General features: G+C 70.3%; 107 protein-coding genes, 1 tRNA gene, 4 pseudogenes and 1 riboswitch (2 of these 113 only partly in view). Of the genes and pseudogenes, 55 read left to right on the top strand and 57 right to left on the bottom strand.

The window, feature by feature from the left end:
* Positions 1-1,412 carry the 5' portion of a DEAD/DEAH box helicase gene (locus G3I54_RS28545; RefSeq protein ID WP_164618510.1) on the bottom strand. It extends 1,093 nt beyond the left edge of the window, so 1,412 of the gene's 2,505 nt are visible here — the first part of the coding sequence; it begins with the start codon at positions 1,410-1,412; the stop codon falls past the left edge of the window.
* Between the two features lie 79 nt (positions 1,413-1,491).
* Between G3I54_RS28545 and G3I54_RS28540 the strand changes: the two genes are divergently transcribed.
* The 11 genes from G3I54_RS28540 to G3I54_RS28490 all read left to right on the top strand — a co-directional run bounded on the left by G3I54_RS28540 (position 1,492) and on the right by G3I54_RS28490 (position 18,553).
* Positions 1,492-1,845: an STAS domain-containing protein gene (locus G3I54_RS28540; RefSeq protein WP_003967428.1), complete on the top strand. Its 354-nt coding sequence runs from the start codon at positions 1,492-1,494 to the stop codon at positions 1,843-1,845.
* A gap of 199 nt (positions 1,846-2,044) precedes the next feature.
* A complete protein-coding gene (locus G3I54_RS28535; RefSeq protein WP_164618508.1) occupies positions 2,045-2,515 on the top strand; it encodes an ATP-binding protein in 471 nt (156 codons plus the stop codon).
* Between the two features lie 415 nt (positions 2,516-2,930).
* Entirely contained in the window at positions 2,931-5,360 is a 2,430-nt protein-coding gene (locus G3I54_RS28530) for a sodium-translocating pyrophosphatase (RefSeq protein WP_164618506.1), read from the top strand.
* Between the two features lie 377 nt (positions 5,361-5,737).
* The gene (locus G3I54_RS28525) at positions 5,738-6,451 is read left to right on the top strand and encodes a small secreted protein (RefSeq protein WP_164618504.1); all 714 of its coding nucleotides are present in this window, start codon (positions 5,738-5,740) and stop codon (positions 6,449-6,451) included.
* Positions 6,452-6,529: 78 nt separating this feature from the next.
* The gene (locus G3I54_RS28520) at positions 6,530-8,062 is read left to right on the top strand and encodes a methyltransferase (RefSeq protein WP_164618502.1); all 1,533 of its coding nucleotides are present in this window, start codon (positions 6,530-6,532) and stop codon (positions 8,060-8,062) included.
* Positions 8,063-8,526: 464 nt separating this feature from the next.
* On the top strand, positions 8,527-8,724 hold the full coding sequence (locus G3I54_RS28515; RefSeq protein ID WP_032791540.1) for a hypothetical protein: 198 nt from the start codon (positions 8,527-8,529) through the stop codon (positions 8,722-8,724).
* A gap of 281 nt (positions 8,725-9,005) precedes the next feature.
* Positions 9,006-11,903, top strand: a complete 2,898-nt coding sequence (topA, locus tag G3I54_RS28510) for a type I DNA topoisomerase (protein ID WP_164618500.1) — start codon at positions 9,006-9,008, stop codon at positions 11,901-11,903.
* Positions 11,904-12,064: 161 nt separating this feature from the next.
* Positions 12,065-15,358 carry a dTMP kinase gene (tmk, locus tag G3I54_RS28505; RefSeq protein ID WP_164618498.1) on the top strand — a complete coding sequence of 1,098 codons (3,294 nt, stop codon included), beginning with the start codon at positions 12,065-12,067 and terminating at the stop codon, positions 15,356-15,358.
* Between the two features lie 154 nt (positions 15,359-15,512).
* On the top strand, positions 15,513-16,718 hold the full coding sequence (locus G3I54_RS28500; RefSeq protein ID WP_164618496.1) for a DNA polymerase III subunit delta': 1,206 nt from the start codon (positions 15,513-15,515) through the stop codon (positions 16,716-16,718).
* Positions 16,719-16,797: 79 nt separating this feature from the next.
* On the top strand, positions 16,798-18,327 hold the full coding sequence (locus G3I54_RS28495; RefSeq protein WP_164618494.1) for an alpha/beta hydrolase: 1,530 nt from the start codon (positions 16,798-16,800) through the stop codon (positions 18,325-18,327).
* Between the two features lie 152 nt (positions 18,328-18,479).
* Positions 18,480-18,553, top strand: a tRNA-Thr gene (locus tag G3I54_RS28490).
* A gap of 116 nt (positions 18,554-18,669) precedes the next feature.
* Here the strand turns inward: G3I54_RS28490 and G3I54_RS28485 are convergent.
* Positions 18,670-20,342, bottom strand: a pseudogene (locus G3I54_RS28485) (tyrosine-type recombinase/integrase).
* Between the two features lie 109 nt (positions 20,343-20,451).
* Here G3I54_RS28485 and G3I54_RS39790 point away from each other — a divergent pair.
* Positions 20,452-20,838, top strand: a pseudogene (locus G3I54_RS39790) (mobilization protein); the annotation flags it as partial.
* 104 nt (positions 20,839-20,942) lie between these two features.
* Here G3I54_RS39790 and G3I54_RS28470 read toward each other — a convergent pair.
* From G3I54_RS28470 to G3I54_RS28440, 7 genes are all read right to left on the bottom strand, one after another.
* Positions 20,943-21,356, bottom strand: coding sequence for an NUDIX hydrolase (locus G3I54_RS28470; protein WP_164618492.1), 414 nt, complete (start codon positions 21,354-21,356; stop codon positions 20,943-20,945).
* A gap of 183 nt (positions 21,357-21,539) precedes the next feature.
* Entirely contained in the window at positions 21,540-21,914 is a 375-nt protein-coding gene (locus tag G3I54_RS28465; RefSeq protein ID WP_164618490.1) for a hypothetical protein, read from the bottom strand.
* Between the two features lie 19 nt (positions 21,915-21,933).
* Positions 21,934-22,521 (bottom strand): CYTH domain-containing protein, encoded by a 588-nt coding sequence (locus tag G3I54_RS28460; protein WP_164618488.1) that lies wholly within the window; start codon positions 22,519-22,521, stop codon positions 21,934-21,936.
* 11 nt (positions 22,522-22,532) lie between these two features.
* A complete protein-coding gene (locus tag G3I54_RS28455; RefSeq protein ID WP_164618486.1) occupies positions 22,533-23,195 on the bottom strand; it encodes a class I SAM-dependent methyltransferase in 663 nt (220 codons plus the stop codon).
* Positions 23,113-23,685 (bottom strand): hypothetical protein, encoded by a 573-nt coding sequence (locus tag G3I54_RS28450; protein WP_100455499.1) that lies wholly within the window; start codon positions 23,683-23,685, stop codon positions 23,113-23,115. Before G3I54_RS28450 ends, G3I54_RS28455 begins: the two co-directional genes overlap by 83 nt.
* 61 nt (positions 23,686-23,746) lie before the next feature.
* The gene (locus G3I54_RS28445; RefSeq protein ID WP_100455371.1) at positions 23,747-24,649 is read right to left on the bottom strand and encodes a radical SAM protein; all 903 of its coding nucleotides are present in this window, start codon (positions 24,647-24,649) and stop codon (positions 23,747-23,749) included.
* Between the two features lie 105 nt (positions 24,650-24,754).
* The gene (locus G3I54_RS28440; RefSeq protein ID WP_164618484.1) at positions 24,755-25,447 is read right to left on the bottom strand and encodes a haloacid dehalogenase-like hydrolase; all 693 of its coding nucleotides are present in this window, start codon (positions 25,445-25,447) and stop codon (positions 24,755-24,757) included.
* A 96-nt stretch (positions 25,448-25,543) separates the two neighbouring features.
* Between G3I54_RS28440 and G3I54_RS28435 the strand changes: the two genes are divergently transcribed.
* Both G3I54_RS28435 and G3I54_RS28430 read left to right on the top strand, forming a co-directional pair.
* Positions 25,544-26,317, top strand: a complete 774-nt coding sequence (locus tag G3I54_RS28435; RefSeq protein WP_343240449.1) for an XRE family transcriptional regulator — start codon at positions 25,544-25,546, stop codon at positions 26,315-26,317.
* A complete protein-coding gene (locus G3I54_RS28430) occupies positions 26,304-26,771 on the top strand; it encodes an NUDIX domain-containing protein (RefSeq protein WP_018489396.1) in 468 nt (155 codons plus the stop codon). The genes G3I54_RS28435 and G3I54_RS28430 overlap by 14 nt, the downstream gene beginning before the upstream one ends.
* On the opposite strand, the gene G3I54_RS28425 is transcribed toward G3I54_RS28430, so the two are convergent.
* Together G3I54_RS28425 and G3I54_RS28420 are read right to left on the bottom strand one after the other, a co-directional pair.
* Positions 26,759-27,322 (bottom strand): HD domain-containing protein, encoded by a 564-nt coding sequence (locus tag G3I54_RS28425; RefSeq protein WP_164618482.1) that lies wholly within the window; start codon positions 27,320-27,322, stop codon positions 26,759-26,761. The genes G3I54_RS28430 and G3I54_RS28425 overlap by 13 nt on opposite strands.
* Before the next feature lie 131 nt (positions 27,323-27,453).
* A complete protein-coding gene (locus tag G3I54_RS28420) occupies positions 27,454-27,990 on the bottom strand; it encodes a very short patch repair endonuclease (RefSeq protein WP_164618480.1) in 537 nt (178 codons plus the stop codon).
* A gap of 31 nt (positions 27,991-28,021) precedes the next feature.
* Here G3I54_RS28420 and G3I54_RS28415 point away from each other — a divergent pair, with 31 nt between their 5' ends.
* The 3 genes from G3I54_RS28415 to G3I54_RS28405 all read left to right on the top strand — a co-directional run bounded on the left by G3I54_RS28415 (position 28,022) and on the right by G3I54_RS28405 (position 31,712).
* On the top strand, positions 28,022-29,281 hold the full coding sequence (locus tag G3I54_RS28415) for a DNA cytosine methyltransferase (RefSeq protein ID WP_343240448.1): 1,260 nt from the start codon (positions 28,022-28,024) through the stop codon (positions 29,279-29,281).
* The gene (locus G3I54_RS28410) at positions 29,278-30,549 is read left to right on the top strand and encodes a DUF4928 family protein (protein WP_164618478.1); all 1,272 of its coding nucleotides are present in this window, start codon (positions 29,278-29,280) and stop codon (positions 30,547-30,549) included. The genes G3I54_RS28415 and G3I54_RS28410 overlap by 4 nt, the downstream gene beginning before the upstream one ends.
* 134 nt (positions 30,550-30,683) lie before the next feature.
* Complete coding sequence (locus tag G3I54_RS28405) at positions 30,684-31,712, top strand: DUF4928 family protein (RefSeq protein ID WP_164618476.1); 1,029 nt, start codon at positions 30,684-30,686, stop codon at positions 31,710-31,712.
* Positions 31,713-32,033: 321 nt separating this feature from the next.
* Here G3I54_RS28405 and G3I54_RS28400 read toward each other — a convergent pair whose 3' ends face one another.
* The 3 genes and pseudogenes from G3I54_RS28400 to G3I54_RS28390 all read right to left on the bottom strand — a co-directional run bounded on the left by G3I54_RS28400 (position 32,034) and on the right by G3I54_RS28390 (position 37,320).
* On the bottom strand, positions 32,034-35,402 hold the full coding sequence (locus G3I54_RS28400; RefSeq protein ID WP_239144618.1) for a BTAD domain-containing putative transcriptional regulator: 3,369 nt from the start codon (positions 35,400-35,402) through the stop codon (positions 32,034-32,036).
* A 96-nt stretch (positions 35,403-35,498) separates the two neighbouring features.
* Positions 35,499-36,700, bottom strand: a pseudogene (locus G3I54_RS28395) (enoyl-[acyl-carrier-protein] reductase FabV).
* On the bottom strand, positions 36,670-37,320 hold the full coding sequence (locus G3I54_RS28390) for a response regulator transcription factor (RefSeq protein ID WP_164618474.1): 651 nt from the start codon (positions 37,318-37,320) through the stop codon (positions 36,670-36,672). Before G3I54_RS28390 ends, G3I54_RS28395 begins: the two are co-directional and overlap by 31 nt.
* A 126-nt stretch (positions 37,321-37,446) precedes the next feature.
* On the opposite strand from G3I54_RS28390, the gene G3I54_RS28385 reads away from it, so the two are divergent.
* Positions 37,447-38,517: a hypothetical protein gene (locus G3I54_RS28385; protein WP_164618472.1), complete on the top strand. Its 1,071-nt coding sequence runs from the start codon at positions 37,447-37,449 to the stop codon at positions 38,515-38,517.
* A gap of 47 nt (positions 38,518-38,564) precedes the next feature.
* Here the strand turns inward: G3I54_RS28385 and G3I54_RS28380 are convergent, their stop codons facing one another.
* Positions 38,565-39,941: a histidine kinase gene (locus G3I54_RS28380; RefSeq protein WP_203687283.1), complete on the bottom strand. Its 1,377-nt coding sequence runs from the start codon at positions 39,939-39,941 to the stop codon at positions 38,565-38,567.
* 181 nt (positions 39,942-40,122) lie between these two features.
* Between G3I54_RS28380 and G3I54_RS28375 the strand changes: the two genes are divergently transcribed.
* Positions 40,123-42,330 (top strand): serine/threonine-protein kinase, encoded by a 2,208-nt coding sequence (locus tag G3I54_RS28375; RefSeq protein ID WP_239144617.1) that lies wholly within the window; start codon positions 40,123-40,125, stop codon positions 42,328-42,330.
* 23 nt (positions 42,331-42,353) lie between these two features.
* Here the strand turns inward: G3I54_RS28375 and G3I54_RS28370 are convergent, their stop codons facing one another.
* The 5 genes from G3I54_RS28370 to G3I54_RS28350 all read right to left on the bottom strand — a co-directional run bounded on the left by G3I54_RS28370 (position 42,354) and on the right by G3I54_RS28350 (position 46,843).
* A complete protein-coding gene (locus G3I54_RS28370) occupies positions 42,354-42,758 on the bottom strand; it encodes a GntR family transcriptional regulator (protein WP_343240453.1) in 405 nt (134 codons plus the stop codon).
* Positions 42,759-42,804: 46 nt separating this feature from the next.
* Positions 42,805-43,779 carry an ABC transporter permease gene (locus G3I54_RS28365; RefSeq protein WP_164618468.1) on the bottom strand — a complete coding sequence of 325 codons (975 nt, stop codon included), beginning with the start codon at positions 43,777-43,779 and terminating at the stop codon, positions 42,805-42,807.
* A complete protein-coding gene (locus G3I54_RS28360; protein ID WP_164618466.1) occupies positions 43,776-44,720 on the bottom strand; it encodes an ABC transporter ATP-binding protein in 945 nt (314 codons plus the stop codon). Before G3I54_RS28360 ends, G3I54_RS28365 begins: the two co-directional genes overlap by 4 nt.
* Before the next feature lie 126 nt (positions 44,721-44,846).
* Positions 44,847-45,491: a response regulator transcription factor gene (locus G3I54_RS28355; protein WP_164618593.1), complete on the bottom strand. Its 645-nt coding sequence runs from the start codon at positions 45,489-45,491 to the stop codon at positions 44,847-44,849.
* Complete coding sequence (locus G3I54_RS28350; RefSeq protein ID WP_239144616.1) at positions 45,491-46,843, bottom strand: sensor histidine kinase; 1,353 nt, start codon at positions 46,841-46,843, stop codon at positions 45,491-45,493. Before G3I54_RS28350 ends, G3I54_RS28355 begins: the two co-directional genes overlap by 1 nt.
* Before the next feature lie 47 nt (positions 46,844-46,890).
* Between G3I54_RS28350 and G3I54_RS28345 the strand changes: the two genes are divergently transcribed.
* Genes G3I54_RS28345 through otsB form a run of 4 tightly spaced genes read left to right on the top strand, consistent with a single transcriptional unit; the run spans position 46,891 to position 51,412 of the window.
* On the top strand, positions 46,891-47,100 hold the full coding sequence (locus G3I54_RS28345) for a hypothetical protein (RefSeq protein WP_164618289.1): 210 nt from the start codon (positions 46,891-46,893) through the stop codon (positions 47,098-47,100).
* A 9-nt stretch (positions 47,101-47,109) separates the two neighbouring features.
* A complete protein-coding gene (locus tag G3I54_RS28340; RefSeq protein WP_239144615.1) occupies positions 47,110-47,991 on the top strand; it encodes an ABC transporter ATP-binding protein in 882 nt (293 codons plus the stop codon).
* Complete coding sequence (locus G3I54_RS28335) at positions 47,985-50,504, top strand: ABC transporter permease (RefSeq protein ID WP_164618462.1); 2,520 nt, start codon at positions 47,985-47,987, stop codon at positions 50,502-50,504. Before G3I54_RS28340 ends, G3I54_RS28335 begins: the two co-directional genes overlap by 7 nt.
* A 56-nt stretch (positions 50,505-50,560) precedes the next feature.
* Positions 50,561-51,412: a trehalose-phosphatase gene (gene otsB, locus G3I54_RS28330; protein WP_164618460.1), complete on the top strand. Its 852-nt coding sequence runs from the start codon at positions 50,561-50,563 to the stop codon at positions 51,410-51,412.
* 257 nt (positions 51,413-51,669) lie between these two features.
* Here the strand turns inward: otsB and G3I54_RS28325 are convergent, their stop codons facing one another.
* Entirely contained in the window at positions 51,670-53,076 is a 1,407-nt protein-coding gene (locus G3I54_RS28325) for a trehalose-6-phosphate synthase (RefSeq protein WP_164618458.1), read from the bottom strand.
* A gap of 95 nt (positions 53,077-53,171) precedes the next feature.
* On the bottom strand, positions 53,172-54,122 hold the full coding sequence (locus tag G3I54_RS28320; protein WP_164618591.1) for a glucosyl-3-phosphoglycerate synthase: 951 nt from the start codon (positions 54,120-54,122) through the stop codon (positions 53,172-53,174).
* A 153-nt stretch (positions 54,123-54,275) separates the two neighbouring features.
* Positions 54,276-54,403: riboswitch (SAM riboswitch) on the top strand.
* 18 nt (positions 54,404-54,421) lie between these two features.
* Here G3I54_RS28320 and thrC point away from each other — a divergent pair.
* The 11 genes from thrC (at position 54,422) to G3I54_RS28265 (ending at position 64,988) form a co-directional block, all read left to right on the top strand.
* The gene (thrC, locus tag G3I54_RS28315) at positions 54,422-55,717 is read left to right on the top strand and encodes a threonine synthase (RefSeq protein ID WP_164618456.1); all 1,296 of its coding nucleotides are present in this window, start codon (positions 54,422-54,424) and stop codon (positions 55,715-55,717) included.
* A 35-nt stretch (positions 55,718-55,752) separates the two neighbouring features.
* Positions 55,753-56,031, top strand: a complete 279-nt coding sequence (locus G3I54_RS28310; RefSeq protein ID WP_003967347.1) for a MoaD/ThiS family protein — start codon at positions 55,753-55,755, stop codon at positions 56,029-56,031.
* 445 nt (positions 56,032-56,476) lie between these two features.
* Positions 56,477-56,683: a cold-shock protein gene (locus tag G3I54_RS28305; RefSeq protein WP_003967346.1), complete on the top strand. Its 207-nt coding sequence runs from the start codon at positions 56,477-56,479 to the stop codon at positions 56,681-56,683.
* Between the two features lie 388 nt (positions 56,684-57,071).
* Positions 57,072-58,694, top strand: a complete 1,623-nt coding sequence (gene groL, locus G3I54_RS28300; protein WP_003967345.1) for a chaperonin GroEL — start codon at positions 57,072-57,074, stop codon at positions 58,692-58,694.
* A 231-nt stretch (positions 58,695-58,925) separates the two neighbouring features.
* Positions 58,926-59,405: a hypothetical protein gene (locus tag G3I54_RS28295; protein ID WP_239144614.1), complete on the top strand. Its 480-nt coding sequence runs from the start codon at positions 58,926-58,928 to the stop codon at positions 59,403-59,405.
* A 502-nt stretch (positions 59,406-59,907) separates the two neighbouring features.
* Positions 59,908-60,030 (top strand): keywimysin-related RiPP, encoded by a 123-nt coding sequence (locus G3I54_RS28290; protein ID WP_018511015.1) that lies wholly within the window; start codon positions 59,908-59,910, stop codon positions 60,028-60,030.
* A 50-nt stretch (positions 60,031-60,080) separates the two neighbouring features.
* Positions 60,081-62,090 carry an asparagine synthase-related protein gene (locus G3I54_RS28285; protein WP_164618454.1) on the top strand — a complete coding sequence of 670 codons (2,010 nt, stop codon included), beginning with the start codon at positions 60,081-60,083 and terminating at the stop codon, positions 62,088-62,090.
* Entirely contained in the window at positions 62,087-62,338 is a 252-nt protein-coding gene (locus G3I54_RS28280) for a lasso peptide biosynthesis PqqD family chaperone (RefSeq protein ID WP_164618452.1), read from the top strand. Before G3I54_RS28285 ends, G3I54_RS28280 begins: the two co-directional genes overlap by 4 nt.
* Positions 62,335-62,871, top strand: coding sequence for a lasso peptide biosynthesis B2 protein (locus G3I54_RS28275; RefSeq protein WP_164618450.1), 537 nt, complete (start codon positions 62,335-62,337; stop codon positions 62,869-62,871). Before G3I54_RS28280 ends, G3I54_RS28275 begins: the two co-directional genes overlap by 4 nt.
* On the top strand, positions 62,780-64,669 hold the full coding sequence (locus G3I54_RS28270) for an ABC transporter ATP-binding protein (RefSeq protein ID WP_239144613.1): 1,890 nt from the start codon (positions 62,780-62,782) through the stop codon (positions 64,667-64,669). Before G3I54_RS28275 ends, G3I54_RS28270 begins: the two co-directional genes overlap by 92 nt.
* 31 nt (positions 64,670-64,700) lie before the next feature.
* Positions 64,701-64,988: a hypothetical protein gene (locus G3I54_RS28265; protein ID WP_164618442.1), complete on the top strand. Its 288-nt coding sequence runs from the start codon at positions 64,701-64,703 to the stop codon at positions 64,986-64,988.
* 25 nt (positions 64,989-65,013) lie between these two features.
* On the opposite strand, the gene G3I54_RS28260 is transcribed toward G3I54_RS28265, so the two are convergent.
* A complete protein-coding gene (locus G3I54_RS28260) occupies positions 65,014-65,601 on the bottom strand; it encodes a Uma2 family endonuclease (protein WP_164618440.1) in 588 nt (195 codons plus the stop codon).
* Between the two features lie 56 nt (positions 65,602-65,657).
* A complete protein-coding gene (locus G3I54_RS28255) occupies positions 65,658-66,476 on the bottom strand; it encodes a hypothetical protein (RefSeq protein WP_164618585.1) in 819 nt (272 codons plus the stop codon).
* Positions 66,477-66,914: 438 nt separating this feature from the next.
* On the opposite strand from G3I54_RS28255, the gene G3I54_RS28250 reads away from it, so the two are divergent.
* From G3I54_RS28250 to G3I54_RS28240, 3 genes are all read left to right on the top strand, one after another.
* Positions 66,915-67,415, top strand: coding sequence for a SigE family RNA polymerase sigma factor (locus G3I54_RS28250; protein ID WP_164618583.1), 501 nt, complete (start codon positions 66,915-66,917; stop codon positions 67,413-67,415).
* Positions 67,408-67,857, top strand: coding sequence for a hypothetical protein (locus G3I54_RS28245; RefSeq protein WP_164618437.1), 450 nt, complete (start codon positions 67,408-67,410; stop codon positions 67,855-67,857). The genes G3I54_RS28250 and G3I54_RS28245 overlap by 8 nt, the downstream gene beginning before the upstream one ends.
* 201 nt (positions 67,858-68,058) lie before the next feature.
* Positions 68,059-69,207, top strand: coding sequence for a mannosyltransferase family protein (locus G3I54_RS28240; RefSeq protein WP_275408023.1), 1,149 nt, complete (start codon positions 68,059-68,061; stop codon positions 69,205-69,207).
* A 49-nt stretch (positions 69,208-69,256) separates the two neighbouring features.
* Here the strand turns inward: G3I54_RS28240 and G3I54_RS28235 are convergent, their stop codons facing one another.
* From G3I54_RS28235 to G3I54_RS28215, 5 genes are all read right to left on the bottom strand, one after another.
* On the bottom strand, positions 69,257-69,409 hold the full coding sequence (locus G3I54_RS28235) for a hypothetical protein (RefSeq protein WP_164618287.1): 153 nt from the start codon (positions 69,407-69,409) through the stop codon (positions 69,257-69,259).
* Positions 69,406-70,062 (bottom strand): DUF6879 family protein, encoded by a 657-nt coding sequence (locus tag G3I54_RS28230; protein ID WP_239144612.1) that lies wholly within the window; start codon positions 70,060-70,062, stop codon positions 69,406-69,408. The genes G3I54_RS28235 and G3I54_RS28230 overlap by 4 nt, the downstream gene beginning before the upstream one ends.
* 22 nt (positions 70,063-70,084) lie before the next feature.
* On the bottom strand, positions 70,085-70,354 hold the full coding sequence (locus G3I54_RS28225) for a hypothetical protein (RefSeq protein ID WP_030077486.1): 270 nt from the start codon (positions 70,352-70,354) through the stop codon (positions 70,085-70,087).
* Positions 70,355-70,663: 309 nt separating this feature from the next.
* Positions 70,664-71,170 (bottom strand): DUF6624 domain-containing protein, encoded by a 507-nt coding sequence (locus G3I54_RS28220; protein ID WP_164618435.1) that lies wholly within the window; start codon positions 71,168-71,170, stop codon positions 70,664-70,666.
* A gap of 240 nt (positions 71,171-71,410) precedes the next feature.
* Positions 71,411-72,007, bottom strand: coding sequence for a TetR/AcrR family transcriptional regulator (locus G3I54_RS28215; RefSeq protein ID WP_164618433.1), 597 nt, complete (start codon positions 72,005-72,007; stop codon positions 71,411-71,413).
* Positions 72,008-72,098: 91 nt separating this feature from the next.
* On the opposite strand from G3I54_RS28215, the gene G3I54_RS28210 reads away from it, so the two are divergent.
* Positions 72,099-72,545: a DUF1772 domain-containing protein gene (locus G3I54_RS28210; RefSeq protein ID WP_164618431.1), complete on the top strand. Its 447-nt coding sequence runs from the start codon at positions 72,099-72,101 to the stop codon at positions 72,543-72,545.
* Between the two features lie 961 nt (positions 72,546-73,506).
* The gene (crr, locus tag G3I54_RS28205; protein WP_343240447.1) at positions 73,507-74,064 is read left to right on the top strand and encodes a PTS glucose transporter subunit IIA; all 558 of its coding nucleotides are present in this window, start codon (positions 73,507-73,509) and stop codon (positions 74,062-74,064) included.
* A gap of 445 nt (positions 74,065-74,509) precedes the next feature.
* Here the strand turns inward: crr and G3I54_RS28200 are convergent, their stop codons facing one another.
* The 3 genes from G3I54_RS28200 to G3I54_RS28190 all read right to left on the bottom strand — a co-directional run bounded on the left by G3I54_RS28200 (position 74,510) and on the right by G3I54_RS28190 (position 75,832).
* Positions 74,510-74,719 (bottom strand): DUF397 domain-containing protein, encoded by a 210-nt coding sequence (locus tag G3I54_RS28200; protein ID WP_164618430.1) that lies wholly within the window; start codon positions 74,717-74,719, stop codon positions 74,510-74,512.
* A gap of 67 nt (positions 74,720-74,786) precedes the next feature.
* Positions 74,787-74,996 (bottom strand): DUF397 domain-containing protein, encoded by a 210-nt coding sequence (locus G3I54_RS28195; RefSeq protein WP_164618428.1) that lies wholly within the window; start codon positions 74,994-74,996, stop codon positions 74,787-74,789.
* Entirely contained in the window at positions 74,993-75,832 is an 840-nt protein-coding gene (locus tag G3I54_RS28190; protein WP_164618425.1) for a helix-turn-helix transcriptional regulator, read from the bottom strand. Before G3I54_RS28190 ends, G3I54_RS28195 begins: the two co-directional genes overlap by 4 nt.
* 106 nt (positions 75,833-75,938) lie before the next feature.
* On the opposite strand from G3I54_RS28190, the gene G3I54_RS39785 reads away from it, so the two are divergent.
* The 7 genes from G3I54_RS39785 to G3I54_RS28155 all read left to right on the top strand — a co-directional run bounded on the left by G3I54_RS39785 (position 75,939) and on the right by G3I54_RS28155 (position 79,217).
* Positions 75,939-76,202 (top strand): hypothetical protein, encoded by a 264-nt coding sequence (locus tag G3I54_RS39785; protein ID WP_164618423.1) that lies wholly within the window; start codon positions 75,939-75,941, stop codon positions 76,200-76,202.
* Complete coding sequence (locus tag G3I54_RS28180) at positions 76,199-76,522, top strand: hypothetical protein (protein ID WP_343240446.1); 324 nt, start codon at positions 76,199-76,201, stop codon at positions 76,520-76,522. The genes G3I54_RS39785 and G3I54_RS28180 overlap by 4 nt, the downstream gene beginning before the upstream one ends.
* Positions 76,519-76,896 (top strand): hypothetical protein, encoded by a 378-nt coding sequence (locus G3I54_RS28175; protein ID WP_164618421.1) that lies wholly within the window; start codon positions 76,519-76,521, stop codon positions 76,894-76,896. Before G3I54_RS28180 ends, G3I54_RS28175 begins: the two co-directional genes overlap by 4 nt.
* 42 nt (positions 76,897-76,938) lie before the next feature.
* Entirely contained in the window at positions 76,939-77,343 is a 405-nt protein-coding gene (locus G3I54_RS28170) for a hypothetical protein (RefSeq protein WP_343240445.1), read from the top strand.
* 14 nt (positions 77,344-77,357) lie between these two features.
* Positions 77,358-77,723 (top strand): hypothetical protein, encoded by a 366-nt coding sequence (locus G3I54_RS28165; RefSeq protein ID WP_164618417.1) that lies wholly within the window; start codon positions 77,358-77,360, stop codon positions 77,721-77,723.
* 745 nt (positions 77,724-78,468) lie between these two features.
* Positions 78,469-78,678 carry a hypothetical protein gene (locus G3I54_RS40180; protein WP_164618415.1) on the top strand — a complete coding sequence of 70 codons (210 nt, stop codon included), beginning with the start codon at positions 78,469-78,471 and terminating at the stop codon, positions 78,676-78,678.
* Between the two features lie 2 nt (positions 78,679-78,680).
* Entirely contained in the window at positions 78,681-79,217 is a 537-nt protein-coding gene (locus tag G3I54_RS28155; RefSeq protein WP_164618413.1) for a DUF6879 family protein, read from the top strand.
* A gap of 408 nt (positions 79,218-79,625) precedes the next feature.
* Here G3I54_RS28155 and G3I54_RS28150 read toward each other — a convergent pair whose 3' ends face one another.
* Entirely contained in the window at positions 79,626-80,591 is a 966-nt protein-coding gene (locus tag G3I54_RS28150) for a DUF5996 family protein (RefSeq protein ID WP_164618411.1), read from the bottom strand.
* Positions 80,592-80,767: 176 nt separating this feature from the next.
* Between G3I54_RS28150 and G3I54_RS39780 the strand changes: the two are divergent.
* Positions 80,768-81,261: pseudogene (locus G3I54_RS39780) on the top strand (leucine zipper domain-containing protein); the annotation flags it as partial.
* Positions 81,262-81,663: 402 nt separating this feature from the next.
* On the opposite strand, the gene G3I54_RS28145 reads toward G3I54_RS39780, so the two are convergent.
* The gene (locus G3I54_RS28145) at positions 81,664-82,335 is read right to left on the bottom strand and encodes a TetR/AcrR family transcriptional regulator (RefSeq protein ID WP_164618409.1); all 672 of its coding nucleotides are present in this window, start codon (positions 82,333-82,335) and stop codon (positions 81,664-81,666) included.
* 124 nt (positions 82,336-82,459) lie between these two features.
* Between G3I54_RS28145 and G3I54_RS28140 the strand changes: the two genes are divergently transcribed.
* On the top strand, positions 82,460-83,407 hold the full coding sequence (locus G3I54_RS28140) for an NAD(P)-dependent alcohol dehydrogenase (protein WP_164618573.1): 948 nt from the start codon (positions 82,460-82,462) through the stop codon (positions 83,405-83,407).
* 19 nt (positions 83,408-83,426) lie between these two features.
* Here the strand turns inward: G3I54_RS28140 and G3I54_RS28135 are convergent, their stop codons facing one another.
* Positions 83,427-84,119: a DUF4232 domain-containing protein gene (locus G3I54_RS28135; protein WP_203687299.1), complete on the bottom strand. Its 693-nt coding sequence runs from the start codon at positions 84,117-84,119 to the stop codon at positions 83,427-83,429.
* 636 nt (positions 84,120-84,755) lie between these two features.
* Here G3I54_RS28135 and G3I54_RS28130 point away from each other — a divergent pair.
* A complete protein-coding gene (locus tag G3I54_RS28130) occupies positions 84,756-86,156 on the top strand; it encodes an MFS transporter (protein ID WP_164618571.1) in 1,401 nt (466 codons plus the stop codon).
* A 38-nt stretch (positions 86,157-86,194) separates the two neighbouring features.
* Here G3I54_RS28130 and G3I54_RS28125 read toward each other — a convergent pair whose 3' ends face one another.
* The 5 genes from G3I54_RS28125 to G3I54_RS28105 form a co-directional block, all read right to left on the bottom strand.
* Positions 86,195-86,803, bottom strand: coding sequence for a DUF417 family protein (locus G3I54_RS28125; protein ID WP_239144611.1), 609 nt, complete (start codon positions 86,801-86,803; stop codon positions 86,195-86,197).
* Positions 86,804-87,497: 694 nt separating this feature from the next.
* On the bottom strand, positions 87,498-88,922 hold the full coding sequence (locus G3I54_RS28120) for a GH1 family beta-glucosidase (RefSeq protein ID WP_164618405.1): 1,425 nt from the start codon (positions 88,920-88,922) through the stop codon (positions 87,498-87,500).
* Positions 88,923-88,985: 63 nt separating this feature from the next.
* A complete protein-coding gene (locus G3I54_RS28115; protein WP_137235468.1) occupies positions 88,986-89,900 on the bottom strand; it encodes a carbohydrate ABC transporter permease in 915 nt (304 codons plus the stop codon).
* Entirely contained in the window at positions 89,897-90,877 is a 981-nt protein-coding gene (locus tag G3I54_RS28110; protein ID WP_164618403.1) for a sugar ABC transporter permease, read from the bottom strand. Before G3I54_RS28110 ends, G3I54_RS28115 begins: the two co-directional genes overlap by 4 nt.
* Before the next feature lie 217 nt (positions 90,878-91,094).
* A complete protein-coding gene (locus tag G3I54_RS28105; RefSeq protein ID WP_164618401.1) occupies positions 91,095-92,399 on the bottom strand; it encodes an extracellular solute-binding protein in 1,305 nt (434 codons plus the stop codon).
* Between the two features lie 235 nt (positions 92,400-92,634).
* Between G3I54_RS28105 and G3I54_RS28100 the strand changes: the two genes are divergently transcribed.
* Positions 92,635-95,457, top strand: coding sequence for a glycosyl hydrolase (locus tag G3I54_RS28100; RefSeq protein WP_164618399.1), 2,823 nt, complete (start codon positions 92,635-92,637; stop codon positions 95,455-95,457).
* 101 nt (positions 95,458-95,558) lie between these two features.
* On the opposite strand, the gene G3I54_RS28095 is transcribed toward G3I54_RS28100, so the two are convergent.
* Positions 95,559-96,602, bottom strand: coding sequence for a LacI family DNA-binding transcriptional regulator (locus G3I54_RS28095; RefSeq protein WP_164618397.1), 1,044 nt, complete (start codon positions 96,600-96,602; stop codon positions 95,559-95,561).
* A gap of 295 nt (positions 96,603-96,897) precedes the next feature.
* On the opposite strand from G3I54_RS28095, the gene G3I54_RS28090 reads away from it, so the two are divergent.
* From G3I54_RS28090 to G3I54_RS28080, 3 genes are all read left to right on the top strand, one after another.
* Positions 96,898-97,140, top strand: a complete 243-nt coding sequence (locus G3I54_RS28090; protein WP_164618395.1) for a hypothetical protein — start codon at positions 96,898-96,900, stop codon at positions 97,138-97,140.
* Complete coding sequence (locus G3I54_RS28085; protein WP_164618393.1) at positions 97,130-97,366, top strand: hypothetical protein; 237 nt, start codon at positions 97,130-97,132, stop codon at positions 97,364-97,366. Before G3I54_RS28090 ends, G3I54_RS28085 begins: the two co-directional genes overlap by 11 nt.
* A gap of 113 nt (positions 97,367-97,479) precedes the next feature.
* A complete protein-coding gene (locus G3I54_RS28080) occupies positions 97,480-98,097 on the top strand; it encodes a hypothetical protein (protein WP_164618391.1) in 618 nt (205 codons plus the stop codon).
* Positions 98,098-98,200: 103 nt separating this feature from the next.
* Here the strand turns inward: G3I54_RS28080 and G3I54_RS28075 are convergent, their stop codons facing one another.
* The 13 genes from G3I54_RS28075 to G3I54_RS28015 all read right to left on the bottom strand — a co-directional run bounded on the left by G3I54_RS28075 (position 98,201) and on the right by G3I54_RS28015 (position 107,779).
* Positions 98,201-98,554 (bottom strand): PRC-barrel domain-containing protein, encoded by a 354-nt coding sequence (locus tag G3I54_RS28075; RefSeq protein WP_164618389.1) that lies wholly within the window; start codon positions 98,552-98,554, stop codon positions 98,201-98,203.
* Positions 98,555-98,779: 225 nt separating this feature from the next.
* The gene (locus tag G3I54_RS28070; protein ID WP_030077531.1) at positions 98,780-98,950 is read right to left on the bottom strand and encodes a hypothetical protein; all 171 of its coding nucleotides are present in this window, start codon (positions 98,948-98,950) and stop codon (positions 98,780-98,782) included.
* 64 nt (positions 98,951-99,014) lie between these two features.
* The gene (locus G3I54_RS28065) at positions 99,015-99,800 is read right to left on the bottom strand and encodes an NAD(P)-binding domain-containing protein (protein ID WP_343240444.1); all 786 of its coding nucleotides are present in this window, start codon (positions 99,798-99,800) and stop codon (positions 99,015-99,017) included.
* Entirely contained in the window at positions 99,761-100,402 is a 642-nt protein-coding gene (locus G3I54_RS28060; protein ID WP_164618385.1) for a contact-dependent growth inhibition system immunity protein, read from the bottom strand. Before G3I54_RS28060 ends, G3I54_RS28065 begins: the two co-directional genes overlap by 40 nt.
* A gap of 8 nt (positions 100,403-100,410) precedes the next feature.
* Positions 100,411-100,710 carry an RNase A-like domain-containing protein gene (locus G3I54_RS28055; protein ID WP_164618383.1) on the bottom strand — a complete coding sequence of 100 codons (300 nt, stop codon included), beginning with the start codon at positions 100,708-100,710 and terminating at the stop codon, positions 100,411-100,413.
* An 8-nt stretch (positions 100,711-100,718) separates the two neighbouring features.
* Positions 100,719-101,465: a hypothetical protein gene (locus tag G3I54_RS28050; RefSeq protein ID WP_164618381.1), complete on the bottom strand. Its 747-nt coding sequence runs from the start codon at positions 101,463-101,465 to the stop codon at positions 100,719-100,721.
* On the bottom strand, positions 101,462-102,073 hold the full coding sequence (locus tag G3I54_RS28045) for an RNase A-like domain-containing protein (RefSeq protein WP_164618379.1): 612 nt from the start codon (positions 102,071-102,073) through the stop codon (positions 101,462-101,464). Before G3I54_RS28045 ends, G3I54_RS28050 begins: the two co-directional genes overlap by 4 nt.
* 11 nt (positions 102,074-102,084) lie before the next feature.
* Positions 102,085-103,197, bottom strand: a complete 1,113-nt coding sequence (locus G3I54_RS28040) for a hypothetical protein (protein ID WP_164618377.1) — start codon at positions 103,195-103,197, stop codon at positions 102,085-102,087.
* The gene (locus G3I54_RS28035; protein ID WP_164618375.1) at positions 103,197-103,496 is read right to left on the bottom strand and encodes a WXG100 family type VII secretion target; all 300 of its coding nucleotides are present in this window, start codon (positions 103,494-103,496) and stop codon (positions 103,197-103,199) included. Before G3I54_RS28035 ends, G3I54_RS28040 begins: the two co-directional genes overlap by 1 nt.
* Positions 103,497-103,547: 51 nt before the next feature.
* Positions 103,548-103,928: a WXG100 family type VII secretion target gene (locus G3I54_RS28030; RefSeq protein ID WP_343240443.1), complete on the bottom strand. Its 381-nt coding sequence runs from the start codon at positions 103,926-103,928 to the stop codon at positions 103,548-103,550.
* A 227-nt stretch (positions 103,929-104,155) separates the two neighbouring features.
* Positions 104,156-105,727: a PTS transporter subunit EIIC gene (locus tag G3I54_RS28025; protein ID WP_164618373.1), complete on the bottom strand. Its 1,572-nt coding sequence runs from the start codon at positions 105,725-105,727 to the stop codon at positions 104,156-104,158.
* 50 nt (positions 105,728-105,777) lie between these two features.
* On the bottom strand, positions 105,778-106,767 hold the full coding sequence (gene murQ / locus G3I54_RS28020; RefSeq protein ID WP_164618371.1) for an N-acetylmuramic acid 6-phosphate etherase: 990 nt from the start codon (positions 106,765-106,767) through the stop codon (positions 105,778-105,780).
* A 94-nt stretch (positions 106,768-106,861) separates the two neighbouring features.
* Positions 106,862-107,779: a MurR/RpiR family transcriptional regulator gene (locus G3I54_RS28015; RefSeq protein ID WP_164618369.1), complete on the bottom strand. Its 918-nt coding sequence runs from the start codon at positions 107,777-107,779 to the stop codon at positions 106,862-106,864.
* Positions 107,780-107,874: 95 nt separating this feature from the next.
* On the opposite strand from G3I54_RS28015, the gene G3I54_RS28010 reads away from it, so the two are divergent.
* Positions 107,875-108,243 (top strand): hypothetical protein, encoded by a 369-nt coding sequence (locus G3I54_RS28010; RefSeq protein ID WP_164618367.1) that lies wholly within the window; start codon positions 107,875-107,877, stop codon positions 108,241-108,243.
* Positions 108,240-108,509 (top strand): DUF4031 domain-containing protein, encoded by a 270-nt coding sequence (locus G3I54_RS28005; RefSeq protein WP_164618365.1) that lies wholly within the window; start codon positions 108,240-108,242, stop codon positions 108,507-108,509. Before G3I54_RS28010 ends, G3I54_RS28005 begins: the two co-directional genes overlap by 4 nt.
* A gap of 75 nt (positions 108,510-108,584) precedes the next feature.
* Here the strand turns inward: G3I54_RS28005 and G3I54_RS28000 are convergent, their stop codons facing one another.
* From G3I54_RS28000 to G3I54_RS27990, 3 genes are all read right to left on the bottom strand, one after another.
* Complete coding sequence (locus G3I54_RS28000; RefSeq protein WP_164618363.1) at positions 108,585-109,232, bottom strand: HAD family acid phosphatase; 648 nt, start codon at positions 109,230-109,232, stop codon at positions 108,585-108,587.
* 155 nt (positions 109,233-109,387) lie between these two features.
* Entirely contained in the window at positions 109,388-110,698 is a 1,311-nt protein-coding gene (locus G3I54_RS27995) for a Cmx/CmrA family chloramphenicol efflux MFS transporter (protein ID WP_239144621.1), read from the bottom strand.
* 125 nt (positions 110,699-110,823) lie between these two features.
* Positions 110,824-111,840 carry the 3' portion of a PQQ-binding-like beta-propeller repeat protein gene (locus G3I54_RS27990; protein ID WP_164618359.1) on the bottom strand. Its footprint extends 222 nt past the window's final position, so the window shows 1,017 of its 1,239 coding nt (coding positions 223-1,239); its start codon lies off the right edge, out of view — the gene reads right to left on this strand; it ends in the stop codon at positions 110,824-110,826.

Below are 111,840 nucleotides of genomic sequence, written 5' to 3'. Positions count from 1 at the left end.
AGCGCCTCGGGGTGGTGCACCAGATAGGTGTCCAGCGGGTCGTCCCGGGCCACGAGAACGGCCAGGGCGCCCTGGCCCGAGCGGCCGGCGCGGCCCGCCTGCTGCCAGAGGGATGCCCGGGTGCCCGGGTAGCCGCAGATGACGACCGAGTCGAGGCCGGAGACGTCGATGCCGAGTTCCAGGGCGGTGGTGGCCGCCAGACCGAGCAGTTCGCCGGAGTGCAGCGCCCGCTCCAGGGCTCGGCGCTCCTCGGGAAGGTAGCCCCCGCGATAGGCGGCGACCCGCTTCGGCAGCGAACGGTCGACCTCCGCGAGGCGTTCCTTGGCGATCACCGAGATCAGCTCCGCGCCGCGCCGGGAACGTACGAAGGCGACCGAGCGGACGCCCTGGAGGGTCAGGTCGGTGAGCAGGTCGGCGGTCTCGGCCGTCGCGGTCCGGCGGATGGGGGCGCCCTTCTCGCCGTGCAGGTCGGTCAACGGGGGCTCCCAGAGGGCGAAGACCAGCTCGCCGCGCGGGGAGGCGTCGTCGGACACCTCCCGCACCGGCAGGCCCGTCAGACGCCCGGCTGCGACCGCGGGATCCGCAGCGGTGGCCGAGGCCAGCAGGAAGACCGGATCGGCCCCGTAGCGGGCGCACAGGCGGCGCAGACGGCGTAGCACCTGGGCGACGTGGGAGCCGAAGACGCCGCGGTAGGTGTGGCACTCGTCGATCACGACGAACCGCAGGGCGCGCAGAAAGGACGCCCAGCGGGGATGGGAGGGCAGTATTCCGCGATGCAGCATGTCGGGGTTGGTCAGGACGTAGTTCGCGTACTGCCGAACCCACTCGCGTTCCTCGACCGGGGTGTCGCCGTCGTAGACCGCGGGTCTGACGGCGTTGCCGAGCGGGGCCGCGAGCGCCTTCACCGAGCGCCGCTGGTCGGCTGCCAGGGCCTTGGTGGGGGCGAGGTAGAGGGCGGTGGCCCCACGGCCGTTCGGGGCCTCGGAGCCGTCCAGCAGGGTGCTGAGGACCGGCGCGAGGTACGCGAGCGACTTCCCGGAGGCCGTGCCGGTGGCGATCACGACGGATTCGCCGTCCAGCGCGTGCTCGGCGGCCGTCGCCTGATGCGCCCACGGATGGTCGATCCCGGCTTTTTCGATGGCCGAGATCACTTCTGGCCGGATGCGATCCGGCCAGATGGCATGGGTTCCCGATCGCGGGGGCAAGTGCTCCGTATGAGTGATGCGCGCGGCCCGGCCCGCCCCTGTGGCGAGCCGGTCGAGGATCATGGCGGGAGTGGGGCGCGAGCCCCTGCTCTCGGGTGGTCGTCCGGGACGGTGATTCTTGGCCATCGGCACCGAGTGTGTCACTGGCGTGACGGACAATGGTCCCAAGGCGTCGTGCATGGCTGCTGGTAAGTGATTGAATGCCATCGCGGCTGGCGATCCGTCCCCTGGCCTCCGTCGGGGAGACCGAGGGGCGACCGCTCGATAGCAAGGTGCTGGAGGATCCGTGGACCTGTCCCTGTCGACTCGCAATGTGTCCGGGCCTGGTGGCGACCGTACGGTCGTCGAGGTCGGTGGCGAGATTGATGTGTATACCGCGCCCAAGCTGCGCGAGCAGTTGGTCGAGTTGGTGAATGACGGCAGCTACCACCTGGTTGTCGACATGGAAGGCGTCGACTTCCTCGACTCCACCGGCCTCGGCGTGCTCGTGGGCGGCTTGAAGCGTGTCCGGGCCCATGAGGGCTCGTTGCGCCTGGTCTGCAACCAGGAGCGCATTCTCAAGATCTTCCGGATCACAGGTCTGACCAAGGTGTTCCCGATTCACACCACGGTCGACGAGGCTGTCGCCGCCACCGACTGAGGTCGGAGCAGGCCGGCCCTCGGGCCGGTCGGCAGGCAGTGAACAGGCCGGCAGCGGCAGCGCATGGGCCGTGACGGGCAGGCGGTCGACCCCAGGGTCGGCTGTCGGCTTTGTCGGCTTCCGGAGGAGAAGAGCAGGGGTGCCGGGCGACACGCCCGGGGCCCCTGAGGCGTACGCCCGAACGTTCGAGGGGGATGGCATGGCCACCGTTGAACTCCGCTTCAGCGCCCAGCCTGAACATGTCAGGACGGCCCGCCTGGTGGCGGCCGCCGTGGCGCGCCGGGCCGGCGTCGACGAGGCGGTGCTCGACGAGGTCAGGCTCGCCGTCGGCGAGGCGTGCAGTCGCGCGGTCGGGCTGCACCGCAGTCACGGCATCACCGCGCCGGTCAGCGTCGCGTTGACCGAGGAGGAGAAGGCGTTCTCCATCGAGGTCGGGGACAGCGTGCCCGGCCCTGGCGGCGATTCCGCCGAGCCCGGGGCGCATGACGCCGCCGGTGCTTCCGGAGCGGGACCGGACCGGCCCGACCCCGAGTCGGACGGTGAGGGCGAGGACGAGATGGGCCTCGCGGTCATCAGCGGTCTCGTCGACGACGTGGAGGTCCGTTCCGGTGCGGGCGGCGGAGTGATCCGTATGAGCTGGCCGACGGCCGTCGCCGCGGTGCGGCCCTGAGGCCAGTTGGCCGCTAGAACCTCAGCCCGTGCTCGTGAGCCGAGCCTGTGGCCCGCCCCTGCGCCGTCAAGCGCTGAGGTCCGCCCTTGCGTTCTCAGACGCTGACGCCCGCCCCTGCGCTCTCAGGTGCTGAGGTCCGGGGCTCCGAGGTTCCGGGCTCCGGGGGCCTGAGATTCGTGGGCCCGAGGTGTGCGCGTGATGTTTCGTTTTGCCGGGCCCTGCTGAGCAGGGCCTTTTTTCTTGAGGTCCGTCGCAGTAATGCTTCTGCCCTATTACTGCATTCGAGCAGGATCTCTCCGCTGATCTTTCGGCGTTGGGGGGAGAGCGATCAATTCTCTTCCCGCCCACTGTTTTGATCAGGTTCCGCTCCCTACAATCCGTCCACGACTTGAGCGCTGAGCGTCAAGGAGGACGTATGGCGGAGTTCTTCACCACCCCAATGGCAGCACTGACGCAAGAATCCGCATTTTCCGACCGGCCCGTCTCCCTCGCGGCGGCGGTACTCACGGACGGCAACCGGCTGATCGTCATCTTGGTGGCGGTCGTCGCCGTCGCCGCGCTGATCGTCGCCCAGCTGCTCGTACGCCAGGTCCTGGCGGCCGGCGAGGGCACCGAACGCATGAAGGAGATCGCCGCGGCGGTCCAGGAGGGCGCGAACGCCTATCTGGCCCGACAACTGCGCACGGTCGGTGTTTTCTCCGTCGTCGTGTTCTTCCTGTTGTTCCTGTTGCCGGCCGACAACTGGTCGCAGCGCGCGGGGCGTTCCCTCTTCTTCCTGGTGGGTGCGCTTTTCTCGGCGGCGACCGGATACATCGGCATGCGGCTCGCCGTACGGAGCAATGTGCGGGTGGCCGCGGCCGCGCGTGAGGCGACCCCGGCGGAGGGCGAACCGGAAAAGGATCTCACCGCCGTCTCGCACAAAGCGATGAAGATCGCTTTCCGCACCGGTGGCGTGGTCGGGATGATCACGGTGGGACTCGGTCTGCTCGGCGCCTCCTGTGTGGTGCTCGTCTATGCCGCCGACGCGCCCAAGGTGCTGGAGGGCTTCGGTCTCGGCGCGGCGCTGGTCGCCATGTTCATGAGGGTCGGCGGCGGGATCTTCACCAAGGCCGCCGACGTGGGCGCCGACCTGGTGGGCAAGGTGGAGCAGGGCATTCCGGAGGACGATCCGCGCAACGCCGCCACCATCGCCGACAACGTGGGCGACAACGTCGGTGACTGCGCGGGCATGGCCGCCGACCTCTTCGAGTCGTACGCCGTGACGCTCGTCGCCGCGCTCATCCTCGGCACGGCGGCGTTCGGCGACTCCGGTCTCGCCTTCCCGCTGATGGTTCCGGCGATCGGTGTCGTCACCGCGATGATCGGCATCTTCGCGGTCGCCCCGCGCCGCGCCGACCGCAGTGGGATGACCGCGATCAACCGGGGCTTCTTCATCTCGGCGGTGATCTCGCTCGCCCTGGTGGCCGTGGCCGCCTTCTCCTATCTGCCGTCCTCGTACGCCGAACTGGACGGGGTCACCGACGGGGCGATCGCCGGGCACGGCGGCGATCCGCGGATCTTCGCCCTGGTCGCGGTGGCCATCGGCATCGTCCTGGCCGCCCTCATCCAGCAGCTCACCGGCTACTTCACCGAGACCAACCGCCGTCCGGTCCGGGACATCGGGAAGTCCTCGCTCACCGGCCCGGCCACCGTGGTGCTCGCGGGCATCTCCATCGGCCTGGAATCGGCGGTCTACACCGCGCTGCTGATCAGCCTCGGCGTGTACGGGGCGTTCCTGCTGGGCGGTACGTCGATCATGCTGGCGCTCTTCGCGGTCGCGCTCGCCGGGACGGGGCTGCTCACCACGGTGGGCGTCATCGTGGCCATGGACACCTTCGGTCCGGTCTCCGACAACGCCCAGGGCATCGCCGAGATGTCCGGAGACGTCACGGGCGCCGGCGCCCAGGTGCTCACCGACCTGGACGCGGTCGGCAACACCACCAAGGCCATCACCAAGGGCATCGCCATCGCCACCGCCGTCCTGGCGGCGGCAGCGCTCTTTGGTTCCTACCGGGACGCCATCGCCAAGGCGGTCGACGAGGTCGGGGCGGGGGCGGGCGAGCTCGGTCTGAGCCTGGACATCTCGCAGCCCAACAACCTCGTCGGGCTGATCCTGGGAGCCGCGGTCGTCTTCCTGTTCTCCGGGCTCGCCATCAACGCGGTGTCGCGGTCCGCCGGGGCCGTGGTCTACGAGGTCAGGCGGCAGTTCCGCGAGCACCCCGGGATCATGGACTACTCGGAGAAGCCGGAGTACGGGCGCGTCGTCGACATCTGCACCCGCGACGCCCTGCGCGAACTGGCCACACCGGGCCTGCTCGCGGTGCTGGCGCCGATCGCGGTCGGCTTCACCCTCGGCGTCGGCGCGCTCGGCTCGTACCTCGCCGGCGCGATCGGCACCGGAACGCTGATGGCGGTGTTCCTCGCGAACTCCGGCGGCGCCTGGGACAACGCCAAGAAGCTCGTCGAGGACGGCCATCACGGTGGCAAGGGCAGCGAGGCCCATGCCGCGACCGTCATCGGCGACACGGTCGGCGACCCGTTCAAGGACACGGCGGGCCCGGCGATCAACCCGCTCCTCAAGGTGATGAACCTGGTCGCCCTGCTCATCGCTCCGGCGATCGTGCAGTTCAGCTATGGAGCGGACACGAATCCCTGGGTGCGGGCGCTGGTGTCCGTCATCGCCATCGGGATCATCGTCGTCGCGGTGTACGTCTCCAAGCGGCGGGGCATCGCCGTGGGCGACGACGAGGCCCCGGGCGGCGGCGGCCCCTCGGTCCCCGCGCCGGATCCCGCGGCGGCCCCGTGATCCGTACGTACGGGAGCGGCGCCGGGCTCGTCCGGGCCTGCCCGGTCCTGTCCGGGACCGCCCGGGGACCTGACGGGTGACGTGTGATCAGTGGGCAGGCGGGCGGCGCGTGCTGACGTGCCGTCCGCCCTCACGCCCGGTGTCCCCTGGTGTCCCCCGGTGTCCGCTGATGTCCGCGCAGGCGTGGGCCGATGATCAGGAGCAGCCTTTCGTGTGAGTTACCGCTCGTGCGTCCGATTCTCTGCACGAGTGGCATCTCCCTCATTTCCCTTGGTGCAAATGGCTTCAAAAGCGTGCACACCGGATGACCGGCACCCGGCTGTCGCCCCCTCGGCGTGTAAGTTCCGGGGCCGAGAGCCTTGGAAGGGACCAATCCGGTGAACAAGAAGCTTGCAGCCGCGCTGTCCGGCGGTGCGGTACTCGTACTGACGCTGTCGGGTTGCAGTGACGACAGCGACAACAAGGTCAACGACTGGGCCAAGAAGGTCTGCGACCAGGTTCAGCCGCAACTGCAGAAGATCGCCAACGCCAACGCCTCCATCCAGCAGCAGACCGCGGACAACAGCAAGCCCGCCGATGTCCAGAAGACCGACTCGGCCGCCTTCCAGCAGATCTCCCAGGCGTACAAGTCGCTGGGCGCCGCGGTGGACTCGGCGGGTCCGCCGCCGGTCGACGACGGTGAGACCACGCAGAAGGAGGCGGTGAAGGAGCTCAACGCCTCCTCCAAGGCGTACGCCGACCTCAAGACCGACGTCGACGCGCTCGACACCAAGGACCAGGCGAAGTTCGCCGACGGACTGAAGGGCATCGCCGACGAGCTGAACAAGATCAGCACCAGCGGTGACCAGGCTCTGAAGAAGCTCCAGTCCGGCGAGGTCGGCGTCGCGATGTCGAAGCAGAAGGGCTGCCAGAAGCCGACCGCGTCGACCGGCCCCTCCGGCTCCGGGGCGGCCGACGCCGACGCCGGCGCGTCCCCGGAGGCCTCGGCCCCCGAGAAGAAGGACTCGGCGGAGAAGGACTCGGCTGAGAAGGACTCCGAGAAGACCGAGAAGGATTCCGAGAAGAAGGACTCCGAGGAGAAGAAGGCCTGACCGCCTTTCTCCCGGCCCGGACACCCGGTGGGTGTCCGGGCCGCTGCCGTTGTCGGTGGGACCGGACACAATGGGTGGGTGAGTAAGAGCAGCCTTCCCGCACCCGACCACGCCGCCGGCCTCCGTGAGGCCCTGCTCGCCGCGGACTTCACCGCGGACGGGCTCCTCGACCGTCTCGGCGCGCCCGCCTATGCCGCCCTCGCCCGCAGCGAGACCGTCCCCGCCCTGCGGGCCACCCGGGGTGACACCCCGCTCGACACGCTGGTGCGGCTGTTCCTTCTGCAGCGGCCCGTCGCCGAGGAGCGGGCCCGCGCCGCCCTGCCGCTGGACGAGTGCGTCGCGGACGGCTGGGTGACCCGGGCGGCGGACGACGGCACGGTCCGCGCGAGCGTCGACGTACGGCCGTACGGCGGCCCGGACGGCGAGGACTGGTTCATCGTGTCCGACCTCGGCTGCGCGGTCGGCGGTGCGGGCGGGATCGGCTCGCGCGAGGAGGGCGTCGTCCTCGGCGTCGGCGGGGCCTCCACCACCCTCGCCGGCATCACCGTGCGTACGCCGGTCGCCTCGGCCCTCGACCTCGGTACGGGCTCCGGCATCCAGGCGCTGCACGCCGCCCAGCACGCGACCCGGGTCACCGCCACCGACCTCAACCCCCGCGCCCTGGAGTTCACCCGGCTCACCCTCGCGCTGTCCGGCGCCGCCCCCGCCGATCTGCGCGAGGGCTCCCTCTTCGAGCCGGTGGGCTCCGACACGTTCGACCTGATCGTCTCCAACCCGCCCTTCGTCATCTCGCCCGGCGCCCGCCTCACCTACCGGGACGGCGGCATGGGCGGCGACGACCTGTGCCGCACGCTGGTGCAGCAGGCGGGCGACCATCTGAACGAGGGCGGATACGCCCAGTTCCTCGCCAACTGGCAGCACGTGGAGGGCGAGGAGTGGCAGGACCGGCTGCGCTCCTGGGTGCCGTACGGCTGTGACGCCTGGATCGTCCAGCGCGAGGTGCAGGACGTCACGCAGTACGCCGAGCTGTGGCTGCGGGACAGCGGCGACCACCGCAGCGATCCGGCCGAGTACGACGAGCGGTACGAGGCGTGGCTCGACGAGTTCGAGGCGCTGGGTGCCACGGCCGTCGGGTTCGGCTGGATCACCCTGCGCAAATCCGCCGCGGCGGCGGCCGGGAACCCCTCGATCGTCGTCGAGGAGTGGCCGCACGCGGTGCAGCAGCCGCTCGGGCAGGCCGTCCAGGACCACTTCGCCCGCCAGGACTATCTCCGCGACCAAGACGACGCGGCGCTGCTCGCCGGGCACTTCTCCCTCGCCGCCGAGGTCGTGCAGGAGCAGGTCGGCCTGCCCGGCGCGGAGGACCCCGAGCATGTGGTGCTGCGTCAGCACCGCGGCATGATGCGGGCGACCAAGGTCGACGCGGTGGCCGCCGGGTTCGCGGGCGTGTCCGACGGCTCGCTGCCGGCCGGGCGGATCCTGGACGCCATCGCGCAGTTGATGGCGGAGGACCCGGTCCTGCTGCGCGACCGCACCCCGCAGGCGATCCGACTGCTGGTCGAGGAAGGCTTCCTGGAGCCGGTGCCCGGCGTCGGGCAGCAGGGCGCGTAGGGCGCGCCGGCCCTGCCCGTACGGCTGCCTTCCGGTACGTGCCGGGGCCGCTCCCCGCTCGGGCGGCGGTGCCCTTGTCACCAGTGTGTTCGTGCCCGGCGCTCTCCCCGACGCGCCCGGACCGCGTATTCCGGTCGCGGTCGGAACATTCGGAATATGCGGTCCGGGCGCGGCGCCCGAGCAAGCCCGCCCGTGCCCTGCCGGCGCGGTGCCCGAGCAGGCCCCGCCCGCGCCCTCCGACCTCGGCCCCGGCGCGGTGCCCGTAAGCCCGCCCCCTCCCCGTAAGCGGCCGATGGAGTTCCGCCGGGCGGCGGGAGAGTGCTGTTCACCCCGGGTTCGTGTGGGCGATGCCCCAGGGTGACAACCTCCCCGTGCCGGACCGCCGAGGTCCGGATCCGACGGGCCGGTCGGCCCGTCCCCGGGCGGTCCGCCCGACGGGTCACACGACGGTCCAGGAGTACGACATGGAGAGCGTCTCAGCAGTCTTCGCCGGTACGGCCCTCGCGCTGTTCGGCGCCGCCCTCCTGATCTGGACAGGGGCGCGAGCCCTGCACCGCGCGCCGGTGGCGCACGGTGTGAGCCCCGTCGCCTCCACCGCACTCACGACGCTCTTCGGCGTAGTTTTCCTCGGCCTCGGCGTGTGGTGCTTCACGCTCGTCTGATCCTCGCCTCCGGCCGGGCGGCGCCCGGGACGACAGGTCTTCCGAAGGCCACCGCGACCACCTCCGAAAAGCCGCAGGCCGAAGCCCCGCGCGGCGCGGACCCGGCGGTCCGGGCGGCAGGAATGGCGGAAGTCGGGTTACCGTTCGAGTGGCCGTTGCGGGCTTTTGCCGTTTGACACGGGGGCGGGTTGTACCGTCACACTCCGCAGCGACAGCACCGCGGGCAGCGTCATGATGCTGCCCGGATGCCCATCGAGTGTCGACCGGAGAGAAGAGCGAAGTTGTCCCCGACCAGCGAGACCGCACAGGGCGGCCGCCGACTCGTCATCGTCGAGTCGCCTGCCAAGGCGAAGACGATCAAGGGCTATCTCGGCCCCGGATACGTCGTCGAGGCGAGCGTCGGGCACATCCGCGACCTCCCGAACGGCGCGGCCGAGGTCCCGGACGAGTACACCGGCGAGGTACGCCGCCTCGGGGTGGACGTCGAACACGACTTCCAGCCCATCTATGTCGTCAACGCCGATAAGAAGGCCCAGGTCAGGAAGCTCAAGCAGCTGCTGGCCGAGTCCGACGAACTCTTCCTCGCCACCGATGAGGACCGCGAGGGCGAAGCCATCGCGTGGCACCTCCAGGAAGTCCTGCGGCCCAAGGTCCCGGTCCACCGGATGGTCTTCCACGAGATCACCAAGGACGCGATCCGGGCCGCCGTCGCCAACCCGCGCGAGCTCAACCAGCGCATGGTCGACGCCCAGGAGACCCGTCGCATCCTCGACCGCCTCTACGGCTACGAGGTCTCGCCGGTCCTGTGGAAGAAGGTCATGCCGAAGCTCTCGGCGGGCCGCGTCCAGTCCGTCGCCACCCGCCTCGTCGTCGAGCGGGAGCGCGAGCGCATCGCCTTCCGCTCCGCCGAGTACTGGGACCTGACCGGAAAGTTCGCCACCGGCCGCACCGGTGACGCCTCCGACCCCTCGACCCTCACCGCCCGCCTCAGCGCGGTCGACGGCCGCCGCATCGCCCAGGGCCGCGACTTCGGCCCCGACGGGCAGCTCAAGGTCGGCTCCGCCCAGACCCTGCACCTGGACGAGACGAACGCCCGCGCCCTGGCCGCCGCGCTCGCCGACTCCTCCTTCGCGGTCCGGTCCGTCGAGTCGAAGCCGTACCGCCGCTCCCCGTACGCCCCGTTCCGGACCACGACCCTCCAGCAGGAGGCGAGCCGCAAGCTGGGCTTCGGGGCGAAGGCGACCATGCAGGTGGCGCAGAAGCTGTACGAGAACGGCTTCATCACCTATATGCGTACGGACTCCACGACCCTCTCGGACACCGCGATCTCCGCGGCCCGGGCCCAGGTCACGCAGCTGTACGGGGCGAGCTACCTCCCCGACAAGCCGCGTACGTACGCCGGGAAGGTCAAGAACGCGCAGGAGGCGCACGAGGCGATCCGCCCCTCCGGCGACCGCTTCCGCACCCCCGCCGAGACCGGGCTCACCGGCGACCAGTTCCGGCTCTACGAGCTGATCTGGAAGCGGACCGTCGCCTCCCAGATGAAGGACGCGACCGGTAACTCCGTCACCGTCAAGATCGGCGGCCGGGCGAGCGACGGCCGCGACGCCGAGTTCTCCGCCTCCGGCAAGACGATCACCTTCCACGGCTTCATGAAGGCCTACGTGGAAGGTGCCGACGACCCGAACGCCGAGCTGGACGACCGCGAGCGCCGGCTGCCGCAGGTGGCCGAGGGCGACGCGCTGTCCGCCGAGGAGGTCACGGTCGACGGGCACGCCACCAAGCCCCCGGCCCGTTACACCGAGGCCTCGCTGGTCAAGGAGCTCGAAGAGCGCGAGATCGGCCGGCCTTCCACGTACGCCTCGATCATCGGGACCATCCTGGATCGCGGTTACGTCTTCAAGAAGGGCACGGCACTCGTCCCGTCCTTCCTGTCCTTCGCCGTGGTCAACCTGCTGGAGAAGCACTTCGGCCGGCTCGTCGACTACGACTTCACCGCCCGCATGGAGGACGACCTCGACCGCATCTCGCGGGGCGAGGCCCAGTCCGTGCCGTGGCTCAAGCGCTTCTACTTCGGCGCCCAGCCCGGTGACGACACCGCCGGGGCCGGATCGGCCTCCGACGCGGGCAACGGCGACGGCGACCACCTCGGCGGCCTGAAGGCACTGGTCACCGACCTCGGCGCGATCGACGCCCGGGAGATCTCCTCCTTCCCGGTCGGCAACGACATCAAGCTCCGCGTCGGCCGCTACGGCCCGTACATCGAGCGGGGCGAGAAGGACGCCGAGGGCCACCAGCGGGCCGACGTGCCCGAGGACCTCGCGCCCGACGAGCTGACCGTCGAGCTCGCCGAGGAACTGCTGGCCAAGCCCAGCGGCGACTTCGAGCTGGGCGCGGACCCGGTCAGCGGCAACCAGATCATCGCCAAGGACGGGCGCTACGGCCCGTACGTCACCGAGGTGCTGCCCGAGGGGACGCCGAAGACCGGCAAGAACGCGGTGAAGCCGCGGACGGCCTCGCTCTTCAAGTCCATGTCCCTGGACACGGTCACCCTCGCCGACGCCCTCAAGCTGATGTCGCTGCCGCGCGTCGTCGGCGAGGACGCCGAGGGCGTCGAGATCACCGCGCAGAACGGCCGCTACGGCCCGTATCTGAAGAAGGGCACCGACTCCCGGTCGCTGACCTCCGAGGACCAGCTCTTCGACATCACCCTCGAAGAGGCCCTCGCGATCTACGCGCAGCCCAAGCAGCGCGGCCGGGCCGCGGCCAAGCCGCCGCTGAAGGAGCTGGGCACCGACCCGGTCAGCGGTTCGCCGGTCGTGGTGAAGGACGGCCGTTTCGGCGCGTACGTCACCGACGGCGAGACCAACGCGACGCTGCGGACCGACGACAGCGTCGAGGACATCACGCCGGAGCGCGGCTACGAGCTGCTCGCCGAGAAGCGCGCCAAGGGGCCCGCCAAGAAGAAGACGGCCAAGAAGGCCCCGGCGAAGAAGGCGACGGCCAAGAAGACGGCCGCGAAGAAGACGACGGCCACCAAGACGACGGCCGCCAAGAAGACCGCGGCGAAGAAGACGACGACGGCCAAGAAGGCGACGGCCACGAAGACGGCCGCCAAGAAGACGACGACTGCGAAGAAGACGGCTTCGGCCTCCTCCTCCGCCCCGTCGGACGACTGACGGGCCGTTCGCACCCGTACCGCCACCGCCGCCCGGCACCTCACGCAGGTGCCGGGCGGCGGTGCGTCCCGAGGGCGTGGAAGAGCTTGGCCGGAAGTTGTCTGCGTCCATATGTTCGGACGGGCCGACAGTCACCGCACCGCTGCCGATAGGCTGGGCGGATGACGCGAGCCGAGCAGCCAACGGTCGTGAGCCCCACCTCCGACACACTTGCCGCAGACTCACGCGAGCGCGCCGTACGGGCCCTGTTGCGCATTCCCCCGCTGAAGCGGTTGTGGAGTGCCCAGCTCGTCGGCGGTATCGGCGATGCACTCGCCCTTCTCGTGCTGGTGCTGCTGTCGCTGCAAGCGGCGGTCCTTGAGGGCTCATTCGGCACCGGATACCGCGGGGCGGCCTTCGCCGTCGCCGCCGTCTTCGGTGCCCGGATCCTTTCCACCCTGTTCTTCGGAGCCGTACTCCTGGGGCCCCTGACGTCCCTCACGGGGCCCGGCGGAAAGCTGGACCGGCGATGGCTGATGATCGGGGTGGACGGGCTGCGCCTGGCGCTGCTGGTCGTCGCCCCGCTGTGGATCGACTGGACGCCCGACAAGGCGCTCATGATGATCCTCATCACCGTCTTCGTGACCGGCGCCGCTGAGCGCCTGTGGGCCGTGGCCAAGGACAGCGCCGCCCCGGCGCTGCTGCCCGCCCCGCCGCTCGAAGGCGCGGCCGTACGCCCCCTGCCCGACCATCACGACGCCCTGCGCCGTCTGTCGCTCCGCACCGACTTCCTCGCCGTGCCCGCCGCCGCGGTGGTCCTGCTGGTCGCCACACTGGTCGGCAACCTCCTCGGCTCGGGCCTGGAGTGGTTCTCCTTCCACCAGGCGGCCCTGGGGTCCTACGTCGCGGCCGGACTCTTCTCCGCCTCCATCTCCACCCTGTACTTCCTTCAGTTCCCGGCCACCCAGACGCCCCGGCCGCGCTCCCCGCTGGAGGGCCTGCGCCGCCCCGCCACCGGCAACGGCCCCGACAAGGGCCGCACCGGCGCGGTGCCCCTGCTCGTCGCGGTCTGCGCGGCCGTCGCCGGAGTCGTCGCCGCGGCCGCGGCCGTCTCCGTGCTGCACGCGTACGACCTGGGCGGCGGCCCGGCCACCTTCGCGCTGCTGATCCTCGGACTGACCGGCGGCACCGCCCTCGGCATCCGTACGGCACGCCACGTACTGCCCACCCTGTCGCGCCGCCGCCTGCTGGCGCTGGCCACCGCCGTCACGGGCCTCGCGCTCCTCGCGCTCGGCCTGGTGCCGGACACCGCCACCGGGCTCGCCATCGCGCTGCTCGCCGGCTACACCGCCGGGGTCGCCGCCAACACCGGGCACACCCTGATCGACCAGGAGACCGAGGCGTTCCGGCAGGCCCGGACCACCGAGCACCTCCAGGCCGTCGTCCGGGTGCTCGTCGCGCTCGGCGCGGTCGCCGGTCCGCTGCTGGCCGCCGCGATCGGGCGGCACCGCCTGGTCGCCGGCGACTTCGTCTTCGCCCACGGCGGGGCCGCCTTCACCCTGATGCTGCTCGGCGCGCTGCTGCTGCCCGTCGCCGCCCTCGTCCTCGCCAAGACGGACGACCGGGCGGGCGTGCCGCTGCGCCGGGACCTGCGCGAGGCGCTGCGCGGCGGCGACCCGGCGGTCGCGCCCGCCGCCACCGGCTTCTTCCTCGCCCTGGAGGGCGGCGACGGAGCGGGCAAGTCCACCCAGGTCGAGGCGCTCGCCGAATGGATCCGGGCCAAGGGCCACGAGGTCGTCGTGACCCGCGAGCCCGGGGCCACCCCGGTCGGCAAGCGGCTGCGGTCGATCCTGTTGGACGTGTCCTCCGCCGGTCTGTCCAACCGGGCCGAGGCCCTGCTGTACGCCGCCGACCGCGCCGAGCACGTCGACTCCGTCGTCCGCCCGGCGCTGGAGCGCGGCGCGATCGTCATCTCCGACCGCTACATCGACTCGTCCGTGGCCTACCAGGGCGCGGGCCGCGACCTGGCCCCGACCGAGATCGCCCGGATCTCGCGGTGGGCGACGAGTGGCCTCGTACCGCATCTGACGGTGCTGCTGGACGTCGACCCGGCGACCGCGCGGGAGCGGTTCACCGAGGCGCCGGACCGGCTGGAGTCGGAGCCGGCGGAGTTCCACGAGCGGGTGCGGTCCGGGTTCCTGACCTTGGCAGCGGCCGACCCGACGCGCTATCTGGTGGTGGACGCCGGCCAGGAGCCGGAGTCGATCACCACGGTCGTACGTCACCGGCTCGACCAGCTCCTTCCGCTCTCCGAGGCCGAGATCGAGGCCATCGAGGAGGCCCGGCGCAAGGCCGAGGAGGAAGCCCGGCGCAAGGCGGAGGAAGAGGCCGCCCGCAAGGCCGAGGAGGAGCGCCTGGAGAAGGAACGCCAGGAGCAGCTCGCCCGGCTGCGCGCCGAGGAGGAGGAGCGCAAGCAGCGCGAGCTGGAGGAGGCCCGCCGCCGCGAGGCCGAACGCCAGGCGGAGGAGGCCCGGCAGCGTGCCGAGGAGGCCCGCCGCCGCGCCGAGGAGGACCGGCTCCGGCTGGAGGCCGAGGAGCGGGTCCGCGAGGCCGAGCAGGAACGTCTGCGCAAGCAGGCCGAGGAGGAGGCCCGGCAGCGCAAGGAGGCCGAGGCCCAGCGGCTGGAGAAGCAGCGCAGGGCCGAAGAGGCCCTGCTGCGCGCCGAGGAGGCCCGCCGCCGGGCCGAGGCGGAGGCCGCCGCCCGTACGGAGGCGGCGCGGGCGGAGGCCGATCGTGCGGAGGCCCAGCGGGCGGCCCGTACGGAGACGTCCTCGCGTTCGGAAGGCGCGTCCGGACCGTCCGGATCGTCCGGTGCATCCGGCCCGTCTGTTTCATCCGGTTCATCCGGTTACTCCGTTCCGGAGAACGAGCTCACGGTGCCCACACCGATCGTGAACCCGAACGAGATCACGCAGCCGGTCCCGACGGCGCGTCCGGAGGACGACCGTTCTTCCGGCTCCGGTACAGGTACGCGGTCGGGTACGGGTTCTCGTACTGGCTCCGGCTCCGGTTCCGGTGCTGCTTCCGGCGAAGACGAGACGGCGATGCTGCCGCGCTTCACGGACCAGCGGCCGGCTGACTCCCGGCAGGCCCGGGACGCGGACGAGACGGCCGTGCTGCCGCCCGTGCCCGCCGATCAGCCCTCCGACCGGGTGCCCCAGGGCTTCTTCCGGGACGAGGACCCGGCGGCCCGGCCCGCGGAGAGCGAGAACGAGCGCACCCGCGAACTGCCGCAGGTCGAGGACCCGAACGCCGGAGCGACGCCCGACCGGCAGCAGAAGGGCCGCCGCAAGCGCCCCCGCCCGGACTGGGCGGAGGAGACTCCGCTGGACGATCTGCCGACCCTGGCGGACGAGCTGCTCGGGGGCCAGGAGGACGAAGGCCCCGGGGGCCGGGGACGTCGCCCGCGCGGCTGACGTACCCGCCCCACCACCGACGGTGCAGTCCGGCCCGTCCGTCCCTTCCGGGGGCGGGCGGGCCGGACTGTCAGTGGCGTCCCCCACAATGGAGAGCGACGACGCACCGCGGTTCGCGGGCGGTGCACGACACCACCGGAAGGGCGGGTGACCCATGACCGTATGGGACGACCTGGTCGGACAGGACCGAGTGCAGGAACAGCTCGCCGCTGCCGCCAAGGACGCCGATGCGCTGGTCACCTCCGTGTCCGACGGCAAGCCGCTGGACCAGGGCTCGAAGATGACGCATGCCTGGCTGTTCACCGGGCCGCCCGGTTCCGGCCGGTCCACGGCGGCGCGGGCGTTCGCCGCCGCGCTCCAGTGCACGAGCCCGGACCGGGCGCTGGGCGGCGCACCCGGCTGCGGTTTCTGCGACGGCTGCCACACGAGCCTGATCGGTACGCACGCCGACGTCCAGGTCATCCGCACGGACCTGCTCTCCATCGGTGTGAAGGAGACCCGTGACCTGGTCCGGCGCGCCCAGCTCTCGCCGGCGGTCGGGCGGTGGCAGGTCATCGTCATGGAGGACGCCGACCGCCTCACCGAGGGCGCGGGCAATGTGCTGCTGAAGGCCGTCGAGGAGCCCGCGCCGCGCACGGTCTGGATGCTGTGCGCACCCTCGCTCGAAGACGTCCTGCCCACGATCCGTTCCCGCTGCCGGCACCTGACCCTGGGCACCCCGCCGGTGGAGGCCGTGGCCGACGTCCTGATCCGTCGCGACGGCGTCGACCCCGAGCGGGCGCACGCGGCGGCGCGGGCCACCCAGGGGCACATCGGCCGGGCCCGCCGGCTCGCCACGGACGAGCGGGCGCGGGCGCGGCGGGCGGCGGTGCTGAAGGTTCCGCTGCGGATCGCCGACGTCGGCGGCTGCCTCAAGGCGGCCCAGGAGCTGATCGACACGGCCACCGACGACGCCAAGCAGATGGCGGAGGAGGTCGACGTCAAGGAGACCGAGGACCTCAAGGCGGCGCTCGGCGGGGTGGCCGGGGGCCGGATGCCGCGCGGTACGGCGGGGGCGATGAAGGAGCTGGAGGACAAGCAGAAGCGCCGCAAGACGCGTACGCAGCGCGACAGCCTGGACCTGGCGCTGACCGAGCTCACCGGGTTCTACCGCGATGTGCTGGCACTCCAGCTCGGGTCGAAGCTGGCGATCGCCAATGCCGACGTGCAGGACTCCCTCGACCGGATCGCGGAGTCCTCGACGCCCGCGCAGACCCTGCGCAGGATCGAGTCGGTGATCGCCTGCCGGGAGGCGATGGACCGCAATGTGGCGCCGCTGCTCGCGGTGGAGGCGATGACGATGGCGTTGCGGGCGGGCTGAGGGCTTGGGCACGGCTGCCCTGTTCACCCGAATGAGCAGGGAATCGGACGACTCGTCACCCGCCGGATACGCTCCCTGAATGACTACCAGGCGGCTGCTCCGCACCTTCGCCATCGGGATCGGCGCTGCCGGCCTGCTCATCTCCGGCTGCAGTGGCAGCGGCTCCTCGCCGAACGCGTCGGCCACCGGCACCGCCGCTCCCGAGGGGCTGTCGTCGTACTACACGCAGAAGCTGAGCTGGCGCGACTGCGGGGTGGAGGGCTTCGAGTGCACGACGATGAAGGCGCCGAAGGACTACGACAAGCCGGATGACGGCGACATCGACCTCGCCGTCTCCCGCAAGAAGGCCACCGGACCGGGCAAGCGGATCGGTTCCCTCCTGGTGAACCCGGGCGGCCCGGGCGGCTCCGCGATCGGCTATCTCCAGGGGTACGCGGCACTCGGCTATCCGGCCCAGGTGCGGGCCCGCTACGACATGGTGGCCATCGACCCGCGCGGCGTGGCCCGCAGCGAGCCCGTCGAGTGCCTCACGGGCCCGGAGATGGACGCCTACACCCAGGTCGACCAGACGCCCGACGACGACGCGGAGGTCCGGAAGCTCAGCGCGTCCTTCGAGAAGTTCGCGGCGGGCTGCGAGAAGCGGAGCGGCGAGATCCTCCCGTACGTCTCCACCGTCGACACGGCCCGCGACATGGACGTCCTGCGGGCCCTGCTCGGCGACGAGAAGCTGCATTACGTCGGAGCGTCGTACGGGACCTTCCTGGGCGCCACCTACGCGGATCTCTTCCCGGAGCGGGCCGGCCGCCTCGTCCTGGACGGGGCGATGGACCCGTCCCTGAAGGCCATCGACATGAACCGCGACCAGACGGCCGGCTTCGAGGGGGCGTTCCAGTCCTTCGCCGCCGACTGTGTGAAGCAGCCGGACTGCCCGCTCGGCACCACGTCCACCGCCGACGCGGCAACCGCGCTGAAGCAACTCTTCACGGACCTGGACGCGAAGCCGATCCCGACCGGCGACGACCGCAAGCTGGGCGAGTCCCTGGCCACCACCGGGGTGATCGCCGCCATGTACGACGAGGCGGCCTGGCCGCAGCTCCGCGAGGCGCTGGCGGGCGCGCAGCGCAGCGACGGCTCCGGCCTCCTGTCCCTGGCCGACGGCTACTACGAGCGCGAGCCGGACGGAAAATACGCGAACCTGATGTTCGCCAACGCCGCCGTGAACTGCCTCGACCTGCCGCCCGCCTTCGACGGCCCCGACGCGGTCGAGAAGGCGGTCCCGGACTTCGAGAAGGCATCCCCGGTCTTCGGCCGCGGCTTCGCCTGGGCCTCCCTGAACTGCACCTACTGGCCGACGAAGGCCACCGGCACCCCGCACCGCACCGAGGCGAAGGGCGCCGACCCGATCGTCGTCGTCGGCACCACCCGCGACCCGGCCACCCCGTACAAGTGGTCCGAGTCCCTCGCCGAGCAGCTCTCCTCCGGCACCCTGCTCACGTACGACGGCGACGGCCACACCGCGTACGGCCGCGGCAGCGACTGCATCGACACGGCGATCAACACCTACCTCCTGGAGGGCACCCCGCCCACCGACGGCAAGAAGTGCACCTGACCACCGGGCCCGGCCTGTCCTGTACCCGCGCCGACCCTCTCCGACCCGCCCTGACCTGTGCGAATGGCTCCGGGGGTGCCATGTGCGGAGCACCCCCGGAAACTGTGTAGACTTGGCCCCGCTGCTGATCGCACCATAGTGCGACAGGGCGCGCCGCCTTAGCTCAGTTGGCCAGAGCAACGCACTCGTAATGCGTAGGTCTCGGGTTCGAATCCCGAAGGCGGCTCAGTTGAACCCCAGGTCACATAGCCCGTGACCTGGGGTTTTCTGTTGCTCGGGGCATGGTGGGTCACACGGCCGGGTTGCCGTGATGTTGCTTGCGTGAGCGGAGCCGCTCGGGACCTACTGTGTGGGCTTGCGGCGTGTGGCCTTCTTGGCTGCCTTGGCCTGGGCTTTCGCCTTGTCCCTCTTCGGCTTGCCGCCACCCTTGCTGCCCTTGCCGACGTCGGCCGCCTTGGCCGCAGCCTTCCTGGCCTTCTCCTTCTTCGCGGCCTTGCGCGCGGCCTTCTCGGCCTCGGCCTTGCGCTGGAGGGGGACGAGCTTCGCGGTGGCCTCGGCGGCGCTCTTGCCGACGTGGGGGAGGACGCTCTGGTAGATGTCCCGCGTGATGCGGGTGTCGCTGTGCCCAAGGGTGTCCGACACGATCTTGATGTCGATGTCGGCGGCGAGCATGAGGGTGGCAGCGCCGTGGCGCAGATCGTGCAGGCGGATCGGCGGGAGACCGGAGGCGGCGACGAGGCGCTCAAGAGGTCGGTCACCTTGCCGGGGTGGAGCCAGGAGCCGTCTTCCTGCGTGAAGACGTGGCCGGTCTCGACCCAGGCTGTGCCCCATTCTTCGCGGGCCGTTTCCTGCCGTTCGCGGTGGTGCTTCAGAACGTCGACGGTGTCGTCGTCGAGGGCGACCACGCGGGAGCCGCTGTCGGTCTTGGGGTCGGACGCTTCCACCTCCCAGCCGTCCTGGACGAGTTGAGAGGAGACGGTGAGGAAGTGGGTGTCGAGGTTCGTCTCCGACCACGGCTGGCCGCACGCCTCGCCACGGCGGAGGCCGCGGAACGCGATCAGGTGCCACATCGCGTACAGCCGGTCCTCAGCGACGAAGTCGAGGAAGGCACCGGTCTGTTCCGGCGTCCAGACCATCACGGGCGACGGCTTCTCGCCCGTCTGCTCCCACTTGGCGACCCGCTCGTCCGTCCACACGAGCGCCTTCGGCTTGCGCACGGGGTCGATCTCGACATGGGCGGCCGGGTTGAACGTGATGATCTGCTGCCCGATCGCGTCGTTCAGGGCCGCCCGGAGGGTGGCCTTGATGTGCAGGCGCGTGGCCGGTCCGGTGACGCGCCGGAAGGGTGGCATCTCGTCGATCGCGGCCTTCATGGCCGTGCGGCGGGCGCGGTTCCCGACGCCCTTCCACGGCACCGTCGCCAGCTCGTCGAGAGCGGCTCGCCGCTGGGCGTTGTCCTCCAGGATCTGGGCGTTCGCCTCGCGAATGTCGGTGAACATCTCGCTGAGGTGGCTGACGCGCAGCCGGTCCAGGCGCCGGCTGCCGATGCGCGGCTTCAGATGGACGCGGATATCGGTCTCGTAGCGGTTGAGGCCGGACTTGCGTATGCGCTTGCCGGCCAGCCACCGGTCGAGCCATTCGGCGACGGTCAGGCTGCCTATGAGGTCCTGACCGGAGTTGAGGCGCCGCCGCGTCTCCTCGACCTCGGGCAGAGGTGACCGTTCGCGGCTGACCTCGGCCAGCATCTCGGCGATGAGTTCGGTGCCCTCGGGGTCGTCCGAGTCGGCGAGCCCGAGCAAGGCGCGTACGTGGTCGAGGTCGGCCTGGGCTGCCTTGAGGCTCGCGTACCCGCCACGGGCGAAGGAGCGGCGGCTGCCGTCCTCGCGGGGTGAGAGCTCCTGGCGTACGGAGTAGGTGCAGTGGTTCCTGCTGTTGCGCTTGGGGCAGGTGGTGCCGAGTTCCTTGCCGGTCTTGGGGTCGCGGCAGGAGCAGCGGCGGTAGGTGGAGCCCTTCAAAGATCATTCTCCTCGCTGGTTTCGGGATCGCTCCCGGATGAGTCGATTACGTCGGCCAGGTCGGGCCATAGGAACGGGGGCGTGACGCCCTCTCATCGACAACCTCGCCGCTCGTCAGCCGAGCGACCAGGCCAGCCGAACCCTGGCCCATGACGTCCGGGCCGCCGTCCCCGACCACGCCGACCGCATCCTCACCGACCCCGCCTGGCCGGCCCTCGCCACCGTCCTCGCCGACGCCGAAGCAGGCGGCCACAAACCCCACCAGCTCCTCAAGGAAGCCGCCGCTCAGCGCGAACTCACGAGCGCCCGCCAGCCCGCCCGCGTCCTGATCACTCGCATCCAGCACACCAGCCGCAACCCCGCACCCAACCCCCGCGCCGAAGCCGCCCGCAGGACTACGACCATGCGACTGTCCGCGAGTGCACTATCCGCCGGTGTGGCTGAGCCCGCACGGTCGGCGGTCCCGGCGGAACAGAAGCACCGTCCACGTCTGTGAGGGGGGAGGCGTTCGTTGGCACGGAGCCCCGCATCCAGGCAAGACCCAGTAAGTTGTGGAGCTTTGGTGCTCGCCCGCGGTTCCCCGCCGGAGCTCGGAGCGGTCTACGCGGACAAGGCCCTGTCGAGGTAGTCCTGCACCGGCTCGAACAGCCCGTACGGCACGTACTCCGGGATGTCGCCGAGGGTGACCCAGGCAAGCTCGGCCAGCTCCTCGGTATCGGCGACGTGAGCCGTGCCGACCAGGATCTGGCAGGCGGTGTAGGACATGAGGCGGCCCGTCTTGGGGTGAACGCGCTCGCCGAGCAGCTTGACCGCCTCAACGGTCAGCCCTGTCTCTTCCCGGGTCTCCCGTACGGCGGCGGCCTCGCGCCCTTCGCCGGGCTCGACCTCCCCGGCGGGGAACTGCCAGGAGAGCTGCCCCTCGCTCACCCGGCGGCGGACCATGAGCACGCGGCCGTCGTAAACGACGATGGCGGCGGCGATGCCCGGCTGCTTGTCCGTGGTCTGCTGCGTCACGACTGCTCCTCCAAGAGGCCCAGGATGGCAGGGAAGACCGTATCGGTGGACGTGAAACGGTCGCTGTGTTGTCAGGCTGTTCGTCTCGGGGCTTCCGCCGAAGGCACGCACGCCAATGACCCGCCCCGGCCACGGGCTCTCGCTGCGGGGGACAGCGGGTGCCAGCGTGACCGGGGCGGGGGCTTAATTACGGCGGAAGAGCCTGCTCTGGCCCCGATGCCTGCCGGTTCTCTTGTCGGAGGTCGACGGCCCCACCTCGACGGATTCGTTTGGCCGGGTGGAGCGGGCCGGGCGGTTCTCGTTGAAGAAGGATTGCCAGACCCGTTCCTGCAGCGCGCCGATGCAGGCGCCGCACGCGTACATCGGGGCTTGGGCCCCGACGACTTTGGCGGGACCGATCCACAGGACGCGCGTCCACCGCTGCCCGCAGTAGAGCCAGCAGGCTCCGTCGACCCACTCGTTGCCGTCGTCGGTGGCCGCCGGTGAGGGCAGTCCTCCTCGGGCGAACTCGGCGATCCCGGGGATCACCCTGTGCTGTAGGGCGACTTCCGTCAGCATCGCTCGTCTCCTTCCGCGATCAACGGTCCTGGGCCGTGGGAGAAGCTTCCTTCTGCTTCTCGGCTTCGGAGAACAGGAGCGTGGGTTCGGAGAGGATGTCGCGGCCGGACTCGCTCTTGTAGATCTCGTCTACGCTGCCGAACCGGGCCTCGGAGTAGTCGAGGTCCAGCAGGGCGGCGGCCTGGCGCACCGATGCCTCGTCGGGGCCTTCGATCTCCAGGAAGGTGGAAAGGTCGGGCCAGGTGTCGAAGTCGAAGGCGACCTCACCCAGGCGCCATTCCTCGCGGTAGTTCTCCTGGTACCGGACCTCGGTGAGGCCGACCCGGCGCAGGATGTCGGCCATGGCGTGCAGGTCGGTGACCTCGGTTTCGATCTCCTTGGTGCCGTCGATCGTCGTTGCGTCGGTGACCTGCTTGAGCGTGAGCGTCGAGCGGGTGCCCTCGTCCCGCAGACGGATCCAGGCTCCACCGTCGAGGGAGTCGTTCTCGAAGATCTTGCGGGTAAGGAGCGTGCGGGGGAATGCCTGGACCGCATTGAGGGCGCTCAGTTTGTTCTGGAGGCCGGCGACGTCGACGGCCAGGAACTTGGCCTCGTATTCGTGCTTCATGGGGTCTTCTCTCAGAAGTGGTCGGTGAGGGTTGATGTCCGGGCCGCGAGCAGGAGGCCCATGCGGTGGGTGTGGTCGTGCAGCTGGCCGACGTGGGCGCGCTCCGTGAACTCAGTGGTGCGCAGGGTGAGCAGGACCTCCCAGTCGCCGATGAAGTGGGGGTGAAGGCGTTCCGGGGAGGTGTAGTGCTCGATCATGTGGTGGCGTCTTTCGACGGGCATCATGAACTCCGTGCCGAAGATGCCGCCTGGGCGAACCAGGCGCTGCATACGGTCGACGAACTCGCCGAGCGGGCGGTGGTGGTTGGCACTGTAGTGCCACGAGCAGCTCGTCCAGACCGCGTCGCACTGCAGGCCCAGGGGCTCGCCGTTCAGGAAATCGTCCTCAACAACCTCTACGCGTTCGTGGAGTTCTTCGAGCTTCAGGCGATCGATCAGTCCCAACGCGTGGGCCTGGCTGTCACCCGGGAGGTGGACGTCGCCCCCGTGGAGGGCGACCGCGTCGCGTTCGATGGCGACGACGCGGTAGCCGGCGGCGGCGAGGGGCAGGACGAACTTGCCGTCGCTCGCGCCGACCACCGCGACGGTGGCGTCAGGGGCGACACGTCCCCGCAACGTGGCGAGGAACTGCGGGAAGAACGTGAGGGTGTGCTCCCACAGGCTCTGAGTCTGCATGGGGGTGCGCTCCTTGCGTATCGGTATCCATGATCACTCGGAGGACCTCGTCGGGGCTGCGCCCTGTGGTGTCGACGCGATGCATCGGGAACGAGGCGTAGGCGTCCGTCACCCGGTCCGTAGCGGTCTCGATCAGTGAGTCCCACCGCGACACCGGCTTGTTCCGCCCAGCGAGTCGACGTTGTCTCTCGTCGTCGTCGCAGACGAGGTGGTAGGTAGCGGGTGTCGGCAGCCAGCTCGGCAGGGTGATACCGAGTTGTGCCCCCAGGGCCCGGTGAGTGGTGAGGCACCGGGCGAAGTAGCTCTCGACGACGACCGGGACGCCGGCGTCGAGGTGGTGCTGGATCTCCTCGGCCGCGGTGAACAGGCCCGAGAGGTAGAAGCACATCCGTGCCTCTACATTCGTCCGCTCGTCCAGCGCCTGTCTGAGCGGCTGGTAGGGCAGCGGGACGGTAGCGACGAGGACGGCCTGTCGGGCGGCGGCGAGCATGGGCGCGAGGGTGGATTTGCCGGTGCCGCGTAACCCCTCCAGGCTCTCGAAGCGTGGGTGATCAGGCACGGCCGTACACCACGTCCGGTACCGCGAGAGTGAGTTCGTCGACGGACGAGGGCTTGTGGACGATGCGTCCTGCCGCCTTCTCGTACCAGAAGGCGTGCGCGTCCTTGCCCACGGCCTTGCAGGACATGGTCAGCGCACCGCGCGGGTCGACCTCGATGCGGTCGATTTCGCGAGGACCGTCGGAGGGCGCGCACACCTGCGGGGCACCGTCCTCGGAGAGGTCCTCGTCGACGATCACCTCCAAGGGCAGATCGGCTGACGCCAGCTCGTCCCGGAGCCGCCCGTAGGCGGAAGGGGAGGTGACCAGCAGCTCGGGATGATCGGCGGCGTTGCCGACCGGCCGCAGGTGGTGGAGCTTGAGCTGCCGGACCCCGAGCTGCGCCAAGGCCCTTCCGAGGGGCAGGACTTCGGCGATGTTCCGCGAGGTGACGGTCATGGTCGCACCGGTCGGAACGCCGAGATCCCGAGCCAGCCGGAGCGCCTCCAGGGCGCTCTTGTAGCTGCCCTGCTTTCGGATGCCGTCGTTGGTCGACCCGACGCCCTCCAGCGAAACCCTGAGCAGGTCCAGGGAGGGGGCGATCTCGGTCAGACGGCGCTCGATCCGGTACCCGTTGGTGCAGATCTCGACGCGCAGCCCCAGTTCCTCCTTGGCGTGGCGGACGACCTGCGCGAGGTCCCGGTGGACGAAGGGCTCTCCGCCAAGCAGGGTCACTGCCTCGGTGCCGTACTCGTCCCGCATCAGGGTGAGAAGACCCGCGGCTTCGTCGACGGTGAAGGCGTCGGCGTACTGGAGCCGCTTGCCGTGGAAGCAGTGCAGGCACGTGAAGTTGCAGCGGTAGAGCAGCTGCAGGTACAGCATGCGGATCTTCTTGATCCCGGTGACTTCCTCGATCACGTCGGCTCCTTCGGCTGATTGCCTGGTGGGAGCCTGATAGTGGCCTTCTGCTCGGGGACCTCGACACCGCGTTCGGGGACGGTCCAAGGACGTCCTGGGACGTCTTCAGTGACCTGCGAAGGACTCCAGAATGCCGAGGACACGCTTCGTGTCCGACAGGTCGGGCAGGACTTCGACGGCTCCGGCGGCGGTCAGTTCCTCCTGGGTGTGGATGCCGGAGGCGACAGCGAGGACGCCGGAGCCTGTGGTCAGAGCCGCTTCCACGTCACGAGGGGTGTCCCCCACGAGGACGGTGGGAACGTCGGCCGGAACACCATGAAGCCGCTGTGCGCGCTCGCGGGCGACAGCGACCAGGTGGGGGCGGAGCTCCGCGTCCGCTCCGTAGGCGCCGACCGGTAGATCAAGCATGGAGTCGAGCCCGAACGCGGCAAGCTTCACACGGGCGTTGGCGGCGACATTGCCGGTGAGGACTGAGGAGACCCAACCGGTCTGAGCCGAGGCGGCTTTCAGGGCCTCGTGCACACCGGGCAGGGCGGTCCCACGCCTGCGCAGCTCCTCCAGGCGCGCCTCCCCTGCCTGGGCGAGCGCCGTCTCGACGAAGGGCCAGTCGGGCATGGGTAGCCCTTCGCGGACGAACATGTCGCGCATGATCATCCGATCCGTACGCCCCTCAGTGCGCGCGGGCTCCGTGGGCTCCCGACCTGAGAGGGCACGAAAGGCCGCGGCGTAGATCTCCTTGCTGACCCCCGCGTTCTCGATGAGGGTGTGGTCGATGTCCCACAGGACGAAGAGCTCCATGCCGCCAGAGTAGGCAGTCCGGGAGGTTTCACTACAGCGGACTGCGTCCCAAAACGTCCTTGCGCGATCACGCACCGTGCCGATTCGATGGCTGCTGTGAACAACCGACTGCGCACCGTGCTCGGCCAACGCGGCGTCTCGCCCGATGCACTCGCCGAGATCTGCGAGGTAGATCCCAAGACGGTCAGCCGATGGCTGGGCGGACGGATTCCCCATGCACGGCACCGCTTCCGCGTCGCGCGACACCTGCGCGTCGAAGAGACCTTTCTCTGGCCCGAGCCGTCCAAGCGTCCAGGCCGGCCGAGGGACGGGTTAGGCACCGAGCTGGTCGGCACCTACCAGAACCGGGCCAGCGTGCCCCGGGACGTATGGCTCGCACTGCTGCGAGAGGCGCGGCACGAGATCGGCGTCCTCGTCTTCTCCGGCACCTTCTTCGCCCAGTCCAACCCCCATGTCGCCAAGATGCTCTCCGAACGCGCCGCCGACGGTGTGCGGGTTCGCCTGTGCTTCGGCGACCCCGACGGACAGGCAGTCGCCGTACGGGGCCGCGAAGAGGGAATCGGCGACACCCTCGCCGCCAAGATCCGCGCATCATTGACGTACTACCGCCCGCTGCTGGGCGAGGCCGGGTGCGGCGTACGACTCCACGACACCACCCTCTACACGTCCATGTTCCGCTACGACGACAACCTGCTCGTCAACCCACACATCTGGGGTCAACCGGCCAGCGCCAACCCCCTCCTGCACCTCAAGAGGGCAGGCGATACAGGGTGGTTCGACAACTACGCGGAAAGCTTCGACGCTGTCTGGGCCGCAGCGAGACAATGGGCACCCGACCAGGAGAGGATCGCCGACCATGGGCAGGACTGAGTACTACAACGATCCCTCTGCTCCGAAGGCGAACACCCTCATCCCGGCCAGTAACCTGCTCGTCGCCGACGAGACGGGCGCCATCCTCCTCCAGCGTCGCCGCGACACCGGCCAGTGGGCACTCCCCGGCGGAGCCCAGGACATCGGTGAGACCGCGGCCGAGTGTGCGGTGCGCGAGTGCTTGGAGGAGACCGGGATCATCGCGGAGCTCACCGGGTTCCTCGGCGTCTACACCAACCCGAACCACATCGTTGCGTACACCGACGGCGAGATCCGCCAGCAGTACGAGAACACCTACATCGGCCGACCCGTCGGCGGAGTGCCCACGATCAACGACGAGGCCGACGGCGTCCGCTTCGTCCAGCCGGCCGACCTCGACCAGTACGACATCCACCCGAGCATGCGCCAGCAGATCGGGGACTACCTCGCCGGCACCTACCCCTACCTCGGCTGAGCAGCCAGGGCAGCTTCCACCCGCTCCACGGAGGCAAAGATCTCCGGAGCCGCCCGGCGGATGAACCGCCCGACCACACTGTCGTTCCCGTAGCGGCTGACGATCTCCGCTACCCGGTCCTGCGCGGTGGTCCGGTCGCCGTCGGGCGTCGTGGTCATGTCGCAGTACACGAGGGCGTCCACCAGCAGCGGCTCCTCCAGCAAGGGGAACTCCGTCGCGAGCTCCTCTTGTAGCCCGCGCTCCTCGGCCTCAAGAAGCGCAAACGAGTGGTTCGCGACCAACCGCACCAGCCGCTGGTCGGCCCTGTGCTCGTCACGAAGGAACCGAGCTCCGTCCAGCGGATGGAACCCCGTCACCGCCAGGCGAGGCGCATACCCAATGTCGTGCAGCGTGGCGGCGGCGACGAGAAGGCTGGCGTCTTGGTTGAGGACCTGGCTTACTTCGGCGGCGCGGTCGGCCACTCCCTGTGTATGCGCCCACCTCCGTGGAAGTGTGCAGCTGAGTTCGGCATCGGCGACCTGCGCTGCCCACTTCTCGATCAGATCGGCCATGTCGGACCTCCCGCCCTCAATCCTTCTCGGACACACCACGGCGAGCTGACAGTGATCATGGACGTTCCTGGCGGGCCCATGCTTGCACAGCCCTGTCCTCCACTCATACGACCTGAGGGCGGTAGGCGTCGCTAACGAGAGGGCGGGTGCTTGCGTGAAAGCACCACCGAGCGAACACGCTCGGCTGCCAGAAGAACATCCTCATGCTCCCAGACGCGAATGGGCTCCCAACCAGCGTCGCGCAGCCGCTGATCAGTGTCGGCGTCGCGCGCCTTGTTACGCGCCACTTTGTCAGCCCAGTACTGGCCGTTCCGGACGGCCACGGTGTGATGTTCGGGGCAGCCGTGCCAGAAGCACCCGTCGAGAAAGACAGCAACCCTAGCCCTTGCGAAGACGAGGTCGGCTGTGCGCCTGACTGTAGGCAGGGGCCGCGCAGCAACGCGATATCTCATCCCGAGTGCGTGCACAGCCCGACGCAACGCGAGTTCGGGGGCTGTGTCCCGGCTTCGGTTTGCCTTCATACTCGCGCGTACAGCCTCGTTGGAGGCCCACGACGGTTGATCCTGGTTCACACTCCATCGTAGGTCGCTACGGGCCGCGAGGGGCAAGGGTCGGTAGGTTGCCGAGCGGCTCGGCCGAAGCTCGCGGGCCGTGCCATCCACTCCCATGATCAATAAGCTGTGACCTAGGATCTAGCCTGTGACTCTTGCACCGGCATCCACCTCTCTCATCCCTCGCGTCTCCGTCGGCGAGGCGAATGGTTCGGCAGCGAAGCTGGAATACGCCGTAGCCGAGTTCTTCGCTGGCATCGGTCTGGCCCGGCTGGGGCTGGAAGGCGCTGACTGCGGTTTCAAGGTCACGTGGGCCAACGATCTCGAAGAGAGTAAGCAGAGCACTTACCTCGGCCACTTCGGCCAGGGCGAGGCTAAGCGCTATAAGGTCCAGAACATCAAGGACGTCGCCAAGGACATCGACGCAGCCGGTGTGCCGAGGAACCTTGACCTCGCATGGGCGTCCTTCCCGTGCACGGACCTCTCTCTGGCGGGAGGCCGTGAGGGCCTCGCCGGTAGCGCATCGGGAACATTTTGGAATCTCACGGACATTTTGGGGCGCCTGGGGCCCGACAAGCCTCGAGTGGTGGCCTTGGAGAACGTCAACGGGTTCGCCACCAGCCACGGCGGTGAGGACATCAAGGCCGCCATGCGGAAGCTCAATCTCCTGGGCTACTCGGTCGATGTGATCACCCTGGATGCCCGCCGCTGGGTTCCGCAGTCCAGGCCGAGGCTCTTTCTCGTCGCCAGTCTGGAAAAGCCACTGCTCAGGGACGACGCTCGTAACACCGAGCTTCGACCGAAGTGGCTCGACGCTGTTCTGGACGCTCCTGGGCTCGTCACGCATCGCGCTCTGCTTCCCTCGCCGCCTCCCTTGCTGACCGAGGGCTGGACGGACTTGGTCGATGGCGACTCGGACGACGGCGTCGAGTGGTGGGACAAGGAACGGACCGCAAAGTTCACAGCCGAGCTGTCGAAGATCCAGCAGAAACGCAAGGGCGAAATCGCAGTCGCTGGGAAAACGATCTATCGAACCGCGTACCGGCGTACCCGGGGAGGCGTTCCCGCGTGGGAAATCCGTGCTGACGACATCGCCGGCTGCCTCCGTACCGCAGGGGGTGGCTCATCGAAGCAGGCAGTCGTGCGGATCAGGAAGAACCAGCCGCTCAAGGTGCGCTGGATGACGGCACGTGAGTACGCCAAGCTCATGGGTGCCCCGGACTACACACTGCCGGAGAGTCGCAATCAATCGATCATGGGCTTCGGTGATGCCGTGTGTGTGGACGCGGTCCGGTGGCTGGCGGAGAACTACCTCGAACCGCTTCTGTCGGGCAGGATGCTGTCGCCCACCGAGGGGTGCGAGGCGGGACCAGCTGACGAGACCCTGCGCGAAGTCGTGTGCGCGTGATCCGTGAACCGGCTGAGGTGGGTGTCCGGCTTAACGCCAGGGCGGAGCTTCCCCTCGGACTTCTTGCCGAGATAGACGTCGATTTCGATGCAAGAATGCACAATTTTAGCCCTGAGGGCAGGTTGATGGCGCTGAAGAGGCTGAAGAGCGGTTCCCATGATCTCTTCGATTGGCAAGGCTTCCGACCAAGCAATACGTTTAGTTTGTTGTTCTTAAATCACCAAAATGCAATGCCATTTCTAAAGGAGAGCCGTCAAGTGGTGTCGACCCAGAGTCAGCAGCCTTCGGAGGCTGTGATCAGCGCCGCCGAAGCGATGATCCAGCAGGTGCGGCCCTGGTACGAGGGTAAGCGCAGCAAGAAAGGGGCGGTCGACTCTAACGTGATGTGTGCAGGTCTCTACATCACAGAGTTCCTGTCTACTGCGTTTCCGCTCTCTCGCGGGGACTACAGGGCGGACTCTCAGGTTAAAGGCGCAAGCGGTTCGAAGGCTAAGGCCCTTTTGGCCGATCATGCTGAAACCCGTCAGTTCACCAGCGAGGGTGGTCGAACTTCAAGGCTCACAATTAAGCACGCTGAGACTCTCGCCGAGATAATTAACCTGGCAGGATCTCAGGAGGGAGTGGCGGAATTCACTCTCTCGGAACGCAAGCTCCTGGCGCACATCCTCCAAGCCTGGTTCGTCTCCCGAATTCAGGAAGACTACTTCGGTAGGAAAAAGGTCAGCGCGGAGATCGATCCAAACTTCTCTGTTCGCACGACCGTCGCAAATCTGCTGGAGGCAGGGCGTGAGCGCGGCGGAAACACCGCAGGTGCTATCGCCCAGCATCTGGTAGGGGCAAAACTTCAGATCCGCTTTCCGGCCGAGAAGATCAATGTCGAGAGCTACACGACTGCTGATGTGCAGACTGGGCGAGCTGGGGACTACGAGGTCGGCGATACGGCCATTCACGTGACAATGTCTCCCGGTGAGAAAGTATTCAGCGAGCGATGCGCCGGGAACATCAAGAATGGCTTCAGGCCGCGGGTTTTGGTGCCGGAGAATGCCGTGGCAGCTGCTAGCCAGATCGCGCGCCTGACAGGCTTTCATAAGCAGGTGGCTGTCCAATCCATCGAGGACTTCGTGGGTACAAACATCGAAGAGGTCGCCGGTTTCGCCAACGCTGAGATCAAGGCCCAGTTGCGGAAACTCTTGGAGCTCTATAACGAGCGCATCGATGTGGCCGAGGCGGACAAGTCTCTCAAGATTGAGATTCCCACGAACCTTTGAACCGTCCGCCTGCTGCGGCCATGTCCGCAGCAGGCTCTTCCTGATCTGCGGCCGGCGTCGGGGGATTCCGGCCCATGTCGATCAGAGTGGCAGCACGGGATCCCGGTCCCTCTGAGTAGAAGGCTGGAAATGCGATGGTCTCGATTAACGAAGCTGCAGGGATTTCGGCAAGGGTTCGCCAGGTTGCCGATCTCATGCTGGAGTCGATTGAGCCTTGGTACGAAGGTAATCGGCTCAGGACCGGAGGCATCTATGCGAACGTCATCACGACCGGGCTTTATATGACTGAGTTCTTGGCTTCCGATTTCCCCTTGGATGAGGCGAATTATGCCCCAGGGGCACAGCTGAAGAACGCCGGTGGTTCGAAGGCGCGCACGATCTTGGCCGAGCACGGCGAAATGCGTAAATATCATACTGAGGGCGCTCGAACTTCTCGAGGCACAATCAAGCATGCGCGCGGATTGGCCTGTGTGATCAACGAAGCTGGCAGCACAGCCGGGGTCCACGAGTTCGACGCCGTACAGCTCGCCGAGTTGGCTTTCCTCCTTCAGCAGTGGTTCGTTGAGAAAGTGCGTGAGGACTACTTCGAGAAAAAGAAGATCACCGCCGATCTCAACCCAGATTGGTCGATCCGCTCCGTGGTCAGCTCTATCCTTCACGCGGCCCGTCAGAGACCTGGCAACGCCGCTGGTGCGGTGGCGCAGCACCTTGTGGGGGCCAAGCTCAAGATCCGTTTCGATGGTACCGGCGTCCGCATCGACGGCATAAACGAAGAAAGCTATACCACAGCCGATCAGCAGACTGGCCGCGCTGGCGACTATCAGCTCAACGACACTGCCATCCATGTCACCATGTCGCCCACGATGGAACTGTTCGCCGGGCGTTGCCAGGACAACTTGAATAATCGTTTCAGGCCACGAGTGCTGGTGCCGAACGACCAGCTTGGCCGCGCCACCACCTATGCCCAAGACGCAGGCATCGAAAAGCTCGTGGCTATCCAGTCCATCGAGGACTTTGTGGGAACCAACATTGAAGAAACTGCCAGATTCTCTCAATCGGAGATCAAGAAGCGACTGAGGGACCTCGTGGTGATCTACAACGAGCGCATTGAGGCGGCCGAGGTCGACATGTCTCTCAAGATTGAGATTCCGGGCAACCTGTGACCGCTGTTGATTTCCGGCGCGCCGTTCCCTGTACGCGGCGCAGTACTCAACGTGCGTGAGCGGTGCGTGAGCGGACTGGGTGGCAGTAGGGCGGACCTGGTGTCATGGCGATCTCGATCGGACGTCCCTGACCAGCGGGAACGGCATTTGATAGCACCGTCCAGCACCACCCGGGATGATCTTGCAGGCTCTCGTAATGCGTAGGTCTCGGGTTCGAATCCCGAAGGCGGCTCCACATTGAACCGCAGGTCAGCCATCTGACCTGCGGTTTCTTCGTTTCTGGTCCTTCTGCCGTCCTCCGCGCCCCGTCGACTGCTTCGTCTACCGCTTCGCGGGTGCGCCGATGCTCGCGAGGATGGTGAGGGCCTGCTGCCTCATCAGCTCAGCGGTGGTGCTGTCGGTCGTCCGGTGGAGGCGGGCGAGGGTCATGAGGGTGTGTGCCTCGCCGGGGCGGTGGCCGGTTTCGCGGTGTATGGCCAGGGCCTTCCGGGCGAGCTCGGTGGCGGTGGTGTGGGCTTCCTCGGACTCGGCTGTTGTGGACAGTGCTGCCAGGGCCTGGCCCTCCACCACGCGGAAGGAGTGGGCGCGGGCCAGGCGTAGTGCCTGTTCGGCGTGGGTGCGGGCCTCGTTGTGCCGGCCCAGGTGCTGGTGGGTGCGGGAGAGGCTCAGGAGGCTGTCGGCCTCGGCGCGTTTGAACCTGGTCTCGCGGGCCAGGGCCAGAGCCTGCGTGCCGGCCCGTAGCGCCCGGTCCGCGTGGTTCAGGTCTCGGTGGGCGGCGGCGACCGTGCTGAGGATGCCGGCCTGAAGCCAGTGCCGCTTGGCGTCCCCGACCATGGCCAATGCACGCTCGGCCTGCTCCAACCCCTCCTCGCGGTGGCCGAGTTCCAGGTTGATTCTCGCGAGGGCGTCGAGCATCATCGCGCGGCTGTCGCGGTAGCCGACCCTTTCGGCCGAGGCCACCGCCGGGCGGAGAAGGTCGAGCCCGTCGGCGAAGCGGCCGAGTTCCCAGTACACGACGCCCAGAATCTGCAGGGCCGAGCTGTTGTTCCACCGGCTGAGCTCCGCGTCGAGGCCGACGGCCTGTTCGAGGTGGACGGCGGCCTCGGGCAGCCGTCCCAGGTCTCGGCAGACCATGCCGAGGCCGACCAGTCCGAACCCGTCGAAGGAGTGATTCCCGGTCTCGTGGAAGATGCGCAGGCCGGTCGTGAAGTCGCTGTGGGCACTGTCCAGCTGGGCCATGCTCCATTTCGCCATGCCTCGGAGGCCGATGCCCGACGCCTCGCCCTCCGCCCAGCCGATGTCCCGGCCGATCTCGAGTGCGCGTGCCGCGTGCTCCGCCGCCTGGCGGACGTGTCCCCGGTCCCAGCGGGCTCCGGCAAGGCTGGAATGCATCGCGGACTGGCCGAACAGGTCGCCTTCCGCCTCGGCCGTCCCCAGTGCCGTCTGCGCGACGGCCTGCCAGGTCTTGCGGGGCAGATGGATCCAGAAGTGACCGAACAGCGTGGAAGCCAGGTACCAGGCGACAGGGCGGGGGCCGTGGTGGGCTGCGTGGTCGATGACGGCGAGCAGGTTCGGCAGTTCGGTCCGCAGCCAGTGTTCGGGTGCGTCGGTCGACGGCCTGCCCGGGTGTCCACCGGAACGAAGGCCGCGGGGCAGCCCCGGGAAGAGCCCGGTGCCGGCGATGGCGCGGGCGGCTTCCAGATACCAGACCAGGAGCCGCTCCACCGCGGCGTCGCGATCCGTGGCCGTCTCCTCCGCGTGCGCCCGCTCCTGCGCGTACTCGCGCAGCAGATCATGGAACCGGTAGCGCCCCCGTGTCACCGGTTCGACCAGGTGGGCGGCGGCCAGCGCGCTGAGCAGACGCCGGGCCTGCGGCAGCGGCGTGTCCAGGAGGGCCGCCGCGGCCTCGGCGGTGAACTCCGCGCCCGGGAACAGGCCGAGCAGGCGGAACAGCCGACGCGCGCCGGGTGTCAGGTCCCGGTACGACACCCAGAAGGCCGTGCGCAGCGGGGAGCCCGCCTCGGCATCGGGCTCCAGTGCTTGCAGCCTGTTGCCCTCGGCCATCTCGGCGACCAGGTCGGCCGCCCGTAGGCCCGGATCGCCCGCCAGTCTGGCGGCGGCCACCCGGAGCGCGAGCGGCAGGCTGCCGCACAGCCGGATCAGTTCGCCGACGGCGGGCTCATCGGCGACTATGCGGTCCGCGCCGAGCGTGCGGCTCAGCAGCGCGCGGGCCTCGTCCGGCTGGAGGAGGTCCAGCGGCAGGGCGTGGGCACCGTCGTGGGCGACGAGGTCGCCGAGCCGGTTGCGGCTGGTGACGACGACACAGCAGGTCGGGTCGGCCGGCAGCAGCGGACGTACCTGTTCGGCCGAGGCGGCGTTGTCCAGCAGGACGAGCATGCGCCGGCCGGCCAGCAGGGTCCGGAACACGCGGCCCTGGGCCTCGTGGTGCGGCGGGATCTCCGATGCCACCAGCCCCAGGCCGCGCAGCAGCAACTCAAGCGCCTCGCCCGGTTCGAGGGGCTTCCGGTCGTGGTCGAAGCCGTGGAGGTTGACGTAGAGCTGGCCGTCCGGGAAACGGTCGCGGACCTGGTGGGCCCAGTGCACGGCCAGCGCGGTCTTGCCGATGCCGGCGGCGCCGCCGATGGCGGAGATGACTACGGTGTTCGCGGCCTCCGGGCCCTGTGCGGCCGGAAGCAGTGCGTGGAGCCTGGTGAGTTCGCCGGTGCGGCCGGCGAAGCCCGGCGTGTCGTGCGGGAGTTCGGCGGGTACGGCGCTCGCGTGCGGGAGTTCGGTGCGCGCGTCGCCTGCGTGCGAGGGGTCGGTGGGCGCGGTGCTCGTGTGCGGCGTGGTGGGGCCGGGTGGATAGCGGGCCGGTGAGCCCAGGAGGAAGGCGTCGTCCTGGTGGAGCACCGCTTCGTGCACCCGGCGCAGTTCCTCGCCGGGGTCGGCTCCGAGCTCGTCCCGCAGCCGTACGCGTATGTCGTCGTAGGCCTTGAGCGCTTCCGCCTGACGTCCGCGGCCGTACAGGGCCCGCAGACGCAAGGCCGTCAGCGCCTCGTCGTAGACGTCGGACGCGGACGGCCCGCCGCGGTGTTCGAGGGCCTCGCCGTACCGGCCGAGCAGTACGAGGCACTTGATCCGCTCCAGCCGCAGTGTTCGGCGGCACTCCTCCAACCGCTGCCGCTCTTCCTGCGCGTACGGCCCCGGCAGGTTGGCCAGGGGTTCGCCCCGGAACAGTGCGAGGGCCTCGGACAGCTGAACCTCCGCCGTGGCCGGATCGCCGGAGGCGAGGGTGCGCAGTGCGGCGGCGGCCCGCGCGTCGAGCTCCGCCGTGTCGAGCCGGACCGCCTCGGAGACGATGCGGTACCAGCCCTTGCCGCTGCGGATCACCGACTCAGCGGGCCGGGTGCTCTCCGGATCGAGGCTCCTGCGCAGCGAGTTGATGTGCGTGGGCAGCACCTTGCGTCCGCCCGCCGGCGGTTCCTGCCCCCACACCGCGTCCAGAAGTCGCTCATGACTGACCACGGCCCCTTGGCGCAGCAGCAGCGCGGCCAGTACCGCCTGCCGTTTGAGCGGGCCCAGCTCCAGGGGCGTGCCACCCCGCCAGGCCGCCAACGGCCCCAGCACCTCGAAGCGAAGCGACTGGGGAGATCCGCCGTCCACCGCGAAGCCTCCGTTCCCGTGAGCCATCGAAACCTCATCAGCATTGCAGCACCCCGGACATGGTGAGGGGTACGCCATCGCACAACCCACACAGCCCGCGCGGCCCTTGAGGGCGCGAGCGTCCTACGACGTGATCGGAGACGTGGGCCAGGGGACATCGGTTTCGACGGCGGCGGTGTAGTCGACACCGGGGGCGGAGAAGCCGTAGAGGCGGCGGACCTCGTCGCTGAACCAGTCGAGGTCGGCGAGTTCGGTGATGGTGTCGCTGGTGGCGGTGGACCAGCGTTCGGCGATGGCGTCCTGTACGGCGGGGTCGAGTTCCCAGGTGTCGAGGCGGATCCGGCCCTCTTCGTCGAGGTCGAGGGGGCGGGCGTCGGTCAATCGGTCCCAGAGATCGACCAGTTGACCGATCGGGGCCACCATCGTGGTGCCGAGGACGCCGCGCAGCAGCCCGACGTACAGGGCGATGCCGGGGATGGCGGTGGAGGACTGGGTGACGGCGGCGGCGTTGACCGAGGTCACGGCCCGGCCGCCGACGGTCTTGCCGAGGCGTTCGTCCAACGTGCGTGCGGTGGCTTCGAGATGGGACTTCGCGGCGCCGATGGTGCCCTGACGGTAGATCGCCGCGGTCAGGGGTGAGCCGATGTAGGACAGGGCCGCGGTGGTGAAGCCTTCGGCGAGCAGGGACCGGTCGGCAAGGAAGGTGATCCACCGTTCCCAGTCGGCGCCGCCCATCACCGCCACGGTCTGCTCGATGTCGTCGCCCTCGGCCGGCCCGGTGGTGACCTCCTTGACCTCCGGGGCGCCGTGCTCGTCGAAGACGAGGGTCTTGGTGGTGTCCGGCGCGCCGACCGGCTTGAGGACCGAGGCGTACACGTCGCCGGTGTCCGGGTCGGTGCGGCGGGGCGCGGCCACCGAGGAGATCAGGAAGTCGAGCCGCCCCCCCCGAACCGTTCGGCGAGGAGGCCGGCCACCTGCTCCTTCATCTCGTCGCCGAACGCGTCGCCGTTGAGGAAGACCATGTCCCGCCCGTGCTGTCGGGCGAGCCGGGCGGTGGCGGCTGTGCGGTACCAGCCGGCCGTGCCGGTGCGGCGGGCGGGCGCCTTCTCGAAGCACACGCCGATGCCGCGGATCCCGACCCGGGCCAGGCCCGCGATCGTAGCGGCCAGGCCGTATCCGGCGGACGAGCCGATGACCAGGGCCACCGGCCCTTCGCCCGCCGCGGCGACCGGGGCGGGGACGGCCTGCCACATCTCGTCCACGAGCTGCCGGCAGCCGTCGGGCCGGTTCCTTCTCATTCCTCCAGGCCGTTGCCCCAGATCCATGCGGCGATGCCGACCCGGTTGCGGACGTTCAACTTCCTTTGGACGTTGGCGACATGGGTCTTGGCCGTACCGGCCGTGATGAAGAGCGCCGCCCCGATCTCCGCGTTCGTCATGCCCTTGGCGACCAGCCGGGCGATCTCCGTCTCCCTGCCCGTCAACGCGTCCAGCGGCTGCGCGGGCCTGGGCCTGCCGGCCTCCCGGTGGTGTTGGAGCAGGCTGACGGTGAGCGAGGGGCTGATCAGGGTGTCGCCCGCCATCGCCGCGCGTACCGCCTCCACCAGCAGCGTGGGCCCCGACCGCTTCAGCAGGAAGCCGCAGGCGCCGTTGCGCAGGGCGGTGTGGACGTACTCGTCGAGACCGAACGTCGTCACCACCACCACGCGCAACGGGTTCTCGACCCCAGGCCCGGCGAGCCGTCGGGTGAGTTCCAGGCCGTCCAGGCGCGGCATACGGATGTCGGCGAGCACGACGTCCGGGGTCAGCTTCGCGGCGAGCTCGACGGCCTGCTGACCGTGGGAGGCCTCGCCGATCACTTCCATGTCCGGCTGGGAGTCCAGGATGAGGCGGAATCCGACGCGTACGGATTCCTGGTCGTCGGCGAGGAGTATGCGAATGGCCATGATCAGTACGGTAGTTCGGGCTCGCCCCCTTCACCCCACATCTGCCGTTCGGCAGATGTGCCGAGCGGCCCGGCCAGGAAGGCTGACCGGAGGACGATCCGAGCAGGAAGAAGAGGGGGAAGCAGCATGACGCGGGTGATCGAGCGCATGTCATCGCCACCGGTGGACGGTGTGCTGGGCCCGGTGCGCGGCCGGTTCGACCGTACGGTCCTGATCGGTTACGCGGCCTTTCTCGCGCTTCTCCTCTACGGGCTCGCCCACGCCTACTGGGCCTTCGGCGGGGACGGCTTCCCGTTCGGCGCCGACGACGCCAACCCGGAGTACTCCGCCTTCGAGCACGTCGGCCGCGACCGGCTGGCGCCGTGGATCGCGGGCGGGTTCCTGGGCAGCGCGGCGGTCGCGCTCCTCCTGGTGCTGCCGGGGCGGCGGTGGATCCCCGCCCGGGTGCTGGTGGGCGCCTCCGTGTTCGCGGCGGCCGCGGTGTTCTGCACGCTCGCCGACTTCCGCATCCTCGGCAATCTCGCCTATGTCTTCATGCTCAGGTTCGGCGCCATCAACTGGACGGTGATCAACCAGCTGTTCGCGGTGGTCCCGGTGGGCCTGATGGTCGCTTCGGCGGTCGCCCACCAGCGCCGCACATCCGGCGCGTGCACCGGCTGCGGGCGTACCGGTACGGGCGGCGGCTGGACCTCACCGGAGGCCGCCGCCCGCTGGGGCCGGCGGGCCGCGTACACGGCGGTCGCCGTTCCCCTTCTCTACGCCTGCACACGGTGGGCCTGGGCCCTGGGCATTCCGCTCGGCATCTCCGACGAGCTGTGGGAGGGGGGCAAGAAGGACAACCTCTGGATCGCCGGCGCCGCGCTCGCCACCATGGGCGCGCTCGGCGCACTGCTCACCCTGGGCCTGGTGCAGCGCTGGGGCGAGGTCTTCCCCAGGTGGATGCTGGGCCTCCGGGGGCGGCGGGTGCCGCCTGCGCTGGCCGTCGTCCCGGCCACGCTGGTCTCCGTCATGGTGACGATCGCCGGGATCATGTACATCCGGCTGCACTTCCAGGGGGCCTTCGACAACCAGAAGGACGACTGGGGGGCCACGGTTCCGGAGATGGTCTGGCCGGTGTGGGGCATCGCCCTGGCGACCGCCACGCTCGCCTACTACTTCCGGCGGCGCGGGGTGTGCAGGCGCTGTGCCCGGGGCTGAGGACACGGAGGTACCGGGAGGACGGGAAGAGGGGAGTGGGAGTGCCCTCAGCTCAGTGGCAGGACCGCTGTGACGTGCCAGCCCTGCTCCCTGTGCTCCCCGTGCCAGCCTTGCTCCCCGTGCCAGCCGTGCTCCCCCTGCTCGCCTTGCTCCCCGTGATCCCTGTGCTCGCTCTGCTCCCCCTGCTCGCCCTGTTTCGCAGGTTTCCCGTGGGCGCCGAAGTCCAGCGTTCCGCCCAGCGCCCGGGCGCGTTCGGCGAGCCCCTCCAGGCCGGTGGCCCCGTGCCGCCCACGGTCGCCGAAGCGCCTGCCGCCGGTCTCGCCGACGGAAGGGCAGCCGTTGGTCACGGACACGGTGAGCACCGGCTCCGGGTGTTCGGGGCCGGGTGCCGCGGGCGCGGTCACCACGGACACGGTCACCCACGGTGCGGTGCTCGCGTGCCGCCGTACGTTGGTCAGCGCCTCCACCACCACCCGGTGGGCGGTGCCCGCCACTTCGCGGGGAACCCGGCCGATCTGCTCCGGCGACCGGTCGAGATCCAGGCGTACGTCGGCCCGGCCGGCCGCCCGGAACCGGTCGACGACGTCCACGATGTCCTCCAGGCCGTAGTCCTGCGGCTGCGGTGACGCCTCGGCCGTGCCCCGGCCGTCCGGGTCCGTTCCGTCGGAGGACCTGAGCATGTGGACGGTACGGTCCATGGAGCCGAGGGCCTGGAGGCCGGAGGCCTCGATCTGCCGGAGGAGCGGCAGGACCTGATCCGGCCGGTCCGTACCGATCACCTGGGCCGCCTGGGCCAGCGCGACGATGCCCGACACGTCGTGGGCCACGAAGTCGTGCAGATCGCCCGCCAGTTGGAGGCGCTGGCTGCGGCGGGCCTCGTGCACGGCCCGGATCCTGCGCGTCTCCAGGCTGCGCAGGCCGCCGCCCGTGGCGGCCGCGGCGACGGCGCCGAGCGCGAAGAACGCGCTCTGCGCGGCGGCTTCCAGCGCGGTCGGCGGGACCTGGAGCCGCAGCAGCGCCGTCGACGCCAGCACCCCGAGCACGGTGCAGAGCACGGAGGACTGCCGGACCTCGGCGTACCGGGCTACCAGACAGACGAGCACCAGAACTGCCGCGATCTCCACCAGAGTCGCCGCGCCGGTCGCTCTCTCCGGAGCCGGCGGATCGCCGAACACCGTGCCGAGTGCGGAGCTCACGGCCACCACGACGGCGGCCGTCGGGACGACCCGGTCCCGGGTGTGCAGACCGGCCACGGCGAGCGCGCCCAGTACGGCGGTCATCATGGGCAGGGCCGCCCGCCACCCCGCCGAGGGGCCCGCCAGCAGGGCGGCCGGCACCGCACAGAACGCCAGAATCGCGCAGACCGGCCCGACGACGCGGTCCCGGAGGCGGCTCTGGATACGGTTTCCGGTGTTCGTCCCCATTCCCGCGATCCTACGTACCCACGTACCCGCGATCCCGGCGGATTCGCTCCGTCTCCGTCGGCGTACGACGGCGGTCGCCGCCTTACGCGACCGGTCCGCGGCCTATCCTGATCGTCCGCGAGCGACTTCGGCCGCGCGCGAACGACCGTACGGGCAAAGGCCATCGGGGGATCGGTTCAGCATGGGCAAGGGCAAGGACAGCGGGCGGTACACAGCGATGGAGGGCATACGGCCGCTCGTGGCCGGTGACCCGGTTCGGATCGGGCCCTATCCGCTGCTCGGCCGGCTCGGCGCGGGCGGGATGGGCCGGGTGTATCTGGCCCGCTCCGGGGGCGGACGCACCGTGGCCGTGAAGGTGGTGCACGAGGAGCACATCGCGAACGGCGAGTTCCGGGCCCGTTTCCGCCGCGAGATCGAGGCGGCCCGCCGGGTCGGCGGGCGCTACACCGCCCCCGTGCTCGACGCCGACCCCGACGCCGAGCAGCCGTGGGTGGCCACCGGCTATGTGCCCGGCCCCTCGCTGGAACAGGCCGTCCGGGAGCACGGTCCACTGCCCGCCGCCTCGGTGAACGCCCTGGCCGAAGGGCTGTTGAGGGCGCTGCGCGGTATCCATGCCGCCGGGATCGTCCACCGCGATCTGAAACCGTCCAACGTGCTGCTCACCGTCGACGGCCCCCGCGTCATCGACTTCGGCATCGCCCGCGCGCTCCAGGTCTCCGTGGAGTCCCTGCTGACCAGTACGGGCATGGTCATAGGCTCGCCCGGTTTCATGGCGCCCGAGCAGATCCTCGGCGAGGAGACCGGGCCCGGGGCGGACGTCTTCTCGCTCGGCTGCGTGCTGATGTACGCGGCCACCGGGCAGCTGCCGTTCGGGGCCGGCGTGAGCAACCAGCACGCGGTGATGTTCCGGATCGTCCAGTCGCCACCGGACCTCACCGCGGTGTCCGACGCCACCCTGCGCGCGCTCATCGAACGCTGCCTGACCAAGAACCCGGCCGAACGGCCGCTTGTGGACGCGCTGTTGGAGAGCCTGACACCCGCGCAGTCCTCGGATGCTGTGCGCGGCGCGTGGCTGCCACCGGTGCTCCTGGCCCGGCTGGCGCAGCAGTCGGCGCTGCTGCTCGACGCGGAGGTGCCGGGGGAGGTGGCGGGGGACGGGGCGGACGAGCTGGGCGTCCCTGAGGGTGCGGACACGCCGGAAGGTGAGGTCGCGCCGGACAGCGCGGACGTGCCGGACAGCGTGGATGCGCCGGAGGCCGGGGACGCACCGGAGGCCAAGGCCGTGCCGGATGCCGGGGGCGTACCGGAGGGCGCGGAGCCTGCGGCTGTTCACGGTCCTGGGTCTCCCGGTCCCATTCCCGGCCCCGGTTCTTCCGCTCTCGGTCCCGTTCCCGTATCCGCTCCTCGTGACCTCGGCACGGTCGACCTGCGGCCGGGATCGGAAGTGGGACCGGAAGCGGAACCCGCGGCAGAGCCGAGCCCCGAACCGACCGGTTCCGCCACAGCCGCACCGGTCGCCGTTCCGGTCGCCGCGCCGGTCGGCGACGGGCAGCGGCGTCGGCAGCGGCGTCGGGCCTGGGTCGTCGCGGCCGCCGTCGTAGCCGTCCTGGCCGCCGGCGGCACCACGGCCTTCCTCAACCGTGACCCCGGTGGCGGCGCGGATGCCCGGGGCGGAGGCTCCGCCGCGCCGCCCGCCGCCGATGGTCCCTCCGGCGCCACGGCCTCGCCCTCCGGGAAGGGCGACGACGAGGACGACAAGGACAGCGAGAAGGAGAAGGGCGAGGACAAGGCCAAGGACAAGGCGGAGGAGAAGGAGAAGGGGAACGGCAAGGGCGAGGACCAGGGCGGCGACGCAGGGTCCGGCGGTGACGCCGGTGGTGGCCAGGGTGCCGGAAGCGGCGACGGCTCCGCTTCCGGCGGGGGCTCGTCCGGGGACGAGGGGTCCGGCGCCTCCGGCGGAGGCGGCGCGCAGGGCGGGGCCGGTTCGTCCTCGTCGGGCGGCTCCGGGGGCGCCGCGAAGCCGCCCGCCCCGGACCCGGCCCCGGACGGCCGGGTTCCGCAGCACTTCGTCGGGACCTGGTCCATCGCGTCCCAGTACGACGTCCTCCAGCCGCACACCGTGGTCATCCGGCGGGTGTCGCCCGGTCAGTCGGCGGTGACCCTCATCGCCGACGTACAGGGATCGGGGCACTGCGAGTACACGGCGAAGCTCAGCTCCGTGGCGGACGGCGGAAACCGGATCAACGTCGGTACCGCCGTCGTGAACAAGGCCCGTTCCGGCGGTATGTGCCGCGACACCGACCCCTCGTTCTTCACCGTCGCCGGGTCCGGCATCCTCCACGACGTCGGCCCCGCCCACGGCAGCGGCTACCGCTACAACCGCGCCTGAGCGGCGGGGAGGCCCGGGGCCGGTCAGCCCGCCGCCTCGCCCGGGTACGCGTTCTCGAACGCCGCGTGGAACAGGGCTGTGACGTCCTGGCCGGTGAGGCCTTCGGCGCGGGCCTGGGTCAGCCAGTCGGCGAGGGCGGCGCGCAGCGGTGAGTCGGGGCCGGACTGGGGCTGCGCGAGGGTGCGGGTGATGAACGTGCCCGCTCCCTGGCGCACCTCGGCGAGACCCATGCGTTCCAGTTCGCGGTAGGCCTTGAGGGTCGTGTTGGGGTTGACCTTGGTGGTCGCGGCGACCTGGGCCGCGGTGGGCAGCCGGTCGCCCTCCTCCAGCGCGCCCATGCGCAGCGCCTGCTCGACCTGCCGGACGATCTGGAGATAGGTCGCCACTCCACTGCGCCGGTCGATGCGGAACACGACCACGGACTTCACCTTCCGCTCGATTGCCGACACTTTACGTAGGGGGACGGGGGCGTGCTTACAGCGGGCGGCGCGAGACCCGCCACAGGGTGAACGCCGTGAGCAGGGCCGTTCCGGCGAGCAGGAGGCCCGCCGCGGCCCACTGCATCGACGCCATCTGGCTGTAGTCGAGGTACTCGATGACGTTGTTGACGATGCCGTGCTCCTTGATGCACGCGTTCTGCGCCTTCTCGGTCGCCTCGGCGCAGGTGCCCCAGCCGTACAGCGTTCCGTCCGCGCTGCCGACCCAGCGGTCCGCCTCGTACGCCTCGTCGAAGCGGGCGGGCAGTTCGGAGTCCAACGGGTACGTGAACATCTGCGTGGAGCCGAGCCGTACGCGTACCTCGTCCCAGACGAACATGGTGGTGATCGCCGTGAAGAGGAACGTGACCACCATCGCCGGGAGCACCCGGCGGACCAGGACGCCGATGGTGATGCCCGCCGCGGTGAGGAAGAGGAGGAACGCGGGCAGGACGGGCCCGGTGTTGTCGAAGATCACGCCGTCGATCCACTCGCTGAGGAAGAGGGAGCGGTACGGCTTCCACCACCAGGTGAACAGGGCCGAGAGCACCAGGCCGGAGACCAGCGCGAGGCTGTAGGCCAGGCCCAGCTTGGCGATCAGCCACTGCCGGCGGGTGACGGACTGGGTGGTGACGAGCTGCGCGGTGCCGTTCTCCTGGTCGCCCGCGATCAGCGGGGCGCCGATGAAGACGGCGAGGATCAGCGGCAGGCCGTTGATGATGCTGGTGATGTATCCGTAGCCGCGGTTGTTGTCCATCGGCTGCCCGGCGTCCTTCTCCGGCCAGCCCTTCGCGTCGAGCAGCTGCACCAGCTCACCGCGCTCGTACACGATCCACAGCGCGGTCAGCAGGGTGAGGCCGAGGACGCAGGTCAGCGCGATCCGGTGCTGGCGTACGACGAGCCACGGCATTCCGCGCAACAGGCGGCGCCCGGAGCTGATCCCGGAGGGCTTCTCGGTGAGGGTGGTGCTCATGCGGCCTGGGTCCCTTCGGCCTCGACGCGGGCGCCCTGGGTGTAGAGGGAGGGCGCGTCCGGGGAGCGGAGATGGGCGAGGAGGACTTCCTCCAAGGAGGGTTCGGCCGTCTCCCAGTCGGCCGGGAGCGGGCCCTTGGGCCGGATCATCGCCTGGAACTGCCGTCCCTGGAGGCGGGTTTCGACGACCGTGTGGTGGTCGAGCCCGGGCGGCAGCGCGCCGTCCCGGGTCACCCCGGTGACCAGGGCGTGGGCCGGGACCAGCGCGTCGGCGTCACCGGCCATCCGGATCCGGCCCTCGGCGACGACCAGCAGGTAGTCGCACATGTCCTCCAGCTCGGTCAGCATGTGCGAGGACATCACCACCGTGGTGCCGCGTTCGACGGCCTCCGCCATCAGCAGGGTGCTCATCTCGTCGCGGGCCAGCGGGTCGAGGTCGGACATCGGCTCGTCCAGGAGCAGCAGGTCGGGCCGCTTGCCGAAGGCCAGGGCGAAGGCCACGCGGGTGCGCTGGCCGCCGGAGAGCGTGCCGACCCGCGCGTCGAGCGGGACGTTGCCCGCGCGGACGATCCGCTCCGCCGCCACCGCGTCCCAGCCGGGGTTCAGCTCGGCGCCCATCCGCAGGGTCTCGGCCACGGTGAACCGCTTGAAAAGCGGCTTCTCCTGCCCGAGGAAAGCGAACGAGGGCATCACGGCGGGATCGTCGACCGGTACGCCGAAGATCCGCAGTTCGCCGGTGGTCGGCTGTACCTGCCGGGTCGCCAGTCCGAGCAGGGTGCTCTTGCCCGCCCCGTTCGGACCGACCAGACCGCAGATGCGGCCGGCCGGGATCCGGAAGGAGCAGTCGCGCAGCGCCCAGCCGCGCCGGTAGCGCTTGCCCAGGCCGCGGGCTTCCAGTGCCCAGCTGCCGGACGTCGCGTTCGGGGTACTCGTGTCTGCCACGCGCCTCGCCTCGATTCCATTAGTCAATTAATGGAATCATGGTGTTGTGGGGGAATGGCTGTCAAGCGGGGCAGGTCGGGGAGGGCGGGAAGGGGGAGGGGTGGGGGGTGTCGGGGCGGTGGTGGGTCAGCCGCGCAGGAATGTCAGGACCGCTAGCACCCGGCGGTTGGTGGCGTCCGAGACGCTGAGGTCGAGCTTGGTGAGGATCGACCCGAAGTGCTTGCTGACCGTGCCCTCGCCGACGTGCAGTGCCTCGGCCACGGACGCGTTGGAGCGGCCCTCCGCCATCAGGGCGAGCACCTCCAGCTCGCGGGCGGTGAGCCGGGCCAGCGGGTCGCGGCGGTGCCGGATCAACTGTCGTACGACCTCGGGATCCACCACCGTGGCGCCCTCGGACACCCGGCGCAGCGCGTCGGCGAACTCCTCGACGTGGCCGATGCGCTCCTTGAGCAGATAGCCCACCCCCGTACCGTCCGAGGCGTCCAGCAGGTCCTCGGCGTAGGTGCGCTGGACGTACTGGCTGAGCACCAGCACCGGCAGCCCCGGCAGCTTCTCGCGCAGCGCGACGGCGGCCCGCAGACCCTCGTCCGAGAAGCCGGGCGGCATCCGGACGTCGGTCACCACGATGTCCGGGCGGTGCTCCACGGCGGCGGCCGTCAGCTCCTCGGCCGTGCCCACCGCGGCGAGGACCCGGTGCCCGAAGCGTTCCAGCAGGCCGACGAGGCCCTCGCGGAGCAGCACACTGTCCTCGGCCAGTACGACGCGCAGCATCAGGTCCTCGATCGGGCGGGCGGGCACGGGACCTCCAGCCGGAATACCGTCGGCCCCCCGGGCGGACTGGACAGTAGCAGGGACCCGCCCAGCACCGAGAGGCGATCGGCGACGCCCTGAAGACCTGTTCCGCCCCTGCCCCCGCTCTCGCTCCCGCTGCCGCCCCTGCCTTCGCTTTCGCCTCGGTACGCCGTTCCGCCCAGCCGCGCTCCTCCGCGCCCGTCGTCCTCGACCTCCACCGTCAGCCGCCCCTTCGCGGTCCCGCCGGTCACCGTCACCCGCGTCGCCCCGCTGTGCTTCGCCACGTTCGTCAGCGCCTCGCCGACCGCGAAGTAGACCGCGGTCTCGACGGCTTCGAGCAGCCGGTCCGGTACGGCCAGCCGCACATCGACCGGGACCGGCGAGCGGTCCGCCAGGTCCTCGACGGCGGCCACCAGACCCCGGTCTGTGAGCAGGTGCGGATGGATCCCGTGGATCAGCTCCCGGATCTCCACCAGCGCGGCCGACGCCTCCTCGTGCGCCCGGTCCAGCAGTCCGCCCAGCGGTTCGGCGGGCCTCTCCAGCCGTGCGAGGCCCAACGTCATAGAGAGCGCCACCAGCCGCTGCTGTGCCCCGTCGTGCAGGTCGCGCTCGATACGGCGGCGTTCCGCCTCGAACGCGTCCACCAGCCGCATCCGCGACCGGTTCAGCTCCGCGATCCGGGAGCCGAGCGCGGAATCCGGCGCGGCCAGCAGCGCCCGCGTCAGTACGGCCCGGCCCCGGGCCACCGCTCCCAGCGGCCAGGTCAGCAACGGCAGCAGCACCACCCCCGCCACCAGCAACGCGAACGCCTCCGGCCAGGAGTCCGCGAGCCAGAGCTTCAGAACCCGCGCCTCCCCGTCCCCGCCCGCCGCCATCATCACCGGCGTCCCGATCAGCCCGCCGCAGACCAGGAGCACCGTGGAGACGGCCAGCGCCTCCAGCGGCCACAGGACGAACGCGAAGAGCAGCGCGTACGCCGACTCCCGCCAGGTGCACCGTTCCTGGAGCCGGGTGCGCAGCCAGCACACCAGGCCCGGCCCGGGCGGTTCGCGGTGCGGGTCGAGGACGGGGACCGGGTCGATCAGCCGCAGCCTGCGCCGCTCCAGCGCGGCCAGCGGGATCCCGGCCAGCACGAGCGTCAGCAGCAGCGGCACCCCGACGAGGAGTACGGCCAGCGCGCTGCCCGCGACGGCCAGCAGGAGCAGCGCGACCAGCGTCGCGATGCCGAGGGGCACGCTGGTCAGCAGGTAGAGCGCGGCACGCCACCGCCGGCCGCCGAGGAGGCGACGGGGCAGGGCCCGGGTGCGGGCCGGGCGGGGTTCCGGTGACAAAGGTGACGGGGACGGCGGAGGCGACGGGGACGGCGTAGGTGACGGAGGTGACGGAGGTGACGGAGGTGACGAAGGCGACGGAGGCGGCGGAGGTGAAGGAGGCGGCGGAGGCGGCGGGCCGGGGGAGAGCATGCCGGGCACGCTACGAGACGGCTTCCCCGCCCGGCCACCCCGCTTTCTCCCCTCTCATGGTGGAGCTGGCTCCACCACGAGGACTCCACCTCGCCGCGATGTGCCGGGCGGGCGCCGCCGGTTGAGTGGACGCCATGAATCCAGCAGCGATCACCACCGACCGGACAGCGGCTGTTCGGCTCCGGTCCGTCACTCGTTCCCACGGCCGCGACGACGGCACGGTGAAAGCGCTCGACGATGTCACGCTGACCATCCGTCGCGGCACGTTCACCGCGGTCATGGGGCCCTCCGGCTCCGGCAAGTCGACGCTTCTGCACTGTGCCGCGGGCCTGGACCGGCCGACCGGCGGCCGGGTGCTGCTGGGCGACACCGATCTGACCGGGCTGAGCGAGGCCCGGCTGACCCGGCTGCGCCGGGGGCGGATCGGCTTCGTCTTCCAGGCGTTCAACCTGCTGCCTTCGCTGACCGCCGCGCAGAACGTGGCCCTGCCCCTGAGGCTCGCCGGGCGGCGGCCGCGCAGGGCCGAGGTGCTCCACGCGCTGGACCAGGTCGGGCTGCGCGAGCGGGCCGGGCACCGGCCCGGCGAGCTCTCCGGCGGCCAGCAGCAGCGGGTGGCCGTCGCCCGTGCCTTGGTGACCGGGCCCGAGGTGCTCTTCGGCGACGAGCCGACCGGCGCCCTGGACTCCACCGCCGGGCGGGCGGTGCTCGGCCTCCTGCGCGCGATGACCGACGACGGGCGCACCGTGATCATGGTGACCCACGATCCGGTCGCCGCCTCCTTCGCCGACCGGGTCGTCTTCCTCGCCGACGGCCGGATCCGGGACGAGCTGGAAGCGCCCTCGGCGGAGCGGGTCGCCGCGCGCATGGCAGCAGGCCCGGCCACGACGGCGGGGGCCGCTCCGGCGTCTCCGACTGCCCCGGCGTCCAGGCATGCCCCGGCGTCCACGACTGCCCCGGCGTCCAGGCACGCCCCGGCTTCTCCGAACGCCAACGCCCAGGCGGTGGCACCGTGTTGATGCTCGCGCTGCGCGGCGTGCGGGCGCGGTGGGTGACGTTCGTCGGTTCCTTCGTCGCCCTGGCCCTGGGGGTGGGCCTGATCGCCGCCACCGGGCTTGCCCTCGCCGCGACGTTCGACGCCCCGGAGCGCGGGCCCGAACGGTTCGCCGCCGCTCCCGTCGTCGTCCGGGCCGCCGACCGCCTCCACGTCGACACCCCGACCGGGACCCGGACCGCGCCCCTCGACCGTCCCGGCCCGGTCCCGCAGCGCATCGCCGGCCAACTGGCCGCCCTGGGCCGCACGGTGGAGGACCGGACCTTTCCGGTGGACGTCGGCATTCCCCGTACCGACGCGGGCGGCAGCGGCAGTGTCGGCGAAACCCGTGCCGGGCACCCGTGGTCGGTGGCCTCCGCAACCCCGTACCGCCTCGCCTCCGGCCGCGCCCCCGCCGCCCCCGGCGAAGTCGTCGTCACCACCGGGTCCGGCGACGCCCGCCTCCGTACCGGTGACCGCGTCCGGGTCCGCACCCCGGCCGGAAGCGGCGCCCGGACCGTCGTCGGCACCGTCGCCGGCCGGGGCTTCGAGGAGGCCGTCTTCTTCACCGACGCCGAGGCCGCCCGGCTCTCCCCGGACATCGACGCCCTCGTGGTGCACGCCGCCGCCACCGCCGTACGCGGGACGCTCGGGCCGGACAGCGGCATGGACGTCCTCACCGGCCACGACCGCCGCCGCGCCGATCCCGACCCCGACCGCGACGCCCGGGCCCTGGTCTCCGTCAACGCGCTGCTCGGCACCGCCGCGGGCATCACCCTGTTCGTCTCCGCCGCCGTCGTGGCCTCGACGTTCTCGTTCGCCGTGGCCCAACGGCGGCGGGAGTTCGGGCTGTTGCGCACGGCCGGTGCGACGCCCGGCCAGATCCGCCGTACGGTGTGCGCCGAAGCGGTCCTCGTCGGCATCCTCGCCTCGGCGGCGGGCAGTTGGCTCGGGGCCAGGGGTGCGCCCCTGCTGGTCGGCCGGATGACCGACGCGGGTCTCGCCCCGCCCTGGTTCGCCCTCGGGCACGCGTCCTGGCCGCTGCACGCCGCCTTCTGGACCGGCGTGTTCGTCGCCACGGCGGGGGCGCTCGTCTCCTGTCACCGGGCCGGGCGGACCGTGCCCACCGAGGCGCTGCGCGAGGCGGCCGTCGACAGCCGCGTCATGCCGGTGAGCCGCTGGGCGACCGCCGCCCTGGTGCTGCTCGCCGGACTGGGCCTGCCCGCACTGGCGTTGGCGACCGACCCCGGCGATCTGCTGGGCCGCAAGTCCTACGTCACCCGGCCGATGCTGCTCATCGTCGGCTGCGCCCTCCTCGCCCCCGTCCTGGTGCGCCCGGCCGGCCGACTGCTGACCTGGCTGCCCGCGCGGCTGCCCGGCGCCATCGGCGTACTCGTCCGGGAGAACACCGCCACCGGGGTGCGCAGAACCGCCGCCGTCGCCGCGCCCGTCCTCATCACCGTCGCCCTCGCCGCCTCCCTGACGGGCACCGTCGCCACCCTGGAGGAGGCCAGGGCCACCGAGGCGCGCACCGCCACGACCGCCGACTTCGTGGTGACGTCGGGGCAGGAGGGCCGGCCGCTGGCCGCCGCCTTCGTGGAGCGGGCGCGGGCCGTCGAGGGGGCCGTGGTCAGCGTCTCGCGGTCCACGGCCGTCACCGTCCTCGAAGAGGACACGGCCCTCGTCTCCTCCCCGGCCCGCGCGGTCGACCCCGCCCGGCTGGCCGCCGTGTCCCGGCTGCCCGTGACGGCGGGCCGGCTCGCCGATCTCGACGACGGGGCGATCGTCGTCAACGAGGAGTGGCTGACTACGCGGGTCGGCGACCGGGTCACCGTCTGGCTCGGCGACGGGCGCGAGATCTCGCTGCGGATCGCCGCCGTCCTGGCCACCGGCACCGGCGACAACGGCGTCTACGTCACCGCGCGCAACGCCGGGGGCGCGGGCGTCGACCGGATCGACGTCAAGGTCGCCGAGGGCGGTGACCACCGGGCCGTCGCCGCCGCGCTGCGCACCGCCGGAGCCGCCACCGGTGCACAGGTGACGACCCGGGCCGCGTGGCAGGCCGCGAACGGTCCGGGGGCCGACGACGGCCACACCGGGACCGGGCTCCGGATGATCCTCGGCATCGCTCTCCTCTGTACGGGGATCGCCCTGGCCAACACCCTGGTCATGGCCACCTCCGACCGGGTCCGCGACCTCGCCGTGCTCCGCCTGGCCGGAGCCACCGTGCCCCAGGTCCTGCGGCTCGTCGCGGCCGAGGCGGTGGCGGCGGTCGGGGTGGGCGCCGTGCTCGGGGGCGCGGTGGCGGCGGTGAACCTGCTGGTGGTGTGGGGTGCGCTGGTGCTGCTGGGCGTTCCGTCCGTCGCCGTGGTGGTGCCGTGGGGGACGCTCGGCCTCGTCGTCGCGGCCGCCGCGCTCCTGGCCGCCGTCTCCGCCGTCCTGCCGGCCGCGCTCGCGCTGCGGACCCGGCCGGTCGAACTCGCGGGCGCCCGTGAGTAGCCGTCCGCGGTCGGGCAAGGCTCGTGATCGACCCGTCCAGGGCTTAGGCTCGCCCCATGGGCAGTCACCCGGACCACCTGCCGAACCCGACCACCCCGGCCGGCCGCGAGGGGCTCGAAGCCGTTCTCGCCCGGCCCGACCGTGCGGTCGTCGCCCTCGATTTCGACGGCACGCTCGCCGACATCGTCCCGGACCCCGAGCAGGCCCGCGCCCACCCCGGCACCGTGGCCGCGCTCGCCGCGCTCGCGCCGAAGGTCGCCGCCGTCGCCGTGATCACCGGCCGCCCGGCGGGCGTCGCGGTGCGCTACGGAGGCTTCGCGGGCGTCCCCGGTCTGGAACACCTCGTGGTGCTCGGGCACTACGGCGCCGAGCGCTGGGACGCCGTCACCGGCACCGTCCACGCCCCCGCACCGCACCCGGGCGTCACCGCCGTGCGCGCCGAACTTCCGGGCGTACTGCACGAGTTCGGGGCATGGAACGGCACCTGGATCGAGGAGAAGGGCCAGGCCGTCGCGGTGCACACCCGGCGCGCCGAGGACCCGCAGGCGGCCTTCGAGACGCTGCGCGGACCCCTCGGCGAGCTGGCCGCGAAGCACGGGCTGATCGTCGAACCGGGCCGCCTGGTCCTGGAGTTGCGCCCGCCCGGCATGGACAAGGGCGTCGCGCTCGCCACGTTCGTCGCGGAGCGGGACGCCGAGTCCGTGATCTACGCGGGCGACGACCTCGGGGACCTGGCCGCGTTCGCCGCGGTGGAGAAGCTGCGGAGCGAGGGCCCGGACGGCATCCCGGGCCTCCTGGTGTGCAGCGGCAGCGCCGAGGTGCCCGAACTGGCCGAGCGCGCGGACCTGTCGGTGCCCGGCCCGGCCGCCGTCGTCGCGTTCCTGGCGGCCCTGGCCGAGCGGATCTGAGGCGGGGCCGGGGGCCTCGGCTCGCACCAGCCGCAGCGGCGGACCCGAGCCGGGTCAGGGGATCAGCTCATACCTGCCGCAGCGGCGGATCCGAGCCGGGCCGGCGGACTCCGGCTGGCACCTGCCGCGCGGCGGATCTGAGCGGGGCCGGGGGCCTCGGCTCGCACCAGCCGCAGCGGCGGACCCGAGCCGGGTCAGGGGATCAGCTCATACCTGCCGCAGCGGCGGACCCGACCCGAGCCGGTTCAGGGGCCGGCTCACACCTGTCGCAGCGCCTCCAGCTGGTCCAGGAACCACTGCTGCGGCGGCAGCGCGGTCGCCGCCTCGGCCAGTCGCTTCGTCCGGCCGGACCGCTCGTCGCCGCTCATCGTCAGCGCCTCGTGCAGGGCCTCCGCCGTGCCCGTCACGTCGTACGGGTTCACCACGATCGCGTCCTCGCCCAGCTCCTCGTACGCCCCGGCCTCCCGCGACAGCACCAGCGCGCAGCCGTGGTCGGAGACGACGGGGATCTCCTTGGCGACCAGGTTCATACCGTCGCGGATCGGGTTGACCAGCGCCACGTCCGCCAGCCGGTACGCGGCCAGCGAGCGGGCGAAGTCGTCCTTGACGTGGAGGACGACCGGGGTCCAACTCTCCGTGCCGTACGACGCGTTGATCTCCGTGGCCAGAGTCTGCACCGCCGCCGTGTAGTCCCGGTAGACGGCGAGGTCCTGGCGGGAGGGGTAGGCGAAGGCGATGTGCACGACGCGCTCGCGCCATTCCGGGTGGGCGTCCAGCAGGGTCCGGTACGCGTGCAGGCCGCGCACGATGTTCTTGGACAGCTCGGTCCGGTCCACCCGGACGATGGTCTTCCTGTCCTCGCCCACCTGCTCCCGCAGCGCCGCCATCCGCTCGTCCACGTCCGCCTCGTGCGAGCGCCGGCGCAGGAAGTCCGCGTCGGCCCCGAGGCCGTGCACCCCGACCCTGGTCCGGCCGGTTCCGCCCAGGATCTCCGTACAGCAGCCGATGAACGCGTCCGCCCAGCGGCGGGTGTGGAACGCGGCCCGGTCCGCGCCGAGGATGCCGCGCAGCAACTGCTCGGCGATGTCGTCGGGCAGCAGCCGGAAGTAGTCGACGGGTGCCCACGGGGTGTGGCAGAAGTGGCCGATCCTGAGGTCCGGGCGCAGCTCGCGGAGCATGCCGGGCACCAGGGACAGGTGGTAGTCCTGCACGAGGACCGCCGCCCCGGGGCCCGCCTCCTCGGCCAGCGCCTCGGCGAAGGCCCGGTTGTACGTCTCGTACGAGGCCCACAGGCGGCGGAACTCGGCGTCGAAGACCGGCTCGACGGGCGTCTGGTAGAGCAGGTGGTGGACGAACCACAGCACCGAGTTGGCGATGCCGTTGTACGCGTCGGCGTGGATGCCGGCGTCGATGTCGAGCATCCGCACGCCCTCCTCGCCGACCCCGCGCCGCACCGCCTCGCGGTCGCCGTCGCCGAGGGCCGCGCAGACCCACAGCTTGTCGTCGACGGTGTTCAGCCCGGAGACGAGACCGCCCCCGCCGCGCTTGGCGTCGAGCGTCCCGTCCTCGCCGAGCGTGTACGAGACCGGGCCGCGGTTGGACGCGACGAGGACCTGGGCGGTGGCGGCGGCTGCGGACGTGGGTTCGGCGTGCTCGGAGACCATGTAGCGGAACCTAGCCCGTCAGGGAAGCCGCCAAACGCCTCAGCGCTCCATGCGGCCTCCGCGACCCCGTATCCGCGACCCCGTATCCGCGCCCCTCACGCCGCGTGGCGCTCCGCGTACTCCGCGATCTCCCGCATCGGCGGCCGCTCCTCCGTGTCGACCGCATGGGTACGGGGCACGAAGCCCTCCTCGCCGCGCTCGAACTGGGTCAGCGCGGGCCGCACCAGATGGCCCCGGGAGAGCCGCAGCTGCGCCGTGCGGTAGATCGCCGCCGCCATCCGGCCCAGCGCCTGCCCGTCCTGGTGGCGGTGTTTGCGGACGCCGACGTCGACCTGGCCCAGCGCGTCCAGGCCCACCGTGTGCAGCGCGTCGACCAGCAGGCCCAGCTCCACTCCGTAACCGACCGGGAACGGCAGCCGCTCCAGCAGGGACCGCCGTACCGCGTACTCGCCGCCCAGCGGCTGCACGAATCCGGCCAGCTGCGGCCAGTGCAGATTGAGCAGCGGGCGTGCCACCAGTTCGGTGACCCGACCACCCTGACCTGCGCTGTCGCCGAGCGGTCGGTCATACATCGCCTTGACGAACTGGACGGCCGGATCGGTGAGCAGCGGTCCGACCGTGCCCGAGACGAAGTCCGCCGAGAAGTCCTTGAGGTCGGCGTCCACGAAGCAGACGATCTCGCCGCCGGTCACCAGGAGCGACCGCCACAGCACCTCGCCCTTGCCGGGCAGGGCCGGGATCCGGGGCAGGATCGCGTCCCGGTGGACCACCCGGGCGCCCGCCGCCCGGGCCACGGCGGCGGTGGCGTCGGTGGAGCCGGAGTCGATCACCACGAGCTCGTCGACCAGCCGGACCTTCTCCATCAGCTCCCGGCGGATCGTCGCCACGATCGCGCCGACCGTGGCCTCCTCGTTCAGCGCGGGCAGCACGACGCTCACCGACGTACGGTGCGGATCGGCGTCCCGGGCGTCGGTGAGCCGGTTCAGCGGGCGGTCGCCGGACGACCAGGAACGCCTGGTCAGCCAGCGTTCCACCTCTTCGAGCACGGTCGGCACTCCCTGTGTGTGATCCATCTCGCGGTTCGGACGACTATCTCAACGGTCCGATGCTTCGGTTACAGTCTTGAACAACGCGTATGGCCGTCGCATGTCGGGGTCGGACCGCACATAAACGCCTGGATCGAAGATCCAGCGCCATAGAGCTCATCCAGAGGGACTGAGGGAACGGCCCGTTGAAGTCCCGGCAACCCTCCTGCCGACCGCGAGGTCACGGTGGGGAAGGTGCCAATTCCGTCTTGTGGCGAAATGCGTCGCAAGGAAGATGAGGAGAAAGGGCCTCCGCCATCATGGCTGTTCAGACCGTTGCAGGTAATGCCACCACCGCCCCCGTGGACCTCGGTCCCGCCGCGGCGCTTTCCTGCCGCGAGTGCGGCGAGCGTTTCGAGCTCGGCCCCCTTTTCGCCTGTGCGTCCTGTTTCGGACCGCTGGAAGTGGCCTACGACCTGCCCACCGGCTCCCCGGAGGAGCTGCGGAAGCGCATCGAGGCCGGTCCGAACAACATCTGGCGTTACGCACCGCTGCTGCCGGTGCCCTCCGACGTCGCGGAGAAGCCCAACATCAACCCCGGCTTCACCAAGCTGGTCAAGGCCGACAACCTCGCCCGTGAGCTGGGCGTCACCGGCGGCCTGTACGTGAAGGACGACTCCGGCAACCCGACGCACTCCTTCAAGGACCGCGTCGTCGCGATCGCCGTCGAGGCCGCCCGCGCCTTCGGCTTCACCACCCTCTCCTGCTCCTCCACGGGCAACCTGGCCGGAGCCGTCGGCGCCGCCGCCGCCCGGGCCGGACTGCGCTCCTGCGTGTTCATCCCGCACGACCTGGAGCAGGGCAAGGTCGTCATGGCCGCGGTGTACGGCGGTGAACTGGTCGGCATCGAGGGCAATTACGACGACGTCAACCGCTTCTGCTCCGAGCTCATCGGCGACCCGCTCGGCGAGGGCTGGGGCTTCGTCAACGTCAACCTCCGCCCGTACTACGGCGAGGGCTCCAAGACGCTGGCGTACGAGATCTGCGAGCAGCTCGGCTGGCGGCTGCCCGACCAGATCGTCATCCCGATCGCGTCCGGCTCCCAGCTCACGAAGATCGACAAGGGGCTCCAGGAGCTGATCAAGCTCGGCCTCGTCGAGGACAAGCCCTACAAGATCTTCGGCGCCCAGGCCGAGGGCTGCTCCCCGGTCTCCGCCGCCTTCAAGGCCGGCCACGACGTCGTACGGCCCCAGAAGCCGAACACCATCGCCAAGTCGCTGGCCATCGGCAACCCGGCCGACGGCCCGTACGTCCTGGACATCGCCCGCCGCACCGGCGGCGCGGTGGAGGACGTGAACGACGAGCAGGTCGTCGACGCGATCAAGCTGCTGGCGCGCACCGAGGGCATCTTCGGCGAGACGGCGGGCGGGGTGACGCTCGGTGTGACGAAGAAGCTGATCGAGGCCGGCGTCATCGACCCGACGCTCACCACGGTCGTCCTGAACACCGGCGACGGGCTCAAGACGCTCGACGCGGTCTCCGCGACCTCGCAGGCCACGGCGACCATCAAGCCGAGCCTGGACGCGTTCCGCGCCGCGGGCCTCGCCTCCGCCTGACCACCCCCGACAGCAGGAAGAGAAGGGCACCCACCATGAGCGTCAAGGTCCGCATCCCCACCATCCTCCGCACGTACACGGGCGGCCAGGCCGAGGTCCCGGCGGAGGGCGCGAAGCTCTCCGAGGTCATCGAGTCCCTGGAGAAGGACCACCCGGGCATCGCCGCCCGCGTCCTGGACGACCAGGGCAAGCTGCGCCGCTTCGTGAACGTGTACGTCAACGACGACGACGTGCGCTTCGAGGGCGGCCTGGACGCGGCCACGCCGGACGGCGCGGGCGTCTCGATCATCCCCGCGGTCGCCGGCGGCTGCTGAACCGCCCGGGGCCGCTCCACGGCGGCCTCCACCGCACCTCTGTGTGACCACAGTTGCCCCCTCCGCGAGAGAAGCGGAGGGGGCAATTCTGCATGGTTGAGCACGGTACAGTTGGGGAAGCCCCATCCGCTGCCCGTGCCGCCCGCATATGAGAATGCGCCCGGCCCCGATAAGAAGCAGCCAAAGTGCGTGAACCTCTTGCGGCATAAGTGCCCTTTGCCTGGCCCGACTTGCCCGTAAATCTCAGCAAACCCGCATATTCGCGTGTTCTCCCGCGCCCAGAATTCTCGTCCGACTGACCTGTTGCAGAGGGCAGTTGGGCGGATACATTCGGCCGCGGTCGACGCGCTGCGGCGCCGCACACCCTCTCCTGTCGGAGGGTGAGTTCCGACCCGGGTCCGCGAAGTGCGGTCCCGTGCAAGGGCCAGTAATAGGGGAGTTAGGCATGGCTCAGGGCACCGTCAAGTGGTTCAACGCGGAGAAGGGGTACGGCTTCATCGCGGTCGACGGTGGTGCGGATGTTTTCGTCCACTACAGCGCGATCCAGATGGACGGGTACCGCACCCTCGAAGAGGGTCAGCGAGTTGAATTCGAGATCTCGCAGGGCCAGAAGGGGCCCCAGGCCGACATGGTCAAGCTCGCCGTCGGCTGAGCTCGGCGCGGTCGTCCGACGACACCACTCACGCACGTAGGGCCCGAACCCCGGATCAGGGGTTCGGGCCCTACGCGCGTCCGGTGGCCCGGTCCGGTGGCCGGTGGCCCGGCCCGGGGGGCGCGCCGCCGACCCGTATCCGGGGCGCGCCGCCGTCCACATCCGATGGCCGCCGCTGTCCACATCCGACGAGGGACGCTTGCACTCGCAGGGGTCGAGTGCTAATCATTGGCATTAGCACTCTCCAGGTGAGAGTGACAGAAACTTGGACCGGGCCGGTGAGGCCCGCAGGCGCGGTGGGGCAAGGAACCACCACGCAGGCAGGCCGTCCGTCGCGGGCGCCTCTCGGTCCGGAGAAATCCACCCCTGTCCGGGAGGACCACTTCACATGGCCAAGATCATCGCGTTCGACGAGGAGGCACGGCGCGGTCTCGAGCGCGGGATGAACCAGCTCGCCGACGCCGTCAAGGTCACCCTCGGCCCCAAGGGCCGTAACGTCGTCCTCGAGAAGAAGTGGGGCGCGCCCACGATCACCAACGATGGTGTTTCCATCGCCAAGGAGATCGAGCTCGAGGACCCGTACGAGAAGATCGGTGCGGAGCTGGTCAAGGAGGTCGCCAAGAAGACGGACGACGTCGCCGGCGACGGTACGACCACCGCCACCGTTCTGGCTCAGGCTCTCGTCCGCGAGGGTCTGCGCAACGTCGCCGCAGGCGCCAACCCGATGGCCCTCAAGCGGGGCATCGAGAAGGCCGTCGAGGCCGTCTCCGCCGCTCTGCTGGAGCAGGCCAAGGACGTGGAGACCAAGGAGCAGATCGCTTCGACCGCCTCCATCTCCGCCGCCGACACCGAGATCGGCGCCAAGATCGCCGAGGCGATGGACAAGGTCGGCAAGGAAGGCGTCATCACCGTCGAGGAGTCCCAGACCTTCGGTCTGGAGCTTGAGCTCACCGAGGGTATGCGCTTCGACAAGGGCTACATCTCGGCGTACTTCGCGACCGACATGGAGCGTATGGAGGCGTCGCTCGACGACCCGTACATCCTGATCGTCAACTCGAAGATCGGCAGCGTCAAGGACCTGATCCCGCTGCTGGAGAAGGTCATGCAGTCGGGCAAGCCCCTGCTGATCATCGCCGAGGACGTCGAGGGCGAGGCGCTCTCCACCCTGGTCGTCAACAAGATCAAGGGCACGTTCAAGTCCGTCGCCGTCAAGGCTCCGGGCTTCGGCGACCGCCGCAAGGCCATGCTCGCGGACATCGCCATCCTCACCGGTGGCACCGTGATCTCCGAGGAGGTCGGTCTCAAGCTGGAGAACGCCGGCCTGGACCTGCTCGGCCGTGCCCGCAAGGTCGTCATCACCAAGGACGAGACGACGATCGTCGACGGCGCCGGTGACAGCGACCAGGTTCAGGGTCGCGTCAACCAGATCCGTGCCGAGATCGAGAACTCCGACTCGGACTACGACCGCGAGAAGCTCCAGGAGCGTCTGGCGAAGCTGGCCGGCGGCGTGGCCGTCATCAAGGCTGGCGCCGCCACCGAGGTGGAGCTCAAGGAGCGCAAGCACCGCATCGAGGACGCGGTGCGCAACGCCAAGGCCGCCGTCGAGGAGGGCATCGTCGCCGGTGGTGGCGTGGCTCTGCTCCAGGCCTCGGCCGTCTTCGAGAAGCTCGACCTCACGGGCGACGAGGCGACCGGCGCCAACGCCGTGAAGCTCGCGCTGGAGGCCCCGCTCAAGCAGATCGCCGTCAACGGTGGTCTCGAGGGTGGCGTCGTCGTGGAGAAGGTCCGCAACCTGCCGATCGGTCACGGCCTCAACGCCGCGACCGGCGAGTACGTCGACATGATCGCCGAGGGCATTCTCGACCCGGCGAAGGTCACGCGCTCCGCTCTGCAGAACGCCGCCTCCATCGCCGCGCTCTTCCTCACCACCGAGGCCGTCATCGCCGACAAGCCCGAGAAGGCCGGCGCGGCCGCTCCGGGCGGCATGCCGGGCGGTGACATGGACTTCTGATCAGCCACGGAGGCCCCGGCCTCCCCGTCTGATCCGAAGCTCCGCGTACGTCCCCGTACGTTCGCAGTACGTCCCACAGGGGCGGTATCTCCTTCACGGAGGTGCCGCCCCTGTGGCGTTCCCGGCCGCACTGGAAGAATGCGCCGGGGACCGGTCGTACGGGAACGGGGTACGGGAATGGGGTACGCGGCCGGTCGGGCCGGTCGTACGTGAACGGGGGACGGGGACGGTATGACGAAGGACTGGAAGGGGGCCTCGTTCGTTCTGGGCGGGGCCGTGCTGTTCGCGCTGGGGCTGTTCGTCGTGGTGACCGGGACAGGGCTCTCAGGCGCCCTCGGCATGCGGGTCGAGACCTTCGGCCGGATCGACTGCCACGACACGCGTACGAAGAAGGGGCAGACCGTCTGGCACTGCTTCGGCGAGACCCCGGCCCAGCAGCGCGCCAACAAGGCGGAGCGCGAACGAGTGGCCCGGGAGGCGCTGCGCGCCCACGTGGACGGCGTGCCCCGGTCGGCGGAGATCAGGCGCACCAGGATCCTCTTCGCCGACCACGACGGCCGCACCGACCCCGAAAACGTCACCGCGACCCAGGTGTTCGACGGCGGACGGTGGTACGCCCACTCCTCGACGGTCGTCGGCTACGGCATGATCCCGCTGCTGCTGGGCGCGGGCACGGCGGCCTGGGGCGGCTACCGGCTGCGTCGGCGGTAGGCGTGTGGCCGAATGCGTACTTGTAGCGCCCGGTGCCGTGCTGCACCGCGCGTTTTCCCGGTTTCGACGATGCCGGTGGCGCGTCGGCGACCCGTGAGGTAGGGCGGGTGTGCGGGCTGCCGGGCCCTCGCCTGCCGTGGTTCCTTCATTCCGCCGGATGCGGCCGGCTCTCTTGGCAGCTCACTGCCCGGTCCGGCCGCCGCGTACAGCCATTGGTCCAGTCCACTTCGCTGTCCTGGCGGGTGGGTGTGCGACTGCACATGGTGCGGGTTCGGAGTGCCTGAGCGCGGTGAGGAGCCCTGGAGTGGCCCGGGTCCCGGGCCCGGACCCTCGCGCTATCCAGCCAACTTCGCACGGTAAGTCGGAATCATGCGTACCGGATCGGCAGCGGGACATGATGGCTCTGGTGTTCACGTGGTGAACACCAGTCGCACGAATAACTTCAGTTATGCAGCCGCCAGTTGGGCATAACGGTCGTCAACCGCACAGATGGGAAGGTGTCATGAAGCAGCAGAAGAAGGCTTACGTGAAGCCGTCGCTCTTCAAGCAGGGCGACTTTTCGAAGAAGACCGCCGGTTATTTCTACGGCTCGTACAAGGAGTACTGGGTCCGCCGCATCATCTGATCCGGCCCCCGGCTTTCTGTGCGTCGTATGAGAACTTCCGGAAGGTGAACATGCCCGGCCAACTGCGTGACTACTTCGTCGTCCTGCCGGACAGCGCGGCGGGAGCGGCGGTGGCCGGGCAACTTCCTCCGGCGGCGGGCGGGACGCCGGTGGTCGCCCACGCGTCCGGGCGGCCCTGGGTCCTCGCCCGCCCGCTGGTCCGCGAGGTGAGCCACCTCCGCCGGGGCGACGACGCCCTCGTGCTCATCGGCCCGGACCGGGTGCCCGAGGCCGTGCTCTCCGGCCTCCTGGAGGGGGCCCGTGACCGGGCCGGCCTGGAACGCCGCCTCGCCCGGCTGCCCGGCCTCCACCATGTGATCGCCCGGCTCTCCGGCGAGACCTGGATCCGGGGCACCGCCTCCGGGCTGCGCCGGATCTACCACGCCCGGCACCCGGAGGCCGGAACCATCGCATCCGACCGCCCCGCCGTCCTCGCCCGCCTGATCGGCGCACCCCTGGACGACGGCGCGCTGGCGCTGCGCATGCTCGACTTCCTGCCGCACCCCCTGAGCCGCCGCGTCGTGTGGCGCGGCGTGCACGAGACCGGCGCCGGGTACGGCCTGGCCCTGCCCGTCGCAGCACCGGGCACGGCCGCCGTCCCCGGCCCCATGGAGCACCGCTGGTGGGAGCCGCCGCCCGCCGAACTCTCCCTGGCCGAAGGGGCCCGGGCACTCGGTGACGCCGTCGCCGCCTCCGTACGGGCCCACGTCGGCGGCCTGGACCGGATCAGCTGCGAGCTGTCCGGCGGCATGGACTCCACGGCCCTCACCTTCGCCGCCCGCGAGACCGGCCCCGCCGAACTCTCCCTGCTCACCGTCGCCGCCCGCGACCGCTACAGCGAGGACGAGACCTGGGCACGAAGAGCGGTGGAGGCGGCACGTGGTGGTGAGGGGGCGCGCGGCGGCGCGGCGGCGCGAGGCGCTGGTGGGAAGCGGGACAGCGACGTGGCTCGTACGCGCGATGCGGGACGGAAGGGCGGCGGCTCCACAGGCCTGGACCACCACATCATCCCCGCCGACGACGCCCCCTACTTCTACGCCGATCTCGCCGCCACCGCCGCCGAGTTGAACGACGAACCGCTCCCCGTCGCCCCCGGCCGGGCCCGCGCGCACCTGCTCCTGAGCCGCGCCCACGCCACCGGCTCGCGCTACCACCTCACCGGCTACGGCGGCGACGAACTCTTCCTCGGCCTGCCCCACGCCTACCAGGACCTCTTCCACGGCAACCCGCTCACCGCCTGGAACCACCTCTCCGGCCTGCGCCACCAGCTCGGCTGGCCGCTCCTGCCCACGCTGAAGGCCCTGCTGAACCGCTCCACGTTCTCCCGCTGGCTCGCCGGCGCGGTCACCGCCGAACCCCAGCCGGTCACCCGTACCCCGCTGCTCTCCTGGGGCGTACGGCAGTCGCTGCGCCCGTGGTTCACCGACCACGCGAACGCCCTGATCACCGAGGAGTTCCGGGCGGCCGCCGCCGAGCACGCCGATCCGATCGACCCGTGGCGCGGACGGCACGTCGACATCGACGCCGTACGGATGGGGGCCCGGCACTTCCAGGCGATGGAGGACATCGGCATGACGATCGGGCTGCCGGTCGCCGCGCCCTTCTACGACGACCGGGTCCTGGAGGCGACCCTCGCCGTACGCCTGGCGGAGCGCATCAGCCCGTGGCGCTACAAGCCGTTGCTCGTCGAGGCGATGCGCGGTGTGGTCCCGGACGCGCTGTTGGCCCGCACGACGAAGGACCACATGTCCTCCGACGAACACCAGGGCCTGCGCCGACACGCCCCGGAGCTGGCCGACTTGTGGACCGGATCCCGGCTCGCCGAACGCGGCCTGGTCGACTCCCGCCACCTTCTCCGGCTGGCCGCCGAACCCTTCTCACCGGTCCTGGTCGAGCACTCCATCAGCTCTACCGTGGCCGGCGAGACCTGGCTCCGCACCGCCGAGAACGCCTGGCCGACGCCGACACCGACATCGTCGTCACCCCACCGCACCTCCACGACCAGCGAGGCAACCCTGTGAAGCTCAGAAAAGGCATCGCCGTCACGACCACCGAGTACGGCGGCGTCCTCCTCGACGAAAAGGACGGCAGCTACTGGCAGTTGAACGACACCAGCGTCATCATCGTCGACACCCTCGCCGCCGGACACACCCCCGACATCGCCGTGGAGCGGATCCTCGCCGCGTTCGACGTCGAGCGTGCCGAGGCGGAGTCGGACGTCGCGGAACTGACCCGGCAGCTCGTCGACGCGAAGATCCTGCGCCCATGACCACCGAGATGACGATGCCGCGCCGGGGCGCGGGAGCGGGCGGGGTGCGGCTGCGCACGGCCATCGCCGCCGCGTTCGTCCTGGCCCGCCTGAAGCCCGGACGGCTGCGCCGGGTGCTGGCCGGGTGCGCCCGGGGCGCGCGCCCGGCCTCGTACGCGGAGACGCTGGAGGTGCTGGAGGCGGTCGTCGCCACCAGCCGCCGCTGCGCGAGCCGTTACGGCTGCCTGCCCCGCTCGGTCGCCGTCGCCCTGGCCTGCCGGATGTCCGGCGTCTGGCCCGACTGGTGCGCGGGCGTGCGCTCGGCGCCGCCGTTCTCCCCGCATGCTTGGCTTCAGGCGGAGGGCCGTACGGTCGGGGAGCAGGCGGAACCGGCGGATCTGCGTCCCTTGATGGTGGTGACGGCGACGGCGGCGGCGGTCGCGGCAGGCGGAGGGGCACGGAATGAGCGCGGTGTCGGAGACGACGGGGACGACGGGGACGACGGATCCGGAAGCGGATTCGGATTCGGAAGCGGAAGCGGGCAGAGGGCCTGAGGCCGCGGGGATACCGGCTGCGGGGCCGGGGCCCGTCGGCGAGCCGACACGGCCAGGCCCGTCCCCCCTCCGCCTCCTCCTCGCCCGGGTCCGCCCCCACCGGGGCGTGCTGATCCGCGCGGGCGTCCTCTCGCTCACCGGCTCCGCGGCCGGCCTGGCGATGCCGCTGATGGCGAAGTACGCCGTCGACGCGTTCGCCGCCGACCGCTCGCCCGTGGCCCCGCTCGTCGCGCTGACCGCCCTCGTACTCGCCGGGGCCTGCCTCTCCGCGTACGGGCGCTACCTCATGGCCCGCACGGGAGAAGGCGTGGTCCTCCGCGCCCGCGACCAACTCGTGGGCCGCATCATGCGGTTGCAGGTACCGGCGGTGGACCGCCTCACCCCCGGCGACCTCCAGTCCCGGGTGACCAGCGACACCACCCTCCTTCGGACGGTCCTGTCCAGCGGCCTGGTCGAGTCGTTCAACAGTGTGCTGATGCTGCTGGGAACGATCGCGTTCATGGCGTACATGGACGTGACGCTGCTGGGCGTGACGCTGGTCGTCATCATCGGCATCGGAGCCGTAACCTCCTTGCTCATGCCGCGCATTCAGCGCGCTCAGCTCCGCGCGCAGGAGTCCGTCGGGGCGATGGGCGCGGCCCTGGACCGCGTGCTTCAGGCGTTCCGTACGGTCAAGGCGAGCGGTGCCGAGGAGCGGGAGACGACGGCGGTCGCGGCGGCGGCCCGGCACGCGCACGACCGGGGCGTCTCGGTGGCGAAGTGGTCCTCGGTCTCCGACGTCACGATGATGATGTCGATCCAACTGGCCTTCCTGGCCGTGCTGGGCGTCGGCGGAGCGCGGGTGGCGTCGGGCTCGCTGGAGATCTCCTCCCTGATCGCGTTCCTGCTCTACCTCTTCTACCTGATGGGCCCGATCGGCGGCCTGGTCGAGGGCTGGACGGGCTTGCAGAGCGGCCTCGCGGCGGTGCGCAGGATCGACGAGGTGGAGTCGCTGCCAGGTGAGACCTCCACCGGACCCGCCCCCGGCCCCGGGTCCGTACGGGGGGAGGGCACCCCGCTCGGGGTCGCTTTCCAGGACGTGACCTTCGGGTACGGGGACGAGCGCGCCCCCGCCCACAAGGGGGTGACGTTCGACGTTCCGGCCGGTGGACTCGTCGCGCTGGTGGGCCCGTCCGGGGCGGGCAAGTCGACGGTGTTCAGCCTGCTGGAACGGTTCTACGACCACGACACCGGCGTCATCACCGTGGACGGCCGGGACATCCGCGACTGGCCGCTGGCCGAGCTGCGCGCCTCGCTCGCGTACGTGGAACAGGACGCCCCGGTCCTGGCCGGGACCCTCCGCGAGAACCTCCTCTTCGCCGCCCCGGAGGCGGAGGAGAAGGCGCTGACGGCGGCGGTGGCCCGTACCCGCCTGGACACCCTGGTCGACCGGCTGCCGGACGGGCTGGACACGGCGGTCGGCCACCGGGGCGTCACGCTCTCCGGCGGCGAACGCCAGCGGATCGCCATCGCCCGCGCCCTGCTGCGCCGCCCCCGCCTGCTCCTCCTCGACGAGGTGACCTCGCAACTGGACGCGGTCAACGAGCAGGCGCTGCGCGATGTCATCCTCGAAATGGCCGAGCAGACCACGGTGTTGGTCATCGCGCACCGCCTGTCCACGGTCCGTCATGCCGACCGGATCGTGGTCCTGGAGGGGGGCCGGGTCCGTACGGCGGGTACGCACGAGGAGTTGATCGCCGGGGACGACCTGTACCGCGAGCTGGCGACGACGCAACTGGCAGCGGATGCCGCGCGATGACGGTTCGGCGGCGAATGCCATGATGGGGGACATGGGAACCGGAACCGGCACCGTCGAAAGCCCCGAAACCCCTGCGACGCCCGCGACACCCGCGACGCTTTACGGGCCCGTCTCGCTAGGCCTCGGCGTCGTCGCGCTGGTCGCCGCGTTCTTCCTCGGCATCTTCGCCATCCTGGCCGGGAGCCTGGCGGTCACCTTCGGCGTGCTGGGCCTGATCAGCGGGTACAGCCGACCCCAGTGCCTCGCGGGCCTCGTCCTGGGAGCTGCGGGCGTGCTCTACCCGCTCTCGTTCCTCTTCGTCTTCACGGGCGGCTTCTGACCGCGTCAGGACCGAGGGCAGCGGGTCAGCGGGCGTAGTCCTTGAGTTCCTCGGTGTCCAGGGTGATGTCGACGGGGTGAGGGAGGGCGGCGGCCTTGCCGTACTCGTACGTCGTCCGCTGCCGGTACCGGCCGTTCTCCGGCTCGCTGTACACGACGAGGGCATCGTGGTCGCGGTCGATCAGGAGGTACACCGGGATGCCTGCCGCGGCGTACCCGTCACGCTTCTCCGTGCGATCACGATGGTCCGTGTCGTGGTCGTGCGACGTGACTTCGACGGTCATGAGGATGCGGTCCGGGTTCGACCACTCGCCGTCACCCGCGAAGCGTCCCGCGCGGGCCAGGGTGCCGTCCGGGCGGGCGCGGCCGTTGCGGTATCCGCCGATCCGCAGTCCGCGTTCGCGGTACAGCCGCAGTTCCGGCTGCTGCTGCATGCACTGCATCGCGACCCACATGATGATCTCGTCGTGATCCCCGTCAGGCACGGGCTTGACCTCTAGCTTTCCGTTGATGAGCTCAAGCGTCACGGTCTCGGGGGCCGCGCGGGCGATCTGCTCGAAGTCCTCGACGGACATCTGGGCGTGCGCTGGGTGATCGGCGGAGCTAGGGGTCATGGCGTCGCCTCCTCCCCTCCATCGTGCCCCGTCGGATCTCCGGGCGAGCTGCACGGTCATCGGTATGTCCTTTCGGATCGAGGAATCAGCCCCGCCCGGACCGCGTTCATCCGGTCCCGTACGCCGGGCGGCTGCACGGTTCCGGGCGGGCCGACCGGCGGCTCCGGAGACGGCCCCCGGCACGGCCGGCAGAGGCCGCCGAGGAGAGCTTCGGGCGGGCCGGGGACTCCGCACTCGCCGCATTCGAGGGTGCGCAGGACGGTCCGGGGCCCCGGCAGGATCGGCTCGGGCGGCAGTTTGTCGCGCAGCCGCCGTTCGACGAGGCGGGCGGCGCAGTGGACGGGGGACGGCAGCCCGCTGGTGAGGGCGTGCAGCAACTCCGCCTCGGTCGCGCCCCGGGCGATCCACTCACCGACCTGCGGCTCCAGGCGTACGCAGTCGGCGGCGGACAGCGTCAGCGCTGGGGCCGTCCGCCCCAGGGCGGCCAGCAGGATGAACGCCCGGGAGCGGGTGGGCCGTTGGGGCTCGTCCGGCGGGGCGTCACCCCGGGTGTAGGCGTCCCACCAGGCGTCCTCGCGTGCGGTGCGGGAGAAGAAGGTACGAGTCACCCAGAGCATGACCTCATCGGTGATCACGCACTCGCTGCCGCGCCGTAAGTGTCCGGCGGCCTGGAGCCGGTTGAGGGTGGTGCGCAGGGCGCACTGCCCGTACGGGAGGTGCTTGGCCAGCGTCTTCACGGAGATGTCGGAGCCGTCGGGCAGCCGGTCGATGTAGGCGGCGACGGCGGCGTCGCGGGGGAGGAGGTGGGCGAAGTCGCGGTCGGTGCGCGGACGTTCGCCGGGCGCGGAACGCTTGCCGTAGCCGGGGTTGGCCATGGGATGCGGTGTCGCGTGCGCGAGGTCACTAAACTGGCTGTCAGCCATGGGGATCGCCTTTTCGATGCTATCGATCTTCGGTGGTTAGACCCCTGTCGGTGTTGGAGCACCGGTGGGGGTCGTCTTTTGCCTGGTCGTGGTCTTCCCGCACGCTAGAGCCTGGCGACCGTGCGTCGCAACTCGATCACAAACTGTCAACTTCGCAGCCAGGGTGGGCGGGTGGGACTACTGACCCATCCACCCCATCACTGTTAAGAGCGCTCGGATCTCGCCGCTTGAGCCCCGGGAGATGCGTGGGAAGCGTGGCGGAGGCGAGGGGAGGGCCTAGACCGTTCGGGTCCTGTGACGACCGTCACCTCGGATGTATGGCGGGTGGTGTCGACCGGATGGCGCGCGCCGGGCGTATACCCGGTGAAGCGAAAGATCCGGGAGCAACTTTTGACCGTCGAGGAGTTCGAAGAGTTCTACGCCCAGGCGGTCGCACGTCTCACAGGCCAGCTGTACGTGATGACCGGCGATCTCCAGGAGGCGCAGGACGTCGTGCAGGAGGCCTTCGTCAAGGCGTGGGTCCGGCGCGGCCGGCTGGAGCGGGATGGGCAGCCGGAGGCGTGGATTCGTACGGTCGCCTGGCGGCTGGCGGTGAGCCGTTGGCGCTTCCGGCGGCGTTCGGCGGACGCCTGGGGCCGGGGGAGCGGTGCGCCCGGGAACGTGGAGCCGCCGGACCCGGGTCATGTGGTGCTGGTCGACGCGCTCCGGGAACTGCCCGCCCAGCAGCGGCGGACGCTGACCCTGCACTACCTGTGCGACCTCACGGTCGAGCAGATCGCCGGTGAGACCGGGCTTTCCACCAGCACGATCAAGACGCATCTGGTCCGTGGACGGGCGGCGCTCGCGCACCGTCTGCACGACCCCCGCATCGAGGAGGCTCCTGATGTCTGAACCGCGGGATCCATTGCGGTCTCTATTCCGGGAGGCCGGTGACTTCGGGCAGGTCCGCTCGGTGGCGGACCCGGCGTCGAGCATCACCGAACGCGGCATGCGCGCGCAGCGCCGCCGGATGGCCGTGGTCGCGGTGGGCGTCTGCCTGGTCGTCGGCGGGGGCGGGGCGGTCGCGGTGGGCCTGCTGCCGGTACGGCCGGAACCGGTCGCCCCGGCGACGAGTCCGTCACCGAGCTACCCCTCGCCCGTACCGTCGGAGGGCCTGTCGACCGAGCAGCCGTCGCCGCCGCCCTCGCCGAGCACCACGCTGCCGGGCGGTCTGCCCACGGGTACGGGCACGGGTGCGCCTACGGGCACGAGCCCGACCACGACGAAGCCGCCGCCGACGACATCCGAGTCGGCGACGGCGACGGCGACCGACGGAGCCACGTCGACGCCCTGACCCCGTAGCTGTAGTCCATAGCCCGTACCCCACCCCACCCCTCCCCTTCCGTGCCCCGGCGGCTTCACCGGGCGATCCCGCACGCCTTCACCTCGGCACGTCCGTGAGGCGTGCCCGAAAGGTGCCCGAGTGAGTGACCTGTCCACGCTCGTACGTCCTGAGCCCCGGGCCGAGGCCCCGCCGCCCGAGCCCCGGGCGGGCCTGCTCCGCCGTGCGGCCGCGCGCCTGACCCCTGCCGACCGCAGCGTCCTGTGGCTCTACCTCCTGACCCGGATATCTCTGTGGATCACGGCCCACTCCGCCCGCTGGCTGTTCCCGGCCCGCCCCGGAACGCGGGAGGCGGGGCCCGTCCTCGCGCCCTTCCAGCACTGGGACGCGAACCACTACCTCCACATAGCGCGCGACGGCTACTTCCCGGCTGGTACGGGCCCGTGGACGAGCGGCTGGGACAACCGGGAGGCGTTCTTCCCGGGCTACCCCTTCCTCCTGCGCGCCGTGCACACGGTCGTCCCGGACTGGACGGCGGCCGGGCTGCTGATCTCGTTCGTCGCGGGCGCGGTGGCCGTGCTGGCCCTGGCCCGTATCGCGCGGGCGTATCTGCCGGAGGATGCGGCGGGCCGCCGTACGGCTGTCCTCTTCCTGCTCTCGCCGTGCGCGGTGTTCCTGGCCGCCGGTTACACGGAGGCGCTGTTCCTCGCGTTCGCCCTGCCCGCGTGGCTGGCGGCGATGAGGCACCGGTGGGCGCTCGCCGCCGTACTGACCGCGCTGGCGACGACGGTGCGCGTCAGCGGTCTGTTCCTCGCCGCCGCGATCGCGCTGCTGTTCGTCGTGTCGGCCCGGGCCGGGAAGCACTGGCGGGCGGCGGGCTGGACGCTGCTTCCGGCGCTGCCCCCGGCCGCGTACAGCTGGTATCTGCACACGCACACCGGCGACTGGATGGCGTGGAAGCACGCGCAGGAGCGGGGCTGGTACCGCACGTTCCACACCCCGTGGGAGGCGTGGACGAACACGTGGCACGGGGCGTTCGAGGGTACGCAGTCGACGGGGTACGCGGTCATGTTCCAGGCCGAGTTGGCGGCGATGCTGGTGGGCCTGGTGCTGGTGGCACTGCTGGTACGCCACCGTCGCTGGCCCGAGGCGGTGTACGTGGCGCTCAGCCTGTGGGCGCTGGGCACCTCGTACTGGTACACGTCCATTCCGCGCGCGACGCTGCTGTGGTGGCCGCTGTGGATCGGCCTTGCGGCGGTGAGCCTGCGGCGGCCGTGGTTCACGACGGCGTACCTGTGCGTGGCCGCGCCGGTGACGACGATCGTCGCGCTGACGTTCCTGACGGGGAGGTGGGCGGGGTGAGGGGACCTGCGTGTACGTCGGTGGGCGAGGCGGTATCCATCGCTTGCCTCTACGCCCCACCGCCGGTGCCGTGCGCGTCGTCGCGGGCGCGCTGCCAGAGGGCGACGACCCCGTCCCTGGTGCGCTCCCGGGCGTCGGTCGTCATCAGGCCGACGAGGGTCGTGCCGGCGCTCTGGGCGAGTGCGACCAGCTCCGCGTTCATGACGCGCGCTCTCCTTCTGCGGCGGTCGGCGGACTGTTGAAGGCGGGCGGTTCGAGCGGCACGATCTCCCGCTCGAAGAACTCCGAGAACTCCTCGCCCTGGGCGTAGAGAGTTTCGAACTCCTGGGTCGTTGTCCGGATCTGGTCGGGATCGGTGAACCGCCGGGCCCCTGCGCCCTTCAGATCGTCGTCGTAGATCACGGCGTACATCACGGAACTTCCGAGGATGACGACCTCGGGCACCGGAGCGTCCCGTTCCAGGTCGGAGATGGTGCCGACGTTCAGCACACGGATCTCTTCGCCCAGCTCCGACCTGAGCCGGAGGACGTTCATTTCCCACTGGAGGTACGGAGTTACGGGGTACTCGACGATACGGAGCCGACGGAAGGTCAGGCCGCCTTGAGAGGCGTCACGGAAGTACGTGGCGACGGATTCCCGGTCGTCCTCGATCAGGCGTAGAGCCCCCGCCCAGTCCCCGGAATCGAAGGCTTCCCAGCTGGGAGTGCCCGGCTCCTGGAAGGTCTGGCCCCGCTCAAGCTTGGCGAGGAGGTGGATGTCGCTCTCGTAGACCCGGCTGAAGTCGGCGAGGTAGTCGGGCCTCTTGAGAACTTCGCCGGCACCGCTGCGGAAGCACGCGTTCATTGATGCACTCATTGACGCACTCATTCAGACGTACTCATTCATGAGGGATGTCCGCCTTCGCTGCGATGAGCATCCTTCGGGGGATGACCACGAGGCGCTCATCGCGACTGATGGAGACACCATCGGGCAGACGTGTCCCGAGGGAGTCGGTGAGGTCGCGTCCGATCACGGCGATGTCGCCGTTCTCCAGCTCCCAGATATCCGGGCACTCGGGTCCGGTGCTGGTGGCGCCCAGCTCCAGTGCCGACTTCCCGAGACGTCTCTTGAAGCCGGTTTCAGGATCAGCTTCCCAGGGTCTGCCCATGCTGCCGCCCCTTCTCCGGTGAACAGGCCAACTTACCAGTGACTACCTGGTCAAGGCCGGTGTCAAGTAAGGGATTTGGACTGTTGGAGTGAGAGGTGGGGGGTGCTGGCGTTCTACCAGGGGGCGGGTGTTCAACCTGTGGGTTTGTCCGGCCTCGGGAAGGCTGGACGATAGCGGTTCCTGTCAGCGGTGTTGTTCTGGTGGGGCCGGTCCGGGCTGTGTTGCCCGGCCAGGGCCCGTCCGGCGGATCATTGCCTGCGGCAGGCGAGGCCGAGCGGTGACCCACCGGACGCGACCGAAACAGGCGCTTCAGGCCAAGGAGAACTTGGCGACGTACTCGTCGAAGGGCTCGATGCCGACTTCCGCACGGAGTTCGTCCATGCGCTCGGGCTCTTCACAGGGCCACGGAACCGGTGCCCCGTTCTTCACGCCGGCGATCTGAGTGCCGTAGACCTGCTTACGGCCTTCATTGACCAGTGTGCGGTCCCGTAGGAAGGCCAGCTCGCGCGGGCCGGCCGATCCTGCCGACACCGCTTGCTGCATCAACTGGAGGGCGCGCCGCTGAACGTCGAGTTGCCGGTCGGCGTGCTGAGCGATCAGCCATGCCGCGCGTGCGGCCTCCTCGCCGACCAGATCCGCCGTCGGCCAGCCGTACTCGTTCATGATCTCGCTCAGCCGGTCACCGTGCCGGGCGGTCAGCCGCCGCCAGGCCAGCTGCTCGGCGGGGGCTTCGCTGTTCGCGTGGACTGCGGACCGGTGATCGGCCGCAGCCATGTCCGTGAGTTCCTCCGTCAGCGCGGCAACGTCGTGCGCCACTCTCAACTCCCAGGTCGGATACGTGATGTGCGTACGCCGGTAAGCCTAGGTGCGCAAATCAGGCATAAAGATCATTCTGGAGAACGGTGACAACGCTTGCCCGCGCCGAGATAATGGATCTACCCCCCGAAGCTTGAGCCGGAGCCGGATCGATGTGGTCCGGCGGCGCGCCGGTGGACCCGGCAGGTGCTGGAGTCCACGCTCGGCACGGGCCGGTCGATGCGGCCCTGGGTGTCTGTGTCAGACCGCGGCGAGCCGGTCCACCAGTAGTTCCACCCTCCGCTCGCTGTCCTCCGGCGGCAGCCGTCCGGCCCGGGTGAGGGTGGCCAGCCCGTGCAGGGATGCCCAGAACAGTTCGGTGAACAGCGCTGGGTGAACGCCGCCCCCGGCCGCCTCGCCGAGGGTTTCCAGGAGGGCGGCGAAGGCGTCCTTCAGCGGCTCGGGGGTGTCCTCCTGTGCGAATGCCAGGCCGCCGTCGAGCTGGAACATGGCGTCGTAGACCGCCGGGTTGTCTGCGGCGAAATCGAGGTAGGCGCGGGCGAGGGCGACGACCCGGGCGCGAGGCCCGTCCGTGGCCGTGGCCGTGGTCGCGGCCACGGTTGCGGCCCTCAACGCCCCGGCCATCTCGGCGGCGCCTTCGAGGGCGACGGCGCCGATGATCTCGCGCTTGCCCCGGAAGTGGCTGTAGAGGACGGGCTGGCTGTATTCGATGCGCTCGGCGAGCCGGCGGGTGGTGACCGCGTCCCAGCCCTGCTGCTCGGCGAGTTCGCGGGCCGTCGCCACGATGAGTCGCTCGCGGCCCGCCCGTTCGCGCTCCTTGCGTTCCTGTACCGACATGATTCGATCCTAGCACCGCTAGACAATCGAGCGGCAGTAGGTCTAGCGTTGCCTCATCACCTAGCGCCGCTAGATTCCAGGAGGAGTCATCATGCTCAACGCACTGGAGATCGTCACCACCGTGATCGTCGGACTGCTGGTGGGGGTGGAGTTCTCCGTCGCCTTCGTCATCAACCGGATCCTCAACGCGCTCCCCGACGACAGCACTCAGCTCGGCCGAAGCCACGGGGGCCGGATGCTGGGGGCGGTGATGCCGTTCTGGTACATCGGCTCGATGGTCCTGAGCGCGATCTGGGCCATAGCTGGATGGGGAGAGGGCGGCATCGGCCTGGTCGTCGCTGCGGGCGGGCTGCTGCTTGTGAGCGTGGTCATGTCGATCCTGCTGCTCGTCCCGATCAACAACCTGAGCAAGAGGTGGACCGCCGAGACCCGGCCCGCGGACTGGAAGGAGCAGATGAACCGCTGGGACCGGTACCACTACATCCGGGTCGCCGTTCTGATCGCCGCCTTCACGCTGCTGGTTGCGGCGCTGGTTTGAGCCAGGGGGGCGGGCCGTGGCCGGGGCCGGTGTCGGTGTCGGTCGTGCGGACGGAGTCACCCTTCGTCAGCTGGGCGTGTGCTGTCCTGGGCGGGAACGTCCCCGCAGACGCGGGGCATGCGTGCACCTGGTCGTAGGTGGTGCGTGGCAGGGGAGCAACCCCGCGTGCGCGGGGGCCAGCGACGGCCGCGAGTGCCTTGACTTTCACGGCGCGGGACCATTCCCACTGGCGAGGGCGCCACCCGAAGAAGAAGGCCGCGGTGATGCCACAGCCGGGTACATCCCTGCACGCGCGGGGACTACGTGATCGTGCCCCCGCCGAAGACCGCCTGGAAGGGAACAACCCCGCAGGTGCGGGGACCACGAGGGGCGCAGGGTGCCATACATGTCGGCCCAGGGACCATCCCCGCGTGCGCGGGGGGCATGACGCGGATATTGTCGCCGACGCCTTAAAAGAGGGACCACCCCCGCAGGTGCGGGGCCGCGTCAAAGCCACGAGTGCGTGTGCGTTCATCGCGGGTACAACCCCGCGAATGCGGGGGCCAAGTGGCGGCCTACACCACCGGAAACGATGCAGCCAAGGGGCCACCTCTGCGCGGGCAGAGGCCAGTGAGCGACGCGGTCTTCGTTGGGGTTGTACGCGGGGCCATCCCCGCACGCGCGAGGACCACGACCGTAGCCCGAGCCGGCCGACCAGGTCCACGGGAGCACCCCCGCATACGCGGGGACCGAACGACCTGCACCACCGGCAACGATACGGCCGCCCCGTGTCATCGAACTATGACTGCATGCCATCGAAGTCCGGTCGCCCCCCGGTCAGTGGCTGCGAGGTCGTGCGGCTGATGCTCTGGTGGTGAGCGCGAGCGACGGGGAGGCCCGTGTCGCACACCTGGTACCGAGACGCGCGGATCATCATGTCCGTATGAGTCGATTCGTATCCCGCCGTGCCGCTCTCGCTGCCGTGATCACTGGTGCGGCCGCTGCGGGCCTGCCTTCTGATCCTGTTCTGGCGCTCGATCGTCGGGCGGCGGCCGGGCGAGACAGTTCGGCGGTCACGGAAGAGATCTATGCGCCCCTGTCAGGGGAGATCGTCCGTATCGAGGACGTTCCCGACGTGGTGTTCGCGGAGAAGATCGTCGGTGACGGCATTGCCATCAACCCGTCGGCGGGCACGGTCGTCGCACCGGCCGCCGGCATCATCGGCAAGATCTTCGAGACCAACCACGCGTTCTCCATGGAGACCGAGAGCGGCCTTGAGGTGTTCGTCCACGTCGGCATCGACACCGTCGAGCTGAAGGGTGAGGGGTTCCGGCGCGTCGCCGAGGAGGGACAGCGCGTCAGCCGGGGCGACGTCATCATCGAACTCGACCTGGAAGTGCTGAAGGAGAAGGCCAAGTCCGTTCTGACCCCGGTGGTGATCTCGAACATGGATGAGGTCGGAGAGCTGACGAAGTTCTCCGGCCAGGCAACCGCCGGCCACACGGCGATTCTGCGTGCCACCAAGGGGACCTCGGCGTGAAGTCCGGCTGCCTTGCGGGTGCTTGTCTGCCGGTCTGAGCCGGGGCTGAACACGAGGCGTGTTCCTGCGCTCCCGTGTTGGGGGCGGGGGCGAGCAGGACTGTCCCCGCACGCGCGGGGACCACGCCTCGCTCGTGAGCGCCCAGGCACCCCAGTGGGGAACACCCCCGCACACGCGGGGACCACAGTTCCTGACCTGCGGGTTTATGCAGCCCGGAGGCCGTTTTCCATGACTTCTGGGGAAGCGGACATTTCAGCTCGCCTCCCGCACTGCTTGCGCCGCCAACTGGGCATCCGACTGTGCGTGTTTCCTCAGGCTCCAACCTAACGTCGAACGCGGGTTGATCGAGATCTGATTCCGCGCACCTCGCAGTCGGGGCCCCTGCCCACCCCGGATGGACAGCCCCACCACGCCAGGCGCGGTGAGGCGGCGCTGCATCAGCTGGTCAGGCGGAGTCGAGACTGTCCGCCTGCACGTCAGCCACAAAGGTGGAGAACGCCTCCGTGGAAACGTCGATGATCGGGCCGTCCGCGCTCTTGGAGTCGCGGACCGGGACGATGCCGCGCAAGGCGGCGAGGTTGGTGGCGATCTCGATGCAGTTGCCACCGTTGTCGCTGTACGAGGACTTGAACCAACGAGGGGATTCGTTCGTCACGAGGTGTCCTTTCATAGCAGGAAGCCCCACCGTGCTTAGCACAGTGGGGCGTTGCAGGCTCGACTCGTCAGGCGGCGTCAAGCCTTCCCGCCTGTACGCCGGCGACGAACGTGGAGAACGCGTCGGCGGGGAAGCTCAGTACGGGGCTGCTGATGTCCTTCGAGTCGCGGACCGGGACGATGCCCCGCGAGGCGACCAGGTTGACGGCAACCTCGACGCAGGCACCGCCGTTCGAGCTGTACGAGGACGTGAACCAACGGGGGGATTCGGTCTTCACGGAGTGCCCTTTCGCAACTGGCTGATCTTGGCCACAGACGCCGCTTTCGAGAGCGATTCGCCCTGCATTTGATGGTAGGCCGTGAACATAGGGGCTACCAATGACGTTTCGCGTTCGACGTACCCCTGCGCCTGCGATTCGGCATAAGCGACGATGGACCGGTCGGTCATGGTCAGCAGATAGACCGGTAGGTCGAACGCCCTGCGCGCGCCGAGACTGAACGGCGCCACCTGGATGATCCAGTTGGGCAGCGCTGCCATCTCCTCCAGCCGTTGGAGCTGGGCAGCCATGACCTCCGGGCCGCCGACGGCTTGGTGGAGACAGCTCTCGTCCATGACGACAAACACCATGGGTGGCCGTGACCGCACCAGTGCTGCTTGTCGCTGCGCCAGGAACGCGACGCGTTCGTTGGCCTGTTCAGCCGTGATGGACCCGCGTTCGACGTCCCCGTAGGCAACGGCCCGCGCGTACTCCGGCGTCTGTAACAGCCCAGGAACGAGGCCGACCTCGAACAACCTGATCTCCACCGCCCGCCCCTCGTACCCCACGTACTCCGGGAAGCCCTCCAGCAGCGAGCCGTTCCGCATCTCCGACCACTCGCGCTCGAAGGAGTCGGCCGTTCCGGTCGTACCAAATGCCTGGTCGGACTTCCTCGAAAAGCGCAGAGTTGGCGGCTTGCGAACAGTTTCCACGGCCGAGATGTGCTGACTGGAGTACCCGATCTTCGGGGCCAGTTCGTCCTGGCTCCACCCCCGTGCCTCCCGATACTTGCGGATACGGGCACCGTAGGCCGCCTGCGGGCTGCTGGCGGGGTTCAGCTGCTTGATGTTGACCATGCCGCGCTCCCTACTCTTCCTTCGAGAACAGTCAGTTGAAGGGTTCTTCACGTTAGGTCACGCTGAATCGCCCCGGTAGCCGAACAGCTACGGAGAGGAGCGATAGGTGTACGAAGTGCACGCTCGTCCGAATCCCGAAGAGCCACCCCCTGACCTCCCTGCCCCCGGAACCTTCCTGGTCGATACCAGCCGCGGCGACCGCGTGGGCGAGTTCCGAGGGGCCGCCGGCCCCTACTGGTCTCTCCGCCCCATCGGCGGCGGAACCGAGTGGGAGGCCGAGCCTCGCTCCGTACGCCTCGCGCTCCCCATAGAGCAGCTTCGTGCCCGTACCGCGCGGGCCAACGCCCGTAGCCGGGGTGAGGTGTTGTGAGCTCTCCGACCCGGTTACGCGTACGGCTCCTCCTCGCCCTCGGAGCGGCGGAGGTTCACCTGCGGCTCAGCTTCTCCGGGCTTATGCGGGTGCTCGCCCGGCGTCCGACACGGCCCGTCGCACCGTTCGTCGAACTCGTACGCATCGAGTCCGATCCGGCCTACCGGGCCCTGTTCTTCGCCGAGTTGGAAGCGGCGATCGAGAGCAGATATGCGACGCGCATGGCGGTGGTGGAGGAGGTCGAGGTCGCGGCGGAACGGCTCCGGCGCCTGATCCGTACCCCTGACTCCCGTACCGACGCCGACGAGCGTGCCGCGTGAGGCGCGCGGGCTATGCCGCCGAGGTCACCGTGACGGACGGGCGGCGGATCGCCTCGCTCGGCGGCGTGACCGTACGGAACCGGCGGCTGGTGCTTCTGTGGCTGCGGGGCCAGGCGCTCCGCCTGGCCAACGGACACGGGCGCTCGGTTGCCTCCGCCCCGCCGTGGCTGTCGACCGGTGATGTACGGCCGGTCCGATTCCACGGCTCCGGCGCTCCGCAGGGATTGCGGGCCTGGGCCACTGATGGTGAGCGCCAGGACCATGCGATACGTGCGCTGGAGGCGGGTTTTCCCGTGGTGTTCACCGTGGTTGACCCTGCGGTCGGGTTGAGCCTGACGCTCGCAGGGTGGCGAGGTTCCCTGGCCGATTTCTAGGCCCCGTCGACAGAAGGGACCGACGTGCTGCAATGCACTGCTGTGACCCAGACCCCTCTTGACGACGTCCTGCACGCCGTCGTCGCTGCGGACGGCGGGGCCGACACCCCGCCGGGCTCTCTCACCCTCGACCACTTCCTTCTCTGCGAACTCGCCGAGCACGACGCCCGCACCGAGCACGCCGCACACCTTTGGTCCGCGTCGGCCGAGCCGCCGAATACCCCGGCCCTGTGGTTCTTCTGGACCGGAGCCGGCTCGGAATGCGCCCACCGGGTGGCCACCGTGCCGTGGTGCCCGGCCATCCTGCGCCACCTCGACACAGGCGTTGTGCGGATGTGCACGTTCTTCGACCACCACCCTGCGCCCCATTCCTGGAGCGTGACGGACCCGCTCGGTGACCTGCTGGCCGAACGCCTCGTATCCGGCGACGGTCCCGACAACGTATGAGGACAGCCATAACCATGAACCAGTGCACGGAAGTTGTGCTGTTGCGCCCTCCGGACTTCCTGCTCGCCCTGTCCGTCCCCGGAGACCGACCGGAACCCGGCTACGTACTCTGCGAACTGGGCGAGGACCACGATGATGATCACGCGGCAATGCTGTGGGACGAGGGCGGGCGGCCCGGAAGCGCGGTCTGGGCCCGATGGAACGCGGAGCGGGCCCGCCCGGTGTCGCTGCCGTGGTGTTCTGCGCTCGACGCGCGGAGGGAAGCGTGCGAGTTTTTCGCCGAGCACGGTTCTGAGCACAGCTGGCACGTCACGGATCCAACCGACGAGGCGATCACTGGGGCGCTCGCAGCGGAGCACCCTCGCCTCTTCCCTGATTAGAGGACGGGGTGCATCCGGACCACCCCCGCACGCGCGGGGACCACACGGCGTCGATGACATCTCGCTGGAGCTGGTCGGGACCACCCCCGCACGCGCGGGGACCACTCGTCCCCCAGCGACCAGGAGCCGAATCGGGCGGGACCACCCCCGCACGCGCGGGGACCACTCGTCCCCCAGCGACCAGGAGCCGAATCGGGCGGGACCACCCCCGCACGCGCGGGGACCACAGTTCCTGACCTGGGGGTTTATGTGGCCGGGAGGCTACTTTTCATCGCTTCTTGAGAAACGGACATTTCTACCTCAAGTCGCAGGCGCCTGCATCGCGAGCGCTCACTGTCCCATTGTGCCAACCGAGGCCCGACCGTTCACCCTCCTACGGCGGGCGTCGCCCCTCATCCAACCCCGCCCAACCGTTCCAACTCCAGCCGCACCGGTGGTGGGACCGACCGGCTGAGGATGCGGCCCAGAACGACTCCAGCAGGTACCCACCAGCTGCCGGGACGCGGCAGCGGGCCCCAGGCTCGCCATGATCGGCACGACGCTCAGTTCAGCTTCCCGCAGAGGCGTCTCAGGAACGCGGGGCTTCGGCTTCTGGCACAGGTTCGTGGCCACTCGCTCGGCCGGAGCGATACCGGCTCGCAGGTCGATGAGCCCTGCTCATGGAACCGTGTCGTGTTTCTCGAACGCCGGGCTACGGTCGGTCGCACCTGGCCAACCCGGTCGGGTGCGACGAGAGGGGACGCACATGGCCCGCACGCTGCGGATGCTCGGCACCAACTCGAAGACCGGCGAGTGCCCGACGCTCTACGAGGATGTCGACACGGGCGAGATCCTGGTCCAGGGCTATACGGTCACCGACCCCGAGGTCCTCGCTCAGATGGCCAACCCGTTAGAGGGGGAATCGCTGGTCGTGGTCGACCGTGCCCTCCTCGTCAACTTCGCCCCCAAGGAGTGACGTTGCAGGACGCAGTCCCCGCCGGCCGGATTCTTGACTTCTTCCGGACCGGCTTCGAGCACACAGCTTGGCGGCTGGAAACCCGCCGAGGGTACGCCGCCGATCAGGAGACCGAGGAGTACCAGCGGTTCCTGCAGGGCATCGCCCCGCCGGCGGACGAGAACGGTCCGTGGTTCGTCAACGCCCGCGCGCAGACGGCGACCGGGCGACGTATCGAGCGCGTCCGTGTCGTCGACGAGCCCGCGACGGACAACCAGCGGTACCTGTTGGCCACGACTCCTGACAATCTTGCCGCCGGAGAGGACATCCGTTACCTGCACCGTTCGGTGGCTGACAGCATTGGCATCACGGCACAGGGGGACTTCTGGCTGTTCGACTCCCGGCTCCTGGCTCGCTTCAACTGGGAGGACGCGGATCGGCGTATGGAGCTGACCACCGAGCCGGAACAGGTTGTCCGGGCTTGTCAGGTGCGTGACGCCGCATGGCACTACGCGTGCACATACGAAGAGTTCATCCAGCGGGTACCTACTCCCATGTGAGCACCGACTACCACCGATCCCGGTGGCGCCAATTGGCGGGCGGTCACCGCGCCGTGCAGGATGCGCTCGGTGACCAGCACGAGAGGACCACGACGTTCCGGGGATTCAGCGCAGCTGTTGTTCCCGGCGTCCCCAGACGCCTGAGTACGCACGCAGCGTCCTGTCCCGGCACGCCGATCTGCACGGCGTGATGCGTGACGCCGAGGAGGCCGATCAGCTGGACAGGCTGATGTCCGTGAACGGACTGACCTCCGTGGAGTTGGGCATCATCCCTCTCGCGGCTGAGGTACGGATCGCCACAGGTGACGACTTCCAGGCCATGGTCTTTGGAGAGTTAAGGCCCGAAATGCTTGCTATGGAATCTCTCCCCCATTCCTCCAGGGCCGTGCGGCTGCCCGTCCCGCCGGTTCAGTGCCGATGTATCTTCTCCGCCGCCCGGACGCGCTCCGGCGGGGTTTTGCTCATGTACCAGCCGTCCACCCGGAGCCCGGCGCAGTCGGCCGGCCAGCCCGCCAGGTCCACGGCCGCCTGGTAGACGGCATCGCCGAACGCCACGATCGACCGGTGCGGGTCGGCCGTCTCGCCGAGCCTGTCCCACGGTAGGCGGACCAGACCGGCGTCGGGGTGCCAGGCCGCGCCCTCCACACTCCAGGAACGGCCCTCGAGCCCGGCCGGCGCCGGCCAGATGTAGGCGTACAACCCGGCCTGCGGTGCCGAGGCGTCCCCGAAGGCGAAGCCCACCGACACGTACGCCGAGAGCTGGGCGTTCCGCTGGAACGCCGGGCGGCCGGGCGGCGGCTCCGTGGGCCGTGTGCTGTGCCGCGTCGCCGACAGGTCGAAGCCGCCCCACATCACGCCGACGCGGGGATGGTTCCCGCGGAAGGGCGCCTGCCACGCCTCCAGCCCGCCGGCGGCGATGTTCCAGGCTTCCCACATCAGCCGCGCCGCGCGGGGATCCCAGGTGCGTTCGGTGCGGTCGCCCTGGAAGGTCGGCGCGCAGTCCGGGATTTCGCAGACCAGTGTCGTACGCGGCCGGTCCACGCCCAGTTCGGCCGTCGCGTCGCAGAACTCCTCGAAGAACGAGGCGACGGTCCTCTTGGTCAGCGACACGGTCCGCGAGCCCGTATCGGCCTCGATGACGACGTCACCGTCGAGCAGACGGTAGTGCACGGTGAAAGTTACCCCCGGCTGGCGGAATGTCGGCGTCCTCAGCCCGCGGGGGGTGACGTCGAGGACGATGTTCCCCCAGCCGACCTCGAAGGGCGCGTCGAGGGTGTATTTGCCCGCGACCTGTACGACCCGGTTCACATACCCGACCATGTGCGCCAGTTCGTCGTGGTCCAGCGTGCGCCACGCATGGGGCCGTTCGCTCATCGGGAAAGCCTCCCCAGGTGGCGCGCGATTGGTGGAACGCCCTTGAATGCACCATTTTCGCCCCCTGTGTGAAGCGGGGCAAGCGGAGTTGTCGCCGAGACTCTGGCCAGGCTTGACCATGGCGAAGGAGCCCGTGTGCGGTGGAGGTGTCGAATCTTCACCGCACGGAGGCCTTCGTGTCCCACCGTGATGCCCGGTTGATCGTTCACGGCAGGCGACTGCTCGTCGAGCTTGTCTGCTCCAGCCGTCCCGTTGTGTCCCGTTGTGCATGTGGCGGCTGAGATGGGGATACCGCGAGCGAGCGACGGCCCACATGTGGCTGAGGCGGTGGCGATCCGAAGGTGAGGCGGGCTGTTGCGGACCGCTCCAGCAAGCTTTGAGGGAACCGCACAGGACCCGGCGGACATCAAGGCCGACGTCTGTCGGCTGCGCACCGGCCACACGCTCCTACCGGCCCGGATCGGCCCGACCTCTGGGGTCGCCCGCCTTGACCGTCCACCGGATCCTGACCCGCCACCGAGTGAACCGCCTGTCCTGGCTCGACCGCCCCACCGGCGCAGTGATCCGCCGCTATGAACGCGACCGCCCCGGCGGGCTGATTCACATCGACGTGAAGAAGCTCGACCGGATCCCCGGCGGCGGCCACAAGACCTTCGGACGCCAAGCCGGCCGGACCACCCGCAGCAACATGGGCTTCGACTGGGAGCAAGCCCTGCACGCGCGGGGACCACGCGACCTACTCCACTGGCAACGAATCGGCCAAGGGGACAACCCCGCATGCGCGGGGACCACGCCGCAAACGATCGCAATCAGGCGCGAATGGTGGGAGCACCCCCACACACGTGGGGACCGTCGGTCAACTCCCAGGCCCATGCCGGACATCACTGGAGCACCCCGCACGCGCAGGGGGCACTCCGCCAGGTTTCTACGGCAAGAGTTCTTCGAGGGGACACCCCCGCACGCGCGGGATCAAAGTTCCTGAACTATGGGCTATGCGGGCGGGAAGGCCTACGTGCCGAGCAGACCCATTGTGCCGACCGAAGCTCGACTGCCCACTCCTCTTTGCGGAATCTCACCCCGCCCCGCCCAACCGCTCCAACTCCAGCCGCACCGGCGGCGGGAGCGGCCCGGCGGACGGTGTGGCGCGGAATGACTCCAGCAGGTAGCCCACCAGTCGGCGGGACGCGGCAGCGGCGTCCGGGCCCGCCCCCGTCGCCACGCCGTTGTTCGCCAGCAGGGCCAGCACCACGTCCGAGACGTCGAAGTCCGGGCGCAGCGCTCCCGCCTCCTTCGCCCGGCGGACCAGCAGGGCCAGGCCCTCCTCCGCCCGGTCGCGCTCCCCGGCGTACGCCGTGTCGCCCGGGAAGCGGGCCAGGAACGCGTGGGTGAAGCCCCGGTCGGCGGCCTGCATCGCGCACACCTTCCCGAGTGCCGTGCAGAGGCCGCGCCAGGGGTCCGGGTCCTCCAGGGCCTCGTCCAGTGCGCCCGCGCACTCGGTCAGCTGCTCCGTGAACGCCTCGGTGATCAGCGCGTCGCGGGTGGGGAAGCGGCGGTAGAGGGTCGCCACGCCGACCCCGGCCCGGCGGGCGATGGCGCTGATCGGTACGTCGATGCCGTGCAGCGCGTACGCCTCGCGGGCGGCCCGCAGGATGCGTTCCCGGTTCTCCCGGGCGTCCGCCCGCAGCGCCTCGGGGCCGGGGTCCGGGGTGGCTGGGGGCGGGTTGTGAGAGGGCTGAGCTGGCATGTCTCTCACTTTACGGTAAATGGAGGGGGTCTTCCGTTTATCTGTCTACCGTGGAGTGAGGGCGGGGCTTCCCCCTTCCCCGTACCCACGGAACAGACAGGACCACTCCACCGTGAACGACGACATGCGCGCCGCGCTCTACGACAGCTACGGACCGCCCGAGGTCCTCTACGAGGGCCGGGTGCCGGTGCCGGTGCGCAAGCCCGGTGAGGTGCTGGTCCGGGTCCACGCGGCGAGCGTCAACGGCGGTGAGCTGTACGGGCGCGCCGGGCGGGTCCGGTTCGTCACCGGCCGCCGGTTCCCGCAGCGGACCGGGCTCGACTTCGCGGGCGAGGTCGCCGAGGTGGACCCCGACGTCACCGGGCTCCGCGTCGGCGACCGGGTGTGGGGCATCCTGGGGCGTACCTTCGGCAGTGCGGCCGAGTACGTCTCCGTCCGGCCGCGCCAGATCGCGTACGCCCCCGAGAACGTCACCCTCACCGAGGCCGCCTCGCTGCCCGCCGGGGGCACCACCGCCCTCACCGCCCTGCGCGACAAGGCCGGTCTGCGGGCGGGCGAACGCCTGCTCGTGCGCGGGGCGTCCGGTGGCGTCGGCAGTGTCGCCGTCCAGCTCGGCAAGGCCCTCGGCGCGCATGTCACCGGGCTCGCGGGGGCCAAGAATGCCGACTTCGTGCGGGAGTTGGGGGCTGACGAGGTGCTGGACCACCGGGCCACCGCCCTGGCGGACCTGGACCGCTACGACGTCATCATGGACACCGTCGGCACCGAACACCGCGCGCTGCGGCGGCGGTTGGCGCCCGGCGGCCGTCTGGTCTCCATCGCCTTCGACATCGACCATCCGGTCCGGAGCATCGGCTATCTGCTGGGCTCGGCCGTGCACGGCCGGCAGCGGGTCCGCTTCTTCAGCGGCAACCCGAAGCACGATCTGTTCGCCGAACTGACCGCGTACGTGGAGCGTGGTGACCTGCGGCCCGTCGTCGACACGGTCCACCCGCTGTCGGACATCGCCGCCGCCCACCGCGCCCTGGAGGCGGGTGGAGTGCGGGGCAAGCATGTGATCCGGGTGGTGTGAGGCCGCTGCTCGTCGCGCGTCAGACGATGCGCGGAATGACCTCGTTGCGCTTGGTCGACCAGTTGGTCACGATCGGCTTGTCCACGGTGGCCGCGTCGGGCAGCTCGACCTGGGCGGGGTTCGGGTCTTCCTCGGAGGTGGCGATGATGACGTGCTCGAACTGCTTGCCGCCGTCACCCTCGGTGGTCTTGACGTTGATACCGGCGTACGCGACGGAGGAGCCGGAGAGCTTGATCGGGTCCTCGCCGCCCTGCCCGACGGGCGATGCGACGCCGTCGGCGGCCGAACCGAAGGACACGCTGGGCGTGTTGACGTCCAGGTAGCACGTGATGCCGGACTTGGCCTTGGCGGTGACGAGGTAGTGGCTGATCGGCTGGGCCTCCCATGTGACCGTGAAGTCCAGGTCGTTGGTGCCGCAGGACTGCCCGTAGCCGCTCTTGTCGCCGGTCGAGGAGTCGCCCTTGTCGCCTGCCCCGCCGGTGGAGTTGGAGCCGTTCGTCGATGTGCTCCCGCCGGTCGATGCGCTGTCGCCGGAGGATGTTTCGCCCTTGCTGTCGCCGCCCCCTGCGGAGGGCGACGAGGAGGAGGGGGCGGCGGCGCCGGACTCCGTGGGGTCCTCGGGGCCGCAGGCGGTGGTCGCGGCGGCGAGCGCTGTCACGACCGCGGCGGCCAGGACGAGACGGGCGGAACGGGTGGCGAGACGCGAGCGCATCATGATCTCCAACGGCTGTCGTGTGCGGTGCTTCCTGCTGACAACGACGACGTTAGGGGCGGGCCGATCTTCAAACGATTGCGTGAATGTCCAGGTTCTGTCTCAGCGAATCCGTTCCATCGGAGCGGCAATATTTTGCGCCAAGTACCAGCTCACGGGGCTTGTTCGGGGCCAGGAGGCGGACTCTGAGGGGCCCCGCACACGCAGGGGTGAACCCGTACCCCTCAAGTTGGAGCCAGGTGTACGCGGGAACAATCCCGCACACGCGGGGACCACCGGGCCCGCTCCTCCGTCGCCCGCCTGGGTCTGGGAACAACCCCGCACACGCGGGGACAGCATCATCGCTCCATCGAACCCGTCGAGGAACGCGGGAACAACCCCGCATGCGCGGGGAGAGTCACGCCGTTCTGTGAGCCGGATCACGGTCCTCCGTGGTCCGGACCGGTCGGCGGGCCGTGGTTAGGATGGATGTGCTCGGCCCCGTGGTCGAGGTGGTCAGACCCGGCCGTCCGGTGTCTGGTCCGAGGCTTGAAACCTCCGGCGCTCGTTAGACAGAACCCCGGAGGTTTTTTCGTGTCTGTCCTCCTGCCGTCCCGGCCCACCGATCCTGACCCCCGCCGCTGGTGGGCGCTGGCCGTGATCGCCCTGACCCAGCTGGTCGTCGTGCTCGACGCGACGATCGTCAACGTGGCCCTGCCCCAGGCCCAGCGCGAGCTGGAGCTGAGCGACACCGAGCGGCAGTGGGTCATCACCGCGTACGTCCTCGCCTTCGGCGCGCTGTTGCTGCTCGGCGGACGCGTCGCCGACTACTGGGGGCGCAAGCGCAGCTACATGGTCGGGATGCTCGGCTTCGGGGCCGCCTCCGCGTGGGGCGGTCTCGCGCAGAGCGGGACCGAGCTGATCGCGGCGCGCGGCCTGCAGGGCGTGTTCGCGGCGCTGCTGGCGCCCGCGGCGCTCGCGTTGCTGACCGTCACGTTTCCGGCCGGGCGTGAGCGCGGAACGGCGTTCGCCGTCTTCGGCACCGTCGCCGGTACCGGTGCCGCCGTCGGCCTGGCGCTCGGCGGTGTCCTGACCGAGTTCGCCGACTGGCGCTGGTGCCTGCTGGTCAACATCGTCTTCGCCGTCGTCGGCCTGGTCGGCGCCCTGATGTTCGTCTCCGAGAGCCGGGTCGAGGGCGGCGACGGCTACGACATCTGGGGCACCCTGGCCGTCACCCTCGGCCTGGCCGCCCTGGTCTACGGGTTCACCCTCGCCGAGTCCGGATGGACCGAGCCGGACACCATCGGCTTCCTCGCCGGCGGTCTGGTGCTGCTGGCGGCGTTCGTGTGGATCGAGGCCCGTGCCGCGCAGCCGTTGCTGCCGCTGCGGATCGTGCGGGACCGGGCCCGCGCCGGGGCGTTCCTCATCCAGGCGACGATCGGCGCCGTCTACATCGGGATGACCCTCTACCTGATGTTCCACCTGCAGATCGTGCTCGGGCTCTCCCCGCTGCTCGCCGGGCTCGCGAGCCTCGCGATGACCTTCGCCACCATGGTCACCGCGCCCGTGGCCGCCAGGCTGCTGCCCACCCGGGGCCCGCGTGTGCTGATGACCGGTGGGCCTCTGATCGCCGCGTCCGGGATGCTGTGGCTGACCTTCATCACCGCCGACGGGAGCTACTGGACCGAGGTCTTCGGCGGCCTGGTCGTCGTCGGCATCGGGATCGCCTTCGTGATCATCCCGGTGCAGAACGTCGCCCTCGTCGGCGTCGACCACCACGATGCCGGTGCCGCATCGGCCCTGGTCAACTCCGCCATGCAGATCGGTGGTTGCGTCGGGCTGTCGGTGTTCACCACGATCTACCTCGGCGCCGTCGAACGTTCCGCCGCGGCCGGCGGCGGCCAGGCGGACGCCCTCACGGACGGCTACTCCGCGGTCTTCCTCGCCACCGCCGTCACCCTGGTGGTCGCGGCGGTCATCGCCGCGACCATGCTCCGGGGCCGCCGCCTCGCGGCCACCCCGCACCAGTCCGCCGAGGTGCCGGCCCACGTGGGCTGATGCCCGTACCGGCCCCGGCCCGCTCGCGCCGCCGTTGCTCAGGCTGTCCGGTCCGGCCTCCGTGAACGGGGGCCGGGCCGGGGGCCGGACCGGGTTCCTGGCCGGGGACGGTGCCGGGGTCCGGACCCGGACCCGCGTGCCCACGCGTCGGCGGCGACTACCAGGCACACGGCCACCAGGACCACGTTCTTGACGACGTACTGCCCCTCCATGGTCGGCGCGGGGGAGTGGGGCTGCCACATCGCGTCGGGGAGAAGCAAGAGGGTCGAGAACACGCCGCCCATGTGGAGGAAGAACGCCACGAGCGCCGGGCGCAGCAGGCGGCGGCCCACGATCAGGCCGATCCCGATGGCCGTCTCCAGCGTCGCGAGCGAGAGGAGCAGTACCGTCTCCGGCACCAGGTCCAGGGTCATCTTCGTCGCCGCGTCCACGGCCAGCTGCTCCGCCGGACTGGCCGAGGGGAACAGCTTCAGTACGCCGAAGCCGACGAAGACGATGCCTACCGTCGCCCTCAGCAGGGTCAGGGCGTGGGTGTCGACCAGCCTGGCCAGTTCGGTCAGTCTGCCCCCAACTCGCAGTCCTGGAACGGTTGTTGAGTTCGTCGTGGTGCGTGGGGGAAGGGTCGGCTCTACGGTGCGGCTTGTCATGTGCGATCTCCCGCTGTCTGTGGGGGGTGGGAAAACGTGCATGGGTGGCCCGCGCGGCTCGTCGGGCGCGTGGGGCGCCCGGGGCCGGTGCGGGGTGGTGCGCGCCTGGAGGTGGGGGCGGGGAAGCGGGTGTGGGGAGCGGTGCTGGATCCGTGGATGGGGCGGGGCGGAGTCGGTACGTGATCGACGGGCCGACCGCCCTCGCTTCTTGGTCTAGACCATAGGGACGGAGGGCGGGAGGTCGTCAAGGGGCTTGTCCCGCGGTGCCCGCCGGAAGGGGCGTATTCGCGCCATGTTGCTTCCGGGAAGGGAAGCGGTTGCCGCGCGGTCGTCGTACGGGGGCCGCGCGCACCCTTCGCAGGACCGGAGGGGTCCACCTCCCCCGTTCACCGGGCCGGATGGGCGTCCGGCAGGCCCGGCGATCCGTCGCTCACCGGGCCCATCCCCCGCTCGTCCGCCGCCCATCGTCGATCTTTCATCCGGCCGAAAGCAGCCCGAAAGCAGCCCGGCCGAATCCGGGAGGCATCGGGCATCGGGCATCGGACGTCGGGCCCGACGGTGCCGAGCGTCGGGCATCGCCCGCCGTCGCGGTCCGGGCACACCAAAGGGCCCCGGGGTGTGCTGCACCCCGGAGCCCCGGATGGAATCGCGAACCTCAGCCGTGAGCCCTCAGCCCCGCAGGCGGCTCAACCCCTCACCCCTCCAGCCCGCCCCGCGCGATCAGCTCCGCGTACCACCGCGCGCTGTCCTTCGCCGTACGCCGCTGCGACGCGAAGTCCACGTGCACGATGCCGAACCGCTTGCTGTAGCCGTACGCCCACTCGAAGTTGTCCAGCAGCGACCACAGGAAGTACCCGCGTACGTCCACCCCGTCCGCGATCGCCCGGTGCACGGCCGTCAGATGGGCTTCCAGGTACGCCACCCGCTCCGGGTCGTGCACCTCGCCCTCCGGGTCGGCGTAGTCGTCGTACGCCGCGCCGTTCTCCGTCACCAGCACCGGTACGGACGGGAGTTCGTCGCGCAGGCGGGTCAGCAGCTCGTACAGGCCGTTCGCGTCCACCGGCCAGTCCATCGCCGTGCGCGGGCCCGCCGCCGGGGTGAACGCCACGTGCTGTTCCGCGCCCGCCCACGGCGAGGGCGACTCCGACGTGCCCGCCGAAACCACGCTGGGCGAGTAGTAGTTGATGCCCAGCGAGTCGATCGGCGTCGACGTGACCTCCAGGTCGCCCTCCTTCACGAACGACCAGTCCGTCACCGCCGCCGTGTCCTCGACCAGGTCCTGCGGCAGCCGGCCGTGGAAGACCGGGTCCAGGAAGATCCGGTTCGCCACCGCGTCGATCCGGCGCACCGCGTCCCGGTCCGCCTCCGTGTCGGTCAGCGGGCGCAGGGCGTGGAGGTTGAGGGTCAGGGAGATCTCGGCCGTCTCCGGGAGGCGGTCCCGCAGGACCCTCGCGCCCGCGCCGTGCGCCAGGTTCAGGTGGTGGGCGGCGCGCAGGGCCGCGAGGTCGCTGGTCCGGCCCGGGGCGTGGACCCCGTTCCCGTACCCGAGAAACGCCGCGCACCAGGGCTCGTTGAGCGTTGTCCAGGTCGGCACCCGGTCGCCCAGAGCGCCCGCCACCAGGCCCGCGTACTCCGCGAACCGGTGCGCCGTGTCCCGCTCCGGCCAGCCGCCCGCGTCCTCCAACTCCTGCGGCAGGTCCCAGTGGTAGAGCGTCGCCACCGGTCTGATGCCGGCCGCCAGCAGCTCGTCGACCAGTCGGCGGTAGAAGTCCAGGCCGCGCTCCACGGCCGGGCCCCGGCCGGTCGGCTGGACCCGGGGCCAGGAGACGGAGAACCGGTAGTCGGTGACGCCGAGTTCCTTCATCAGGCGTACGTCGTCCGGCATCCGGTGCAGATGGTCGGCGGCGATGTCGCCGGTGTCGCCGTTGCGCACCTTGCCGGGCGTCCGGCTGAAGGTGTCCCAGATGGACGGCGTACGGCCGTCCTCGGTCGCCCCGCCCTCGATCTGGTAGGCGGCGGTGGCCGTCCCCCAGCGGAAGGCGGTGGGGAAGCGGAGGCCTGCCACGGTCTCGGGGCGGGGGCTCGCGGAGCTCGCCGGACGGGCATCGACAGCGGTCATGAGACGGACACTCCAGGAAGTGAGGGGGCGAGCAGATGGGGCGAGCAGAGGGGGGAGCGCGGGTCAGCCCTTGACCGCGCCCTGCATGATGCCGCCGACGATCTGCCGGCCCAGCAGGCCGAAGACCAGCAGCACGGGCAGCGTGCCGAGCAGCGTGCCGGCCATGATCACCGACTGATCGTTGACGTAACCGCCGCCGAGCTGACGCAGCGCGACCTGCACGGTCGGCTCCTGCGAGGACAGCGCGATGATCGGCCAGAAGAAGTCGTTCCAGGCCGTCATGAACGTGAGCATCCCGAGCACCGCCATCCCCGGCCGCGCGATCGGGACCACGATCGACCAGAAGATGCGGGCCGTGGACGCGCCGTCCACCCGGGCCGCCTCGATCAGCTCGTCCGGCAGCGACTGCACCAGGTACTGGCGCATGAAGAAGACGCCGAAGGCGGAGACCAGGCCCGGCAGGATGACCGCCTGGAGCTGGTTCACCCACTGGAGTTCGGCGATCAGCATGAAGAGCGGGATCACACCGAGCTGCGGCGGGATCATCATCGTCCCGATCGTCAGCGTCAGCAGGGCGTTGCGGCCCTTGAACTTCAGCTTGGCGAAGGCGAATCCGGCCAGCGTGCAGCACAGCACCGTGCCGATCGTGATCGAACCCGACACGATCAGCGAGTTCAGCAGCGCCTTGCCGATGTCCGCCTCTTCGAGGACCTGCTCGAAGTTCTTGATCAGGTTCGGTCCTGGCAGCAGGCTCGGCGGGACCTTCGCCATGTCCGCGTTGGACCGGCTGGCAGTGACGATCGTCCAGTAGAACGGGAACGCCGAGATGAGGAGGGCGAAGCCGAGGATCAGGTACGAGAGCCAGCCGCCCTTCATCGTGCGGCCCGCGCCTCCCTTGCCGATGCGCCGGCCCGACGGCGGGCTCTGCGGCGGATCGCCCTTCTCGGGCGCGGTCGGCGGTGCGGCGAGCGCGGTCATCGGCCGGCCTCCTTGCGTGCGCGGCGGCGCACGAGCAGGGCGTTGACCCCGACGAGCACCACGATCAGGACGAACATCACCCAGGCGATGGCCGCGGCCCGGCCCAGGTGGAAGAAGCCCCAGCCCTGCTCGTACATGTACAGGCCGAGGGTCTGGTACTGGTGCGAGATACCGCCGGAGATCGACCCTTCGAACAGCAGCGGCTCGCCGAAGAGTTGGGTCGCGCCGATCGTCGAGATGATGACGGTGAAGATGATCGTGGGGCGCAGGCCGGGAAGGGTCACGTGGATGAACTGCCGCCAGCGCGAGGCCCCGTCCATCTCCGCCGCCTCGTACAGCTCGTGCGGGATCGACTGCATGCCCGCCAGGTAGATCAGCGCGTTGTACCCCGTCCACCGCCAGATCACGATCGTCGAGACCGCGATCTGCGAGGCGACCGTGCCCGTCTGCCAGTCCACCGGGTCGAAGCCGACCAGCCCGATCACGTAGTTGATCAGCCCGAAGTCCTTGCCGAAGAGCTGCGCGAAGACGAGGGTCGCGGCGGCGACGGAGGTCGCGTACGGGAGCAGGATCGCGGTGCGGATGAAGGTCCGGCCGCGCAGCTTGTAGTTGAGCAGGTGCGCGAGACCCAGCGCCATCGCCAGCTGCGGGACCGTGGACAGCACGCCGATGGTGAACGTGTTGCGCAGCGAGGTCCAGAAGTACTCGTCGGTGAACAGCGCCGTGTAGTTGGCGATGCCCCGCCACGCCATCTCGCCGCTCGTCTGGAGCTCGACCCGGTAGAGCGAGACGAACGCGGTGTAGAGGAGCGGGAAGAGGCCGAAGGCCAGGAAGAGCGTGAAGAACGGGGCGATGTAGGCGTACGGGGAGGCCTTGCGCCAGGTGCGCCGGAGCGCGGCGGCCCGGCCGTCGTCGGGGCCGGGCCCGGTTCCGGCGGGGCCGGGGGGCCCGGCCTTCGCGGTGGCGGTGAGGGACACGGTGCGGCCCTTCGGGATCGGGGGCGGTCTGTTGCGGAGGTACGGAGATGCGGAGATGCGGAGGTGCGGAGGTGCAGGGCTACGGGGGTACGGGGGTGGGGCCGGGCCACCGTGGTGTGCACCGGTGGGCCGGCCCCAGGGGCGGGCGGGGGAGGAGCTGGACCGTGCGGACCGGCGGGTCAGCCGATCCGAGGTGCTGGACCGTGCGGACCGGGGGTCAGCCGATCACGTTGTCCACGCCCTTCTTCGCCGTCTCCCATGCCTTGTCCGCCGGCTTGCCCTTGCGCTCGACCTCGCTCAGCCCGTTCGTGATCTGCTGCATCACGTTCTGATCGTGCACACCCAGCACCTGCACCGGCGCATCCTTGGCCGCGTCACCGAAGATCTGGCCGATCGGAGCGCCCGAGAAGTAGTCGTCCTCGGCGTCCGCGATCGTCTCGATGGCGCCCGTCGAGGACGGGAAGTTGCCCTGCTTCTGGAAGACCTTCGCCTGCTGCTCGGGGGCGGTCAGCCACTCGATGAGGGCGTAGGCCTCCTTCTTGTGCTTGGCAGCGCGCGGGATGGAGAGGTACGAGCCGCCCCAGTTGCCCGCGCCGCCGGGCAGCTTGGCGATGTCCCACTTGCCCTTGCCCGCGTCACCGGCCTGGCCCTTGACGTAGCCGAGCATCCAGGCCGGGCACGGGATCGTCGCGAACGAACCGGCCGCGAACGCCTGGTTCCACTGCGGCGACCACTGGTCGAGCTTGGCGCTCAGGCCCGCCTCGGCCGCTTCCACGGAGCTGTCCCAGGCCTTCTTGACCGCCGGGTTCTTGTCGTAGATCAGCTCGCCGGAGGCGTCGTAGTAACGCTCCTTCTCCTGGCCGATCATGATCCCGTAGAGCGAGGCGACGCTGTCTATCCAGGCGCTCTTGGCGGGGGCCTTCTTCTTGTACTCCTTGCCCAGCTCCAGGTAGCCGTCCCAGGTGGCCCACTTCTTCGCGAGCTCCTCGCGGTCCGTGGGCAGCCCGGCCTGCTTGAAGAGGTCGGTGCGGTAGCACATCGCCTCCGGGCCGACGTCCGTGCCGAGGCCGAGGATCTTGCCGTCCTTGGTGGTCGCCGCCGACCACTTGGCCTCGGCGAACTCGTCCTTGAGCTTGTCGGCCCCGAATTCCTTCAGATCCTGGAACTTGTCGGCCTGCTGCTGGGTGACCGACGCGATACGGCCGACCTCCACGCCCTGCACGTCCGCGAGGCCGCCGCCGCCCGCGAGGCGGGTCTGGAGCGACTTCCAGTAGTCCGCCTCGTCCTGGGTGTCGCTCTGCTTGATCGTCACGTTCGGGTTGAGCTTCTGGTACTCCTCGTACAGCCCGGCCTCCTTGAAGCCGAACGACCCGAAGAGGTCGACGTTGAGCGTGACCTTCCCGCCCGCGCTGTCGGACGAGTCCGACGAGTCGCCGGATCCACAGGCGGCGAGGAGGGCCCCGGCGAGCACGACCGCGCCGAGGCGGACGGTGGCTCTCTTGGCGGCTCGGGCGATGGGCATGGGAAGCCTCCCTTGGCTTCGGGATGAACCGAGCGCCTTGAGAGCGCTCTCAAAACCTGCGTCTGGAGCGTCCCCCACCACCCCCGCCCCGTCAAGACTCGAACGCATAACAGCTTGGGGTTACACCGGACTACCGCCCAACTGCCGCCCGTGTGCGTTCTCTTGACACTTACGTTTCAGGAGTTTTACGTTCCTTGACACTTGAGAGCGCTCTCGAACGCGCTCTTCGCCCCCCATGATCGAGGTGCTGCTCGTGCTGACCTCCCTCTCCGGACTCGTTTCCCGAGTCACCCCCAGACCCGCCGCGGCGGCACTCCTCGCCGTCGCCGTGGCCGCTGTGGGCCTGGGCCCCGCCGCATCGCCCGCTGCCGCCGCCACCATCCCCGCCGGCGCCGGCAGCTACACCGACAGCCGCCCCGCCGGCACCTCGGGCCCGACCACCAACACCGGCGCGCCCGTCACCCCCAAGCTCACCAGCGCCGCCCGGGACCAGCCGGTCCCGACCAACGACTGGTGGTCCTCGCTCGCCTTCCAGCGCTACGGCGACAACCCGTACAGCACCCCCATGTACGGCCACCCGCTCACCTACCAGGCGACCTCCGGCGGACTGGAGGTCGGCTACCCGACCACGCCCGCGATCGTCGGCGACGGCCGGCAGTACGAGTACGCCCACAAGGCCGACCTCACCGTCGGCCTCTCCGGACTGAACTCACCCGACACCAAGGCCGACGCCTGGTCCGACTGGACGGTCACGCCGTACTGGGCCGACGGCACCCGCACCTTCCGGGCCACCATCGGCCACGGCATGCCCTTCGTGTACGCCAAGGGCTCCGGCGGCGACGCCCGCGTCACGACCGCCTCCGCGCCCACCGTCTTCGCCGACGACGGCAACGTCCTCGGCATCACCGTCGCCGGACACCACTACGCGCTGTTCGCCCCGACCGGCAGCGACTGGAACGTCTCCGGCTCCACGATCACCGCGGGCCTCGGCTCCAAGGACTACTTCTCGCTCGCCGTCCTGCCCGCCACGGACGCGCTGGCGACCTACCGCAAGTACGCCTTCAGCTTCGTCACCGGCTCGCAGGTGGCCTGGCAGACCACCGGCGGCAACGTACGCGCGACCTACAGTCTGACCACCGAGGCGAAGGAGGGCACCGAGCGCGGCACGCTCCAGGCCCTGTACCGCCACCAGTGGCTGCACACCACCGACGCACTGACCCCGTACACGTACGTATCGCCGCGCGGCACGATGAAGGTGCGCGAGTCCGCCACCTTCACCACCAGCCAGAAGAACAACGGCGTCGTGCCCGCGCTGCCCGCCTCCAGCGGCGTCGACAAGGCCCGGCTGACCGGCTACATCAACGAGGTCGCCAACGCCTCGGACCCGTTCTCCGGGGCCTCGGACACCTACTGGACCGGCAAGGCGCTCGGCCGCCTCGCCCAGCTGGTGCCCGTCGCCGACCAGATCGGCGAGACCGCCACCCGCGACAAGCTCCTCGGCCTGATGAAGGGCCGGCTCCAGGAGTGGTTCACGGCGGGCGGGGCCAGCGAGTTCAGCTACGACAAGGACTGGAAGACCCTCACCGGCTACCCGGCCTCGTACGGCAGCGACACCGAGCTCAACGACCACCACTTCCACTACAGCTACTACGTCTACGCGGCGGCGATCATCGCCCAGTACGACCAGGCCTGGGCGGCCGACTCGGCCTGGGGCACGATGATCAAGCACCTGATCCGCGACACCGCCAACCCCAGCCGCACCGACTCCGCCTACCCCTTCCTGCGCGGCTTCGACGTGTACGCCGGCCACAGCTGGGCCTCCGGCCACCAGGGCTTCGCGGCGGGCAACAACCAGGAGTCGTCATCGGAGTCCATCAACCTCAGCGCCGGGCTCGTCCTCTGGGGCGCGGCCACCGGTGACAACGCGCTGCGGGACCTCGGCAGTTACCTGCTGACGACGGAGTCCGAGGCCATCACCCAGTACTGGTTCGACGCCAACGAGCAGGTCTTCCCCGCCTCCTTCGGCCACGACACGGTCGGCATGGTCTGGGGCAGCGGCGGCGCGTACTCCACCTGGTGGACGGCGAACCCGGAGGAGATCCACGGCATCAACGTCCTCCCGGTGACCGGCGGTTCACTCCACCTCGCCCGCGAGAAGGCGGCCATCAAGCGCAACATCGCCGAGATGGAGCGCGAGAACGGCGGACCCGCCCAGGAGTGGCGCGACCTGCTCTGGGAGTTCGAGTCGCTGGCCGACCCGGCGGCCGCCAAGGCCAAGTGGGACGGGGTGAACGGGAATTACGAGCCGGAGCAGGGTGAGTCCAAGGCGCACACCTACCACTGGATCAACACCCTGAACACGGTCGGCGCGCCCGACATGACGGTCAGCGGCGACATCCCGACCTCCGCCGTCTTCTCCAAGGACGGCACCCGCACCTACACCGCGCACAACCACGGCTCGACCGCCCGCACGGTGACCTTCTCCGACGGCAAGACCCTTTCCGTACCGGCCCGTTCGACGGCCACGAGCACCGGACCCGGCGGCAGCAACCCCGACCCGGAGGAGCCGGGGCCGTCCACCGGCAACACCTTCCGCCTCAAGACCGGCGGCGTCCTCACCACCGCCACCACGGACCCGGCGGGCGCGGACACCATCGCCTCGGCCGACGGCGTCAACCGGGACGGCACCCCGTACCGTCCGACCGTCTACGAGGTGAAGAAGGTCAACGGCAAGGTCTCCGCCGGGGCCGCCACCGCGTTCCGCCTCCGGGTGGACGCGGGCACGAAAGTCGGGCTCGCCCCGCAGGTCCGGGTCAGCTACGACCTCACCGGCGACGGCACGTTCGACCGGGCCGAGACCTTCCGCTACTTCGCGACCGACCCGGTCGCTGGCTGGGAGGAGTACACGCAGGCGGCGGGCGTCCAGGCGGCCACCGGCAGCCTGGGCGAGCTGAAGAACGGCACGGTCCGGCTGGAGGTCTGGAACGCGCTCGGCAACGGCACGTCCCAGGTGCAGACCGGGACGGACGCGGCGGTGCTGCGGATTCCGTACCAGTGACCGCTGCCGGTCGACGACCGGCACCGGTGACGTAGGGCGCGGCGGGTCTCCGGTTCCTCAGGCGGAGGCCCGCCGTTCGCGTACCTACGCCCCCGACGCGCTCAGGCGGAGGCCCGCCGTACCAGCGTGACCGGGGTGATCACCGACTCCGGGACCTCGCCGCTGCCCGTACGGTCCCGGTCCAGCGCGCGCAGCAGCAGCCGGGCCATCAGTCGCCCCTGCCCCTCGATCTCCTGGCTGACGGTGGTCAGCGGCGGGTCGGTCTCCGAGGCCACCGAGTCCATGTCGTCGAACCCGACCAGCGCCACCTGCTCCGGCACGGCGATCCCCCGCTCGCGCAGGACCCGCAACGCACCCGACGCCATCAGGTCGTTGGCGACGAACACCGCGTCCAGATCGGGCCGCCTCTCCAGCAGCTCCGCCATCGCCCGCGCCCCGCTCTCCACGGTGAACGCCCCGGCGGCCACCAGCGTCGGGTCCACGTCCAGCAGCACGTCCCGGTAGCCGTCCAGCCGGTCCATCGCCGAGGTCTGGTCGGAGGGCCCGCCGATGTGCGCGATGTGCCGCCGTCCGAGGTCCTTCAGATACTGCACGGCCAGCCGCGCCCCGCCCCGGTTGTCCGCGTCGACGTACGGCACGGCCTGGTCGCCCGGGTCGGCGGTCCAGCTGGGCCGGCCTCCGTACACCGCCGGGATCCCGGCCCGCCGGGTGATCGCGGGCACCGGGTCGTCGGTGTGCAGCGAGAACGCGAGCGCCCCGTCCACATGCCCGCCGGACAGATACCGCGCGATCCGGTCGAAGTCGCCGGGCCCCTCCACGAGCAGCAGGACGAGCTGGGTGTCGTGGGCGGTCAGCTCCTTGCTGATGCCCCGGATCTGCTGGGAGAAGAACGGGTCCGAGAAGAACCGGGTCTCCGGCTCGGCGATGACGACGGCCACCGCGCCGGTGCGCCGCGTGACGAGGGTCCGCGCCGCGTGGTTCGGGATGTAGCCCAGCTCCTCGACCGCCTTGAGCACCTTGTCCACGAGCGGCTTGCGGACTCCGTCGCCCCCGTTGACGACCCGCGAGGCGGTGGCCCGGGACACCCCGGCACGTGCCGCGACGGCTTCCAGGGTGGGCCGGGAACCGGGGGACTGCTCGGGCAAGGCGGTCGCTCCTCGTCGACGGGGGCGGCGATACGCGGGCTGGTGCTTGAGGACGCGCGTGGGTGCGCGAGGTGCGTCGTATACGTGCTCGGTGTCGCCGCCGGATCGGCTACAGCCTAGCGCCGGGCACCGACAGGGCTGAGAGCGCTTCCAGGGCAGGGCCCGGGGAGGCGGTGGCCGGCCGGGACCGCCCGTGTCGGCGGAGCGGTTGCCGGAACTGCGCCTCTTACGGGCCAACTGCGCGTTGAACACGCTGGGTATGCATGGCCATCACTCAGAGTGGAAGGTGTGCGGCATGGAAGCGATGGAGCGGCGCAGGGCGGCGGCGGACCGGGTGCGGACGGCGGAGGAGGCCGTGGAGCGGCTGAGGGAAGGGCTCGCGGAGTACGGGGTGAAGCTGCCGTCCCTGCGGATCGATCCGGTCTCGTGCGCGGGTGACGAGCCGACGCCCCTGGTCGACCTGGGCCGCTGCAACATCGACACCGCGTTGCGGCTGTGCGAGGTGCTGGCGGAGAAGGAGAGCGGTCATGACGGGTGAGGGATGTGAGCCGGGTACGCCCGAGGCGGGCGCGTTCGCGGTGGACGGGCGGGACGGGCGGGTCGGCCGGGTGACGGGCCGGTCCGGGCCGAACGTGCGGCTGCGGCCGCCCGGCGGCGGGCCGGAGTGGGAATGCCCGCCGGAGGCGGTGCGGCCGGCGTCCCCGGGCGTGGTGCTGCGGGCCCGGGTGACGGAGATCAACCGGGAGGGCCAGCTGCCGCGTTGAGGCCGGGCGGGGTGCGGACGGCCAGGGTGGTCGGGGCGTCACGGGCGGTCGGGGCGGCCAGCTGCCGCCCGCTCGCCGGGCGAGGTGCGATCGGCACTCGTTACGCTGCCCCGATGACCGGTGACGAGGGAATGCGGGCGGGAGCGCGGGCGGCGCGCCGTCTGGCGGAGCTGGGTGTGTGCGAGCTGGGGCCGGGGCTGAGCGAGGCGGAGTTCGGCCGGATCGAGGCGGAGTACGGCATCGTCTTCGCCGACGACCACCGGGGCTTCCTGGCGGCCGGGCTGCCGGTGGGCCGGGCGGCGCCGCCGGAGGAGGGTGAGTCCCCGCGGAACCCGTGGCCGGACTGGCGCGGCGGCGACCCGGCCCTGCTCCGGGAGCGGTTGGAGTGGCCGGTGGAGGGGCTGCTGTTCTCGGTGGAGCACGGCTGGTGGCTTCCCGGCGGCGGGTGGGGGGTGCGTCCGGCGGACGCGGTGGAGGCCGTCGCGGCGGCGCGGGCCGCGCTCGCCTCCGTACCGAAGCTGATCCCGGTCTACGGGCACCGGTACCTGCCGTCGCGGGAGCCGTGCGGCAGCCCCGTGCTCTCGATGTACGGGGCCGACATCATCCACTACGGGCGGGACCTGGCGGACTGGGTGGAGCGGGAGTTCGTGGGGTGGGAGGCGGGCGCGGCGGAGGGGCCGTCCCCGGCGGACGGGAGCGGCCCGCCGTTCTGGTCGGAGCTGGTCCTCTGAGCGGCGCCGGGGGCTCAGGGGCGGGCGAACGTGCGGGACGGCGGGGCCGACCCCTCCTCGGGGCCGGGCCCGCCGCCGTTCGGGGGCGTACGCCGGGTCGCCGTCACATGATGCGGAACGCCAGGTAGTACGCGGACAGTTGCTCGTGGTAGCCCGGGTCCTCGGCCTGCCGGTGGCGGTCGAACTCCGGGGAGTCCTTGACCTGCTCCTTGGTGAGGTCGATGTAGACCTTCCGCTCCTCGGTGTCGATGCGCTTCACCGTGCCCGCGGGCAGCAGGACGTCCTTGCCGAAGATCCAGACTCCGGTGTCGACGAGCAGATAGGCCGAACCCACCTCGTCGGAGTGCTTGTCGACCTTTCCGATACCGCCGTCGGTCGCCTCGACCGAATAACCGGTCAGATCGGCGCCCGCGGTATGACCGCTCGACGGCTGGTAGCCCCACAGGGAGTCGCTCATTGTGGCTCCTTTCGCGAAGGTCGCCTGACTCATTCTTGTGGTTCATTCTTGCGGCGGATCATTTGATTCGTCATTGATATTCCGCTGACCGTCGTGTGCCCGGAGAACGATGGCCTACACCTGGTCCGGGTGCCGGAACGGAAAACGGGGCGGAAAACAGGGGCGGGACCGGGCATTTGCCCGGTCCCGCCCCTGTTTCCACAGGTCGGAGCTGCTTCGGAGCTACTACCAGCGGTACCACCGACCCCGTCGGCCACCGCTCGCGGCGGGACGGACGAAGAACCCTACGAGCCAGAGCACCAGCACGATCACGGCTATCCACCAGAGAGCCTTGACCGCGAAACCGGCACCGAAGAGAACCAGGGCGAGCAGAAGAACGAGTAGCAGGGGAACCATGATTATCAACCTCCAGGAATTCAGGTTCCCGCTGGTTTTCCGTCTACACGCGCAGGAGGCGGAATTATTTATGACCGGCGTCCGCCGGCGGTCGGGTGACCACCTTGATGTTGAACGTGTGGGAGTCCACCCCGCCCGCGATGCCCATGAAGAGGAACGCGAAGTGCTCCTGGCCGCGCGCCGTGGTGATGCCTCCGATGTCGAGCTGGGAGGACTTTGGCCAGCCGAGGTCGGTGAGCAGCCGGCCGGTGGTGCGCTTGGCCTCGGCGTCGTCGCCGGAGAGGAAGACCGTGCCCGGCTCGGTGAGTTCGCCCGGGGCGGTCATGGTGGTCGAGTCCATCGTGCAGAGCGTCTTGACGACGGGCGTCAGGGGGAAGGCCTCCTGGATCAGTTCGCCCAGGCTGCTGTTGGGGTGGGTGAGGGTGCTGAAGTCGTCGGAGAGGCCGACCCCGACGTCGATCAGCAGGGTGCCCGCCAGGGCCGGGGCCCCGATGGAGCGCAGCAGCTCCACGGAGACGCCGCCCGGGGTGGCGTTGACGAGGACCTCCGCGTGCGCGGCCGTTTCGTCGAGGCCCGCGACGGGGAGGCCGAGGTCGGTGCGTTCCTTGGGCCGACGTGATCCGAGGAGGACGTCGTGCCCTGCGGCGCGCCAGCCGTGGGCCAGGGCGCGGGCGACATTTCCGGTGCCGAGCAGTCCTATACGCATGGGTGCGACGCTAGTCAGCGGGGCTGCCGGGGCGGATCGGCCGATGGGCCCGTGCGCGGCAGGACCTATGGCGTAGTCCGCAGGGCGGGTGCGGGTGCGTGGTGTCAGTGGTGGTCGGCCGCGCGGGCGAGCTCGACCAGCCATCCGACGATGCTGAGCGGCGCCGGAGGTTCGACCTCCATGCCGAGTTCGGCCAGTCCGACGGCGTAGTCCGGCTCCTCGACGGGCAACGCGAGCAGATCATGAAGCTCTCCGGCGAGCTGGGCCACCAGTCCCGGATCCGTGCTGTCCAGATAGTCCTGGAGCGCGGCCGCGTGGTCCTCGAACTCGTCCGGCATGTCCTGCGAGTACCAGCCTCCGAGCAACTGCGCGAGCTCCGGAAAGCGGGCCCGCCACTCCCAGTGGGTCTGCGGAGGCGCGGGCGGCGGCGCCTGGCCGGTCTCGACGCTCTCCTTGAGGCGGTCCGCGAGCATCAGGAGCCAGTCCTGGATCCGCTCGTCCGGCAGCCCCACGTCCGGCACCGGATAGAACTCGCCGAGGCGGAGCCGCAGTCGGCCCGGAGGGTTCCGGGCGTACTCACGGAGCTGGAGTTCGGCGGTGGCGATGGACCACGGGCGGGTGCGCCAGGTGTGGCGCAGGTAGCCGGTGATCGCTTCTTCGTCGTCCGCGGTCCGGCCCAGGTAGGCGCGGACCACCTGATCCAGTTCGCCGTACTTGCGGTCGTGTTCGAGTGGCTTGAGGGACACGGATGCCTCTAGAGATAGATCGGTGCGGTGGAGTGGACGACGAATCCGTGCGGACGCGTGGGCTCGCGCCTGAGGACGACCCGTGCGGCGCGCACCTCGACGGCAGGACGTCCGGCCAGCATCATCGCCTGGAGCAGCACGCGGCCGACCGGCTCGGGACGGGAAGGCCAGGCCGCCTCGATGGTGAGGCGTTGCCGGGTGGACTGGGCCAGCCAATGGTGGATGGTCTGCTCGTTGGCGGTGACCACCTGCTGTGTGGCCCACTGGGCTGCTTCGCGGTCGGTGTACGTCGCGCTGCGGGTTCGCACGGTGTGCGTCACTTCCCTTTCGGCCACACGGGCGGATGGGCAGAGGCGAGGTGGTCGATGATCGACCGTGCGAGGAGAGGGAAGAATTCCGTGAAGTCGGCGTTTCCCGATCCTCCGCTGAACACCTCGGAGAAAAACCGGTCCATCGCGTCCTCGTCATTCTGGAACAGTGCCAGCGCCTCGTAGCTCTCAGCGGCCAGTCCGGGAAGGTTCCACATGCACAGAGGATGCGTCTCCTCGATGATCAGAGCGATGCTCTCCTCGATGCTCGCGGACTGCATGTCGTCGGAGATCGCCACTCCGTCCTGCCCGAAGTAAATAGGCAGGAACTGGCTGAATCGCGGAAATCTGAGCGAGATCTCCCGAGCTGTCCAACCCCGGCGCTCGTACTTTTCCTCGGTCGGAAGAGAGCGCCAGTCCAGAATGTACGAGGAGATCTCGCGATATATTTCGGGTGTTCGGTCGGACGGTGCGGCGGCGGGGATCTCCCTGAGCGACGGAGACCCGGGGTCCGCGGCGAAGGTCTCCGCGGCGGTGAGCAGCTGGGAGGCGATCTCGTAGAAGGTCCTTCCGCCGCCGCGCCGCGCGTACGACAGGGCGCGGAGGGTCGGCCCGAGGCGTCTTTGCCACTCGTCGGCGTCCGTCGGGATGCCGGTGGAGGAGAAGGGCGCCAGGAGGATGCGGGCGCCTTCCAGCTTGAATTGTTCCACCATCTCTTGTCGCCGTACGCCGCGCCTGTCGTCGCTTCGGGTCATTCTCCTTCGCCCTTCTTCACAGGTGCCGGCATGGAGGTCAGGACAGTGAAAGGTGGATCAAGGTCGGGATTGTACACCAGGCGCGTTTCGACGCCTTTCACATTGGTGGCCTTGTCCGACGGGAATGGCGAGTTCTTTATCTCCTGCTTGTCGATGCTCCGGCCGCTGTACTCATCCGGATCGGCGGTATGCGGTACTCTAATGTCGAGGCGTTTTCCGGAATCCGGCTGATCGGCGAGCCAATCCTTGATGGCTCCCTGATTCGCGTCGATGGTGTACTGCGTCATCCGTTGCGCCGAGTCGATGTCCTTGAAAGCGGATGCTCTGGCGACCATGGGCTGTCCGTGTTCCCACTCGGTTCCTGGGCGCGGCCCCTTCTTCAGGTCATCCCGCAGGCGCTGGGCGAGCTGATCATCTGTCAGGCCGATGTGCTTGTTGACGGTGTGCGAGTTCTCCAGCCACTCCGTCGACGCCAGGTCGATCTCATAGTTGCCGAGGTCCGCGTTGCCCGGTCGCGACCAGCGGTGCCGAGGCTTGAACTCGTCGAGGGCCCGTGCACCGAACGCCCGGGCGCGCGCTTCCTCCGCCGCGAACCTCGGAGCGCTCATGAGCGCCTCCGTCAGCTCGGCTTCGAGGCCGCATCCGCGGCGTCGTGGAGGGCCCGATGCAGCGTTTCGCCGGTTCGGGCGAGCACCTCGATGACGGGCCGCCGGTCGGCGGGCGAAACGGACGGGTTGGTCCGCCACTCGCGTGCGTCCGCCGCACCCCGGGCGGCCGGCTTCGCATCCGAGATCCGACGGCTCCCGCCCCAGGCCGTCGTGCCCCAGATCGACTGGCAGAAGGAGTTCATCGCCGCCTGCCACTCGTTGTTGCTGCCGTCGGTGAGATAGGCGATGCACGAGGTGAAGTTGGTGGCGGACTCCTTGGCCGCCTTGGCGGCGGCGAGCCAGGCGTTGCCTATGCCGCGCAGCTCGCCCGTGTTGGCGCCGGGAGTGATCTCCACGGTCTTGCCGAGGCGGAGCACATGTTCGACGGCCTCGTCGATCTGCTCGGCCAGCCAGTCCGGGCCGTTTCCGGCCCAGGCGAGGATCGGTCCGGAGTTGTCGCCGGTGCCGGTCCACTTGATCGAGGACACCGACTTGTACGTGGTCTTGCCGACGCTGGTCGGAGGGCTCCGGCGCGGCGGTTCCTCTCCGCGGTGCTGACGATTGGCTGCCCGCGAGGCCCAGTCCGCCTGCTGGTAGTTGTTGGCCGTCACCGTCAGGCCGACGATGACGCCCTCGATGCTCATGATGCCTCTGGCCCACAGCTTGAGGAAGCTGTCGGCGACGTCCTCGTAGGCCGCGGCGAGGGCGTCGGCGCCGTGCCCGCGCCCCGCCACCTGCGTCTGGCTCCAGCCGCCGACCGCGTCGACCAGCTGGTTCGCGGACTTGTGGAACTCGAACTGCTCGTTGCTGACGAGTCCCGAGGCGTAGTAGACGTGTCCCGGCGAGACGTCGAAGCCGCCGCCGGCGTCCGGCGGAGCCGACGGCTTGAGCTCCTCCACGTTCCTCTTGCGCTCACGCTCCGCCGAACCGGTGTCATGACGCGAGATGTCGACGCCGTTGGGGTCCTTGAGCGATCCCGGTGACGGTTCGGGCGTCGGCTGAGAGCCTCCGGAAGGACTCTTCGGTTCACCGCTGTCGGCCGGGGGCGTGGCCGAAGGAGAAGGGCCCGGGGTCGGCTCACCCATCAGGCCGCGCCCCATCCGCGCAGCACGGCCTGGTGGGCCGCCGCGTAATTGGTGTGGCCGGTGGTGACGACGTCGTGCAGCCACGCCTGTGCGGCTTGGAGGTCCTGCATCTGACGATCCCACTTGTCGAGCTCGTCCACGAACGTGTCCCGTGCCTCGCCCTCCCACGTGAGGACGACCTTCTCCGTCCTGCCGTAGAGCGTTTCGAGCTTTTCGTTGAGCTGCTTGAGGATGTCTTCGAGTTCTCCGGCCAGATCCCGCAGAGTGGAAAAGGAGACACCTATGTGGTCGTCGGTCACGCGAGGGTTTCCTTCGGTGCGTGTGAGAGCGCGAGAGATTCGGCGCGAGAGTCAGAGGTCGTTGATCCTGCTGTGCGGCTGGGGCCCCTCGGAGAGGTGTCGTGCCTCCGCCGCCACGTCCACGTTGGACCGGACCGACCGCATGGCCTGGAGCACATCGAGCTCCTGCTCCGTGAAACCGTCCCGGCCCATGCGCATGGCCGTCTCAAGGACCTTGAGGATCTCCCGGATGCGCACCGCGTCCTCGGCTGCTCCTCGGTGGAGTGCGCGATAGCCCTTGGCCGCCTCGCCGCGCCAGCCGGACTCGATACGGTCCACGACGGCATCCATCCGTCGCACCTGGGTGTCCAGATGACGCTGCATCTCGTCCAAGTCGCCTGCGAGCCGCGTGAGATCGGCGGCCGACACGGCGAGGTTCGGTGGCTGGGTCACCGTTGCATCCTTCCCCCGTGAACACTCCACGCACCTTAACAACGCGGCCGCACCGTCGATCGGCGACCACCTGGGCCTTGAGGACTTTTTGACGTCAGGAGACTCCGGCTCACTCCGCGGCAGCCGGCCCCGGCACGTACGACGACGGCTCCGGCCGCCGCACGTGCGGCGGCCGGAGCCGTGGTGGAAGGACTGCGCGCAGACGTTCGCCGGTCGTTCTCCGGCAGTCAGACTCCGGCCGGCGCCTTGGACGGGGAGGAGCCGGGGCCGTCCGGGGTGTCCGGTGCGCCGGAGGGCGTCGTGGGGTGGGGCTGCGGGCCGCCCGTGGCGGCGACCGTGGACGGGGTCGGTTCCTGGGAGACGTTGAACTCGGCCAGCAGGTCCTTGCCGAAGCCGAAGAAGTACGTCGCGACGAATCCGGCGACATAGCCCACCAGCAGGCCGCCCGCGTAGATCGCGATCGTCGAGCCCAGTCCGTGGTTGCCGTCCAGGAGCGGGAACAGGGCCCAGCCGGACGGGCCGATGGCCGTCGAGCCGACCGTGTCGCCGAGCTGGTTGAACAGGCCGACGAAGCCGCCGCCGAACGCTCCGCCGACGCACGCCGTGATGAACGGGCGGCCCAGCGGCAGCGAGACGCCGTAGATCAGGGGTTCGCCGACGCCCAGCAGGCCCGCCGGGAGCGCGGACTTGATGGTGCGGCGGATCGACTCGTTGCGGGGGAGGCGGAAGTAGACGGCCATGGCCGCGCCGACCTGGCCGGCTCCCGCCATCGCCAGGATCGGGAGCAGGACCGTGTAGCCCTGCTGCTCGATGAGCGTGGTGTGGATCGGGATCAGCGCCTGGTGCAGACCCAGCATGACGAGGGGCAGGAACAGGCCGCCGAGCACGAAGCCCGCGCCCGCGCCGCCGTTGGACAGCAGCCAGTCGGCGAACGTGCCGATGGCCGAGGACACCTCACCGGCCACGTACATCAGGCCGAAGATCGTCACCAGGCCGGAGATCAGCACCGTCAGGGTCGGGGTGACCAGGACGTCCAGCGCCTCCGGCACCCACCGGCGGCACCACTTCTCCACGTACACGGCGAGGACCGCCGCGCCCAGGGCGCCGAGCACACCGCCCTGGCCCGGCGAGAGGGTCTGGCCGAAGGCGTCGATGTTCGCGACGCCCGGGAAGACGATGATCGCCGCCACCGCACCGCCCAGGATCGGCGTACCGCCGAACTCCTTCGCCGTGTTGTAGCCCACGAACACCGCGATCAGCGCCATGAAGCCGGACGCCATCGCCGCCAGCGCGGGCGTCACGGCGGGCAGCCACTCCAGGTTCACCAGCAGACCGTTGAGGCCCGCGATGATCCCGCAGCCGATGAGCGCCGGGATCAGCGGCACGAAGATGTTGGCGATCTTGCGCAGGAACAGCTTGAACGGGGTGGCGTTCTTCGCCTTCCGCTGCGCCTTGATCGCCGCGCCCTGGGCCGCCAGCTCCTCGGCGGAGACGGCCCCCGGGGCCGGTTCCGGAGCCGGCTCCGGGGCGGCCTCGCGGGCCTCCTCGACCAGCTGCTCGAACTCCGGGGTGACCCGGGCGACCGTGCCCGGACCCAGCACGATCTGGTACGTGTCGTCCTCGACGACGCCCATCACGGCGGGCAGGGCCTTCAGCGCCTCGTCGTCGACGAGGGACCGGTCGTGCAGCCCGAGGCGGAGCCGGGTCATGCAGTGGGCGATGGAGGCGACGTTCGCGGCACCGCCGACGAGCGGCAGGATCGCGGCGGCGGTGGCGCGGTTCTTGTCTTCTGTGGCCATGGTGCTCGGTGCCTTGCTGTGCGGGGGGTGGGGCGGGGTACCCGGGTGGGTCAGGTGGTGCGTACGGCCGCGAGGGCGGCGCGCAGGTGGCCGTCGGACTCGGTGAGGAGCCCGGTGGCGGTGGGGCCGTCGACCTGGCCGAGGATGACCAGGATCGCGTTCTTGACCTCGCCGTCGGTGGCGGTGAGGGCGGCCTCGATCTCGGCGTCGGACGCGCCGGTGGCCAGGGAGACGATGTGCCGGGAGCGGGCGCGCAGCTTCTCGTTGGAAGCGCGTACGTCGACCATGAGATTCCCGTACGTCTTGCCGAGCCGGATCATCGTGATCGTCGAGATCATGTTGAGGACCAGCTTCTGCGCCGTGCCCGCCTTCAGCCGGGTCGAGCCGGTGAGCAGCTCGGGTCCTGTGACGATCTCCAGGCCGTGTTCGGCCGCCGCGGCGAGCGCGGAGTCCGCGTTGCAGGAGAGCCCGATGGTCAGGGCGCCCTGCGCGCGGGCGTGCTCGACCGCGCCGATCGCGTACGGCGTGCGGCCGGAGGCGGAGATGCCGACCACCGTGTCGTCCGCGCCCAGCTTCAGCGCGTCCAGGTCGGCGGCGGCCAGCTCCTTGCTGTCCTCCGCGCCCTCGACGGCCGTGACCATGGCGGAGGGGCCGCCCGCGATCAGGCCGACGACCTCGGACGGGTCGGTGTTGAAGGTGGGCGGGCACTCGCTGGCGTCCAGCACCCCGAGGCGGCCCGCGGTGCCCGCGCCCGCGTAGATCAGCCGGCCGCCACGGGCCATGCGCGCGGCGGTGGCGTCGATCGCCGCGGCGATCTGGGGCAGCCGCTCGGCGACGGCGGCCGGGACGGTGGCGTCCTCGCCGTTCATGATCCGGGCGATCTCCTGCGTGGCCAGCCGGTCGATCTCGGCCAGCTCGGGGCGGAACGCCTCGGTGGTGAGGGTGGCCAGCTGGGCGCGGAGCGCGTCGTAGCTCTCGGTGGAGCCGGTGGAGCCGGTCGATCCGGTGGCGTCGGTGTTCGCGTCGGTGGTGGAGGTCATGGGGTGCGGCTCTGCTTTCTCGAACTCGGTCTCGTACGCGTACGGGTGGTGCGTGGCCGGTGGCCCGCGGTCCGTGGTCGGCGGTCCGGGGCGGTCAGCGGGTGCGGGGGTTGTGGCGGTGGGCGAGGGCCTCGTAGGAGGCGGCCAGGGCGGGCGCGGCGGTCTCGTACGTCCGCTGCGCTACGCCTATGAACAGGCAGTCCACGACGAGCAGCTGGCTGGTCCGGCTCGACATCGCGGCGGGGCGCAGCTCGCTCTCGCGCGCGGTGGACGTGGTCAGCACATGGTCCGCGTACTGCGATACGGGCCCGTCGGGCCGCCCGGTGATCGCGATCGTGGTCGCCCCGCGGTCGAAGGCGACCCGCAGCGGCTCGATGACGTCGCCGGTGGAGCCGGAGTGCGTGATCGCGATGGCCACGTCACCGCTGCGCAGCTGCACGGCGTTGGTCACCGCGAGGTGCGGGTCCATGTGGGCGTGGGCGATCAGGCCGATCCGGAGCAGCTTCTGCGCCAGGTCCTGGCCGACGAGGGAGGACGCCCCGACGCCGTAGATGTCGATGCGGCGGGCGGTCGACGCGGCGGCGACGGCGGCCCCCAGCTGTACGGTGTCGAGCCCGGCGGCGGTGTCGGCGAGGGTCTGCTGCTCGTCGTAGGCCAGCTTGGCGACCACGTCGGCGATCGGGTCGTCCACCGCGATGTCGGCGGTGACGGCGGGGGCCCGGCCGGACTCCTGGTGCGCGGCGAGGCCGGCCAGCGCGAGCCGCAGATCCCGGTAGCCCGGGTAGCCGAGGAGACGCGCGGTGCGGACGACGGTGGCTTCACTGGTGCCGGTGAGCTCGGCGAGACCGGTGACGGTGAGGGCGGCGCAACCGGCCGGGTCGCCCGCCACGGCTTCGGCGACCAGCTGCATCGAGCGGGTCATGGAGGGGGCGAGGGTCCGGACCTTGGCGGCGAGGGCCGCGGGGGCCGGCGGGGAATCGCCGCTGAAAATTTCCTTCACATCACTGGTCACATCTGAAAGATATTTTCAACCTCGTGCTCCGTCAACCCCTCTTTGGTCCCTACCTCTGGCGGCGGCCGCGGTGGCTCCTCGCGCACAATGGGTGCATGGAGTTGAACCCCCTTGAGCAGTCCCTGCACACCGCCCGCGCGCTCGTCATGGCCGATCTGGCGGCGGGCGACGTCGCCGAGGCGGACATCGTCTCGCTGGTCGAGGACGCGGTGACCCACCGGCGGTGGTGGGTGGAGCAGTGGCCCGAGGGCGCGGAGTTCGTGGCCGGGCTGGTCGCCCAGGACGTGCAGGACGCGCTGCTGGAACGGTACGGGCGGTGGCCGCTGTGCCCCGTCTGCACCGAGGAGGAGCCGCACGCGCTGGACGTGGAGCCGGAGCTCGGACCCGACCCGCACTGGGTGTGCACCAAGGCGGCCGTGGCGGTCGCGCCGGTGGGGGCGCTGGGCGGGGCGCTGCGGCGGTGACGGTCTACATCGACCCGCCCACCTGGCCCGGACACGGCCGCCTCTGGTCGCACCTGGTCAGCGATGTGTCGTTCGAGGAGCTGCACGCCTTCGCCGCCGCGATCGGCTGCCCGCCGCGCGCCTTCGAGCGCGATCACTACGACGTGCCGGAGGCGCACTACGCGGACGCCGTACGGGCCGGGGCGCGGGAGGTCGGCTCCAAGGAGCTGGTCCGGCGGCTCACGGCGGCGGGCCTCCGGAGGCCCAAGGGGCGGCCGACGCCCTAGCGGCGGGCCGCCCCTCTCGTACGGACTGGGCGGGGCCGCCCCTCTCGTCCGGACTAGGAGAGCTTGCCGTCCGGACTAGGAGAGCTTGCCGTCGTAGTCCGGGAGCTTGAAGCCGCGTTCGGCGTGGCCGCCGACGATGTCGGTGGTGTTGTTCCCGATGTTGGCGATGATCTTGTACCCCTTCGCCTCGATCGCGGCCCGCTGCTCGGTCTTGTAGGCGCTGACCTCCTCGAAGAGGTCGGGCAGGCTGCGTACGTACAGCCCGTCGACCGGGTAGCCGGCCTTCTTCAGGTTCCAGTCCGTGAGGGAGTGGATGATGCCCGGCCGGGCGGTGACGAAGAAGACGGCCACGCCGCGCGAGTCGGCGTAACGGGCCAGCTCGCGGACGTCCCCGACGGCCGGGGTGGGCAGCTCCCAGAACGGGTGGAAGTGCGTCTCCAGCGCGGTGTTGTCGATGTCGAGGACGATCGCCTGCTTCTCGCTCCCGGCGCTCTCCGTCCGGGCCTCGATCCAGGGGCGCGCCTCGGCGACGACCGCCGCGACGTCCCGCCGCCAGGTGCCGTAGTCGACGTCCGCGGCGAGGGTGGAGGTGGAGGTCGCGGGGGCGGTACGGGCCGGGGTCCGCGTCTCCGTCGCGCCGGCCGAGGCGACGGGGACCGCGACGAGGGCGAAGGTCGCGGCCAGCGCCGCAGCGGTGCGCTGGATGGTGGCGCCTGCATGCATGGGGACTCCTGGGTGGGGAACCTGCCAATGGCCCGTACGCCGCGATCGGACGCCGGGTTGTCATGCTCGCGCTCAATAATGAAGGGCGGGTGGACAACTCACTACTGGTCGGTAGCGTCTTTTTCGGCTGCTGTTCGACCGGAGGGTCCCGGGGGTCAGGGCTGGGTGGGGTACGGCCCCTGTGCCCCCGCCACGCAGTCGGCCGTACCGGTCCGCTCGGCGGCGGGCACCCGTGCCTGCGGGGCGGCCTCCGTCGTACGCCCCCGACCGGCCGCCGCGCTCTTCGCGATCAGCCGCGAGCGCGACCGGCCGCCCTCGCCGTCGCCGCGCTGGAGGTGCAGCGCCACCCCCACCGCCGCCAGGGCCACGACCGTCATCGCCGCGCCCGCCCAGGCCGTGGAGGCGAAGCCGAAGTCCAGGTCGATCACCGTGCCGCCGAGCCACGGGCCGCTCGTGTTGCCCAGATTGAACGCCGCCGTCGTGGTGGCTCCGGCCAGCGTCGGGGCGGCCCCGGCCACGTTGAACATCCGGGCGTTCAGCGCGGGGGCCGTGAAGAAGGCGGACAGGCCCAGCAGGAACGCCAGCGCGACGACCGCGACCTGGCTGGAGGCGAACAGGGCCAGCGCCACCAGGAACACCGTGGACGCCGTGATGCCGCTCAGCAGCACCCCGAAGAGGTGCGCGTCCGCGACCCGGCCGCCGATCACCGTGCCGATCAGCGCGCCCACGCCGAACAGGCCGAGGATCCACGGCACCCAGCCCGAGTCGAGGCCCGCCACGTCCGTGAGCAGCGGCGCCAGGTAGCTGAACGCGCAGAACACCCCGCCCGCCGCGAGCGCGGTGATCACGATGGCCAGCCAGACCTGCCGGTCCCGGTAGATCGCCAGCTCCCGCTTCAGCTCGGGCTTCTTCTCGGGCAGCGGGATGTGCGGGATGCGGGTGGCGACGCCGACCAGGGCCACCGCCGAGGCCGCGCCGACCGCCCAGAACGCCGAACGCCAGCCGAGGTGCTCGCCGAGGAAGGCCCCCAGCGGCACGCCCAGTACGTTCGCGACGGACAGGCCGCCGATCATCACGGCCATCGCCCGCGCCCGCGCGTTCACCGGGACCATCGCGATGGCCACGGCCGCGCCGACCGCCCAGAAGCCCGCACAGGCGAGCGCGCTCACCACCCGGGAGACGAAGAGGATCTCGTACGTCGGGGCCAGCGCACCGGCGATCTGGCCGAGGCCGAACACCGAGATCAGCGCGATCAGCGTGGTGCGGCGCGGCAGCCGGAGCGTGGCGACGGCCAGCAGCGGGGCGCCGACCACCATGCCGATCGCGAACGCGGATATGAGGAGTCCGGCCTGCGGAATCGACACGTCCATGTCGTCGGCGATCGGCGGGAGCAGGCCCGACAGCATGAACTCGCTGGTGCCGAGTGCGAAGACCGAGAGGCCGAGAATGTATACGGCCAGCGGCATGGGTGCGCGGCGGGAGAGAGAGTCGGGCATGACTCGTCCCAACGCCGGGGAACGCCTCCGCATTCCCCGGCGCCGGGAGGAGGGCGCGCTTGTTCACGCGCCCGTCACGCTTGTTCGTGCCCCCGTCACGCGGGAAGGGCGTGCAGCTTCTTCCCGTGCAGGGCGAAGACGTGCTTGCCGTCGGTGGCCACCAGCCACGCGTGGTAGTCGCCGGACTTGTCGTTGAACGTCCAGCGCAGGGCGCCGGTCTTCGCGTCGAAGGCGTGGACGCCGCCCTGCTTGTCGAGGTCGGTGGCTCCGTAGAGGGCGCCGCCCGCCTTCACGAACTGCCGCGGCACCTGTGCGCCCGAGTCCTTGAGGGCCGTGGACTGCCAGACCTTCTTGCCGGTGCCCGGCTCGAGGGCCCACAGCGTGCGGCCGCTGTCCGCGATGTAGAGCACGTCCTCCACGAGGCTCGGCTCCCGGAAGGTGGTGAACTTCTCGGTCTCCACGGACCACTTCTCGGACCCGTCGGACAGGGCGAACGCCTGGAGCCGCTGACCCTGCGGGACGATCACCAGATCCTGGTGGACGACGAACGGCCCGTAGCTCGTCTTCGTCGTCTTCTGCGTCCACACCTGGCGGCCGGTGGCGGTGTCGCGGACCGTGAGGTTCTTCTTGAAGTCGGTGTAGACGAGGTAGCGGCCCCGCACGACGGCGTGCACGCCGTTCTGCTCGGTGCCGAGGTCGCGCTGTTCCTTCCAGACGACCTTGCCGGTGCTGCTGTTCAGCGCGGCGATCACGTTGGTGTGGGACGAGTTGTCGGGTTCGAGGATCTCGGCGATGACGTACACCTGGCCCGCGTCCACCGCGACCGGCCTCGGCTGCCGGTACTCCTTGCCCAGGTGGCTGCGCCAGGCCTCCTTGCCGGACCCCGGTACGTAGCCGATGACGTTGCCGTCGTACTTGCCGCTGGCCAGGTAGAGGGTGCCGTCGCCGAGCAGCAGCGGGGCACCGGGGACCGCGCCGCCCGGCAGCGACCACCGCTCCTCGCCGCTCGCCGCGTCGAGGGCGGCGAGCGGATCGCCGCTCGCGATCACCACGCCGTCCACGGCCACCAGTTCGTCGTTGTCGCCGTAGGTCTGCGCCGAGGTCGTCCTCGT

Origin of the sequence: Streptomyces sp. SID14515 (genome assembly GCF_010548505.1) — a bacterium.
GTDB classification, from domain to species: Bacteria; Actinomycetota; Actinomycetes; order Streptomycetales; family Streptomycetaceae; genus Streptomyces; species Streptomyces caviscabies.
Note: the sequence above shows the minus strand (reverse complement) of the source record. Positions and strands in the feature narration are given on the sequence as shown.

What these genes read in the sequence shown, in the direction of transcription:
- G3I54_RS28535 (WP_164618508.1), top strand. Translation starts at nt 2,045, where the DNA reads ATGGCCACCGTTGAACTCCGCTTCAGCGCCCAGCCTGAACATGTCAGG.
- G3I54_RS28530 (WP_164618506.1), top strand. Translation starts at nt 2,931, where the DNA reads ATGGCGGAGTTCTTCACCACCCCAATGGCAGCACTGACGCAAGAATCC.
- G3I54_RS28515 (WP_032791540.1), top strand. Translation starts at nt 8,527, where the DNA reads ATGGAGAGCGTCTCAGCAGTCTTCGCCGGTACGGCCCTCGCGCTGTTC.
- tmk (WP_164618498.1), top strand. Translation starts at nt 12,065, where the DNA reads ATGACGCGAGCCGAGCAGCCAACGGTCGTGAGCCCCACCTCCGACACA.
- G3I54_RS28500 (WP_164618496.1), top strand. Translation starts at nt 15,513, where the DNA reads ATGACCGTATGGGACGACCTGGTCGGACAGGACCGAGTGCAGGAACAG.
- G3I54_RS28495 (WP_164618494.1), top strand. Translation starts at nt 16,798, where the DNA reads ATGACTACCAGGCGGCTGCTCCGCACCTTCGCCATCGGGATCGGCGCT.
- G3I54_RS28465 (WP_164618490.1), bottom strand. Translation starts at nt 21,914, where the DNA reads ATGCTGACGGAAGTCGCCCTACAGCACAGGGTGATCCCCGGGATCGCC.
- G3I54_RS28460 (WP_164618488.1), bottom strand. Translation starts at nt 22,521, where the DNA reads ATGAAGCACGAATACGAGGCCAAGTTCCTGGCCGTCGACGTCGCCGGC.
- G3I54_RS28455 (WP_164618486.1), bottom strand. Translation starts at nt 23,195, where the DNA reads ATGCAGACTCAGAGCCTGTGGGAGCACACCCTCACGTTCTTCCCGCAG.
- G3I54_RS28450 (WP_100455499.1), bottom strand. Translation starts at nt 23,685, where the DNA reads ATGCTCGCCGCCGCCCGACAGGCCGTCCTCGTCGCTACCGTCCCGCTG.
- G3I54_RS28440 (WP_164618484.1), bottom strand. Translation starts at nt 25,447, where the DNA reads ATGGAGCTCTTCGTCCTGTGGGACATCGACCACACCCTCATCGAGAAC.
- G3I54_RS28430 (WP_018489396.1), top strand. Translation starts at nt 26,304, where the DNA reads ATGGGCAGGACTGAGTACTACAACGATCCCTCTGCTCCGAAGGCGAAC.
- G3I54_RS28425 (WP_164618482.1), bottom strand. Translation starts at nt 27,322, where the DNA reads ATGGCCGATCTGATCGAGAAGTGGGCAGCGCAGGTCGCCGATGCCGAA.
- G3I54_RS28420 (WP_164618480.1), bottom strand. Translation starts at nt 27,990, where the DNA reads ATGGGAGTGGATGGCACGGCCCGCGAGCTTCGGCCGAGCCGCTCGGCA.
- G3I54_RS28405 (WP_164618476.1), top strand. Translation starts at nt 30,684, where the DNA reads ATGGTCTCGATTAACGAAGCTGCAGGGATTTCGGCAAGGGTTCGCCAG.
- G3I54_RS28400 (WP_239144618.1), bottom strand. Translation starts at nt 35,402, where the DNA reads ATGGCTCACGGGAACGGAGGCTTCGCGGTGGACGGCGGATCTCCCCAG.
- G3I54_RS28390 (WP_164618474.1), bottom strand. Translation starts at nt 37,320, where the DNA reads ATGGCCATTCGCATACTCCTCGCCGACGACCAGGAATCCGTACGCGTC.
- G3I54_RS28385 (WP_164618472.1), top strand. Translation starts at nt 37,447, where the DNA reads ATGACGCGGGTGATCGAGCGCATGTCATCGCCACCGGTGGACGGTGTG.
- G3I54_RS28380 (WP_203687283.1), bottom strand. Translation starts at nt 39,941, where the DNA reads ATGGGGACGAACACCGGAAACCGTATCCAGAGCCGCCTCCGGGACCGC.
- G3I54_RS28375 (WP_239144617.1), top strand. Translation starts at nt 40,123, where the DNA reads ATGGGCAAGGGCAAGGACAGCGGGCGGTACACAGCGATGGAGGGCATA.
- G3I54_RS28365 (WP_164618468.1), bottom strand. Translation starts at nt 43,779, where the DNA reads ATGAGCACCACCCTCACCGAGAAGCCCTCCGGGATCAGCTCCGGGCGC.
- G3I54_RS28355 (WP_164618593.1), bottom strand. Translation starts at nt 45,491, where the DNA reads ATGCTGCGCGTCGTACTGGCCGAGGACAGTGTGCTGCTCCGCGAGGGC.
- G3I54_RS28340 (WP_239144615.1), top strand. Translation starts at nt 47,110, where the DNA reads ATGAATCCAGCAGCGATCACCACCGACCGGACAGCGGCTGTTCGGCTC.
- otsB (WP_164618460.1), top strand. Translation starts at nt 50,561, where the DNA reads ATGGGCAGTCACCCGGACCACCTGCCGAACCCGACCACCCCGGCCGGC.
- G3I54_RS28325 (WP_164618458.1), bottom strand. Translation starts at nt 53,076, where the DNA reads ATGGTCTCCGAGCACGCCGAACCCACGTCCGCAGCCGCCGCCACCGCC.
- thrC (WP_164618456.1), top strand. Translation starts at nt 54,422, where the DNA reads ATGGCTGTTCAGACCGTTGCAGGTAATGCCACCACCGCCCCCGTGGAC.
- G3I54_RS28310 (WP_003967347.1), top strand. Translation starts at nt 55,753, where the DNA reads ATGAGCGTCAAGGTCCGCATCCCCACCATCCTCCGCACGTACACGGGC.
- G3I54_RS28305 (WP_003967346.1), top strand. Translation starts at nt 56,477, where the DNA reads ATGGCTCAGGGCACCGTCAAGTGGTTCAACGCGGAGAAGGGGTACGGC.
- groL (WP_003967345.1), top strand. Translation starts at nt 57,072, where the DNA reads ATGGCCAAGATCATCGCGTTCGACGAGGAGGCACGGCGCGGTCTCGAG.
- G3I54_RS28295 (WP_239144614.1), top strand. Translation starts at nt 58,926, where the DNA reads ATGACGAAGGACTGGAAGGGGGCCTCGTTCGTTCTGGGCGGGGCCGTG.
- G3I54_RS28290 (WP_018511015.1), top strand. Translation starts at nt 59,908, where the DNA reads ATGAAGCAGCAGAAGAAGGCTTACGTGAAGCCGTCGCTCTTCAAGCAG.
- G3I54_RS28285 (WP_164618454.1), top strand. Translation starts at nt 60,081, where the DNA reads ATGCCCGGCCAACTGCGTGACTACTTCGTCGTCCTGCCGGACAGCGCG.
- G3I54_RS28275 (WP_164618450.1), top strand. Translation starts at nt 62,335, where the DNA reads ATGACCACCGAGATGACGATGCCGCGCCGGGGCGCGGGAGCGGGCGGG.
- G3I54_RS28270 (WP_239144613.1), top strand. Translation starts at nt 62,780, where the DNA reads ATGAGCGCGGTGTCGGAGACGACGGGGACGACGGGGACGACGGATCCG.
- G3I54_RS28265 (WP_164618442.1), top strand. Translation starts at nt 64,701, where the DNA reads ATGGGAACCGGAACCGGCACCGTCGAAAGCCCCGAAACCCCTGCGACG.
- G3I54_RS28260 (WP_164618440.1), bottom strand. Translation starts at nt 65,601, where the DNA reads ATGACCCCTAGCTCCGCCGATCACCCAGCGCACGCCCAGATGTCCGTC.
- G3I54_RS28255 (WP_164618585.1), bottom strand. Translation starts at nt 66,476, where the DNA reads ATGGCCAACCCCGGCTACGGCAAGCGTTCCGCGCCCGGCGAACGTCCG.
- G3I54_RS28245 (WP_164618437.1), top strand. Translation starts at nt 67,408, where the DNA reads ATGTCTGAACCGCGGGATCCATTGCGGTCTCTATTCCGGGAGGCCGGT.
- G3I54_RS28235 (WP_164618287.1), bottom strand. Translation starts at nt 69,409, where the DNA reads ATGAACGCGGAGCTGGTCGCACTCGCCCAGAGCGCCGGCACGACCCTC.
- G3I54_RS28230 (WP_239144612.1), bottom strand. Translation starts at nt 70,062, where the DNA reads ATGAGTGCATCAATGAACGCGTGCTTCCGCAGCGGTGCCGGCGAAGTT.
- G3I54_RS28225 (WP_030077486.1), bottom strand. Translation starts at nt 70,354, where the DNA reads ATGGGCAGACCCTGGGAAGCTGATCCTGAAACCGGCTTCAAGAGACGT.
- G3I54_RS28215 (WP_164618433.1), bottom strand. Translation starts at nt 72,007, where the DNA reads ATGTCGGTACAGGAACGCAAGGAGCGCGAACGGGCGGGCCGCGAGCGA.
- G3I54_RS28210 (WP_164618431.1), top strand. Translation starts at nt 72,099, where the DNA reads ATGCTCAACGCACTGGAGATCGTCACCACCGTGATCGTCGGACTGCTG.
- G3I54_RS28190 (WP_164618425.1), bottom strand. Translation starts at nt 75,832, where the DNA reads ATGGTCAACATCAAGCAGCTGAACCCCGCCAGCAGCCCGCAGGCGGCC.
- G3I54_RS28165 (WP_164618417.1), top strand. Translation starts at nt 77,358, where the DNA reads ATGAACCAGTGCACGGAAGTTGTGCTGTTGCGCCCTCCGGACTTCCTG.
- G3I54_RS40180 (WP_164618415.1), top strand. Translation starts at nt 78,469, where the DNA reads ATGGCCCGCACGCTGCGGATGCTCGGCACCAACTCGAAGACCGGCGAG.
- G3I54_RS28150 (WP_164618411.1), bottom strand. Translation starts at nt 80,591, where the DNA reads ATGAGCGAACGGCCCCATGCGTGGCGCACGCTGGACCACGACGAACTG.
- G3I54_RS28145 (WP_164618409.1), bottom strand. Translation starts at nt 82,335, where the DNA reads ATGCCAGCTCAGCCCTCTCACAACCCGCCCCCAGCCACCCCGGACCCC.
- G3I54_RS28140 (WP_164618573.1), top strand. Translation starts at nt 82,460, where the DNA reads ATGCGCGCCGCGCTCTACGACAGCTACGGACCGCCCGAGGTCCTCTAC.
- G3I54_RS28135 (WP_203687299.1), bottom strand. Translation starts at nt 84,119, where the DNA reads ATGCGCTCGCGTCTCGCCACCCGTTCCGCCCGTCTCGTCCTGGCCGCC.
- G3I54_RS28125 (WP_239144611.1), bottom strand. Translation starts at nt 86,803, where the DNA reads ATGACAAGCCGCACCGTAGAGCCGACCCTTCCCCCACGCACCACGACG.
- G3I54_RS28120 (WP_164618405.1), bottom strand. Translation starts at nt 88,922, where the DNA reads ATGACCGCTGTCGATGCCCGTCCGGCGAGCTCCGCGAGCCCCCGCCCC.
- G3I54_RS28115 (WP_137235468.1), bottom strand. Translation starts at nt 89,900, where the DNA reads ATGACCGCGCTCGCCGCACCGCCGACCGCGCCCGAGAAGGGCGATCCG.
- G3I54_RS28105 (WP_164618401.1), bottom strand. Translation starts at nt 92,399, where the DNA reads ATGCCCATCGCCCGAGCCGCCAAGAGAGCCACCGTCCGCCTCGGCGCG.
- G3I54_RS28100 (WP_164618399.1), top strand. Translation starts at nt 92,635, where the DNA reads ATGATCGAGGTGCTGCTCGTGCTGACCTCCCTCTCCGGACTCGTTTCC.
- G3I54_RS28090 (WP_164618395.1), top strand. Translation starts at nt 96,898, where the DNA reads ATGGAAGCGATGGAGCGGCGCAGGGCGGCGGCGGACCGGGTGCGGACG.
- G3I54_RS28085 (WP_164618393.1), top strand. Translation starts at nt 97,130, where the DNA reads ATGACGGGTGAGGGATGTGAGCCGGGTACGCCCGAGGCGGGCGCGTTC.
- G3I54_RS28080 (WP_164618391.1), top strand. Translation starts at nt 97,480, where the DNA reads ATGACCGGTGACGAGGGAATGCGGGCGGGAGCGCGGGCGGCGCGCCGT.
- G3I54_RS28075 (WP_164618389.1), bottom strand. Translation starts at nt 98,554, where the DNA reads ATGAGCGACTCCCTGTGGGGCTACCAGCCGTCGAGCGGTCATACCGCG.
- G3I54_RS28070 (WP_030077531.1), bottom strand. Translation starts at nt 98,950, where the DNA reads ATGGTTCCCCTGCTACTCGTTCTTCTGCTCGCCCTGGTTCTCTTCGGT.
- G3I54_RS28065 (WP_343240444.1), bottom strand. Translation starts at nt 99,800, where the DNA reads ATGGCTGGTCGAGCTCGCCCGCGCGGCCGACCACCACTGACACCACGC.
- G3I54_RS28050 (WP_164618381.1), bottom strand. Translation starts at nt 101,465, where the DNA reads ATGACCCGAAGCGACGACAGGCGCGGCGTACGGCGACAAGAGATGGTG.
- G3I54_RS28045 (WP_164618379.1), bottom strand. Translation starts at nt 102,073, where the DNA reads ATGAGCGCTCCGAGGTTCGCGGCGGAGGAAGCGCGCGCCCGGGCGTTC.
- G3I54_RS28040 (WP_164618377.1), bottom strand. Translation starts at nt 103,197, where the DNA reads ATGGGTGAGCCGACCCCGGGCCCTTCTCCTTCGGCCACGCCCCCGGCC.
- G3I54_RS28025 (WP_164618373.1), bottom strand. Translation starts at nt 105,727, where the DNA reads ATGGCCACAGAAGACAAGAACCGCGCCACCGCCGCCGCGATCCTGCCG.
- murQ (WP_164618371.1), bottom strand. Translation starts at nt 106,767, where the DNA reads ATGACCTCCACCACCGACGCGAACACCGACGCCACCGGATCGACCGGC.
- G3I54_RS28010 (WP_164618367.1), top strand. Translation starts at nt 107,875, where the DNA reads ATGGAGTTGAACCCCCTTGAGCAGTCCCTGCACACCGCCCGCGCGCTC.
- G3I54_RS28000 (WP_164618363.1), bottom strand. Translation starts at nt 109,232, where the DNA reads ATGCATGCAGGCGCCACCATCCAGCGCACCGCTGCGGCGCTGGCCGCG.
- G3I54_RS27995 (WP_239144621.1), bottom strand. Translation starts at nt 110,698, where the DNA reads ATGCCGCTGGCCGTATACATTCTCGGCCTCTCGGTCTTCGCACTCGGC.